The sequence below is a fragment of the Marivirga sp. genome, from assembly GCF_051117495.1.
GTDB lineage: Bacteria > Bacteroidota > Bacteroidia > Cytophagales > Cyclobacteriaceae > Marivirga.
The window spans coordinates 1-115,343 of sequence record NZ_JBNPEF010000033.1 but is presented as its reverse complement, the minus strand read 5'-3'; the positions used below and the strand labels follow the sequence as shown (position 1 = coordinate 115,343).

The following is a 115,343-nucleotide window of genomic DNA, read 5'->3' as shown; positions in this document are numbered from 1 at the left end:
TGGAGTGCTTAGGGAATTCAAAGGCAATAATTTTACGGTAGGTGAATGTTTTAATAGTCCTGATAAAAAATTCACTTTTCAAGAAATAGATTTAGCACAAAATCAAACTTTTTATTTGAGCTCTGATGGTTATGCCGATCAGTTTGGGATCAACACACAGAAAAAATATCTCCGAAAAAGATTTAAATCTCTTTTAGAAAGCATATCAAAAAAAAGCATGCCCGAACAAGAAAAGAGCCTTGATCTTGAAATGAAAAGATGGCAGGGCGAAATGGAACAAACAGATGATATGTTGGTGATTGGGATTAGGGTTTGAGTTTACAAAGGGATGAAATTAAAAACTCTCATCCCATTCCAGTTTCCCTTGAGAAACACCCATTAGATTGCATAAACGGTATAATATTCTGGCTCCTACATTCCCATTCCAATCGGTATTTTCGCCTGGAGCTACTTCATTTAAATCAAAGCCAATAATTTTCTTGCCATTTTTTACCAATCTTGTCAATAAATAAATGATTTCGGAATAGCTAATGCCGCCTGGTACGGGCGTACCTGTATTCGGGCAGAGTTCTGGCCTCAAGCCGTCTATATCAAAGGTGATATAGACTTCATTAGGCAATTCTTTTATGATTCTATCACAAATAATGGTCCAGGATTCGCCTTCGAACATGCCCACTTTTATATCATCATCATAGAAAATACTCACTCTTTCTCCTTGCTTTTCAGCAAAATTGATTTCCTCTTCACAAAAATCTCGTATGCCTACTTGCACCATTTTTTCTATTTGAGGAACAGTTTGCAGTATATTATAAGAGATGGAAGCATGAGAATATTCAAAGTTTTCATAAGCTTTTCTGAAATCCATGTGCGCATCAATTTGAAGCACGCCAAAAGATTCATGTTTGGTTGCCAAAGCTTGGACTGCGCCTAAAGGAGTGCTATGGTCACCGCCTACTAATCCCAAAAGTTTATGTTTTTCCAATTGTTTTAAGGATTCAGATTTTACCCATTCCACCATTTCGGCACAAACAGAATTGACTTTATTCAAAAGGCTTTTTCCTTTTTCACTGTTTTCTTCTCCTGCTTCCAATAATCCGATATATTCTTCGGCCAGAATTCGGTGTTTGTTACTTTTGGTTAAAAGCCCTTGATCAATAGGAAGCATTTGAATCCCCATTTTCCAAGCATCAATGATATCTTTCTGGTATAAATCTACTTGAGTGGAGGCTTCTAAAATATGTTGAGGTCCTTGAGCTGTACCAGCTTCATAAGATACGGTTACCTCCCATGGGACGGGTAATAAAATTAAATCTGCTGTTTTTTCGTCAAAAGGTAAAGCAAAAATATTATCAACATTGCCCAATCCATTAGGGTCAAAGGCATTAATGATTTCTTGTTTCTTCGTCATAAATAATTATTGAATATCTTCTGGTCTTATGTATTCTATTAAATCACAGTTTTTCTCCGATACCTCTGACCAAGAGGAATAAGGAATTTGAATATGCACTATGCCGGCCGGTTCCACATAGCCTACTTCTGAACCTGTTATATATTCAGAAATATAGGTGATAGATGGATTATGGCAAATAATAATTGCAGAACGCATTTCAGCTGGAATTTCCGAAATTACTTTAAGCATAATTCGGGCAGAAGCCTCATAAATATCTTCAGAGGCTTCAATATGATCTGATTTCACACCTAGTTGCTCATTGATCCTATTCATAGTATCAGTAGTTCTTTGTGCTATACTGTGCAGTATGATATCAGGGTGAAATTCCTTTTGTTTTAGATACATACCTACTTTTGAAGCATCCTGCAAACCCTTTGCAGTTAATTGGCGTTCCACATCTTTTAAGCCGGCAGTTGGTTCTTCTGCCTCGCCATGGCGAATTAAATAAAGATCTTTAACCATTTGATTGATTAGCTGTTTGTAAGTAAAATTAGGATTATTCGTTTAACTATCTTAATAAACGAGTAAAAACCTAAATTCTTTTTTTCTAAAAAAATTTAATGATATTTGAATTTCAATTTAAAATAAGCCTATAGATATGTCGAAAAATTTAGTGATAGTGGAGTCACCAGCCAAAGCCAAAACTATTGAAGGTTACTTAGGAAAGGATTATAAAGTGCTTTCCAGTTATGGCCATGTTCGTGATTTGCCAAAAGGAAATAATGCCATCGACATTGAAAATGGATTTACTCCTACTTATGAAATCTCCAAAGATAAGAAGGATGTCATTAAGGCATTGGCAAAAGAAGCTAAATTAGCAGAAATGATCTACCTCGCAACGGATGATGACCGCGAGGGGGAAGCAATCTCTTGGCATTTGAAAGAGGCTTTAAAATTAGATGATGACAGAACTAAAAGAATTGTTTTTAGAGAAATCACAAAATCAGCCATCCAAAACGCGATCAATTCCCCTAAAGGGATTGATATAGATTTAGTAAATGCGCAACAGGCCCGAAGAATATTAGATAGACTGGTAGGATTTGAGCTTTCTCCAATACTATGGAAAAAAATCAAAACCGGACTTTCTGCAGGTAGGGTTCAATCTGTAGCGGTTAGAATAGTTGTGGAAAGAGAAAGGGAAATTGAAAAATTCAAACCTGAATCTTTCTATAAAATACAAGCCTTTTTCAATGTAGAAGGAAAGGAATTAAAGGCAGAACTTCCCGGAAGATTCAAAACGGAGGATGAAGCCATGGCATTTTTAGAGAAATGTCTGGATGCAGAATTTTCTATTGGAAAATTAGAAAAAAAACCGGCTAAGAAAACACCTGCACCGCCTTTTACAACTTCCACATTACAACAGGAGGCATCAAGAAAATTAGGCTTTTCCGTTTCTCAAACCATGACGTTGGCACAAAGGCTGTATGAAGCGGGTAAAATCTCCTACATGAGAACGGATTCATTAAACTTATCCGATGAGGCAAAAGAAGGGGCTGCAAAAGAAATAAAGTCGGAATATGGTGCTGATTATGCACATACCAGAACTTTTAAAACCAAATCAGCCGGAGCACAGGAGGCTCACGAAGCCATTCGCCCAACCAATTTTGCTACAAAAGAAGCTAGTAGCGATTATAACGAGCAAAGACTATATGATTTAATATGGAAGAGGGCGATTGCTTCACAAATGTCAGATGCACAAATTGAGAAGACAAACGTAAGCATAGATATTTCCAATACCGATCAAACACTAAGCGCTAGTGGTGAGGTTGTAAAATTTGAAGGCTTTTTAAAAGTTTATATTGAGTCCACAGATGAAGAGGAGGAAGGGGAAAGCAATGTGACCAAGGGAATGTTGCCTCCCTTGCAAGTTGGGCAAACTTTGGAATTAAAAAGAATGCAATCCAGAGAAGGATTTACCCGTCCACCTGCACGCTACAATGAAGCCACTTTGGTTAAGAAATTGGAAGAAATGGGAATTGGGCGACCTTCTACTTATGCACCTACAATTTCTACCATTCAGAAAAGAGGCTATGTCAACAAAGAATTTCGTGATGGGAAAGACCGGAAATATGTGGAGATGGTTTTGGAAAACGGAAAAATTAACCGCTCTGAAAAAACAGAAATTACAGGTACGGAGAAAAATAAATTATTTCCTAGCAATTTGGCTATGGTGGTAAATGATTTCTTGGTAGAGCATTTTCCAAATGTTACCGATTACAATTTCACGGCTAAAGTTGAGCAGGAATTCGATGAAATTGCGAAAGGAGAGAAGATCTGGAATAATATGATCAATAAATTTTATGGGGAGTTTCATAAAAAAGTTGATGAAGCAGAAAGTATTGAAAGAAAAGATGTAAATACCGGACGTGAGTTGGGTATTGATCCTAAAACCGGAAAAAAAGTAATTGTAAGGTTAGGTAAATTTGGTCCTTTGGTACAGTTGGGTGAAACGCCTGACAAAGATGATGAAGAGGCCGAAAAACCGCAATTTGCCAGCCTAAGAAAGGGGCAATTCATTGAAAATATCACCCTTGAAGATGCTATGGAATTGTTTAAATTACCTAGAGAGTTAGGGGACTATGAAGGGCAGAAAATGGTAGCGGCCATCGGTCGATTTGGCCCCTACGTTCGTCATGACGGGAAATTCGTAAGTATTCCTAAAGGAGAAGATCCACTGGAAATTACGGCTGATAGAGCTATTGAATTAATAGAGGAAAAGCGCAAAGCGGATCGTGAGAAATTCATCAAAAGTTTTGATGAAGATCCTGATGTACAAGTCTTGAATGGGAGATGGGGACCTTATATCAAATTCGGAAAGAAAAATGTAAAAATTCCGAAAGATAAAGAGCCAACAGATTTAACCTATCAGGAATGTGTAGAGTTGGCAGAAAAGACTCCGGATAAAAAAGGAGGAAGAAAATCGGCTCCTAAGAAAAAAGCGACTAAGAAGAAGTAGATTATAAAAAAAGCTAATAGGACAATGGAACCATGGTCGGTGGCACACCGATTATCAAAAATAGGTATCTTTACTGCTTCCGGTCGGTTAGCCACCGACCGGGGGCTAGCTTTTTAGCCATTCTCATTATTTCAATACATCTTGAATGCTTTCATCTTTTTCAAAAGCATGCTTTGCGTAAGGACATAAAGGCAATATTTCAACTTTTGAGTTTCTTGCTTTTTCAACAATTTTTAAAAGAAGCACCTTTCCAATACCCTGACCTTTCAAGCTATCATCCACTTCAGTATGATCGATAATCCATAAGGAATTTGGTGTCATGGAAATGGTCATTTCGGCAATTGGTGAATCGATATTACCTAAATAGGCTTTTCCTTTTTTTCAGAAGCATGAAATTTTATGTCTTCATTCATAATGTTGTTTTAAAATACTAAAAAACAATTTAATAATCTGAGTTTAGATTCTCGCATAACATCTTCAAAGTGTTATTTCAATCCTGATAGCTCGGGATTATATTTTCAAAAAAAGAAAATTATCCGAAATCTTATTATAGTGTTTTAATGAGATACCAGAAAAATTAATGCTTTTTGAAATATAAGTATATATTTTCCGAATTGGGGTGCAACTATTTAGCAATTTGTGACATCTTTTTAATAAGATTCAAATTTTAACGTTTTTTGATGAGGTCTCAGTACAAAAAAATATTTTTGGTACTTATAATTTCATTATCAAATTTCTTGATAATTCATCCGCAATCTATTCCAAAAGAAGTAAATGAAAATTTAAGTTTTCAGTCTGAAGATGTAATTAAAACAGAAACTGAAAACAGAACAAATTTGAATGATTCCATTAGTTCTTTTCAACCCGAAATTAATAATATTAAGAAATCAGAAAAAAAAGATTATTATCGATTAAGGTCTAGTACAGGGCTTATTTCATTTTTCAATGAGGTTTTATTTTACTGGTTCCAACATCCTTAATTTTAATTCTCCAATATTTAACTTGAACATTCTTACAGTTTTCATGATTAGATTATAGCTTTGCCAATCTTAAAAAACTGAGAATGAACAAAGGTGTCCTTTATATGATAATTGCAGGCTTTCTGTTTGCAAGCATGAATGTTTTTGTAAAAATGTTGCCGAACATACCTGCGATTGAAATTGTGTTTTTTCGTTCACTCATTTCATTTGTGATGAGCTTGGCGTATTTGAAAGCAATAAAAGTCCCTGTTTTTGGATATAATAAAAAACTACTGGTGGCCAGAGGGGCAGTGGGCGCGGTAGCATTGACCATGTATTTTTATACTCTCCAAAATATACCACTGGGAAGTGCGGTTACTATGCAGTTTCTTTCACCTATTTTTACCTCTATTTTAGGTATTTTTATTGTGAAAGAAAGGGTACACCCCAAGCAATGGATATTTTATTTAATGGCTTTTGCCGGCCTTATTATTATTCAAGGTTTTGATCCAAGAGTATCAATCAAGATGTTTATCATAGGGATTAGTTCTTCTATTTTTGCAGGACTGGCTTATAATATCATTAGGAAAATCAAAAAAACGGAGCATCCGCTCGTGATCGTTTTTTATTTTCCATTGGTAACCACTCCTTTAACTGGGATTTATTCTGCTTTTAATTGGACCATGCCCATGGGATATGAATGGTTGATATTATTGGTAATAGGTGTTTTGACTCAGTTTGCCCAGTATTTCATGACCATGTCCTATCAATCAGAAGATTTATCAAAAGTAGCCAGTTTAAAATATTTGACCATTGTTTATGCTTTAGGCTTTGGGTATGTATTCTTTGATGAAACCTATAATTGGATTGTATTCTCTGGAATCGGACTAATTTTAGCCGGGGTAATCCTAAATGTTTGGTATAAAAATAGATTGGAGAAAAATCAGAAACAGATTTGACTGACTTTTCTCGAACAAATAGGGCATATCATCGAAATGATTAGGTTTTCATTGTGTCTTCAAAGGGTTTTTTACAATTTATCACATTGAAAATAATGTGCTTCACATAAGATTGTTATATCTTTAAAACTATTATTGCTAGTAGCGGTGTATTTTGAATGAGCGCGAGTAAAGGAAATATCTCATTGGAAAAGGAAAATATTCAATTAAACAGGGAATTAGAGGCAGTAAAGAAAAAACTGGCTCAATACCAGTATGCCGCTGCAGGAGCAAATGAAGGTTTGTGGGACCGTAACCTCATTACAGGAGAGGTTTTCATTTCACCTCCTTGGATAACCATGTTAGGCTTTGAAATAGATGAAGTAGAAGAGCATTCTGAATTATGGGAGAATTTAATGCATCCTGAGGATAAAGCTCAGGCAGTGAATGCATTGGATGAATTTATAAAAGGTGAAAGAAATGATTATAATATCCAATTCAGATTAAAACATAAAAATGGTCATTATATTTGGGTTCAATCCACCGCTAAACTTACCTTAGATAAAAAAGGAAAGCCAATACGGGTTTCTGGTTCTCACCGTGACATAACAGAAAAAAAGCAAAGTGAGGAATTGATTAAATCCAGTGAGGAAAAATACAGGAATTTCTTCCAAAACTCTCTTATCGGGATTATGAGAGTCCAAAAATCAAATCAGAAAGTATTAGAAATTAATCAGAAAGGACTGAATATATTAGCACTGCCTGAGATTCCTCGTCATATGAAAATGACAGATCCATTTTTAGATGATAAAGAATCCGCTGATTTTATTAATGCACTAGAAAGTAGAAACTCGATAGAGGAATTTGAGGCGAAATTTGAACGTTGGGATGAATCCGAAACTTGGGTTTCAATTTCTGCAATTGAGATTGAAGCCAATAATTCCATGTTTTATGATATTATTTTTAGGGATATCAGTGAGTTTAAAGAGAACTTAAAGGAATTACAAAGACTTAATTTCGAGCTGGATAATTTTGTTTACCATGCTTCTCATGACATTCGTTCTCCCTTGCGTTCCCTTATGGGTTTGATTGAGATTCTAAAAACAGAAACTAGGCCCGCGGAAATTAGGAAGATAATTGAAATGATGACGGGTAGTATCAATAGATTGGATAAGTTCGTTGTTGATTTATTGGCAATGTCAAGGAATAATAGGACAGATGAGCCTGATGCAGTTCCTATAAACTTTATGGTGGAAGTAAACAATAGTATAACCAATTTTCATCACGTTTATACTACCAAAAATCTTGAAATCAGGACCAAAATTATTCAATGGTATCCATTTCATTCTGATTTGACAAAAATCCGTATCATCCTAAACAATCTGATTTCAAATTCAATTAAGTATAGAAAAAATTTAGAGGACGAGATTTCTTATATTAATATTGAAATTGAAACCTCTCCCAAGGAAGCCTCCATTATCATTGAAGATAATGGAGAGGGGATTCCAAATGATAAACTAGATAAAATATTTGATATGTTTTATCGAGCTTCTGAAAACAGTGAAGGGAGTGGATTAGGGATGTATATTGTAAAAAATGTCGTAAAGAAACTGAAAGCTAAAATTGATGTGAAATCAGAAGAGGGTTCAGGAACTAAGTTTACAATCCATATTCCAAATAAATATAATATAGAAAATCATAAATAACATTTTCATGTCTGTTCATAAAAAACCTATTAAAAAAATTACGACTCATCAATTGCAAGAAATGAAAAATCGAGGTGAGAAAATCTCTATGCTCACAGCATATGATTTTTCTATGGCTAAATTGGTAGATGCATCAGGTGTAGATGTTATTTTGGTAGGTGACTCGGCCTCAAATGTAATGGCCGGACATGAAACTACTTTACCGATTACACTGGACCAAATGATTTACCACGCTTCTGCGGTTGTTCGGGCAGTAGAAAGAGCCTTGGTTGTAGTGGACATCCCTTTTGGGTCTTATCAGGGTAATTCCTCTGAGGCATTACGATCTTCTATCAGAATCATGAAAGAATCAGGAGGTCATGCGGTAAAAATGGAGGGCGGAGCTGAAATTCAGGAATCCATTAAAAGAATCTTAAGCGCAGGAATTCCGGTAATGGGTCATTTGGGTCTAACCCCTCAATCAATCTATAAATTTGGTACTTATACGGTAAGAGCAAAAGAAGAAGAGGAAGCTGAAAAACTAATAGAAGATGCTAAAATTTTAGAAGAATGCGGTTGTTTTAGTATTGTCTTGGAAAAAATCCCGGCAAAATTAGCTAAAAGAGTGGCTGAAGAAGTCAATATACCGATAATTGGCATTGGTGCTGGTCCTTTTGTGGATGGGCAAGTATTGGTTTTACACGATTTGTTAGGAATCACCACTGAATTTAAACCCCGATTTTTAAGACATTATGCTCGCTTGGACACCATCATTACAGAGGCCATTGGTAAATATGTAGGAGATGTTAAGAATCTAGAATTCCCAAATGAAGATGAGATGTATTAATCTATAGCTCGAAAAGCTTCTTCTTTAATTTTTGCCAACTTATATATTTTCATTTAGGCTTATTGATCCCGAAAAACCCTTTTTAAAGAAAAATATACTACTCCAATTGCAATTAAAACTGTACCGCCTGCTATTATAAATTCCATAATTTTTCAACTAAAAACAGGTAGTTCACGATTTTGTTTTGTTTTTGCGATTGGAATGCTTCAAAAATAATTTTATCTACTATTACTTTTATTTAATTTCACATCCTGAAATTTGGAACAAGGCTTCTGAATGACCGTTATTTAAAAATAATCATTAAACATATAATCAAATACATTAACCATGTCTAAAACTGCAAAGATTTTATATACCAAAACTGATGAAGCTCCGGCTTTAGCAACTTATTCTTTCTTGCCAATTGTAAAAGCTTTTACAGATTCAGCTGGTGTAGCTGTTGAAACCAGAGATATCTCTTTGGCAGGCAGAATAATTTCTCAATTTCCAGAAAGGTTAAAGCCTGAACAACAAATTAAGGATGATCTTGCTGAATTAGGTGAAATTGCAAAAACGCCTGAGGCCAATATTGTAAAACTTCCAAATATCAGTGCTTCTGTTCCCCAATTAAAGGCTGCGATAAGAGAATTGCAAAGTTTGGGATATGACTTACCAGATTATCCAGACGAGCCAAATAGTGATGATGAAAAAAAAGTGAAAGCCAAATATGATAATGTAAAAGGCAGTGCCGTAAACCCAGTTTTAAGAGAGGGGAATTCTGACAGAAGAGCACCAAAAGCTGTGAAAGAATTTGCTAAAAAGCATCCGCATAGCATGGGCGAATGGAGTAAAGATTCTAAAAGCCATGTTGCCAGCATGAGTGAAGGAGATTTTTACGGAAGTGAAAAATCACTCACTTTACCATCAGCAACGGAAGTAAAAATTGATCTGAAAACGAAATCAGGAGATATAAAAAATCTAAAAAGTGGATTGAAACTTCAAGAAGGAGAGATTATTGATGCGGCCGTGATGAGTGCCTCTTCATTAAGGTCATTCTTAAAAACGCAAAAAGAAGAAGCCAAAAAAGCAGGGGTTTTGTTTTCAATTCATATGAAGGCAACGATGATGAAAGTGTCAGACCCTATTATTTTTGGTCATGCTGTAAAAGCTTTCTTTGAGCCGGTTTTTGAAAAACATCAAGCAACTTTGGATGAATTAGGTGTTGATGCCAATAATGGATTTGCTTCATTGTTATCTCAAATTGAAGAATTGCCAGAAGATAAGAGAAATGAAATTGAGGCTGATATTGAAGCATGCTACAATGATGGCCCAGATTTGGCTATGGTAAATTCTGATAAAGGAATTACAAATCTCCATGTGCCTAGTGACGTGATTATTGATGCCTCTATGCCGGCCATGATCAGAACTTCAGGTCAGATGTGGAATAAAGACAATAAAACACAAGATACTAAAGCTATTATCCCGGATAGAAGTTATGCGGGCGTTTATCAAGAAACTATTGATTTTTGTAAGCAAAATGGCGCTTTGGATCCATCTACCATGGGAAGTGTTTCCAATGTTGGATTGATGGCCCAAAAAGCTGAAGAATATGGTTCGCATGATAAAACGTTCGAAATTCCTGAAGCTGGAACTGTAGAAGTTACGGATGCAAACGGTAAGGTATTATTAAGTCATGAGGTAGCTGAAGGTGATATTTGGAGAATGTGCCAGGTAAAAGATGCTCCAATAAGAGATTGGGTGAAACTAGGCGTGAACAGAGCAAAAGATACGGGAAATCCGGCCGTTTTCTGGTTAGACAGCAATCGATCTCATGATTCAGAATTGATCAAAAAAGTAAACGAATACCTAAAAGAGCATGATACTGATGGTTTGGATATTAGGATTATGAATCCTGTGGAGGCTACACGTTTTTCATTTGAAAGAATAGTAGAAGGAAAAGACACTATTTCAGTTACAGGAAATGTGTTAAGGGATTATCTGACTGATTTATTTCCAATTTTGGAAGTGGGAACAAGCGCCAAAATGTTATCTATAGTACCATTAATGAATGGTGGTGGTTTATTCGAAACCGGTGCAGGTGGTTCTGCTCCAAAGCACGTGCAACAATTCATGGAAGAAGGTCACTTAAGATGGGATTCTTTAGGTGAGTTTTTAGCATTGGCCGTTTCTTTAGATCATTTAGGCAAGACATTCGGTAATGAAAAAGCTAAAATATTAGGTTCGGCTTTGGATACTGCAACCTCTAAATTTTTGGAAGAGAATAAATCCCCTTCCAGAAAAGTAAATGAAATTGATAATAGAGGAAGCCATTTTTATTTAGCCATGTATTGGGCAGAAGCTTTAGCTGCGCAAGATGAGGATGCTGATTTGAAAAAGATTTTCAGTAGAGTTGCCGAAACAATGAGCTTGAAAGAAGCACAAATCAATGAAGAGTTGATTGCGGCCCAAGGAAAAGCAGTTGATATGGGAGGTTATTATAAACCAGACGAAAGTGTATTAGTAAAGCAAATGAGGCCTAGTAATACTTTGAATGAGATTTTAGACTCTATAGTGAGTTAATTTTTTTTAAATATAGACTTATTTAAAAGCTTCTTGCTTAGATTAAATATCTTAGTAAGAGGCTTTTTTTGTTTTTAATTTCTTTAATTATTTATTCTACAGGTATGTATTTTTAATCGATGAATTGATATTTTTATTCGATTAAATTGTATATCAAGATTTTATTTTTTTATTTTTGGAGTTAAAGCACTTTAATCATATGCCACTAACTCCTTTAAATGAAACCTTAGGAAGACAAAGAGCTTCCCATCTTCTCAGGAGGACAATCTTTGGTGCAACGCCAAATTTAGTGGAAGAATTTGCCCAATTAAATCCACAGCAAGCATTAGACCGGCTTTTTGTAAATGATATTCCTTTTCCTGAGCCACCTACCGATCCCGCTACTGGGTCGGAATGGATGATAACTGGCACCACAGATGCTAATAGCGAAGGATTTGAATTAGAACAATTTTTTTTAAGTTGGCAACTTGGGCAGTTTTTAGGGCCTAATACTACAGAAGAACAAAAATTATCTTACATCTTTCGGGAACGACTAGTTTACTTTTTGCATACCCATTTTACTACAAAAAAGTCAGTAGTAGGTAATAGTCGTGCATTGTATTTTCAAAATTTACTTTTTCGTCAGTTTGCCTTTGATCAATTTTTAGTGGTGGAAGAAACAGAAGAACAGCGGAATTTCAAAGATCTTGTTAAGAAAATTTCTTTGGATAATGCCATGTTACAGTTTCTGGATGGACGTTTGAATGTAAAAGGAAGTCCAAATGAAAATTATGCTAGGGAATTATTGGAATTATATTCAGTAGGTAGGGGACTGGAAGGAATTGATAAAGGAGATAATGAAACAGGGGATTATGGTACATTTACTGAGCATGATGTACAAGAAGGAGCCAGGATTTTATCAGGGTTTAATGTAGATCCTGACTTTACATTTATAGATGAACAGACCGGATTGCCCACTGGAATTGCGAAAGGCAATGGTTTAACGGCTGGTCAGCACGATAATAATAGTAAGCAGTTAAGTTTTAGGTTTAATAATGCTGTAATTTCTCCTGATCCTGAATTAATGTTGAATGGACAGGCTACTTACGAAAGTGCAGTTGATGAAATTAGACAATTAATTGAGGCTATTTTTGAACAGGAGGAAACAGCCGTTCATATTTGCAGAAAAATATACCGCTTTTTTGTTTATCATGAAATTACAGAGGATATCCAAAATGGTGTGATTAAGGATATGGCCACTGTTTTTAGGGAGCAGAACTTTAGTTTACAAGCTGTTCTGCAAGCATTATTTACAAGTCAAGAGTTTTATGAGGGTGCGGATGGTATTTCAGACGATAATTTCGGAAGTATTATTAAAAGCCCTTTGGATTTAATAATAGGTCATGCAAGAAGTGTTGATTTGCAATTGCCTGATTATTTGACACAAACAGAGCAATTTTATGAGGTGACCAATGACTGGTTAAGGAGAATGTGTGACATGGGATTGAATTTTTATGAGCCATTCGAAGTAGCAGGTTATCTGGCGTATCATCAATTCCCTATTTATCATCGGGGTTGGATCACTACTTCTTATTTGACTCAGCGTTATGCATATGTTCAGAGCGTAAGTAATGCCGATATGGAGGGTATGGCTGTTGCATTGAAGACTCCTATTGAATATGTGGAGCAATATGTTGACAATAATATTGCTTCAAATGCAAGGGATTTGGTAGTTGAAATTTCTAATCAATTTCTTGCTTTAACCGATAATTTAGGATTTGATAATCCTGATAATAGCCCTTTAACTGAAGAAAGATTGAATTATTTCTTGGATGCTTTCTTAAAGACCTTTCAAATAGATGAAAATCCTGAAGAGGCTTGGGCATTCCGTTGGACACAAGGAGTGGATAGAGAAACAGTAGAAAGACAATTACAAGATCTTTTCAATGCTATTTTGCAATCACCTGAATATCAATTGATGTAGCCATGGATAGAAGAAAGTTTTTAAAGAGATTAGGTTTCGCAGCAGGCGGTTCTATTGCATTTCAAGGAATCCCTATGCGTCTTTTATCCTCACATCAGCCACTTAAAAATCTATTGCATAAAAGTGATAATGAAAAGGTATTGGTGATTTTGCAATTGCATGGAGGAAATGACAGCATCAACAGTTTCATTCCAATAGAAAATTATGATTTGTATTATAATCGCAGGGCCAATATTGCTATACCTTACAAAAGTGGAAACAGAACTTTAATTCCGTTGGACAGTACTTTGGAATCACCTGATCAAGTAGGGCTTCATCCTGATATGATTGATTTCAAGAGCATGTATGATATGGGACAAGCGGCCGTTTATCAGGGTGTTTCCTATCCAAAAAACAATGGTTCCCATTTCCGAGGTCGTGATATTTGGTTCATGGGTGGCGATTATGATGATTATTATTCTTCTGGATGGATAGGGAGATATCTCAATCAAGTATATGCTCCTTCTGATTATCCTGATGATTTCCCCAATGCAGGTATGCCGGATCCATTGGCATTGGAAATGGGGAATGACACATCCTTATTGTTCCATCAAGAAGGAAATATCCCAACATCAATTTCTTTGGGCAATAGTCCAGGGGCATTATTGAATCAAATTGAAAACTTGGAAGGCTTTGCTGATCAAGGAATTGATCCAAGAGGTTTGCCACCGGAACATTTGAATGGTTCACCTTATAAAAAAGAGATGGATTGGATATTAGGATTGGAGGATAAATCTGAAACATATATCAAGAGATTGCAGGAAATTTACCTTTCGGCCAACGAAAGTTCAGTAGAATACCCTGAAATTTATCCGTTTAATGCACCTTCAGGTAGTTTAAGGAATCCTCTGAGTGGACAATTACAATTGGTTTCCCGACTGTTGGGAGGAGGAATTAAAACCAAGGTATTCTTGGTGAAAATGGGTGGTTTTGATACGCATGCTGGTCAAGTAGAAAGCACCAATACTACCATGGGGGTTCATGCCACTAAAATGTATCATATATCCGCTGCTATGAAAGCTTTCCATGCTGATTTGAAAGCAAGGGGTTTGGAGGATAAAGTATTGACCATAAGCATGAGTGAATTTGGTAGGAGAATCCCATCGAATGGTAGCTATGGAACAGATCACGGTAAAGGTGGAGCAGTGATGGTTTTTGGTAATAGAGTCAACCCAGGTGTTTTTGGTACGAATCCGGATTTGAACAAAAGTAATATTGATTTGCAATTTGATTATCGTCAGTTGTATGCGAGTATTTTACATGAATGGATGGGAGTTGATCAAGCAAGCATCAATAATGATATTTTCTTTAGGGATTTTTTCAATGCTTCTGATGAAAATGGTAATCCATTACCGGACGTCCAAATGATTTCCAACAGTATTACCGGAACGAATGCTTGGCTTGGAAAACATTTTAATGTGAGTAATCCTTTTCCAAATCCTGCAGTTGATGTCACCAATTTAACAATCCAAAGTAATGAACCGGGGAAAGTGAGAATTGAAATTATCAGTGTCAATGGCAAATCAATTGGGGTTGAGCATCAATCACTTCAGCAGGGCAGTAATGATATTAAACTTGATATTGCTGGTTTGAAATCAGGTATATATCAAATAAGGGTAAATGCAAAAAACATTAATGACACCAAAAAACTTATCAAAAAATGATGCTATGCCAAGGTTGAGATTGTTATCTATTTTATTGCTATTCATGTTATTATTTTCCATTTGTGATGTAGTAGCACAAAAGCGGAAGAAGCCAAGCACACCGGCTTCACAAGCAAAGGAATTTCTGAATACACAATTTTGGCTGGGGATTAGAGGAGGTACTAATTTCACTCAAACAACATTGATTGAGAGTTTTTCGGGCTTAAATCCTATCAACTATAGTGCTGATAATTTGGATAAAGAATATGAGAACTTTGTCAATCCGGCTTTTCATATTGGACTAGATCTCACTTTCTATCATAAAGGATTTTCTATCATGAGCTTTCCTACATTTTTCAGAAATAATATCAATTACAGTAGTCAGTTGAGTTGGTCTGGTGAATCGGAAAGAGATCGATATGAAACCAGCTATGATGTTCAGCAAAGCATTACTTTTCTGGAATTGCCATTGGCAGTGAAATACGATATTATAGGAGACAGAATCCGGCCTTTTGTGATGGCAGGTGCTTTTTATTCCATTGCCTTTGATGCCAATAAGGAAGTTCAAATATTTGAAACCGATTATGCTTCCGGAGAGCCAGTTGAATTTGACAGGGCTAATATCAAACTTAACAATAGAGAAGAAATTCTAAATAATTGGGGTGTTCTAGGGGGATTAGGAGTAAGTTTTGATTTTTGGAATATTCGCTCCATCATTGATGTTCAGTATAGGCATAGCTTTCAGTCCATAGTCAATAGTGAAACCAGATTTGATGAAAATACCTTTTCTTCATTTGGGGAAGTGCAAGATGATTATAGCCTTCAAAATTACAGTGCCTCTTTAAGTTTTGTTTTTCCACTCCGTTACATTGATAGCCAGTTTAAAGCATTATGAAAAACCGACTACTTATTTTTGTGTTGATCGTATCCTTTTTCACTATTTCTTGTGAAAAGGAAGAATTGGCTCCCGAGCAATTATCCTTTTTGAAAATATATGATGATGCAAATTACAATGCATCCTATCAGCCTGTGGGACTACAGTATAATGAAAATAAGTATTTTATTTTGTCTGAAAGAAGCATTTTGTCAAGTGATTTTTCTGGAATCAACTTGGTAGTTACAGATTCTTTAGGAGATTTTATAAATGAACAACAATTAGAGGAAACTTTTGTAGCGCCCACCAAATCATTGATTAAAATTGGAAGTTTACTCTATTTCTTTTGCATGGACAGAAATTCACTTAGACCCTATTTGGGAACTGTTTCCACGGACGGAACTGTAACCACAACCCCATTAAATACAACCGCTTCTTATCCACTAGCAGCAAATGTAACAGCTGGAAATAATTTACTTTTATTATCATATGATCCAAATGGATTAAACTCCATTTTAACGGAAGTAAGTAGGGAAGGTGATGTCTTGCAACAAATAGGTTATTCCATTGGACCCGGCAGTGATGTGCAAGATGCCATCGTAAATCATTTTACCAAAAGAAGTGCAAGAATTCCTTTTTTTTGTGGGCAATCAGCTGGTAATCGCTACTATTTTAACGGATTTTATAATTATACCTTGTCTATGGTATTTACCAATTTTGGAGATAATCCCACAGGAGTTTTACAAGGACAAAGTACAGATGCAGGTTTGAAAGCGGCCTATTCAACTGCTTCCGCTGATTTTGCCATTGTGGGATATCAGTTTTCTGATCATTTTATGAACGCAAAAACGGCCTTACCCATAAATGATATAAGTTCATCCGTAAATTTATTTGATCGAAATATTCCGGAGATAGCCGAGAAAGCCATTTGTAGGATTATTCCCTTTAATGGTCTCAATCGTGAGCTAGTCATTATTGCAAGTGAAACGGAGGGCAGGCAAGTGGTTTTGTATTTTTATGATGTAAATTCTGGCCAATTAGAAGCCACTTACTATTTAGGAACGCTGAATCCTTTCACTTTGTCCAGTATTGTATCCTTGGAAGATGGTGGAATTGCCATCGCGGGTACCACTTTTTTAGCCGGAAGATTTGAAAGAATCTATTTACAAAAAATAAGTAAAGATCAATTATTGGAAATTTTGTAGGTTTACTAATCAATAATGTATTAAAAAGCCTCCCCAATAAACAGGTAAAAGCCTGGGCCTTCTTGTGTAAATGCAACATCGAACCTTGTGTAAATATCTTTTTTGGGAAACAATAAAAACCTCACTCCGGCTCCACCCGAGACTACAATATTATTGAGATCAAAATTATTGAGATCTGGAAATACTTTACCCGCTCCTGCAAAAACCGCGGCTCCAATTCTATCCGTAAATCCAAAAGGAATTGGGAGAAATCGATATTCCATTTGTGCAGCAATTTGATTTCTATCCCTATATCTTCCATAATAATAGCCTCTCATGATGCTTTCTCCTCCCATTAGCGATAATTGATTAAATGGCACATCGCCTGTATTAAATTGTCCTAATATCTGTGTGGCAAAAACGTTATGATCTCCGACTGGTCGATAGATTCTAGTGTCAGAAATTACAGTAGTAAAGTCAAATGTGCTTCCCCAAGATTGATTATAATGAAGTAACGCTAGTTCAGAGAAAAAACCTTTTCTTACGTTTAAAACATTATGACGATTGTCGTGAACTAAGCCAATTCCAAAACCTAAATTAGTTGATCCTTGACTACCGAGGGGTAATTCTTGTGGTCCATTATTTCCCTCTGCTGGAATGAAATCAACGGCACTCAAGCGCTGCAAATCCATCTCCAAACCTATGAATAAATTCTTTTTGACCTTCCTAAGTACTCTTTCCTTAATAAAAATTTGATTGGCATCAACTCTGGCAATATAGTCTTCGGGTGAATTGCTACCTATTCCATGATAGAATAGAGGGAAGCTTTGAAATCGAAGTCTTCCTAAGAAAAACCATTTGTCCTCATCTGAATAAATTGCATGGTCAAACCATAAACCATATTGATTTTCTAGAGTGAAAAAGGTGAATCCATTTATTTCGCTTAAGCGGTTAGCAGTGTCTTGTTTTGCATAAAATACCAGTAATGAGCTAAGACCAAATTCCCAGCTGGTTTCGGGCGCATAAGCAACAGTAGGGTAAATTAGAAACTGAGGCTTAGAGATGTCACTAGTATCGTTAATGATGCTGTTGATATATTTGCTGACAAAATTCTGGGAGAGGGCATGTCGGCCATTCGATAAAATGAGAACAATTATTATGAGACCTAAATAAACTAATTTTGCTTTCTTCACTTACTTTATTTTATACAATTTGTAAAAGAACGATTTTTGACCAATTAGTTGTCATAATATTTTGATTAATTTTTGAAATTAAAGCAAAAAAATAGCCTTTGAAATTTTCAAAGGCTATTAGATCGTAATTAGTATATTGATTTGTTTATTTGGTTCTCATATGAATATCTCGTTGCGGGAATGGAATTTCAATTCCTTCTTTAACAAAGGCGTTGTTTATTGCTTCCATATTATCCCAATATACAGGCCACAAATTATCGGTGGCTGTCCAAACTCTCACACTTAAATCTAAGGAGCTATCTCCAAAGTTAATGAATTTTACCACTGGAGCAGGATCTTGATTAATTCTATCATCCTTAGAAATAACATCAAGTATGATCTGCCTTACTTTTGCAATATCAGAACCATAGGCAACCCCTACCTTTAATTCTGCTCTTCGAGTATCTTTTATAGTGGTATTGGTAACATTTGAATTAGCAAGACTACCATTTGGCATTACAATTACTTGATTGTCAAACGTTCGGAGGTAAGTATGTAGAATATCAATTTTCTCTACCACTCCAAAATATCCTTGGGCTTCAATAATATCATCCACTTTAAATGGTTTAGTGACCAATATTAATATACCACCGGCAAAATTGGATAAACTTCCTTGTAGGGCTAAACCAATGGCTAAACCTGCGGCACCTAAAACACCCAACAATGCGGCAATTTTAATATCAATGCTTTGTGCAATTACTAATACTAAAGCAATGTATAGCACAAATCTGAAAAAGGAGCTTAAAAAGGCAACCAAAGAAACTTCTAATTCTGATTTTTTAAAGGCTTTGCTTAAACCTTTCATGATATAGCTAATGAGGATTCTACCTACTATAAATATCAGAATCACTTTAATTAAGCTGATTCCGATTTCTAAGCCATAGGTTTGTATCTTTTCTAATAATCCGGGATCTAATTGTTCAAACATATTTATAGGATTTGGTAAGTCTATTCAAATTTAAAATAAATGTTACAACATAAATTATTTTATCGTATTAAACTACTTAGAGTTTCATTTCTTTAATGTATTGCTCTACACCGCTTTCTAAACCGGTGAATTCATGAGGGTATCCTATGGACTTTAATTTCTCCATTTTAGCTTCGGTGAAGTATTGGTATTTATCCCGGATATCTTCAGGAGTATCAATAAAACTAATATCCTCTTTTTTATTCATTGATTTAAAAACTGCTTTAACCAAGTCTAAGAATGTACGAGCTTTCCCACTTCCCAGATTGTAGATGCCTGAATTTTTCCGGTGGTGCATCAACCAAATCATCACTTTTACCACATCATCCACAAAAACGAAATCCCTCATTTGTTCTCCATCTTTATAATCAGGATTGTGGGATCGGAATAATTTCATTTTACCAGTTTCAGATATTTGTTTATAAGCATGTAGAATTACGCTTGCCATTCTCCCTTTATGATATTCCCTCGGACCATAAACATTAAAGAATTTTAAACCTGCCCAGTAAAATGGTTTCTTGTTTTGCTTCAATGCCCATTTATCAAATTCATTTTTAGAAATCCCGTAAGGATTCAATGGTTTTAAATCTGGAATTTTAGTTTCGTCATCATCATAACCCAATTCGCCCAAACCGTAAGTTGCGGCAGAGCTGGCGTAAACTAAAGGGATTTGCATTTCAATGCATTTTTCCCATATCTTCTTGCTGTATTCTGTATTAAGTTTTGTGAGCAGTTCTATATCAAATTCGGTGGTATCTGTTCTAGCCCCTAAATGAAAAATAAATTCCACTTCCTTTTCATTTTGTTTTTCCAGCCATTCAAAAAATACGTCTCTTTCAATTTTTTCTTGAATTATTAAGTCTTCTAAATTTTTATTTTTTTCAGGATTGTCAAATTTATCAACTGCAATTATGTGTTTAAACCCATCTGCATTGAGTTTTTTGATGAGATTTGATGCAATAAATCCAGCAGCTCCGGTAACTATTATCATAAGATGTATGTTTTTGAATTAAGCTCTTTAAGCAAAACTATTTATTATAAATGAATAAACGTATATTTGCACCCTAAAAATTAAGATTGACATGGTTTACGTTAATCGTAAAGAACATTTTAACGCAGCACACAAGCTATTTAATCCTAACTGGAGCAGGGAAAAGAACGAAGAAGTTTTTGGGCCTTGTGCCAATGAAAATTGGCATGGTCATAATTTTGAGTTGATTGTAACAGTGAAGGGGGAACCCAATCCGGATACAGGATTTGTGGTGGATTTAAAAAAATTGAGCAATCTCATTAAAAAAGAAGTCATTGATAAGGTTGACCATAAAAATTTAAACCTCGATGTCCCATTTTTGGAAGGTAAAATGGCGAGTTGTGAAATTATCATAGCGGAATTCTGGAAAATTTTAGAGCCTAAGGTTAAAGAATTACAAGAAGGTTCAAGTCTTCATAAATTAACACTTTATGAAACCCCTAGAAATTTTGTGGAGTTTTATGGTTAAATATTGGGATTAGTTAGTTCTACTTTATCAAATTGTACAACCTTAGCTAAGTGCTGTGTCTTCACAGCTCTATTAAGATAAAAGTCCGATTTGTGAAGACACAAATCGGGAGCAAATGCATTAATTTGACTAAGTATTTAGATTATTATTCTCGAAAAAATTTTAAATTATCTTCTAATCATATCTTAAAATCAAAAGGGTATTTATAAATTGCGCTAATGGAAAATTTTGTTGTATCAGCAAGGAAATATAGACCAAAAGGTTTTGATGAAGTAGTAGGGCAGCAACATATCACTACTACATTAAAAAATGCAATTGATAATGATCATTTAGCACAATCTCTTTTGTTTTGCGGACCAAGGGGTGTTGGTAAAACCACTTGTGCTAGGATTTTAGCAAGACTGATTAACGATTTTGAAGTGGATAATATGGAAGGCTCATCTTCCTTAAATATCTATGAATTGGATGCCGCTTCTAATAATTCCGTTGATGATGTGCGAAATCTCATAGATAAAGTAAGAGTACCGCCACAACATGGGAAATATAAAGTCTATATTATTGATGAGGTTCACATGCTTTCCAATGCTGCTTTTAATGCTTTCCTTAAAACATTAGAAGAGCCACCTTCTTATGCGATATTTATTTTGGCCACAACCGAGAAGCATAAGGTAATTCCAACCATTCTTTCGAGATGTCAGATTTATGATTTCAATAGAATCAAGGTTTCTGATATTTCAGATCATTTAAAAGAAATAGCAGATAGGGAAGGGATTGAGGCCGAGGAGGCAGCGCTACATTTGATTGCCCAAAAAGCAGATGGAGCCTTACGTGATGCCCTTTCAATATTCGATTTGATTGTTACTTTTTCACCTGATAATAAAATTACTTATCAGGCTACAATTGACAACCTTCATATTCTGGATTATGATTATTATTTTAAAGTAACGGATGCGTTAAACCAAGAACAAATACCTCAAGCTCTTTTATTGTTTGATGAAATCCTTAAGAATGGTTTTGATGGTCATAATTTCATAAACGGGCTTGCTTCTCATTTTAGGGATTTATTGGTTTGTAAAGATGAATCCACCTTAGCGTTATTGGAAGTATCAGAGCAAGTGAAAGCTCAATACCAACAACAAGCTAAAGATGTATCCCCTTCATTTATACTTTCCGGATTACAAATATTGAATCAAACCGATCAATCTTATAAGGCAAGTAAAAATCAGAGATTGGCAGTTGAGTTGGCATTGATGAAATTGGCAAAAATTAATAGTGCGGTTGATTTGGCTAAACAACAAGATGCAGTACTAAAAAAAAAAGTGAGTTAAATCAATCTGATTCAGAAGAGCCTAATAGTGAAAATTCTAATCAAAAATCTTTAGCTGATCAGATAGCTGCGAAAGCTTCTCAGGCTAAACCTTTAAAGTCTGCACCTTCTATTCCAAAACCCGGTGATAAAATTAAACAGGAACGAAAGGAACCCATTTCAAAAGAGGGATCTGAAATTGAGCCTGAAAAGAAACTAGATGAATTAGCTAATCAAATTGATGCGAATATTGATTTTGATGAGTCTTCGCTTAAATCAGCCATTTTAGATTTCGTTGATAAAAATAAAGTTGGCCCGGTGGTGGAGAATTCATTAAAGAACTCGATCAAACTTGAAGGTGAAATGATCACTGTTGAACTGACCAATCCTGTTGAGGTAGATGGATTAGAGAAGATAAAAGCAGAACTTTTAACTTTTATCAGAAATAAGTTTCAGAATAATGCTATTCAGCTTCAACATAAAGTAAACATTGAAAAGGCGGCAGAAAGACCTTATACTCCAAAGGAGAAGTTTGAAGCTATGATGAAGGAGAATCCTTTATTGGGGAAACTAAAGGATACTTTTGGCTTGGATCCCGATTATTGATCTTGAAGTATGTCGTTTAAATGATGTTGTAATACAGAATCGCTATCTACTTCTAAATTCTTGATGCTGAAATTAATGTTGAAATACTTATTATTTTGAGGAGAATCTAAAGTGTCCCAATTTAATCTTCCAGCGATGTCATTAAATTTTGCATAATCAGTTTTAATTTCAGTGATGAATTCAAAATCTTCATTAACGTCAATATTTTTTCGATTTCCATATCTATTCTCTGCTACTTCTATTCTTAGATTAAAATCTTTATTATCAATGAAAACTTTTTCTTCTAAATTCGCATAAAATGTAATGAGCAACACCACGGTATTGAAAATAGCATGCTGTAGAAAGCCCCAGGTAAATCCAATATTCATTCTTAAATAAGATATTATTGTCCCGCCAATAATTTGAGGTAATACCAAAATTGGAGCTAATAGAATTATAGCTAAAGATTCGTCTTTGAAATTAGTAATATGCACTAAACCAAAAGCAATGATAAATAAATAGAAAAAGAGGGTGTAGTTATTGAACCAAAATTTTTTGACTTTATCTCTACCTATTATTTTCCCCGCCCATCTAAAAAGATAATTTCTTTTATAGTTTAGTGGAAGTCTAAAAATGAATTCCTCAAATAATGGAGCAATCAAACTTCCTGTAAGTAAAATAACAAAGAGTCCGTAATCATTTAATAAATCAGCTCCTTTGTGATTATCAATATCCAGATTAGTGAATTCTTCTAATAAAATGATTAAAAGTACAGCAGGTGTGATGAGAATTGCATCTATGACTATAAATACCAGCAGGGTTCTCCATTTATTGCTAGTTTTTATTTTATGGTGATTAGGGTTTGGATCGGGCTTTTTTAAAAACTGTATATAATTTTTAAAGTGGGTTTTTACAAGATTGAACAATTTGATTTTGGTTTGTTTGAGGTTGATAGTTGACTGTTACAATATGCGCTAGATTTTAATATTGAGACCTATATTCATTACACTTTTGAATTGAACACCCGCTACATTTCTTGTTTCACCCGTAGCTTCATTCACTATGATTTCCTTTGATTTAATATCATCATCATATATCAACTGTGTACTGTAACTTGCAGATAGAAACTTATTGATTTTAAAATTAAGTGCTGTTTCCCAGTTTACATCAATATTTCCCAATTTTTCATAATCAGCAAAAAGGTTTAGATTGGTAGAGAGATTTACGTTCTCCCATATATCTTTTTGAAAGGAGGAAGCAAAGTTGATACCACCTTGAAATCTAAAATTTTCACCTGGCTCAACCCCATAAGCTCCTGCTGTTGAGAGGCTATCATCCATCACGAAAGTACTTTTAGATGACAAAGGAGAAAAGGTAGCCGTAAATATCTTTTTGTATTTATAAGTAAGACCAATATTTCCTAATAGAAAACCTGGCGACATGAAACAGGAAATCACAACATCTTCATCATTTAAACCCTCGTCAAATTGAGTCCTGAAATCTACAATGGCAGACAAGAAAATTTGTTTTTTCAATTGCCTGCTATATCTGGATGTCAAAATTATATTATCATCAGTTTTAATAAATGGAGCTTCACTGTCACCTTGTCGCAATAAGCCATAAGCCATATCTAACCTATTATCCCAAACATTTTTTCCTTTTGCATAATTGGCCTTGAAATTGGTTAAGCCACCTATAGAAATAGAACTTTGTCCACCTCCATTCCAATTCGTAAGATCTACTTGAGAAAAATTCAGATTCAAAACAGCTCCGTTATCCCAATATGTGGTATCAGATTGAATACTGTCTGTTTGAGCATAAGCAAAAGAGCTTATAAAAAACAAGAAGGTGATAGTCTTGATTATCTTCATAATAAAGATAGGATTGATGAATGGATAATTAATTAATATAGATCCAGAGATCTGATTTCATTTAAGGCGTTCTCTGTTAGGGGCTTAGTGATAAATTTAATTACATGGTCGTTGTTTACAATTTTATCAATATCTCTTTTGTTATCAGAGCTTGATAAAATGATGACCTTGCATTTATCTTTTACGATATCAGAGAATTTCTCGAATTCATACAAGAATACGAATCCATCCACAATAGGCATATTGATATCCAAAAATATGATATTGGGAAGCTTGTCAGGATCATCCTTGTGTTCTTCCAAATATTCCAAGGCACTCTTGCCAGAATTTTTGATTTCAACGTATTTTGCGAACTCAGTTATTTCTATGATACGCTTGCTAATGAAATTATCAGTATCATTATCGTCAACAAGCATCACTAAATCAACAGTTTTTGTAGCTGTTACCATGTAATTTACCCTTGTAATCTATTGATCAATTTACTCTGTTTAGAGTTATATCTAAACATAAGTAAAGTTTTTTTTAATTAAAACATAAATCTTTCGAAATGCAATATTTTTTCGATAGACGACACAAATGTAAGATATTGTGAGCAAGAATTTATGCTTATAGCATATTTATTTCTGCATAATTACAATTAGCTCACCTTCTTTCAAATTGTAGTCTTCTTTATTGTTCCATTCCATAATTTCTTTTAGACTGACATTGTATTTCTTTGCCAATCCATACATAGTATCTCCCGAGCTGACCCTATGTTCTATTTTATTTTCTTTTTTTTCAGTTGGTACTTCTTTGATTTTATTTTCAACAGGATTCTTTTTCTCTTCTACATTATTCTCAGCAATAAAACCATTATTATTTACTTTAATCACTTGACCAATTGATAATGTATCCCGTATTCCCAAATTATTGATATTCAGTAAGGTGGAAATTTTCATATTGAATCTATTGGAAATTGAAAAGAATGTATCTCCTTTCTTGATGGTATAATCAGTGAAATCCTTTTCTTCAAATTCATTTTCTTCATCAGAATCATCAGTTTCCCCATTTATTTCTTCTGCAGTTTTTAGATTTTCAGAAATTAAGGTCAAATCAACATTTTCAATTTCACTGTTAACTATGGATGAGCTGTTTTCAATATTTAATTGAGCACTATCCGTCTCCATAATTTTTGCATTTTTTGACTCATTTAATTCAAGACTATCTTTTGATGTTTTTTCATCAATAGCTCTTAAAGTATCTCCAAATTCGGTAGATTCTTCTAAAACTTTATTTTTGATTAATCGATCTTCTTGCTCTAACTCTTGGGTTTTATCTAATGGTTTTGTTTGCTCAACTTCTTCTACTTTTTTTTCTTTTTTTGGAGGTTCCCTATATTCTATAGGAACATTAGCTGGTCTGTTGTGGCGCAACCATAAAACTCTTCCAACTTTTGGTTGCTGTGGTGGCTCCATTCTATTTTTTCTGTATAATTTCTTGAGCTTCAAACCGTATTTCTGGCTTATATCCCACATGTTTTCATTTTGTGCCACTGTGTGATAGTAAAATTTAGCCCTATTTCTTTTTCTTCTTAAGTAATAAATTTTACCTGTTTCTAATTCTTCCCTAATTTTAAGGTCATTCCATTTTCTGAATTTATATTCATCAACTTCCGCAGTTTCGGCTAATTTTTTAACAGTGTATCCTGCCGGTGCATAAATTCCATCTAATCCATTTACTTCTACCATGTGTGGAATTGTTCTGTCAGATCTACTCGGATAATTATCCACTAATGGGAAATTTTGCTGTTGTTGATCATTAATATCACCTGGTAAATCCTTAGAAGTTATTTTTCTCTGACTTTGCAATTTTTCTATTTTCTCCAGATTGCTAAGCGGTACTATAATGGTGTAGTTTTTATCTTCTGGTACTTTGCCCCTTTTGATCCATTTATTGTATTCTTCTATTAGTTCTAATGGAACATTTTCTTCTTTTGCAATAGTTTTTAATGAGGTTCCTTTTACATTTTCAATTTCTTTTAGGTAATAAGGAGGGTTGGAGGTCCCAATAGTGTTTTCAAAAGCCACTTTATGAGCCAAAAACTTCTTCAAATACCAATAGGTATCACTGGTTATTTTCAGGCGGTTTTTACCAAAATTACTTTCATCAATTACATCAGCCGCACCACCTCTACCTCTTTGATAGGCAATTAATGCATAAGCCCAATTATCAAAATATTTATTATGATCTTTTAAGTAAGCAGCCGCTGCCCGGCTAGAGGAAACTATATTCATTCTTTCATCTACATGACGATCGATTCTTAAATTATTTTCTAAACCAGAAATTTCTTTGAACTGCCAAAAACCCACTGCATTGCTACTTGAAATTGCATCTGAAACCAATGCACTTTCTTGTATAACCAAATATTTAAAGTCTTCCGGTAAACCCTCTTCCCTAAAAATTCTTTCTATTATGGGCATGTACATATCCACCCGTTCCAATTTCTTTTGAAAATATTTTTCACTTCTGGTCAATGCATCCACATCGGCTTGTATGTCTTTAATGGCGCCCGCAGTCAATCGTAAATCCATATTAGCAAATTCTATTCGGGAAGGAACTTGCTGTGCCCACAAGCTTGTGGAAATTAAAAAAATAGCTGCTATTAAAAGAGGAAGTTTTATTTTCATTTTTTTCTTAAAATCATTAATCCATCTCGGATTGGAAATAACACATTTTGAACCCTGTCGTCTTGTTGCACAAATTCGTTGAATTTTAGCATACTTTCAGTATCCTTATCCAGTTTTTTTCTATTTTTTTCTAATACTTTTCCGCTCCATAAAACATTGTCCACCAAAATATAACCGCCTTTTCTTACTTGTTCAACACAAAGTTGGTAGTAGTTCAAATAATTTGATTTATCAGCATCAATAAACACCATATCCCAATTTTTATTGAGTGTTGGAATGATATCCAATGCCTTGCCGATTTTCAGCTCGATTTTATTGGAAAATTCAGAAGATTGGAAATATTCTTTTACCCTTTCTGCTAATTCCTCATTTACATCTATGGTGATAAGCTTGCCCTTATCTTTTAATCCTTCTGCCATGCAAAGTGCTGAATAGCCGGTATAGGTTCCAATTTCCAAGATATTTTCTGGTTGAATCATGTGCGCTAACATGGACAAAACCCTTCCTTGTAAATGACCGCTCAGCATCCGTGGCTTTAAAACTTCCGTATGGGTTTCTCTATTGATTTTGTAGAGCAATTCATTCTCTGGTTCTGTATGGGCTTCAATATATTTATCTAAATCAGGATCTAAAAACTCCATAATTATCTTCTTTTAGCTTTGTAAGTTAAAATACTTAATCGGTCTTCTGCAAAAATTTCATGGGCGGTATCTTGTAAATCCATAGCTTTTATCTGCTTTATTTGCTCAAAAAGCTCATCCAAAGATTCAATTTTATCCTTATCCAGTAAGCTCCTTCCTAGCATGAGCATATAGTTCATATTATTTTCTTCTGCCATGGCTAGTTGGCCCATGAGTTGTTGTTTGGCAACATGTAATTGTAAACTGCCCAAAGGTTTCTCTTGCAATTTTTTTAGTTCTTTTTTGACCAATTTTATGCTTTTAGGAAGCTGACCCGGGTCTGTGCCAAAGAAAATGCTGAAAAGGGCAGTATCCGTAAATGGATGATAACCCGCATCAATGGCATAAACAAAGCCATGTTTTTCCCGCAAAGCCATATTTAAGCGGCTGTTCATTCCCGGTCCGCCCAGTATGTTGACCAACATAAAAAATGCCAATCTTTTTGGATGGTGAATAGGATAGGCGGTAGTGCCGATAGCACATTGAGATTGAGAGATTTCCTTATTGAAATTTAAAGTGTTGGGCTCATATAGTTCAAATGGCATTCTTTCTCTTTTTCTTTTATGATATTCAATGGGTTCCAGGTATTTTTTAATATAGCGCTCTAATTTTTTTTCAGGAATATCTCCCACAATAGAAAAAACAGTGCGCTCGGTATCCAAATTTTCTTCCAGAAATTCTAAAAAATGCTGGCGTGTAAAGCTTTTAAGGCTTTCTTCAGTCCCCAAAATATTATTTCCAAGGGGATGACCCGAAAAAATGATTTCATCAAATTGATCTTGAATATCATCCTCTGGAGAATCCTTGTACATCGCCATTTCTTCTAAAATGACCTGTCTTTCTTTTTCAATTTGTCTTTCAGGAAAAATAGATTGGAAAGTGATGTCCACCAACAAATCCATTGCTTTATCGAGGTATTGTTCTAAAACAGAGGCATGAAAAAATATTTTTTCTTTGGTGGTATAGGCATTTAATTCACCCCCTACTGAATCCAGTCTATTCAATATGTGGAAGGTTTTCCGCTTTTTAGTCCCTTTAAAAGCCATGTGTTCCCAGAAATGGGCAATACCTATCTGATGTGGCTTTTCATCACGACTCCCGATGTCCAAAGCGAATCCACAATGGACTATTTTAGAGTTTCTTACCGGCTGATGGATTACTCGAATCCCGTTTTCTAATGTCTTTACTTTATATTGATTCATTCATTCCCCGCTTAGGTGCAAAACTACAAATTATCTTTCTTTTTAAAGAAGTAATGAGCACCACAAAGGAAATTTATTTAGTTTTGAGTAGTTTCAACTTTTAGGATTTAATTTTTTCAGTATGCATATAGCTTTTGATGCCAAACGTGCTTTCAACAATTTTACGGGATTAGGTAATTATAGCCGTTTTGTAATTTCTGCCTTAAAGGAGCATTATCCCGAGGAGCAATATTCACTTTTTACTCCTAAAGTGTCTAAGCGCGAAGAGGCTACTCTTTTTCATAAAGAAAATAAGGAGATAACAGTTATGCCTTCTGGGCTTTGGAAGGCAGGCTCCATGAAAAGTGCGTGGCGATCCAAAAAGATAGGGAAGTTAGCAAGGAAGCAAAAGGCGGATGTTTTTCATGGCTTGAGTAATGAGCTACCAAGCGGACTGAAAGGCAATATCAAGAAAATTGTTACCATTCATGATTTAATTTTCTTGCGGTATCCTGATTTTTATCCATTCATTGATAGAAATATATATAAGAAAAAATTTAAGTCTGCTTGCAAAAAGGCAGATGAAGTCATTGCGATAAGTGAGCAAACGAAAACTGATGTCATTGAATTTTTTGATATTGATTCATCAAAAATCAATGTAATTTATCAAGGGGTTCATCCCATTTATAAACAAGATTTGAAAACCAGAAGATTATTGTATTTATTGGATCAATACAGTTTGCATCAACCTTATTTTTTATATGTAGGTTCTATTGAGGATAGAAAAAATGCTAAAGATTTGGTTCAGGCTTTTAAATTAGTTTTAGATCAGGTTAAGCATGATTTATTGCTATTGATAGTGGGTAAGAAAACGGATTATCAAAAAGAAGTAGAGAAGGAAATTAATGTTTTGAGGCTGGAGCAAAATGTTAGGATCTATAACAATATTCCCTTTACCGAACTGCCTTATCTCTATAAAGGAGCGGTGGCTTCCGTTTATCCATCAAGTTTTGAGGGCTTTGGTATTCCGGTATTAGAATCGCTTTCTGTGGGCACTTCCGTAGTAACTGGAAACCAATCCGCCATGCAAGAAGCAGGAGGAAAGCATGCCCTCTATGCGGACCCAAAAAATCATGAGGAATTGGCAGCTCAAATGGTGAAATTAGCTGATGATAATGAGTTTAATGAGCAGTTGATAAAGGGTGTTGATTCGCATTTAGCGCAGTTTTCTTCAGAGAAGATTGCTGGGGATTTGATGAGTGTTTATCGGGGGTAGATTAAATTATGAGCTAGCTAGGGAGCTCTAGGTAATTGGAGCACAAGCGAGACGCTTGCGCCAGGGTTACCTTGATAATTGAAACTTTAAAAGCCAAACCGAAACCCAATTAAAGCCCTTAGTCTATTATTGTAGAAATCCGTGCTCCCCAAAAAGCTTTCATAGCCGTAGGTATTCATGTAGGTTGCCCCCATCATTAAATGGATATGTTCGTTTTTATCATTTAATTGGTATAAAATTTGAACGCCCAATTCAGAGCAAAATCCAAACCCAGCGTCAGACCCACCTTGTAGTTCATCTTCCCAAACACTTGTTCTTTGCCCATCAGGCGTAAAACGATCATCTCCTTTTAGGTAAAATCCGGCTCCAAATTGTCCGAAAGATATCGGTATCCTAATTGCCATTCTTTCATTTTTCAATTTTATGTTGTAGGCTACTTCTAATCCAAGGTAGCCGTGATCATGACCGAGCATGATCGATGATTTACCTTTATAGGTTTCTCCAACGGGTAGAAGCAATTCATATTCCTTGGGATTAATAGGTCCGCTTCTGCCGTAGTACCTAATTCCAAAGTCCCAGCTATCATTTTTAGAAATAATGCCTAAGCCGAAACCAACGGCATTGCCAATATGGTCATTGAGCAACATGGCTGAATATTCGGGTTGAAAATAAAAGCCTTTTGATTGATCTTTTGATTCGGTTGATTTTTGAGCAAAACCATTAGCACTGATAAGTGCCAAAAACAAGATTGATATAATTATTTGAATTTTCATAATGTTTAATTTTAAAGGATTAGAAGTTGAAGAATGAGAATGGGCTAGACGGCTGACCAAAAGAGAATTGATAGCCAAGTGAAATTTGATTAAAGTATTTCATAGTGTCACCAGTAGCCCCGTTCATTGGCCCTGTATATGTCCTCAAGGCGATGCTATGATTATTTACAGTATAGGAAAGGCCTGCAAGAATTATTGCAGATGGCATCTGCTCGTCAAGAATAGGAGTTTCTCCAAACTGAATTGCAGTTCTGAGCATGGCGCCTGTATGCAGTTTTAATTTCTCTGACAATTTCAGGTCAAGAAGCATATTTGGGTCAAGTTCTAGGCCATTGGTTGATTCCGCCAAATCTGGGTTTTCATCGTTTGATAGATAGCGGTAGCTACTTGTTAGGTTAAAATTTAGACGAAAATTATCGGTTTCTTTTAGCTTAAATCCCAATACTAATCCTCCAAATGCAGTGCTTCCATCACTTATCGCTATTGCATCTACAAATCGGTATTTGATCTGACTGTAACGGACTTGCACCCCAGCGCTAAACCTATTGGTTAATTGATGTTGAAACCACACTGTTTCGATATGCTTGTCATTATTGCTGATGCCTATGCTTAGGCCGGCAACAGATTGTGATTTTGCATCAAGAGCTCCTATGCCTATTAGGAAAAGTGCGATGACTATTTTTTTCTTTAATTCCATATTTTTAATTTTTAATATGGATCAAAGAAAAAATGATTTAAGCTTGTTCTTCTGAACCTATGTTAAGAAATGAATATTATGATCCAATTTTCTTTCTAATTCTGCTTAGGGCAACATCCGTAATGCCCAAATAGGATGCAATAAGGTAAAGCGGGATTTCGGAAAGTAGTCGTGGTCTGCGCTCCAATAATTCCAAGTATCGCTTTTCGGCAGATAAAGTAATTAATGATTCCATTCTTCTGGTGATGTTTAAATAAGCGGCTTCAGTTTGGCTGGCTGACAAAGCTTTTAATTGTGGTATAGATTGATAAGTTTTTTCCAGGTCATGAAGAGAAATCGATTCAAATTTACAATGGGTTATAGCTTTTAAAGCATAACGAGCAGGTTTAGAAGTGATAAAGCTTTCATATACGGAGGCAAAGCTATTTTCAAAAATAAAATCTTTAATAAATGATTTATTGTCCCTTTCATAAACCATAGCCATGCATCCTTCCCTCAAAAATAGCAGTTTTCTGCAAACTTCTCCTTCTTTTATAACATAATCACCAGGCATTGCTTCTTTAGATGAGAATTTTGCCCCCAATTCAGCAATTTGTTCAGATGATAGGGAAGTTTTTTTAGCAAGGTATTCGGTTATTGTCATCGATATGGGTTTTACCATTTCATTTTATCCTTTAGTAATCTTCCTTTTTCTTACTGACTTAGTATGGGAAAACAATCTTGAGAAATCCTTTTCACTTATACCTCAAACTAATATCCGTCAACCAATTCATACTGCTGATAAAATGGTCGTATCCTTCTTCTTTACTAGTTTGGTTGATTTGCAAAAGATGGTCAGGTTGACATAACAACATCAAAAGCCTGAAATCTTCATCTGATAATTGATCGTGAAATTGATTGACTAAATCTGCCCCTTGTTTCAACAAAGCTTTTTGTAAAGGATTGTTGGTGTAGTCTGGAATTTTATGTTCCCAAGATGGTGAACTTAAAGGTAAACTTACCGCATAGACTGAATGCTCATCTGGATTTCCTATCATAAACAATTCCTGAATTTGTTTCTCATTTGAAACTGATTTATCAATGAAATCTGAATTATAGGCACTTCCATAGCCATTGACCAAACTGATTTGGAAATTATCAGGGCCATCTCCATTGGAAAGTAAAATATTGAAGGGCTGGGCCGTATTGGATTTATATACCTGTCCGGAATGTTTTCCTGCCAAATGCCAAGGATTGGCTGTGGCAATGATTCCTTGGTAGCCCAAAGCATTGACTATTTCAGCCACTTGGTCATCATACAAACAAGCGGTGTTGATGAAAATGCCTGGTTTATTTTCAAAATAATCCTTTAGTCCATCTAAATATAATTCTACCTCTTTTTTGAATAGAATTGGTGAGCAGAGATAACTGAATGAATGATAAGCGCATGAACCAATTAACTGAATTTTGCCTTTGTCCACTTTCTTTTTTATCTCCAACATCAAATTATTATCATGTTGTTTGAGAAATTTCAAAAAGGGTAAACTGAAAAATACCAAAGGGGATTTATCTTCCTCCGCCATTTTTAATACTGTTTTCAACTTTGAATGAACCAAATCAGCAAAATCCGCTATAAAAGCTTGTTGACTTTTGGTTTCGTCCACTGCTGAAAGGTTTTTTCCAATATCTAAAAATGACAATTTTTTCACCTCTAATGGGTGATTGAAATGTATGATTTGGTAATTATCCATTTTCTAAACTTGCTTTAAAGCTGATAAAATTTCAGATGAAACGCTTTCCCAGTTTCTTTTCTTTACATTTTCTGCATTGGCTTTAGCGGTTTTTAAAAACTGCTTCTTATTGGCCAATACCTCTCGAACGGCCGTAGCATAAGCCTCCACATCTTTAGTAGCCACAGTTTGTACATCAGTCATTACTTCAGCTACACCACAATTTTTTGATAAAACAAGTGGTAACTCTAAACTAACAGCTTCCAATGCCGATAAGCCAAAGGGCTCGGATAATGAAGGCATAACCATTACTTGGGAGGCTTTCATGATGGCGAAAACATCTTCTTGCGGTAGATGACCTGTGAAATGAAATTTATCCATTAGCCCTTTTTCATGGGCAGAAGCAATCATTTCTTCCATTAATTCTCCTTGCCCACAAACCACGAATCGGATTTTATCCTCTTTTTTCACTAATGCTTCTGCAATATCAATAAAAGTAACAGCACCTTTTTGTAAACTTAGTCTCCCGCAAAAAAGGACAATATCTTCTTTGAATGGAGGCTTATAATCTGATGGTTTCAATTCATCTATTCCATGGTGGATCACTTTTATTTTGGAAGCTGAGATGCCGTATTCTTTTACCATAACTTTTTTATGGTATTCACTCACGGCAATTATCAAATCGGCTTTTTGCATGCCCTCTTTTTCCAATTCAAAAAGCCAAGAATTACTTTTTTTACCACTTCGGTCATAATCCAGTGCATGAATGTGTAAAACGAAAGGTTTTTTGCTCAACTCTTTCAATTTTTTAGAGGCCGGAATGGCAGTCCAATCATGGGCATAAATAATATCAAAATCTAAATTTCTGCTTTTGGAAATAATGCTTTGGCTGAAATCTTCCAATGCTTCCTGCACTGAGATTTCAATATGATCATTGTAATGTTTTTCAATTTCAACACTTCCCGCATAAAAATAAGGATTGAGTTCACTTTTGACCGAAACATGAACCAAATCAGCATTCAATTGCTGTTTGTTGGTGAGTTTTTGTCTGTTAAGTGTTTCAATTCGGCTATGCTCAGTCTCCTGTTCCGCTAATTCTTCTGCACTTTCAACCGAAAATAATTTCAGATGCACATCTTTAGCCAAGTGTTGCGCAATATGATAGCAAGCGATCCCTAGTCCACTGTTCTGAGGGCTTGGTTTACCTGGTCCGATCATCAATACTTCCATGAGCAATTTATTTTTAAGGTTATTATTTTATGATTTCAATGGTACTAAAATCTTTATTGACTGTAAATGTTGATTCATGATTTGTACTAACTGTATTCCCGTCCACTATGATTTTATTTATAGTGTCAAATCCATGTAAATGAACTTCAAATCCTTTATATCCGGCATCAAACTCTTTTTCCAGATAATGTTGAATCACAATACCATTGCTAACGGGCTTTTGAATAAAAGTATGCAATGTACTGATGCCCATTTCAAAATCTTTTGAAAGTCCGTCATCTTCATATAGTTCACTTTTTGTCTCTTCCAAAGCTTTATAGATGTGTAGTTTGAGATTTTCGGGTACGAATTCATCCACATATTGCATTTTATCCTGCATAGGAAGTATTGCCCCGGCTTTCAGAAAGATTGGGATTTGCTCCAATGGAGTCTCGACTGTAATTTCCCTTTTGCCTGACAGCAATTCATTTGTCCAGTAATTGTACCAATCACCTTCTGGTAAATACATCATTCTTTCCTTTACTTTGGGTGCAGAGACCGGGCAAATCAATAAATGCTGTCCGAGCAAAAATTCTTCTTCCCGATCCAAGGTTTGCGTATCGTTTTGAAAGGCCAAAGAAATTGATCTCAGCATAGGTTTAGCATATTCTGCATATTGCCAATAAGTTGTATAAAGATAAGGCATGATTTCATACCTCATTTCAATAAATCTTCTGACAATATTCAAATATTTTTCTTCAAATTGCCAAGGTTCTTTATCGCCATGGTCGCCCGATGAATGTGTTCTGAAAAATGGATGAAAAGTGGCCATCTGAATCCAACGGGTATATAATTCTCCATCAGGAGCACCGATGAATCCCCCGACATCAGAACCAGCAAATGAAACACCCGAAGCACTTAGTCTTTGGCATTGGATATTGGCTATTTTCAAATGTTCCCAGCTGGCCATATTATCTCCAGTCCAAACGGAGCTGAATCTTTGAATACCGGCATAAGCAGAACGGGTGATGGTAAAGCTTCTGTTATTGCCTGAAAATTGCTCTAAGCCCTCATAAGTTGCCCTTGCCATTTGCATTCCATATACATTATGTCCTTTTCTATGACTGCAAGGATGACCATCATAGTCATGCCTTACATCCCTAGGGAATGTGCCTTCTTCAAATACGGCAGGCTCGTTCATATCATTCCAAACTCCAGCCACACCATCTTGAATGAGTCCGCCAAATAGACCTGACCACCATTTTCTTGCCGCAGGATTTGTAAAGTCTGGGAAATGACAAGGCCCTGGCCAAACACTTCCTTTGAATCTAGCCCCGTCCATTCTTTGGCAGAAATAATTATGATGAACACCTTGCTGGAAGACCGTATAAAGCGGGTCGATTTTTATTCCTGGATCAACAATTACGATGGTTTTAAATCCTTCTTCTTTCAAATCGGCTATCATTTTTTTAGGATTCGGAAACCTTTCGTTATTCCAAGTGAAAATTCTGTAGCCATCCATATAGTCTATATCCAAATGGATGACATCACAAGGGATTTTTTTATCTCGAAAATTTTTAGCTAAATCTCGAACTGTTTGTTCAGGATAATAACTCCACTTGCTTTGGTGATAACCTAATGCCCATTTTGGGGGAAGGGGGGATTTACCTGTTAGTTCAGTATAATCTTGCACCACGTTTTCCAGTTGCGGTCCATAAATGAAATAATAACGCATTTCACCACCTTGCGCCCAAAAACTCAAAGCTTCTTCTCTTTCGTGACTGAAATCAAAGAAAGTTCTAAAGGAATTGTCTAAGAAAATACCATAGCCTTCTCCATCATTTAAACCCATGAAAAAAGGAATATTTTTGTAAACAGGATCCGTTTCATTTCCATAACCATAGCAATCGGTTCCCCATAATTCCCTTCGGGTTCCATTTAAGTTTAAGCTTCCTGTTTTATCCCCGAGTCCGTAGTATTTATTGTTTTTTGAAGATTTTAAAGTAGAAATGACCACATGTCCACCAAATCGTCTTTCATCTTTCCAATGATATCCTTTTTCATCTTCAATTAAGATTTTGCCATTTTTATCCAAAATTTTAATGGTGGCATCTGATTTTTTGATGATGCATTGCAATAATTCTGTTTTGATAATCAATGCATCTTCTTGAGCTTCAAAGTAATATTGTGTATTTCCTAATTCAAATTCAGGATCAATAGCATAGGAAAAATCGTCCTCAAAATATCCATCATTGGCATAACGGAATTTTAAAATTTTCTCACTTATAATTTTTAATTCAAGCGTAGAGTTTTGGGCATAGATTTTTAATCTTCCTTTTTTCTGTTTCCAGCTAATGATGCCTCCAGGGTAGAATTCTTCCTCTTTCTGCTCTTGAAATTTTTCTATATAGTTGCCTTCAAAATCCTTTTCAGATTCTTGTGCAGTATTTTTATTTTCTTCCATATTAAAGTATTACTATTAAGCGATTTAACGCTAATTCCAATACAAATTAACTACTTATTGTAGTTAATACACTAAGTATTTCCGTATTTTTTTTAAATTAAGGTTTGATGACTGCTCACTATTTTAATTTAATAAAATTGAAGTGATTTTTCATGCATTTGGTCATTATTCAAGATTAATCTTATAAATTAAGTAATCTATTTCAATTATTGAGAAACGTACTAATATGAAGGAAAATAATTCGATCGATAACGAGAAACATATTTTAACCGAAGTGGCTTGGGAAGTTTGTAACCAAGTAGGAGGCATTTACACCGTAATTCGTTCCAAAGTGCCCACCATGGTAAAAAATTGGGGTAAAAATTATTTTCTATTAGGGCCTTATGCACCGAAAGAAGCCGCAACAGATTTTGAGGAGGCAGAATTCGGCCATGAAGTAATTGATGAGACCTTAAGAATATGTAGAGAAAAAGGATTGAGTATAAAAAGTGGCTATTGGTTAGTTTCTGGGAGACCCCAGACCTTGTTGTTTGACCATAAGTCTTCTTTTCACCATTTAGGGGATATAAAATATTATTACTGGCAAAATCATGGCATAGATTTCAAGAATCATGACCCATTGATGGATGAGGTGTTGGCTTTTGGCTATATGGTGCATATTTTTCTCTCGGAAATGACCCAGGTGGCCATTGATCAAAAAATAAAACCTTTAGCTCATTTTCATGAGTGGATGGCGGGCTCGGCAATTCCGAATTTAAGAAGGGACCAAGTGCCTTTACAAACAGTATTTACTACTCATGCAACCCTATTGGGTAGGTATTTGGCCATGAATGATCCACAATTTTATGATCATCTTCCCTTTATGGATTGGCATAAAGAGGCAGTTCATTTTAATGTGGAGGCAAATGTTAAATTAGAGCGTGCTTGTGTACATGGAGCACATGTTTTTACAACTGTCAGTGAGGTTACGGGTAAAGAATGTTTTCATTTATTAGGAAGAAGTCCAGATAAGATTTTACCGAATGGTTTAAATATTGAAAGGTTTTCTGTTTTACATGAAGTGCAAAATTTGCATCATAAGTATAAGCAATTACTTGAACAGTTTGTCATGGGGCACTTTTTTAAGAGTTATTCTTTTGACCTGAATAAAACCCTTTACTTTTTCACATCTGGAAGATTTGAGTATTCCAATAAGGGTTATGATTTAACTTTGGAAGCTTTAGCCCGTCTCAACCATCGATTAAAAGAAGCGAATTCTCCTTTAACTGTGGTGATGTTTTTTATTACTCGCCAACCTATCCAATCCATTAATCCTGATGTTTTGAATGCCCGTGCCATGTTGGATAAAATCAATACCAACTCCAATGCCATAGTGGAGCAGATTAAAAACAGGTTATATCGTCAAGCCGCTTCAAGTAAGGGAGATCATAAACTTCCGAATTTAAATGATATGGTGGATGACTATTGGAAACTGAGGCATAGAAGAACTATACAGGCTTGGAAGTCAGGTGGTTTGCCTCCTGTTGTAACTCATAATTTGATAGATGATGATAATGATGCCATTTTAAATTTTTTAAGAACCGCCAACCTTGTGAACCATGAATCCGATAAAGTTAAAGTAGTCTATCATCCCGATTTCATTTCCTCTACTAATCCATTATTTGGAATGGAATATGATGATTTTGTCAGGGCTTGTCATTTAGGAGTATTTCCAAGTTATTATGAGCCTTGGGGCTATACGCCATTAGAGTCTTTGGCAAGGGGCGTAGCTTCAGTTACTTCTGATTTATCGGGATTTGGTGATTATATGAAAAATGTGAGTATTGGAGATAAAAAGCACGGTATGTTTATCGTGAAAAGAGCCAATAAAAGCTTTGATGAAGCAGCGGAAGAATTGACCAATGTGATGTGGGAATTTACCCAAATCACTAGCAGGGAAAGGATAGATATGCGGAATATGTCAGAGGATTTATCAGAAGTTTTTGATTGGAAAAATTTATATAAAGCCTATGAAAATAGCTATAAGATGGCTTTAGAAACATATTTTTAAACCTAACAACCCAAAATTATGGATAAGAAATTACAAGAAGATATTCAAAAAGCAGGGAAATCGATGGAGTTGGTGGAGGAGCAGTTGGAAAGATTTAAAAAAGGATTTCCTTATTTGCCCATTGATCGACCCGCAACAATAGGGGATGGATTGATTCAATTATCTGAAAAAAGCAAAGATGAATTTATAGCTTTTTATGAAAAACAATCTCCTGAATACAATATGATTAAGTTTGTGCCTGCAAGTGGTGCGGCAAGTCGCATGTTCAAAAGATTGTATGCCTTTTTAGAAGAAGAAGAGTCCGAAGCTGAGAAAGACGATTTTTTAAAAACCTTTTTTGAGAATATCCACAAATTTGCCTTTTCAGTGGCATTGGACCAAAAAATGCAGGATAAAGGAATTGGAATTGATCAAGCTTTAAAGAATAAAGATTTTCATATAATTGTGAAAACATTATTATTGGAAGATGGCTTAAATTACGGCAATCTTCCAAAGGGCCTTTTGGATTTTCATGATTACAAATCGGGAATCAAAACTCCCGTTGGTGAACATTTTACAGAAGGTGAAAATTATGCAAGGGGTTCAGAGGGCAAAGTGAGATTACATTTTACAGTATCGCCCGAACATCAAAAACTATTTGAGGAACATGCCGAAAATGTTAGGAAAGGATTTAATCAATTTGAAATCACATTTTCCCAACAGAAACCAGAGACTGATACCATAGCAGTAAATCCTGATAATACTCCATTTTATAATTCAGACGGAAGCATTTTATTTCGTCCCGCAGGGCATGGAGCTTTATTAGAGAACTTGAATGATCTTGATAATGATATTGTATTCATAAAAAACATTGACAATGTCGTGCCCGATCACTTAAAGTTCAAAACCATTCAATATAAAAAAGCTTTAGCCGGACTATTAATGAGTGTGCAAAGCAAATTGTTTGGCTATCAGAATCAATTGGAAAGAAATATCAGTGAGCTAGAGTTATTGGAAATCGAGAATTTTGCCAGAAAGGATTTATTCTTGGTATTTAAAGATGACTATGCTCAACTTGAATTTTCCGAGAAAGTGGGTTATCTGCAATATCTATTGCATCGACCAATTAGGGTATGTGGAATGGTGAAGAATACTGGCGAGCCAGGTGGTGGCCCTTTCTGGGTAAAAGAAGAAGACGGTTCATTAAATTTGCAAATAGCAGAAACTTCCCAGATAGACCCTGACGATGAAAAAGCACAGGAGGCATTGCAAAATGCAACTCATTTTAATCCGGTTGATTTGGTATGTGGTGTTAAGGATTTGCACGGCAGAAAATTTGATTTGATAAAATACAGAAATCCTGAAACTGGATTTATAACTAGTAAATCGAAGGATGGTAAAGAGTTAAAGGCTTTAGAACTTCCTGGCTTATGGAATGGTGCTATGTCTGATTGGATTACACTTTTTGTGGAAGTGCCATTATCCACTTTTAATCCAGTTAAAACGGTCAATGACTTATTGAGGGAAGAGCATCAAGCAGGTTGATTGCTCAATTACAATCTGGAGACTTAAAAGCCTTTCAATTAATTTTGAAGGGCTTTTTCATTTTCTGAAATCCCCTCCGAAGCTAGCCAAGCGGTAGTCCAAGCAGCCTGGAAGTTAAAACCGCCCGTAACACCATCAATATCTAAAACTTCTCCGGCAAAAAAGAGCCCTGGGCATTTTCTACTTTCCATAGTTTGCATATTAACATCGCCTAATTTGACTCCACCTGCAGTTACAAATTCTTCCTTAAAAGTGGTTTTTCCTGAAGCATCATACAAATCAGCAATTAAATGATTGACCAGTTTATTAAATTTCTTTCCTGAAAAATTATTCCAGCGCAATTCCTCATCTATTTCCGATTTAGTCAATAGATATTCCCACAATCTTTTTGGAATTTGGAAAGGGTTACTGTTGAAAAGCATTTTTTTAGGATTATCAGTCTGAAATGTCGTGAGTTTTTGACGACATTCTTCTTCATTGGCATTCTTTAACCAATTGATCAGTACCGAATACTCATAATTTTTCTCATTTAAAATTCTAGCACCCCAAGCAGATAATTTCAGTACTGCGGGTCCGCTCATGCCCCAATGGGTAATCAATAAAGGCCCCTGATGGGAAAGCTTTGTACCCGCAATTTTCACTTCCACATCGGGGACTGCTACTCCCGACAACTTTGTTATATCAGCATCAGGCAAGTTAAAAGTAAATAGCGAAGGGACAGGTTCAGAAATACTATGGCCTAAATCTGCCAACCACTGAAAAGATTCTAATTTATTATGACCTCCAGTTGCAACCACTACTTTATCGCATAGTAAATTATCAGCCCCTTTGATCTCCAGTGAAAAACCATTTTCAGTTTTGGTGATGCCTTCTACAGCCACTTTGGTAAGGATTTTTACCTTATACTTTTTACATTCATTTAATAAGCAATCGATTATGGTTTGCGAATCATCTGTAATCGGGAACATTCTTCCATCATCTTCTGCTTTGACTTTTACCCCCCTGCTTTCAAACCATTGAACTGTTTCCTTGGAACCGAATTGCTCAAATGCTTTTTTGAGCTTTTTATTTCCTCTAGGATAGTTTTTGATAAGTTCTTTTGGTTCTTGGCAAACATTGGTGACATTGCATCTTCCACCTCCTGAAATTTTCACTTTGGATAAAAGCTTGGATGATTTTTCCAAAACGACCACCTCGGCATCAGCGTTTTTTGAGGCTATATTAATAGCCCCAAAAATACCTGCTGCACCCGCGCCTATGATTATGATTTTATTGGTTTCCAATTATGGGAAAAACTTGTAAATATCTTTACGGTGGGAAATGATAATTAATTTAATTTTATTGGGCGCTATTTTTTTCAAACCAATTCTGTAATCACCAATACGAATTCTAAAGTAAGTTTTGAACCCTGAAAGTTTTTTCACTTTCGGGTAGTCATTTAAATCATTTATTGATTTTAGATCGATAATTATACTTTCAATTCTAGAGTTTATAGACTCATCTTTGATTTTTGAGAGAGATTTACTAAATGACTCATCAAAAACAACCTTCATTTATTTGATTTTAGCTGATTTAAAATTTTCTCTTCTGATACTTCTTTTCCTGTCTCTACAGAATCCATAGCAATAGCGAGAGCTAAATCCTCATGTTTTTCATCAGCTAAATCAAACACCTTACTTCCTAATTTTTTAGCTAATTCTGAAAGCATTCTGCTAGTTTCATCATCGGATTTTATCAAAATAGTGCTCATTAGTGTTTCTTTTAAAAGGTATATTAATTTAATTTTTTGACTAAGCTTTTAACTTTTATTAATTTTTCAAATTGAATTTTAATAATAGAATTTTTAAAACTTATTCACATTTAAATATACATAAAATTAAGAGAATTAGTTTGCCCAAATTAACGCTCCCTCAACCTCTTATACTCATTAATCAAACCATTGGTAGAAGCATCATGTCCAATTACAGGATTGTCATGCTCCAATTCTGGTAAGATTAAGCCTGCCAATTGTTTACCCAATTCCACTCCCCATTGGTCAAAACTGAAAATATTCCAGATGATCCCTTGAACGAATATTTTATGTTCATAAAGCGCAATTAAGCTTCCTAGGCTTTTTGGCGTGATTTTCTTCATCAATATAGAATTGGTCGGATTATCACCTTTAAACACCTTAAAGGGCAATAATTTCTCAATTTCTTCCGAGCTTAATCCTTTTTGTTCCAATTCTTGTCTGGCTTCTTTCTCGGTTTTCCCGTTCATCAAAGCTTCTGTTTGGGCAAAGAAATTGGCTAATAGCTTTTGGTGATGATCACCAATTGGATTGTGCGAAATAGCAGGAGCAATAAAATCACAAGGAATCATTTTGGTTCCTTGATGGATTAGTTGATAGAATGCATGCTGTCCATTGGTACCGGGTTCTCCCCAAACAATAGGGCCTGTTTGATATGGAACAGTATTTCCATTTCTATCTACAGATTTACCGTTACTTTCCATGTTTCCTTGCTGGAAATATGCTGCAAATCGATGTAAGTATTGGTCATAAGGTAAAATAGCTTCTGTTTCAGCTTTATAAAAGTTATTGTACCAAACACCAATTAATGCTAATATGACAGGTGCGTTATTAGGTAATGGCGTGTCCTTAAAATGAATATCCATTTCATGGGCTCCTTTCAATAATTCTTCGAAATTTTTATAACCGATGTTCAAGGCAATGGATAAGCCAATAGCTGACCAAAGGGAGTATCTCCCGCCTACCCAATCCCAGAACTCAAACATATTGGCTGGGTCAATTCCGAATTTTTCCACACCTTCTTTATTAGTGCTTAATGCGGCAAAATGTTTTTTGATTGTTTCCTCCGATCCTCCATTTTCCAAGAACCATCTTCTTGCAGTATGCGCATTGGTCATGGTTTCCTGTGTCGTGAAAGTTTTGGAAGCAATTAAAAACAAAGTGGTTTCAGGATCTATTTTTTGTAATACTTCTGCTATATGCGTTGCATCAACATTGGAAACAAAATAGCTTTCAATGCCTTTTATTTTATAAGGTTTAAGTGCTTCTGTAACCATTACAGGACCCAAATCAGAACCCCCGATTCCAATATTCACAATGTGCTTTATCTGCTTTCCAGAATATCCTTTCCAATCACCTGAGTGTACTTTTTGACTGAAGCTTTCCATTTGCTTTCTCACCTTTTTCACCAATGGCATCACATCCTGACCTGATTCCATTACAGGATTGTTGGAAAAATCCCTCAAAGCGGAATGCAAAACTGCACGACCTTCTGTTTGATTGATTTTATCACCTTGAAACATAGATTCTATGGCTTCGGGCAATTTCATCTCAACCGCTAATTCAAATAGTAGTGTAAGCGTAGTATCAGTAATTTTATTTTTGGAAAAATCAATGAAAAGTGCTTCAGTGTTCAAGCTGAATTTTTCAAACCTTCCTTTATCCTCTTCAAAAAGTGTTTTAATATGGAGATCTTTAGTTTTTTGATAATGCTCCTCTAGCTTTTTCCAAGCCTTGGTTTCAATTGGGGATATATATTTCATTTTTTAAAAAGTATAATTCTAAAATTTCATGCAAAGTTAAAGCCTATACTTTAAAAAGATAGTTTTACTAAGTTTTTTGTTGAAATTAATCAGCCTTAGATATAGAATCAAAAACCTGCTTCCATCTTCTAAATACTTATTTTATAGATATTATTCTAGTTTTTAACTTCTATCTTCCAATTGTGGACCGGTCTGACCTGCGGTACTGACCTAAGTACTAACCATCCATCAGGTATTACCTTACTTCCATCTTCCATCTTCAAACTTTTATTCTTTCCATTATTTTCCATAATTTAAGCCGAACTTCAACCCATAATCAACCGAAATGGCTATACTTTTTATCGATATAGAAACCGTTCCCCAAGTAGAAAACTTTACTGATCTATCTGAAAAAGAACGATCATTATGGCGACATAAAGCCTCTTTTCTCGTAAAAAATGAAGAAACAGCAGAAGAGATTTATTCTAGAGCAGGAATATATGCTGAATTTGGAAAAATAGTAGTGGTTTCATTAGGTTGGATGTTCGGTAATGAAAAAAACCGAAAACTTAGAGTGACTACTTTAGCAAATGATAATGAAAAGGAGTTGCTCATGGAACTCTCTGAAATTTTCCGAAAAGTGGATGATACTCATTCAGTCATTTGTGGGCATAACATAAAAGAGTTTGATATTCCATATATTTGCAGACGTATTTTGATAAATGGCTTAAAACTTCCATCGATATTGGACGTTGGTGCAATGAAGCCATGGCAGACTCCCTACTTAGATACTTTGGAAATGTGGAAGTTTGGAGATCGTAAACATTATACCAAACTAGATTTATTGGCACATATATTTGATTTACCAAGCAGTAAAGACGATATTGATGGAAGTCAAGTATATGAAGTCTATTATAAAGAAGGTGATTTAAAAAGAATTGCCGAATATTGTGAAAAAGATGTAGTGCTCACTTGCCAATTGTACCAAAGAATGACAGGGCAACCCATCTTGCAAGAGGAGCAAATCATTAAAGTTAAGGATGAATGATTTATTGATTTCTTCATATATACATAATCACATCCTTTTCAAAACATTTTAATTTTAAACATGAGTAAAAAAAGAAATAAAAAAGGACCAAAAAAGTCCAAAAGAATAATTAAAAGCATACCCGAACTAAAACAAGAAGTTCTTCAAATTTTAGATTTTAACCTTCACAAATCCTTTACAGTCAGAAATATAGCTAAAGCGATTGGTAGTAATACTGCTGAAGCTAAGCGACTGATAGATAAAGTATTGATTGAATTATTGAAAGAAGGTAAAATTGAAAAAGCTTCCAGAGCTACTTATGTATCCTCTAGAGAACCTGAGTTTATAATAGGAAAAGTGGATCACGTAAACCCAAGATTAGCTTACATCATTTCTGAAGACAGGGAATCAGATATTATTGTTAAAACAGATAAACTGAAAGGTGCCTTTCATAAGGATACAGTTAAGGTAGTCATTACTAAGAAAAATAAAGATGGCAGGGAAGAAGGAAAGGTAATTGAAATTGTGGAAAGAGCGAAAACCCAATTTGTGGGTAGAATTGATAAATCCGTCCGTTACGCTTTTATGATTCCTGATAGCCGATATATCCATACTGACTTCTTTATCAATAATGATAAATTAGGTGGAGCCCAACATCAAGACAAAGTAATTGCTGAAATCAAAAGCTGGGGCGATACAGACAGAAAACCAGAAGCCAAGGTTATTAAAGTGTTAGGACCAGCTGGAGAGAATGAGGCAGAAATTCATTCTATCATGGCGGAGTTCGAATTGCCAATGGAATTTCCTGAGGCAGTGGTAAGGGAATCTGAAAAGATCAGCGATCAATTGCCTGAAAAAGAAATTTCAAAGCGGAGGGATATGCGTGGAACTACTACTTTTACCATTGATCCGGAAGATGCTAAGGATTTTGATGATGCCATTTCATTTAAAAAGTTAGACAATGGTCATTACGAAATCGGAATTCATATTGCAGATGTAACTTATTATGTGCAACCAGGCACTCTATTGGAAGAAGAAGCTTTTCATAGAGCCACTTCTGTATATTTGGTGGATAGAACGATCCCCATGTTGCCAGAGAGACTTTCTAATGGATTATGCTCATTAAGACCCAATGAGGATAAATTTACCTTTTCAGCCGTTTTTGAGCTGGATGATAATGGAACAATTCATAATGAATGGTTTGGTAGAACGGTTACACATTCCGACAGAAGATTTGCCTATGAAGAAGCTCAAGCAGTTTTGGAAGCGGGAATTGGCGATCATGCCGAGGAACTCACTACACTCAATTCTATAGCCAAAAAGTTAAAGGAAACGCGTTTTAAACATGGAGCCATTGCATTTGAATCTGTAGAAGTGAAATTCAAGCTGGACGAAAATGGTAAACCTTTAGGGGTTATTCCGAAAGTTAGGAAAGATGCCCACAAATTAGTGGAGGAGTATATGTTGTTGGCCAATCGAAAGGTAGCTGAGTTTATTGCGACCAAAAAGAAAGGGGATCAAAAATTGACTTTTGTTTATCGTCAGCACGATTATCCTGATCCAGAAAAGTTGAGTACATTCTCTATTTTCGCCAAGAGATTCGGACATGAGCTAGAAATTGAAGAAAAAGCAGTTGCTAAATCTTTGAATTCTTTGATGAACGAAATTCAGGGTAAACCAGAGCAAAATGTGCTTGAAAGTTTAGCGATTCGATCCATGGCCAAAGCGAAATATACCACTAAAAATTCATTCCACTTCGGATTGGCATTTCAATATTATACCCACTTTACTTCCCCAATTAGAAGATATCCTGATGTGATGGTCCATAGATTGTTGCAACATTATTTAGATCAGGGTAAATCCGTTAATGCTGAGGAATTTGAATCAAAATGTTTGCATTCATCTGAAATGGAGAAAAGAGCTTCAGATGCTGAAAGAGCTTCTATCAAGTACAAACAAGTTGAATTCATGGCTTCTGTGGAGGATAAGGCATTTGATGGCTTGGTAACAGGTGTAACTGAATGGGGGATTTTCGTGGAAATCATAGAAACCAAATGCGAGGGCATGGTTCGTCTAGTTGATATGACGGATGATTATTATGAATTTGATGAGAAAAATTACAGAATCATAGGAAGGAACAATAAACGTATGATAACGCTTGGAGACCCTGTAACGGTAAGAGTGAAGGCTACTGATATTGATAAAAGAACTATTGATTTAGAGTTTTGTGAAAAGGAAGAGATAAATGGATAATCAAATAATATAGAATTCCAATCTACCTATTTCATTTTGAAAGAAAGAAATGTTTGATGTATTCAGATATTTCTTTTTTTATTTTAAATCAATTTCAATTCACTAATTTTGAGCTTACAATAATTTAAAAATGAAGAAGAAAGTATTATTTATAGATAGAGACGGAACCATTATTCAAGAGCCACCAACGGATTATCAGGTAGATTCATTGGAAAAGCTGGAATTTTTACCTTACGCCATTAGTGCGTTACAATTTATTGCACAGAATACAGATTATGAACTGATCATGGTCACTAATCAGGATGGATTGGGAACGGATTCATACCCTGAAGATACTTTTTGGCCAGCACACAATAAAATGCTGAAGCAATTAGAGATTGAAGGAATTACGTTCGCTGAGCAACATATTGACAGGAGTTTTGAAAAAGATGGAAAGGAAACTCGCAAGCCTGGAATAGGAATGTTGAAAAAATACTTTTCTGAAGACTATGATTTGGCCAATAGCTATGTAATTGGGGATAGAAAAACGGATGTTCAATTAGCTCAAAATTTGGGTGCTAAATCTATTTTTATTGGGGATGATTTATCTGAAGCTACCATTTCATCTCAAGATTGGCGGGAAATTGCTCGCTATTTGGTGATGCCAGAAAGAACAGCTTCCATTTCTCGTAAAACAAATGAGACGGATATTAAAATCAATCTTAATTTGGATGGAAGTGGAAAAGCGGATAATTCAACAGGATTGAAATTCTTCGATCATATGCTGGACCAGCTTGGTAAACACGGAGGCTTAGATTTATCCATTCAAGTGAATGGTGATTTGGAAGTGGATGAACACCACACCATAGAAGATACGGCTTTGGCCCTAGGAGAAGCATTTAAGCAAGCTTTAGGAAATAAGAAGGGAATCTATCGTTATGGGTTTTTATTACCTATGGACGATGCACTAGCTCAAGTTGCGATAGATTTTGGAGGAAGACCATGGATCAACTGGAAAGCAGAATTTAAAAGGGAGATGGTAGGAGATATGCCCACTGAAATGTTTTTTCATTTCTTCAAATCATTCTCTGATGCAGCTCAATGTAATTTGGATATTCAGGTTAGCGGAGATAATGAACACCATAAGATTGAGGCTATTTTTAAAGGGTGGGCTAGAGCTATTAAAATGGCCGTAAGCCGGGATGAAAGTCGCTTGAATGATTTGCCTTCAACCAAAGGGGCTTTGTAATAATAGCTGAAAATCTGGAAAGCCTTATTTGGGAAATGATTGGTGTGCCACCAACCATTGAAACAATGTGCCTCGGTCAAGGGCACACCGACTGCAATCAGTTTTTATGAAAATGGCGGAATTTCCTAGAAATTTTTAACTACTATTTTGATTTATACGTATAAAAATTTTAAATTGGTGGTATAAAAATTTGGGGATTATGGACACTAAAGTTACTTTATCTTTTAATGAAGAAATTATTGGCAAAGCAAAACAATTTGCGGAGCAAAATAATATCAGTTTATCTCGCCTTACGGAGTTTCTATACAAGCAAATTACCACGGGCGAGTATAAATCATTAGATGAATTACCAGTTGCTGATTGGGTGAATCAAGTAGCGGAAGGAAAGGCTGAATATCACACCAAAGCTCGTAAAAGAAAAGATATGAAGGCAGAATATTTATCTTCCAAAAAATGAAAGTCTTTTTGGATGCCAATATTCTTGTGTCTGTTCTCAATAAAGAATATCCTCTTTTTAACCATAGTGCTAGAATCTTAAGTTTAGCAGGTCAATCTAAATTTGAATTTTATACTTCTCCAATTTGTTTAGCTATTGCTTTTTTCTTTGCTGCCAAGAAAGTGAATGAGGAAAAAGCCAAAGAGAAAATCTCTTTATTATGCCAGCACATTAAAATTGCAGACGCTGGTCAATATGGAGTTGGAAAAGCATTAACTAATAAAAAAATCCATGATTTGGAAGATGGCTTTCAATATTATGCAGCCGAACGAGTTGGGTGCAAAATTATCCTGACTGAAGATAAAGATGACTTTTACTTTAGTGAAATTGAAGTTTTAAATTCAAGTGAGTTTATTGCAAAAAAGTGTAATTATTTAGCTTGAAATAGATGTTTTAGCACTCTTTTCCCAAACTCTGCATCTTTTTTATTGAAAAGTACTGCATGAAAAATTTCTCCTTTATGCTCAATCTTGGTAATCACGAATCGTGCATCAAATATATTGCTGAATTTATCCATGATTTTAGTTTCCTGCCTTTCAGATACACCCGTTAAGATGAAATTCGGGTCATTTTGAAGCTCTTCTATTTTCTTTTTCAATGAGATTTTAAATACCAATTCTGGATGGTTTCCTAATAAATCATTTTGATTGTATTGAAGCTCATCCATTAAATAATCATTTGAAGCAACTATTTGATAGTCATTATTGATAAACAGCATTCCTTCATAAACTTTTCCTAAGAGGCTATTCATCATATTGAGTTGCATGTCTTTGAAATTGATAGTCTCATTTAATGATTTTTGGTTTCTGCTCATCTCTTCCTGAGTGGCTTGTAGTTCTTCCATATTTTGACGCATTTCCTCTTCTTGTGCACGCATTTGCTCTGTCATTTCTTGTGACTGCTCTAATAATTTTTGTGTTTGCTCCTGCATTTTTATGGATTCGATTACACTTCCCAATCGATTGACTAATTCCAGTAAAAATTCTTGTTCATGCTTTTCGAATACTTGAAATGAAGCTAATTCTATTACGCCTACTATCTGATTATCAGTTTTAAGTGGTAAAATCATAATCGATTTTGGAGGCGCATCCCCTAATCCTGATGTGATATTAATATAAGAATTTGGAACTTCAGTCATGTAGATATATTCACCTTCTAGCCAAGTTTGTCCGATGAGGCCTTCTCCCATTTCCACTTTTTTATGGATATATTTCTTTTTATTAAAAGCATAACATGCTTTTAATTCCATATATGCTTGTTCTTTTTCATCATTTAGAATAAAGAAAGCTCCTTGATTGGCATTAACATATTTTACGGTTTCACGGATTATTGAATCGGCAAATTCACTCAAATCTGCGTTATTACCTTTCATCAAATCGGAAAAATGGCTCAATCCTTCTATAGTCCAATTTCTAACTTTGTCTTGCTTGGCTTTTTGTTCTAGTGATTCATTTTTGTCTTTAATGAGTTTAAGGTTTTCCCTCAAATTTTCGAGCATAAGGCTGAAATTTTTATTCAAACTGCCGATCTCATCTTTACCATTATAGTTCAATTCTTTTCCTGCACTGCTATCACCTGCTAATACTTTCTTTACAATATCGTCCAACTTTATAATCGGTTTGGAAACGGTTTTTCTTAGATAGTAAACCAAAGCAAAAACGGTTATTAATAATAATAAAAGTGTTATTCCGATTACTAAACTAGCAGTCTGTCTTAATGCATTGTTTTGCTCATTGATTTTTTGATATAATAAAGAAATTTTCGGTTCTGTTTCTTTTTTACTTCGGTTGAGTTGCAAGAATTGCCCTGCTTTCTCGTTCAAGCCAATTGCAATTTCAGTTTGAACAATTTTATCGAAATGATTTTTGTAAGCTTTAATAGCTTCAATGGTTTTTGTTTTATAAACCTCAGTCATGTGGGGGAATTGCTGAACATTTGCATTTTTGATAAATTCAATAAATTCATCGGCAGTATTATGTAATTTATCTGTATATGACATATCTTTTCGCAGTGCGAAATCTTTTTCATGTCTCCTTAGGCTGAAGGCAAATACTTTTTCCTCTGCAGATTCGCATTTTTGAAGGTCGTGAACATAACTTCTCATTTCCCCTTCAAGGCCGTGGTCTTTAAAACCACGAACAAAAAGTAATTTTCGCAACTCCTCAAATGATTTTTTATAGCTGGTAATGGAGATTAGAATTGAACTGAATTCGCTAGATAGGTCTTTGTTCTCAACAAATTCAGTTGTGGTTTTATCTTCTAAAGACTTTGCCACTTCATCAATTTCAGTAAGAAACTGTTGGGTAAGGTTACTTTGCCCATCTTCTAAAAAGTCAATTTTTTTCCAGCCAAATATGAGGAAATCTTGCTCAATTTTTTGCGCATTATCAAAACGCATCATGGATTCAGCCACATCAGATTTTATTTGCTGATATTTATCTACTTGACTCCACAGATAGCCCACCACTAACCCTCCGACTAGCATCATGAATAGCAATAAAGAAAAGGAAAGAATAAATTTTTTACGAATAGCTAAGTCTCTTATCTTCATTTATTATAATTTTTAAACGAAGATAGTGGTCAAGGGAAGATAAGCTGTTAAGTATAAAAAAAGTCTTTATTATGCTTTAATTATCTTCTTAGATAAAAATTATTGATAATTTAATTTACTAGGAATAGTCTAATTATTTCTCTCTTTAATTAATATACTCCACTTCCTAGCATCACTAATGTACAAGCATTTTCAGTTTCTATTCCTCTTTCATTAGCTAACTTTACTAATTCAGGATTTTCAGTTCCAGGATTGAAAATGATTCTTTTGGGATTAAGACTGAGTAAATAATCATAATATTCAGGTTGATGCCTGGCGCCTAAATAAAGTGTAATAGTATCAACATCTTTAACTTTTGGAGATTCTCGGATATCTAAAATTTCTTCGCCAAATACTTCTCCTTTTTTTATTCCTACTGGAACGATTTCATGCCCTGCATTGGTTAATCTATCCGCAGCAAAATATGCGTATCTTGATGGATTGGTAGTAGCTCCTATAATGACTGTTTTCTTACTCATTTTTTAGTTTGATAAATTTCAATAACTTTTTCCGCACATCTTTCCCCGTCCATTGCGGCAGAAACAATTCCACCTGCATACCCAGCACCCTCTCCACATGGGAAAAGTCTTTTAGTTTCGGTATGTTCTAACGTTTCTTTGTCTCTAGGGATACGAACAGGGGAGGAGGTCCGGCTTTCAACCCCAACAATAATAGCCTCATTCGTAAAGTATCCATTCATTTTTTTACCAAATGCTTTAAATGCTGTTTTCAATCTTTCCGTAATGTAAGGAGGCAATACTTCATCCATGCGTGCCGAAAAAAGACCTGGTTGATAAGAAGTATGGGGTAAGTCTTTGCTGAACTTTCCTTGGGTAAAATCAATCAACCGCTGAGCGGGAGCAGTTTGAGTATTTCCGGCAATTTTACAAGCATTTTGTTCTATAGATTTTTGCAATTCCAATCCTTTTAATGGGCCAAATTGCTTGAATTCTTCCATGTCGTCCAATTCAATGGCCACCACAATTCCTGAATTGGCAAAACGCGAATCCCTTCTGGATGGACTCATTCCATTGACGACTATTTCACCACTTTCAGTTGCGGCAGGAACTATAAATCCACCCGGGCACATACAAAATGAAAATACTCCCCTTTGTTTATCCTCAAAATAGGTTTGATGAACAAGTGCATAGGAAGAAGCAGGTAAATAGGGTCCTCTTTCTTCACATCTATATTGAATTTTATCAATGATTTGCTGTGGGTGTTCAACTCTAACACCTAATGCAAAAGGCTTGGCTTCTATCAAGATTTTATTTTCATGTAATAATTGAAATATGTCTCTAGCGGAATGACCTGTTGCTAAAATGAAAGCATCTGCCTTAAATTCATGTCCATTGGCAGTGGTAACAGATTTAAGCTCATTTTCTTCTACCTTAAATCCTGTTACTTTTGTGTCAAAATGGACTTCACCACCATGGGCTAAAATACTTTCTCTTATATTTTGGATGATTTTAGGCAGTTTGTTTGTGCCAATATGTGGATGAGCATCTATCATGATGTCTTCCTTAGCACCATGTGCAACTAATATTTCCAAAATTCTATAGATATCACCCCTCTTTTTTGAGCGAGTATAAAGCTTGCCGTCTGAGTAGGTACCTGCACCGCCTTCTCCAAAACAATAATTACTTTCTGGATTTACGATATGCTTTTTATTAATATCTGCCAAATCCCTTCTTCTGCTCCTAACATCCTTTCCTCTTTCTAATATAATAGGTTTCCATCCTAGTTCAATCAATCTTAATGCTGCAAATAATCCGGCTGGCCCTGCCCCAATGATGACGGCTAAATATTCAGAATCATGTACATTGGGTAAATCCTCAATTTTATAATTTATTCTGGACGGAAGCGCATCATTTTCTGCTATTTCTACCTTTATTCGGACTTTTACTTCCCGCGAGCGGGCATCTATGGAACGTTTGGCAATTCTAAAGTCTGTAATGGATTTTAACCCCAGTCTATTTTGAATGACTGTTAAAATCTCCTCTTCGTTGAAAGCCTCTTCTGGCTTTAAAACTACTTCTTTTTCGATCATCTGATAATTTATATGATGGTTATGGATTTAATGTTTTCACATTTTTAAGTTTAAATACATAACCAAAGGAAAGACCAACTATAGGCTGTAATTTAAAAGGTGTATTTTGAAAATCATCAAATATATTCTCTCTTTCACCTTGATTTTTTACGTCCCCGAAGAAATAATAATTAAAATTAATACCCAGGTTAATATCAAAAGTAAAGCCGTTATCATTTAGGTTTTGTAAAATACGACTACCCACAAGTAAGCCATATCTAATTCCTTGAACATTCATTTCGGCTGAGATTACATCGGTTTGATCTTCATCTTCATAATATTTAAATCTATTCACATTAGTGTAGGAGATAGAGTGTCCGAAATAAGGCATTCCGAATTTTGTATCCTTATGATAAAACCTTTGTCTCAAACTAAAACCAAAACCTTCAAAAAAGTTGTCACCAGCCCTTAGGTTTAGGGAATTAGCGAAAAATGGATTTCTAAAGGTGTGATAGAGTAATTCATATCCAATTCTTTGTTGAATATTATATTCTAAAGCAACTTGGAGGTCGCCAAAAAGCATGTTAAATGGATTTGCTTGGAGAATTAAAGTCGGGAAGTCATTATTTCTTGATTTGAAATAGGAACTACTTTTAGATTTATATCTATAGTCTGGTTTATTGTATTGCGGGTTTTCATCAGATAATTCGTTTGGACCTTTAGCGGTTCTCAATAAGGGCTCATAATCTTCGTAAACTGGTTTGTAATATCCAGCTAATTCACCATTATCATCATATAATTCCCATGTGCCAACTTTAACGCCATCTTCTATCACTCCCTTCATTTTTTTATCGCCATTGAGGTAATAGCCAGTAAATTCTCCTTTACCGTTTTCAAATTCAGCTTCTCCTTCTTTTTCTCCTGATTCGTAAAAATACTCCCATTTTCCTTCACTTTTTCCATCAACTACAGCACCCTTTAATTTTAATTTTCCACTTTCATAAAACTCTTTGTATTCACCACTTCCTGCATCATAAACACCTTCTCCTTTTAATCGTCCATCTTCAAAATACAATTTCCAATACCCTTCCTTTTTCCCTTCTCTTTCGGCTCCTTCAGCGCTTACTTGGCCATTAGGGTGATAATAAACCCATTTTCCATGGCTAAGATTATCGAGATAATTACCTTCACCTGAGAGCTTTCCATCTTCGTAAAAATATACCCAATTTCCTTCTTTTGCGCCTTCCTTATATTTTCCTTTTGATTTTAAATTACCGGTTTTGTAGTAGTTTTTCCAAAGACTGTCACTTTTCTCATCCTTGATGAATCCCTCTGATTTTAGATTTCCGTTTGGATAAAATTCCTTATAAATCCCATCGCCCTTTTTGTAAATGGCTTTTGCTTTTAAATTCCCATTTTCCGAGTAATTAGTCCAAAGTCCATTTTTTTGGTCATCAACATATTCTCCTTCACTTTTTAAAATACCTGTTTCATAAAAATATTTCCATTGCCCCTGACGCTTGCCATTGTAAATTTTCCCCTCCATTCTGAGTTCGCCATTTTCAAAATAATAGGACCACAAGCCATGATTGGAATTGTTTTTAAGCTGGCCTTGCATCTTTAGGTTTCCGTTTTCATAAAAATATTTCCATTGACCGTAAGTTTCATCATTTACATATTGGCCTTTACTTTTTAACTCTCCTGATATGTAATATGATTCATAGGTTCCATAAAGTACACTTGGATCTAAATCCTTAACAAAATAGCGTTCTTTCAAATGCTCTCTTTCGTCATCATAATAGACCTTTACTTCCTTGCTTTGCGCAGAAAGTAGGCATGGAATTAATATTAATATGATGCTGAAAACTTTTTTCATTATTTATTTTTCACCAAATATTTCTTTTACAACCCAGCCTTTGCCCCATTCTTTTACTTCTTTTTCTGACCATAATTCAGGGAAGAATATACGTTTTTGAAACCTTGGAGGCAAATATTGTTGCCAATTTGTCCCTCCTGTAGCCGGCACGTCTTTATTTTCTTGTTGTAAATATCTAACAGCAGATTTATAATGAACCAATGGCCAAAAAACATTTACATTCAAATCAAAATTTCTTAAAGCTTCCTTTAGTTCTGAATTATTTTTTGATTCATTATCTAAATCTAAATATTTTAAATAGATATTTTTTTGTTCAAAACGCTTAATCCAATTAATAAATTCCTCTTTATATTTTTTTTCAAACTGCTCTAAAGTAAGGGTTTTTTGCCCTGTTTCAACTTCGGTTGCTCCTTCCTTCCAATAAATATGCTCATATTTTTCTTCTATTGGGGCATTTTTACATTCATCTTTTTTCTCCTTTCTAACCAAATGAATTAAGGGAGTGGAGGCAAATTCTATTAACCTATATTGTGCAGATTGAAACCCACTTGCCGGTAAAAGTGCCATTCGAAAACGCTGGAATTGTTCCTTTTCCATTCCTTGAACCATAATATCGAATGAATGCGTTAAAGTCTCAAAGTATCTATTCATTCTGTTGAGTCGTCTGATAAAGAAGTCAACATCCAATTTTTCATTCCAACCTAAATCTTCTCCATTTTCGCCAATAATTTGACCGTTATTGGCAATTTGGTCCATTTCGTTTAAGCACATTTTGAAATAGAGCTCTGTGATTTGATGATACATGATGAAGATTTCTTCATCAGGAAAATCAGTTTTTGGCTTTTGTAAAGTCAATAAAGTATCAACATTGATATAATCCCAATAGGTGGTATAATTAGATAAAAGTAAACCGTCTAGATAAGCTGATAAATCTTGACCCATAGACTGGTACTTAAGATTCAGTTTTTCTAAACTTTTATTGATCTGTTCTTTGTTCATAGGTTAAAAAATATGTATTGGTGCAATTTTCACCTTTTTTGAAGGATTCTTGAAAATACTTTTAAATTTGCGTTATTCAATTGAGCTAACAAAGCTACAAAAAATAAAAACGACTAAATATTTATGACTAATCAATCAACCGACCAATTTGAGTCACCGGATTTTTATGCCTTAGATGGATTGCTTACGGAAGAGCACAAATTAATCAGACAATCAGTTAGGGATTTTGTGAAGAAAGAAATCAGTCCTAACATAGAGGATTGGGCACAAAAGGCACACTTTCCTTATGAAATAGTGAAGAAATTTGGAGATGTAGGAGCCTTTGGCCCCACGATTCCACAAGAATATGGTGGTGGGGGTTTAGATTATATCTCTTACGGTCTTATCATGCAAGAAATTGAAAGAGGTGATTCTGGTATGAGATCCACTGCTTCAGTTCAGGGATCTTTGGTAATGTATCCGATATATGCTTTTGGAAATGAAGCTCAAAGGAAAAAATATTTACCAAAATTGGCTTCTGGTGAGTGGTTAGGGAGCTTCGGATTAACAGAGCCTGACCATGGTTCTAATCCAGGAGGAATGACCACCAATTTTAAAGATAAAGGCGACCATTATTTATTGAACGGAGCAAAAATGTGGATATCAAATTCCCCTAAGTGTGATGTTGCGGTAGTTTGGGCGAAAAATGAGGAAGGAAGAATCCACGGATTAATTGTAGAAAGAGGAATGGAAGGATTTTCTACACCTGAGACTCATGGAAAATGGTCTTTGAGAGCAAGTACTACCGGAGAATTGGTATTTGACAATGTCAAAGTGCCTAAGGAAAATTTATTGGAAGGAAAATCAGGTTTAGGAGCTCCTATGAAATGCCTGGATTCCGCTCGATTCGGAATTGCTTGGGGTGCTATTGGTGCCGCAATGGATTGTTATGATTCCGCCAGAAGATATTCCTTGGAACGTATTCAATTTGGGAAACCTATTGCTTCATTTCAGTTGACACAGAAGAAGTTATCAGAGATGTTGACGGAGATTACCAAATCTCAATTATTAAATTACAGGCTTGCACAATTGATGGATGAAGGCAAAGCAAGTACACCTCAAATTTCCTTGGCAAAACGTAATGCAGTTGAAGTTGCCTTGAATATAGCTCGTGAAGCCAGACAGATTCATGGTGGTATGGGAATCACGGGAGATTACCCTATGATGCGCCATATGGCAAACCTCGAGTCCGTTATAACGTATGAAGGTACACATGACATTCATTTGTTGATATTAGGGAAGGAAATCACCGGTATTCCAGCATTTGAATAATTTTTTAACATAATTTATAAGGATTAATGGAGAAATTTGAGGAATTTAAGAACTCTTCTACAGAGAAAATAAATGAATTAAAAACCGAATTCGAGCTTTTGAAAGCTGAAGCAAGAAATGCTCAGGCTGAAAGAAAAGCTGAGATTATGGAGAATTTGGATAAACTTGATAAACTTCAAAATGAGCTGGAGGAAAAATATACCAGAGTTGAAAACTTTGGTGATATGGCCGCTCAGGAATTAAGTGATGCTTTCTTTTCTTCCACAGAAGCGTTTAAGGATATCATAAATCAGACAAAAGATAAACTGAAATAAAATTTAAAGCCGAGTTTTGCTCGGCTTTTTTATTATAACCAAATCAACAAATTTACGGTAAGAAATATTATATTTATCTTCATATACAAACACCGAAATCATGAAGATTATCTTATCAACCTTACTACTTTTTTTCTACCATTTTGTCTCAGCTCAGGAATATAATATTGCTAAAGCAGATAGTTTACTCCATTCTATAGAAGAACATGAAGAAGGAATGGGGTCAGTCGCTATTCTAAAAGATGGTGAAATGATTTACCAAAAAGCTTATGGGTTTGCCAATATAGAATCAAAGAAAAAGAATGACCCCAATACTTTATTTAGGATTGGTTCTATTTCCAAAACTTATACTGCAACACTTATTATGAAGGCAGTTGAAGAAGGCTTGTTGAAATTAGATGATACTCTTTCAGAATTTTATCCTGATTTTAAAAATTCTGATAAAATCACAATAAGTCACATGCTTCAGCATCGCAGTGGGCTTTACAATTTTACCAATTCACCATTTTACGTGCAGTATATGATGCAATCCAAGACTAAAGCTGAGATGTTGGAGATTTTACTATCAACTGAAAATAGTTTTGAACCGGGCGAAAAATATGAGTATTCCAATTCAGCCTATGTTTTGTTATCCTATATTTTGGAGGATGTTTATGAAATGGGATATGGGGATGTTCTCAAGGAAAAAATATTATCATCACTTGAACTTGAACAGACTTATTTTGGAAAACCAATCGATCAATCAGCCAATGAATCAGTTTCTTACATAAGAACTGCCCAATGGGAAATTTCCCCTGAAACCAATATGATGATTCCAATGGGGGCAGGTGGTATTACGGCCACTGCTAAAGATGTAGCATTATTTTACGAAGCTTTGTTTAATGGCGAGATATTAGAGGAGTCATCCTTTGAGAAAATGAAGGAGATTAAGGACGGATTTGGTTACGGTTTATTTGAAATGCCTTATTATGAAGAAAAAATATTAGGACATACTGGTGGAATAGACGGATTTCAATCTGTGGCTGTTCATTTTGAATCTGAAGATTTAACAGTTGCATTATTGTGTAATGCCGTTAGCTATAGAAGAAATGATATATTGCTAGGTCTTTTGGCCGCTTATTTCGGCAAAGAATTTGAAATTCCTGATTTCAAACCCAAGATTGTTTTAAAGAAGGAGGAACTATCCGGCTTTGAGGGAGTATATAGCGCTGATTCTTTTCCATTAAAAATCACCATATCAATTTCAGATAATAATCAATTGATGGCTCAAGCTACAGGGCAATCTGCCTTTCCTCTGACCCCTATAGACCAGTATAATTTTAAATTTGATCCTGCAGGAGTTAAAATTATTTTTGATTCCGAATATTCTCAACTTACCTTGGAACAAGGTGGAATGAAGTTTAATTTAGAGAAAGAAGTAGAAAACACTGATGATTGAATATTTTGATTCTATTGGGGTAGAACAGCCATTTATACGTTTGTCGATATTTGCATTTTTCTCATTCATAATTGGGGTTGTAATTAGATATGCGTTTTTTAAAACTTTATTTGTCCTTAATAAAAAGGATGATAGAGAACTAATCAGGATTCTAGAACATCGATTTAGAGGTAGCGTTTTCCTTTTTATTCCGATGTTGATCATGCATAATTTGATTCCAAATTTTGAATTAAGTAATAATTTATCGGAATGGTTGTTATTGATAACAGAGTCTTTAATTATTGCTTCCTTCACTATAGTGGCTGTCCGTCTGGTTTACTTTCTTCAGGATGTCCTTAATCGAAAATATAATGTAACTCAAACAGATAATCTTAAGCAAAGACAGGTAATCACGCAGGTTATATTTATAAGGAAAATAGTGATTTTTCTAATCGTTATGATTGGTTTAAGTTTGTTCTTGTTACAATTTGATGGAGTAAGGAAATATGGGGCTACATTCTTAACCTCAGCGGGTGTAGCGGGTATTATTATTGGTTTGGCCGCCCAAAAAACCATCGGAAATTTATTGGCAGGAATTCAAATAGCCTTTACTCAACCGATCAAAATTGGGGATGCAGTATTTGTGGAAAAAGAATGGGGCTGGATAGAAGAAATAAACTTGACATACGTGGTAGTGAAAATTTGGGACCAAAGAAGATTGGTTTTACCAATTACCTATTTCACGGAACAAACCTTTCAAAACTGGACAAGGAATTCTGCAGATATTATTGGCAGTGTCTTTTTATTTACTGATTATACGGTTCCAATAGATGCATTAAGAAAAGAATTTGAATCCATATTGGCAACCACTGACCTTTGGAATAAAAATGCTCAAGTACTACAAGTCACAGATTGTACTGAAAAAACAATGCAGATAAGATTATTAATGTCTGCAAAAGATTCTCCTACAGCTTGGGATTTGAGATGTTTGATTAGAGAAAAGATGTTGGTATTTATTCAACAAAATTATCCTGATGCTCTGCCAAAAACCAGATTGGAGATGCATCAATTAGGTGATGATAAAGATTGATGTAGCCAGAACAAAGTTTTTTGATTTTCACTGCTATTGATAGCATTTCTAATATTATATTTTTCTCGACCGGTCAAACGCCAGTTCAAAGAAGCTCTTTCTTCTATGTGCTTCATTCTTTTTATGCTGTCATGAGAAACGGCTTGTCCTGCATCATAGGTTAACATAGCATGGCTTAAATCTCCCTCAAACCATTCTGAAGCATATTCAATCAACAAATCATTACGAGTATCTTGCACATTAGACCAGTTGTTGTAAATATTGCTGATGGGCGTGAAGAGTTTTTCTATTATGGATAAATTCTGTTGCTTATCAATAATAGCTGCTTTCTTAGAATCTCGTATGGTTAAAATGATGACTCCTGAAGTGTTTTCTGCTATCCAATCTTTAAAGTTATAAAGAAATAAAACGGCATCACTCACCCCAAAATTATCAGCTAAACCGGCATCCATAATTTCAAGACTTGGATTGCTTGGAAGATTTACATTTGGAGTGATGTAAGGAAAAGAGGCACTCATTCTCAAAGCGGTTAAAAAACTAAGGTTTTTTGCATCTTGGTTTTCGAACATTCTTAAAAAATCAATGCTTCTATTGTCCATCAATGTATTTAAAGAATCATCAGTGATGGACTTACTCGACATGTAACTACTGCTATTAGGCGTTATGTAAAGCTTTCTACCGTCATTTACACTGGTTGGAGCCAATAACAACATGGGTATTTCTGCTTTTAATTCAGGCTCTTGGTATTCAATAATTCGCTTATCTAAAATACCACCTAAATTTTTATTGAGCTTTTGTTCAAAAGCATATCCTCTATCCTTCGGATAACTATAACCTCCATAATTGAAAGACTGATATCGAAAGAATATATCATTTGTCAGTAAGCTGAATATAATGGGGTTAAGTGCTTCTTTACCAATGTTTGATAGATATTGAGAGTCGTAAACTTCAATATTTTTATTTTTTTTGTCCAAATATTTAAGCTCTCTGAAATAAGCAGCACCAATCAATCCTCCTGATGCCCCTGATATACTTACTGTATGTTTAAAAAGATTGCCATCCGTAATACTATCCGCTTTTTGTAAAGCATTCATGGTCCAATAGGCTGCTCTTTGACCTCCTCCACTGGCCGTCAGTAATATCATTTTGGGCTTTTCTTTAAATTGCTTTCTCCAATTTTTAAGGATTTTTAATGTTATTTCCTTGTCTTTTTGAATAGCAGAAGGATTACTCATATAATCAATAGTGCCTTGATTATAGGGTATTGCTTCGGTTTTATAATTAAGGCCATGGGCATAATGAGTTTTGCTAATGAAATCAACAGTAGATAGGTAGTTAAGCAGGAAAAAGATTGCAATAGCACCCGTTATTGCCCAAGATCGAAACCAAAAAGTTATGGCTCCTACAGCCATTAAAATGATGCTAATGAAAAGAATAGCACTTGCAGCGGCCGGAATTTGAAAATAGGGGTAATCCCTAAATGCACCCAAAACTAAAATAATGATAAAAATGAAGAGTTCTGCTATTACCGTATTGAGATGATTTTGGTCAAAAATGCTGTTAATGACGCCAAAAATCTTTTTATTACTTTGTTGACTAACGCTTACCCATCTCAATTTTAAATTAAAAAAACCTACTACTTCAGTTTGTTGCTTTTTAAGGTCTTTATGGTATTTTACGGCTGCAATTCTCCCAATTGTAAGTTTTTTGATTCTTTTTTCAACTCTTTCGGCCAGAACTTCCCTAAAGTCTTTATTGGTGAACCAAAAGTATAATTGTAAAATAAATATGGATATGAAAATACCTAAAGGCAATGCAAAAGCAAGTAATGATGCTTCCCAAAATGTCATGAATTCATATACAATTTGGTAATTTATAATCTGAATGATATAATTAATGATAAAAGCTAATGGGATCAGGGAATTATTTAATGAGAATTTGGAAAAAGGTTTTGTTATGGTGCCAATGAAATGAAATTTATAGCCATCCAAAATGTAGGAGGCTATGTTAAAAGCGACAATTAAACCACCAAGAGTTAAACCAACAATTAAATAGCTTTGAAAGCTAACTTCATTTAAATATTCAGGCGAGAGAAAAAGGTAAGGAATGCCCAATCCTTTGGCAAAACCACCATTAATGATTGAAAATAAAAGTACCCAGCACAATAACAACAATTGATTCTTTTTGAAATGGTTCAAAATCAATTGAATTGGAAATGAATAGATGAATGTATGGATATGTTTTTTCATAAATACTTCATTTCCCTTGTTTAAGCTATATTATAAATCTTCAAATAGAAAGTTATGGATAGCATATTTCACCAAGCCAGCCAAGGTTTTTGAACCGGTTTTTTCCATTAAATTCCTTTTATGCGCTTCCACAGTCCTTATGCTTATAAATAATTTATCCGCTATTTCTTGATTACTCATTTCATCAATGATCAATCTCAATACTTCTTTTTCTCTTTTTGAGATAGCCACTATATCAGAATCTTGCTTTTTCTTGCTCATGAAATCCATTATGGCTTTGGTAGCTTCTTGAGCATAGTAAGTATCTCCTTCATAAACAGCCTTAACAGCCTTTACAATTTCCTTTTCTCTTGCATTCTTTAAAAGATATCCGGAGGCTCCGGCTTGCAGCATTTGTTTTACATATTGACTGTCTTTTATCATAGTGAGTGCAATAATTTTCACTTTTGGAAATTTTTTATGCACTTCAGTAGCCAGTTCAACACCATTCATTTCGGGCATACTGATATCCGTGAGCAATATATCCACCGCATCAGGATTTTTCTCTAAAAAAATCAAAGCTTGTTTTCCATCACTAGCTTCACCGGCAATGTTAATTTCATTATCTTCTTTTTCAAGATAGAATCTAATTCCATCCCTGATTAACCGGTGATCATCTACTAATAAAACTTTTATCATTTCGAAATATAATAATAACTTTATACAACTGTAAAAAATGTACTATGGATGACAATAATAATCAAAAGCCAAAAGTATTTTATCTTGATGACGATGAAATCAATTTGGCTATATTAGAAGCTAATTTAGAAGAATATTATGAAATATTAGGCTTTAGTGATCCTAATAAATCAATTGAATTTTTAAAGAAAAATGAAGTTGATGTCATACTAACCGATCAGATAATGCCTTTGATGGATGGAATTGAGTTTTTGCAGGCAATTGAAGAGGTTCAACCCAATGTGGGCAGAATTTTACTCACTGGGGTGGTCAATCAGGAAGTGATGCTTCAAGCCATTAATAAGGTAAATATTTACAGGTTTCATGAAAAGTCTGATAATTTTGATAGGTTGAAATTTGATATTGACAATGCTTATCAAATGGTAACCGCATTAAGACAGAAAGATTATTATTATAAGGAATTACAAGAAACATCGGAGAAATTAAAAATCATTTCAGAAAATGTGCCGGCACAAATAATTCATACTGATTTGGATGGAAATATCTTAGAACTCAATCAAGATAATAGTTCATTGACAACTGAAAGTATTGGGAAAAATATATCCAATTTTTTACCAGAGGATGAATTGAAGAAGTTTTTTCAGACTATGGCTAAAGTGATAAGGACTAAGAAAAGCCATAATATTATAACCCGTGCCTTTAACTTTTATGAAAATTTTCAGTGGTTTTCGACCGTAATCGGCCCCTTGCATTCAGAGAAAGAACAAAATGGCTTTTTAATGGTAAGTCAAGATATTACCGATAGAGTAAACCATGAAGAAAAAATCATGTCTGCGGTACTTGAAGCTGAAGATAGGCAAAAAAGTAAAATTGCTCGAGACATACATGACGGCCTGCAACAAACCCTTACTATTTCATTATTGAATTTTGAATCTTTGGATGAAGATTCGATTCAAATTTCAAAAAATGAATTGGAAAAATTCCAAAAAGGGGTAGAATTCCTAAGAAAAGGACTGCAGGAAACCAGAAATATTGCCTATGAACTGATACCAAAATCCGTAGAAGATTTTGGCTTTGTGGAGACCATCAAAGATTTGATTGAGGAGTTTAATAATACTCTAGAAGAAACCGAATTCAATTTTTATACAAATCTTGAAAGCAGGATTGAAGATTTGAATATTGAGTATAATCTATTTAGGATTACTCAGGAATCATTAAATAATATCATGAAATATGCTAAAGCCACTGAGGTTTTTGTCCAGTTAACTCTTCATGATAATATTTTACAATTAACTATTGAGGACAATGGAAAAGGTTTTGATGTAGAGGAAAAACTAAATGCAGATACTAGTTTTGGTCTTTTCAATATGAACAAAAGAGCTGAAAGTTTATCTGGAAAAATGACAATCGAATCAAAAGAGGGCACGCTTATTTTTGTAGAAATCCCTTTAAAAAGAAGATTTAAAAATAATTCTGAAGAGATTGAGAATTAGGTTGATGTAACTTTATTTAATCAAAAGGGTTATAATTTAGTAACTTTTTAATTATAAAATCTCAAATTATGGATACTAAAGATGCTTTAAAGCAAAAACTTGTTTCGCAATATGAAGAATGGAAAGCTGATTTTGATAAGCTAAAAGCTGAAACTAAAGGAGCCTATGCAGAAGGACAATTGGAAGGAAGTCAAGAGGCAAAAGAATTGGAATCCAATATGGATAAGGCAAAGGCTTATATAGATCAACTGGAAAGTGCAAATGAAAAAGATATCGAAGAATTAAAATCAAAAGCAGAAAGCCAATTAGATGGCCTAAAAAACGCTTTCCAGAATTTGAAGAATAAATTTAGTTAATCCTATTTTAATTTTAAAAGCGCAAAAAAAAAAACAGCCATTGAAATTAATCAATGGCTGTTTTTTTAAGAATATATATAGTTTACTTTACCTCAGTCACTTTCAACATATTGGTTCTGTTTTTCTCTTTAATCGGCATACTCGCCATTAAAATTATGATGTCTCCTTTTTGTACGTGATTATCCTTTTTTAAAGTTTTTTCAATATCTGCAAAGGTTTTATCGGTACTTTCATAATTCTCATAAATGTAACCTCTTACGCCCCATACTAAATTTATGGTTTCCAATAAATCATGGTTGCCAGTAAAAATAAAGATACCAGCTTTTGGTCTGTGACTTGCCAATCTGTAGGCAGTATAACCTGATTTTGTCATTCCTACAATAGCTTTGGCATTGGTCTCTTCAGCTAATTTACAGGCAGTTTGCACTAAGTTATCGCTGAAAAAAGTGGCGGAGTTACGCGAAACATGCCCGTATTTGTGGTAAATAGAATCATGCTTTTCAATACTGGCAATCGTATTGGACATACTCATTACTGATTCAACAGGATATTGACCTGCAGCAGATTCAGCAGAAAGCATTACCGCATCACCACCATCTAAAATAGCATTGGCTACATCATTGGTTTCCGCTCTTGTTGGCCTCGGGTTTTCGATCATGCTTTCCATCATTTGGGTTGCCACAATTACCGGCTTACAAGCATCATTACATTTCTTGATAATCATTTTTTGAGCTAATGGCACATCTTCCATAGGTATTTCTACCCCCAAATCTCCACGTGCCACCATCACTGCATCCGTAGCTTCAATTATATTGTCGATATCTTTCAAAGCTTCCGGCTTTTCTATTTTCGCCACTACCTTGCAGTCTTTTCCGTTGTATTTTATTCTGTTTTTTAAGTCTAGTACATCAGCTGCAGAACGAACGAATGACAATGCAATCCAATCCACCTCATTTTTAAGTCCGAACTTTAAATCTTCTAAATCTTTATCCGTTAAACTTGGCGCGGAAACTTTAGTGAAAGGGAGATTAATACCTTTTTTTGATTTCAGTTCATTACCAAATATGATTTTAGTTTTTACCTCAGTTTTATCAGAGGATAAAACTTCTAATTGGATATTTCCATCGTCAATTAAAATAATATCACCTTTGTTTACATCTGAAGGGAGACCTTGGTAAGTAGTGGAGGCTTTTTTAGCATCACCTACCATTTCTTGAGTAGTAATGATGAATTCATCGCCCGCCTTTATGGGAACACTTCCACCTTTAATTTCTCCAAGTCGTATTTTCGGTCCCTGTAAATCTTGCAAAATACTGATATTGGTTCCCCATTCTTTATTGATTTCTTCAATATATTGCAATGTTTGCTGATGGATTTTATGATCTCCATGAGAGAAGTTTAGTCTAAAAACATCCGCACCCGCCTTCACTAGTTTTTGCAACATTTCTTTGGTGTTAGAAGCTGGGCCAACTGTTGCTACAATTTTTGATTTGTTGAATTTGATGTTTTCTTTTTTCATTATAAAAGTTTTTTATGTCATTAAGTTCACGACCGATTTCAAACGGTTTGCATCCAAAATTTGGATCAAAATTACATTTTTTATTTTACTTAGTGTATTTTTTACATTAAGTATTTCCAATTCTTCAGTATCATCCTGAATTAAAAGGAAATAGTCGATATTTTTCATTTCAGGAATCAGGAAAGCTTGGGGTGCTTCGCTTTCATATAGTTTATTTTTCAGTAATTTTATGGAAATGTTCTCCGTTTGATCTTGAAAGCAGGAAGTATTGAGGTAGTATCCTTTTTTGAGCTCAATATAATGGTCTTTTGTTCTTTTTAAAGAAAAATGGGTATGCTTATTGATGTGCCATGCCATTTGAAAATCAGATAAGGAAGATGAGATGGCTAAAAGTTGAAAATCAACGCTGAAGGTATCTTGCCACAATTTATTGTTCATGATATCAAGTTATAAATATTTCAATTTAATCTAAAACTTGAGTAATAAAGTTGCAACAAAAAGTAAAATACTTGTACGAAAGGAAAAAAATTGTTTGACATTAATGGGGGAAATACATTTCTTTGCGGAGTATTTAAAACTAAAATTCTAAAATAATGTCTGAAATAGCACAGAAAGTAAAGGCAATTATCATTGACAAACTAGGGGTAGAAGAGTCTGAAGTGACTGCAGAAGCAAGTTTCACCAATGATTTAGGAGCAGATTCACTGGATACAGTGGAGTTGATCATGGAGTTTGAAAAAGAATTCAATATCTCTATTCCAGATGATCAAGCCGAAAACATTGGTACTGTTGGACAGGCCATTTCTTACTTAGAGGAAAACGTAAAATAATTTAATAGCTCAAAATTCTTTTATGAATTTAAAAAGGGTAGTTGTAACGGGACTGGGTGCTTTAACGCCCATAGGTAATTCTGTCGAAGAATACTGGGAGAACTTGGCTTTGGGTAAAAGTGGAGCCGGTCCCATTACTAAATTTGATGCGTCCAAATTCAAAACGCAATTTGCCTGCGAGGTAAAAAATTTCCAAGCTGAGGATTATCTAGACCGCAAAGAAGCGAGAAAGATGGATCCATTCACGCAATACGGAATGATTACAGCAGAGCAAGCAATTAATGATTCTAAGCTAGATTTATCTAAAATAGACTCAGATAGGGCAGGAGTAATTTGGGGCTCAGGAATCGGTGGATTAAAAACTTTTCAAGATGAAGTGGATAATTTCGTCTCTAATGATAGAAATCCGCGCTTTAATCCATTTTTTATTCCTAAAATGATCTCTGATATCTGTGCAGGACTTATTTCCATTAAATATGGATTTAGGGGGCCAAATTTTGTAACCGTGTCTGCCTGTGCATCTGCTACAAATGCTCTAATCGATGCCTACAATTACATCCGTCTTGGAAAAGCCGATATATTTATTTCCGGTGGATCTGAGGCCTCTGTAACTGAAGCCGGAATCGGTGGCTTTAATGCCATGAAAGCATTATCAGAAAGAAATGATGATCCTAGTACTGCTTCCCGTCCATTTGATAAAGATAGAGATGGATTCGTATTAGGAGAAGGTAGTGCAGCTTTAATCCTTGAAGAATACGAGCATGCTGTAGCCAGAGGAGCTAAAATCTATGCGGAAGTAATTGGCGGTGGAATGTCTGCTGATGCACATCACATGACGGCTCCACATCCAGAAGGCTTGGGTGCTACGAATGTGATGAAATATGCATTGGAAGATGCTCAAATAGATCCTACGGAAGTAGATTACATAAATGTTCACGGTACTTCAACTCCACTAGGGGATTTGAGTGAGTCAACTGCCATCAAAAAGGTGTTTGGTGATCATGCTTACAATTTGAATATAAGCTCAACAAAATCGATGACAGGTCACTTGTTGGGTGCGGCTGGAGCTGTTGAAGCTTTAGCTTGTATTTTCGCCTTGGAAAAGCAAATGGTTCCTCCTACGATTAACCATTTTACAGATGATGAGGAATTCGATCCGAAATTGAATTTCACATTTAATAAAGTACAACAAAGAAAAGTGAAAACAGTATTAAGCAACACCTTTGGTTTTGGTGGGCATAATACTTCTATTTTACTTAGAAAGTTAGATTAATTTCCGACTTTGATCAGGCGATTTTTCACTTCCTTCAAAAAATTATCAAAAAAAGACAAAAGGCTTGTCGCTGCAGTTAAATCAATTGTTGGCTACAAGCCTTTTCGTTTAGAATTATTTCGATTGGTCACGCAACATTCTAGTGTGGCTAAAACCCTTCCTAATGGCTTTAGAGCCTCTAACGAAAGACTTGAATATTTAGGTGATGCAATTTTAGGTGCTGTGGTAGCTGATTACCTCTTTAAAAAATATCCCTTTAAAGATGAAGGCTTTCTGACCGAAATACGTTCCAGGATAGTAAATCGTGAATCTTTGAGTCTTTTGGCAAAAAAAATTGGAATTAGCCAAATGTTGGAATCTGATTTTTCTAAAAACCGCTATCATTTTAAGTCAGTCTATGGAGATATGATGGAGGCTTTTATAGGTGCGGTTTATATCGATAGAAGTTATCAATTCTGTAAAAAATTTATTATCAATAAGTTACTGATCCCACATTACGACCTAGATGAAATAATTGAAAACAATACCAATTATAAAAGTATTCTTATTGAGTGGTCTCAAAAAGAAAATAAGCCTTTAAGATTCGATATTGAAGATTATAGGCAAGAAGGAATGAAAAAAGAGTTTAGGGCTGTTATCATAATTGATGGTAATAAATTTGCCAAAGGAGCCGGGCTCAATAAAAAGAAAGCTGAACAAAATGCGGCTTTTAAGGCTTGTCAAAAATTAAAACTGTCTTAGCAATAGGGAGTTTAATTGTTGTTATAAAATCATAATTATGAAAATTGCAGGTGCAACGCTTAATCAAATCCCATTAGATTGGAAGGGAAATGCAGTTAACATCTTAGAGGCTTTAAAAGATGCTGATAAACAAGGTGTTAAACTGTTGTGCTTCCCAGAATTAAGTGTATGTGGCTATGGTTGTGAGGATGTATTTTTGAGTGAATGGATGTGGGAAAAGGCACTCAAAACCTTAAATGAAAAAATACTTCCCTTTACTCCTGATCTTGCTTTCACTGCAGGATTACCTCTCAAATTTGAAGGTAAAATGTATAATTGTGTTGCTTTCTGCAGTGAGGGTGAAATTAAATATATCATTCCAAAGCAAAATTTAGCCAAGGATGGCGTACATTACGAGCCTCGATGGTTCACAGAATGGGAAGTGGGTCGAAAAACTAGCATAAAACTAAATAAAAAGGAAATTCTTATTGGTGATTATGTTATAGATTTTGAAAATTATAAAATTGGCTTTGAAATTTGTGAGGATGCCTGGAGAGTAGATAGACCTGCCAACAGATTGTATAAAAGAGGGGTGAATTTAATCATGAACCCTTCTGCCAGCCATTTTGCCATAGATAAATCGTTAAGCAGGCAAGAATTAGTGGTCAGTAGTTCTAAAAATTATAACTGTACTTATATCTATGCTAATTTATTAGGGAATGAGGCAGGTAGGATGATTTATGATGGGGAACTGATGATTGCTAAAGATGGTGAGCTAAAGTTCAGAAATGAATTACTCTCATTTAAAAATTATCAATTAGGTATCTGGGATACTGAAAATGATCATGCAAAAATAGCCCCCAGCTTTGAATCAAATCCAAATCAAGAATTCAGAAAGGCAGTTAGTTTAGCTTTGTTCGATTATCTAAGAAAAAGCCACAGCAATGGCTTTGTACTTTCATTGAGCGGTGGAGCAGATTCATCTACTTCGGCAATTTTAGTAGCCGAAATGATACGCTTGGGTATTGAGGAATTAGGTGTGGAACTCTTTCTCAAGAAAATACATAAAGAAGATTGGTATTCTGAGTTGAAGAAAGAGAAGGATGTTCGAATGAAAATTGCCAATCGAATTTTTACCACAGCTTATCAAAGTACAGAAAATTCAGGTTATTCAACTTTTGAATCTGCAAAAAAACTAGCAAATGAAATTGGAGCCATTTTTTATCATTGGAATATAGATGATGAAGTAAATGGTTATACCCAAAAAATATCAGATAATATTGGGCGCAGATTAAACTGGGCGCAGGATGATATTGCCCTGCAAAATATTCAAGCCAGGGCAAGGTCACCTATCATTTGGATTTTGGCCAATATTAAAAATGCTTTGCTATTGACTACTTCCAATAGAAGTGAGGGAAGTGTAGGCTACACTACAATGGATGGTGATACAAGCGGAAGTATTGCTCCAATAGCGGCTATTGATAAACCATTTATCATTCAATGGTTGAAATGGGCAGAGAAGAATTTAGGGTATGAAAGCTTAAGATATGTAAATAGCCTGCAGCCTACAGCTGAATTGAGACCTGAAGACCAATCTCAATCTGATGAAACGGATTTAATGCCTTATCCTTTATTGCAGAGAATAGAGGAATTGGCCATAAGGGAAAGGCTATCTCCTGTTGAAATTTACCAATTAATTAAATTTTCGTGGGAAGGAGAAATTAGTATTTTAAAACCTTCAATTCATAAGTTTTTTAAATTATGGACAAGAAATCAATGGAAGAGAGAAAGAATTGCGGTTTCCTTTCATTTAGATGACTATAATGTTGATCCTAAAACTTGGTGTAGATTCCCTATTTTATCATCTTCTTTCAAGGAAGAACTTGAAGAATTGGAAAAAGCAGAATAAATCATTGAGATTACTCAATTTACCCTAATTTTGTGTTAAACAAAAATTGAATATGCTGAGCTATATAGTATGGTCGCCCAAGCCCTACATTGTTGATTTGGGATTTACTGAATTAAGATGGTATGGTTTACTTTTTGCCCTAGGGTTTATTATTTCTCAACAAGTAATGTTTTACATCTTTAAAAAAGAAGGTAAAAAAGAGAAGCAAGTAGAGGTTTTAACACTTTATATGGTGATTGCTACTATCATTGGAGCTAGGCTGGGGCATGTATTGTTTTATGAGCCTGCTAGATATTTAAGCAATCCGATAGATATATTAAAAATTTGGGAAGGTGGTTTAGCTAGCCATGGGGGAGCAGCAGGTATTTTAATTGCCCTTTATTTATTTGCCAGAAAATACCATGATATAAGTTATTTGTGGATATTAGACAGGATTGTGATTGTGGTAGCCATTACGGGTGCCTTGATTCGTACGGGTAATTTTATGAATTCTGAAATAATTGGAAGCCCTACTGATAAATCTTATGGAGTAGTTTTTGGTCGTGAAGTTGAATTAAGATTGAATTATCTCACTTCGGCTATTGAGGATGTTGAAATTGACCGAGTTAAGAAATCAAACTTGATAGAAGGTTCTTTGGAAAGTGAATTTCAGCATCCAGTTAAACTGGTTGTAGCCTTCAATGATAAAAACAAATTGGAGGATGTAAAGAAATTTTCTGAAAACCAGTTATTAAATAAACTTCAAGATGACAATATTAGTCAGCACGTGGTATTTTCAAGTGATGCTGCGTTTGATTATAACCAAAAAGGCGGGTTTATTTATGCAACAACCTATGGTGATGGAGTTCCCAGACATGCGGCCCAATTATACGAAGCAATTACCTGTGTATTTATTTTCTTGTTGCTATTCTATTTATGGAATAAAAACAGAAGTGGATTGGCAGATGGCAGACTTTTTGGTATCTTCCTGATTGCATGTTTTGGTTTAAGATTTCTCTACGAATTTATTAAGGAAAACCAAGTGGCTTTTGAAGACGGATTAGCCTTAAATATGGGGCAATGGTTGAGTATTCCATTGGTATTGGCAGGGGTTTATTTTATTTTTCAGTCCTTAAAGGCTGAAAAAAGGATTTAAGGAACAGGATCATAACCTGAACCGCCCCAAGGGTGGCACTTTGAAATCCGTTTTGCCGATAATTTCGAACCTTTAAGCAAACCATGTTTTATTATAGCCTGTTTAGTGTATTCAGAACAAGTGGGGGTGAATCGACAAGAAGACGGAAATAAAGGTGAAATTCCGTATTGATAAAATATCACAGGCCATGTGGCGATTTTTCGTATGATTTTTGTGAGATTATTTTTATTCTTAAGCTGCAATTGAAGAATTTTAAAATTTAAATTTATAAGTAATTAAAATCATTTCATTAAATATTGATTCTTTTTATCTGTTAAACCGAAAATTGATTTTCGGTTTAAGTATAATTTGTGCCCTAATTATTGTGTTCCTGCCTTTTAACGCAAAAAGTCAGGTAACAGTTGATACTGAATTGGGAAAACTTGAAGTTGTTAATAGAGCCAAAGATAGTCTTCAGAATCAAATTCTTTTTCTGGAGAAAATTGAAATTCGTGGTAATAAAAAAACTAAAAGAAGAATTATAACCCGAGAAATAGATATTCAACCCAATGTCAGTTACACTTTTAAGGAATTGAAAGAGCTAATAAAGCTTGATGAAAATAAAATATTCAATACGGGATTGTTCAATAGTGTAAGGGCTGAGTTGGAATTTATAGAAGGAAGCGAAAATAATATTAAAATTATTTTTTTTGTTGAAGAGAGATGGTATATCTGGCCTAGCGTTATATTTAAATTAGCAGACAGAAACTTTAGTGATTGGCTCTTTAATCAGGATGCGGCCACCGATCGATTTGAATATGGGTTTAAGTTCGATCAGTTTAACGTTAGAGGACTTAATGAACGGTTATCAGCAATGGCCCAATTCGGTTTTAAAAGACGGTTCTATTTTGGCTATAATATTCCGTATCTTAATAAGAACCAAACCTTTGGGATGGGCTTAAGCTTTTCTTTTAGTGAATTGGATCAAATTGATTATACAAATATCGGCAATAAGCGATTGTTTATTGATGCAGATAGTATTTTTGGAGATGATGGCGAACGACAAATAATTTCTAACACCCTTACCAGTAATTTGTTTTTCAATTACAGGGAATCATATTACAATACGCATACAATGCGTTTAACCTATTCTCGGACTACAATTCTTGAGGAGATACTCCAATTTAATGAAGACTATTTGGGGCCAAATGAGGATTTAGAGCAGGATTACCTTGGATTAACCTATATTTTTAGAAGAGATTTCCGAGACAGAAATAATTACCCTTTAAAGGGTTTTTTAATTGACGGAAGACTTACTAAAATAGGTTTGGGTATTTTTAATGATATCGACCAGGGGAATATTCAGGCTCACATGGCATATTTTAAGCCCTTAAAGTACAACTTCAATGTAGCTTCTTCCTTTACAGGTTATACTAGCTATCCTCGTTTTCAACCCTATAACACTATGGAAGGCTTAGGTTTTGCTAATAATTTATTAAAAGGCTATGAGCTTTACGTGATTCAAGGACAACATTACGTTATGAATAAAACCGAATTAAAAAAAAGGATATTTTCCATAGAAGCTAATCTAGGAAAACTTATGCCCTTAAAACAATTTAGAAAAATTCCTATAGCAGCATACTTCAAAGTATTCTACGATCATGGTTATGTGCAAAATAATTTACCTGAAAGTAGCAGGACTACTGTTAGCCCCTTACTGTCTAATCGATATATTTACAGCTATGGTGCAGGCTTGGACATAGTGACTTATTATGATGCTGTAGTAAGATTTGAATACTCTATCAATGCATTGAATGAAGGTGGTTTTTTCATCAATGTAAAATCTGGGATTTAATCGATATCTGATTTATCAACCTTTTTCTTTTTACCAAACCTGTTGAAATAATACCAATTACCTACTTTTTCCCCCTCACTATAATATCCTTCATAAGTTTTTCTTCCCTTGTCATCAAAATATTGCCATAATCCATCTTCCTTTCCATTTTGATAATCACCGGTTTGAATAATTTGACCAGATTTATTAAAAAATTGCCAAGGACCATCAGGAATACCTTTTTCATAGTTTCCTATTTGCCTAAGCCTTCCATTTTTATAGAAAAAATCCCACTGTCCATGATAATTACTATTTAAATATTCTCCTTGTTTTTCAACTTGTCCATTTTCATAATAATAAATGGATTTTCCGTTCAATTCTCCATTCTTCCATGTTTCTTCAGAAGAAATCTGTCCGTTTGGATAGTAATTGATAATGTTACCGTCTAATTTTCCGTCTTGATATTTTTCAATTGCATTGATTTTCCCATTAGGAAAGAAGTATTTCCATTGACCATGCTTTTTTTGATTTTGCATCTCACCATAGGCCTTTAATTTGCCCGAGTCATAATACAAAGAGTCAGCCTGAGCAAGACTTTCAGATGGAAAGCCCAGTATAAAAATTGCATATGCCCAATATTTTATATAATTTTTCAACATCTTTTTCATTTAGGCTCTTAGCTAATTTAATCACTTTGAGTTTATAATTAAATTAAGTGCATGAAATTTTTCAACCTTATCCCCATTTTATTGATTCTGTCAATTGAAATCCATGCGCAATCTATATATGCACCAGTATCAGCTAGGGTAATTGGAATGGGGGATGCATCCGTTACTTTGGATGGTTATTGGGCATCTTTTCAAAATACTGCTGGTATTACCTCAACTGAAAGTTTAGAGCTTGGCGCCACTTATGAAAATAGATTTGGAATGCCTGGAATGGATTTTATGGCTACGGGTATCACTGGTAAAGTCCCTTTCGGGCATATCTCAATTAATGCTTTTCGTTTTGGGGATGATATTTATAATGAACATAAATTATCCTTAGGTTATGCTACCGAAATTGGAATAATTAGAATTGGAGGAAGGGTCAATTATATTCAATATATGGTGCAGGATTTTGGGACCAGAAATACTTATTCAGTTGATTTTGGCGGGATTGCGACTATAACTCCTCAGTTGGTTATTGGTGCGCAAGCCTTGAATATTACCCAAGCAAACATAAATGCTGAAACAGAACAGCGAGTACCCACTTTGTTAAAATTGGGATTGTCCTACCGACCAAGGGATTATTTTATGTTGAATGCAGAAATTGAAAAGGACATCATTAGGCCTGCTATGATTAAGTTAGGCGCAGAATATAATTTCATGGAGAAGTTTTATCTACGTACAGGGCTAAATAGTAATTCTTTTCAATCATTTTATGGCTTAGGATTTAAATATTTAAGCTTCCAATGGGATTATGCCCTCAGCAATCATGCTGAAATGGGTTTTTCGCACAGCATTTCCATGCAGTATAAATTGAGGAAGAAATGAGATTAAGTGTCTTTTTCACATTATTTCTAATTTTTACATTTATAATGCCTTATAATAATCAGGCACAAGAGCTGGATATTGATTTAGAAGAATTTATTGAAAGTAATTTTTCAGTCCAAGATGAGAAGACCAACTATGAGGATATTTATGAAGCATTATTCCAACTTTATCAATCGCCCATAGACCTCAATAATGCAGACAGACAGGATTTACAGTCTTTACTTTTACTTTCCAATATTCAAATCAATGAATTTTTAAATCACCGGGCTAAAAATGGTGATTTACTGAGTATTTATGAACTTCAAGCCATTCCAGAATTTGATCTTGAAACCATTTATGAAATCCTTCCTTTTGTTACGGTAAGGGAAACAGGTTTGCAAGCTGATAACCGCCCACTATTGCAAAGAATATTGAATGAAGAAAATAATTACTTAATCATCAGATCTGACAGAACACTTGAACAAAAGCGCGGATATAAGGAAACAGATGAAAGGGCAAGACAATATTTAGGTGATCCTTACAGAGTTTACACTCGCTTTAGGGTAAAGCATACTGATGATTTTAGCATAGGTTTTACCACAGAAAAAGATGCTGGTGAACAATTTAAATGGGATCCGACTCGTGATCAATATGGAATGGATTTTTGGTCTTTTCATGCCCAATTGGAGAATCAAGGAAGATTAAAAAATATAGTTTTGGGTGATTATCAATTACAGTTTGGGCAATCTTTACTTTTTGGTGCTGGCTTTGCTATAGGGAAGGGAAGCCAGACCGTAGCTACGGCTCGTAGAAGTAATCTTGGAGTATTGCCTTATACCTCCGTTTTGGAAACCAATTTTTTTAGGGGAATAGCCAGTACCATTGAGTTAAATGATTATTTGGATTTGACCACATTCTACAGCTATAATCCTATAAATGGAAATGTGGATTTGGATTCGGCAAGAAGTGCGGAAGAGTTTTTTACTTCCATTAGATTAACTGGTTTTCATAGAACTGAAAATGAGTTAAGCGGAAAGAATGCTATAAATGCGCAAAATTTTGGTGGTAATTTATTATTTAATACTAAAAGAGAGCATCTCAATATTGGCTTGAATTATATCCATACCATTTATGATAGACCATTTTTCCGACAGCCCAATAAATATAATCAGTTTGAATTTGGCGGAACTGAAAATCAGAATTACGGTCTTTTTGCCAATTATTATTGGCGTAATTTTCATTTGTTTGGGGAAAGCGCTATTAGCAGTTCGGGTGGTATTGGGGCAATAGGTGGGTTTATTGCTTCCATTACTCCAAGTTTGCAGACTAGTTTTATTGTCAGAAACTATGACCGGGATTTCCATGCCTTCTATGGAACCGCATTTGGCGAAAGCACTCGAAATATAAACGAAAATGGCGTTTACTGGGGAATAAAATTCCAACCACTTAAAAAGCTGACTTTTTCCGGCTATTACGATCGCTTTAATTTTCCATGGCTAAGATTTAGGGCGGATGGCCCATCTAAGGGTAACGAATTTTTAGGCAGGGTTTCCTATAGGTTTAGCAGAGAGATTAATCTATATGCACAAGCCAGAGTGGAAAATAAAGAACGGAATGTTGATTTAGAAGGGAACCCCAATCTTTATGGATTAGCCAATGCAGAAAAGAGAAACTATATCTTGAATTTGGATGTAAGGCCAAAGGGTATCTTATCACTTAAAACTAGAGCGCAGTTTAGTGAATTTTTACTTCAGGGAGAATATACCAGCGGAATGGCATTAATTCAGGATATTAATTTTGATTTCGGGAAATTTCGGTTAAGTACTCGATACTCTATATTTGATACTGATGATTTTGAAAATAGGCAATATGTCTATGAAAAGGATGTATTATATGCTTTTTCCATTCCTGCTTATCAAAATACAGGAAGTCGTTCTTATGCTTTATTACAGTATAAATTCTCAAAAAAGCTCCAGATTTGGGCGAGATATGCGCAGTTTCGATATGTAGATCGGTTTACGGTTGGTACTGGCAATGAAGAAATTGAAGGGGATACAAGATCGGAGGTGAAAGTACAGATGATGCTGAGGTTTTAGAGGTTTAATCTAATCCATTGATTAATTCTTTTAATTCTTGTTCCGAATTATTGAAGTTTCTGACCAGTTTTATATAAACTACAATTCATTTCAATCAAATCCAAAATCAGTTTTTTCTACGGTACCGTAGGAGCCAACTTATGGTAACACTAGAATATGAGATAATACCAAGCTCTGTAGGAGCGACCTTATTGTATCCTCACTTCATTAAAGCACTTAGCTGATTTCTTAGATAAGGCCGTTCCTATTGAACTTTTGTAGTGGGCTTTTATAGCTGTTACCATAAGGTCGTTCCTCTGGAACTTGGGTAAAGCGTCAAAGTAATTATGAAAAATTATTAAATGATAAGTGGAATTGAATATTAAACCTTTTATTGAAATTCTAAACGAGTCCATTTATTTCATGAAAGACTGATTCGTATTTAGAAATTATCCATTTATCATTTCTGGAGGGGAGCTTATTTGAAAGTAATTTAATATTCGTAATTCGATATTTACGGCTCCATAGGAGCCAACTTATGGTAACAAAAAACTGTGGGATTATCGCAAGCTCCGTAGGAGCGACCTTATCGCCTACACCTGTTCAATAAAGGTTTTTTCATAAGGTCGTTTTACTGAAATTTGGGTGAAACACCTCACCAATTGCGATAAAAGAATTCTTTGGATTAAAATGCTTGGACAACATTCGATTAGTATATATCAAATAAACTCCCCATATAATTTCCACAAAACTTTTTTCTTGAATAAATTGTACTTCAATATATATTTTGAACTCTTTACTGAATGAAAAAATCATTTTTAATTCTAGTACTATTTATTTCAGTTCTATCAGCTTGTAAATACACCACGCCCCCAGAAATGCTAATGGGCAAATGGTACGTAGCCTCCGTAAAAGCTAATGGACATGAAATGATCAATGATTATTTAGATGCCAATACCCGTTATCTTATCTTTAATGAAGAAGGATCTTATCAAGTTGGGTTGTTGGATACTACTAAAGAAAAAAGATGGATGATGAAATCGGATAAAAATGAGCTGGTTATGATGCACGGCAGTCCATTTGATGATATTAAAACATGGAAAGTGAAAGCGTCTGATGAATTGGTTTATTTAACTGACAAAATCAATCATTTTAAAATTACTTTAAATAGAAAACAGGAGTTACCAAAAATTCAGATAAAAAACCCTAATTCATTAGTGGGAAAATGGATTATTAAAAAAGTTACCGTTAATGGCTATGATAATACGGATAAATACGCATTTCCCAATCGGTGGATTTTACTTTCCGATAATGGTATGTTTTATAATGGAAGTGAAAAAGGTGATCAAAATGTTGGTTATTGGGAACCCAATAGTTCATTAACAAAAATTGATTTTTTTGATCAAAAAGGACAGGAGGAGTCCTTCATTTCTTTTAATATCGCCAATAACACGCTCTGGTATGAAAAACAAACCGATAATTATGACCAACCACAAGTAAGGGTCTATTTTAAAAAAATAGATTGAGTTTCATACCATCCATGATATTCCCCGATTATATATTTTCAATCAAATAATTGCCAATAATTCTCGATATTCGCTCAATACAAAATCCTATAATTATGAAGCGAATATTAGCCAGTCTTGTTATTTTATTGATGCCATACCTTTTAATGGCTCAGGTTCAACCTACCGATGCAAAATCCATCTTGGAAGGAATTGAAAACAGAAAAAAACTAGCAGAATCTTCGGTTTTGAAGAATTATCCTGCTAGAAATGTAGGACCAGTTATTCAAGGAGCCCGCATAGTGGATATTGCAGTCAATCAAAATAATATCAAAGAATTTTATATAGCCTATGCTTCCGGTGGTCTTTTCCATACAAAAAACAATGGAATCAGCTTCGAGCCTATTTTTGATAATGTGGGGGCACTTACTTTAGGAGATATTGCACTGGCACCAAGTGATGAAAACATCCTCTATGTTGGAACAGGAGAAAATAATTCCAGTAGAAGTAGTTATGCTGGTTCTGGTATTTATAAATCAACTGACAAGGGACAAAGTTGGAAGCATATCGGCTTACCAGGCAGTCAGCATATTGGAAGAATTGTGGTTCACCCTGAAGATCCTAATACCGTTTGGGTAGCTTCATTGGGAGGTTTATATTCTGATAATGAAGAAAGAGGCGTTTATAAAACCACTGATGGTGGTGAAACTTGGAACAAAACCTTGTATGTAGATGATAAAACAGGAGCTATAGATTTAATTATCCACCCAGAAAATCCTGATTTATTGTGGGCTAGCATGTGGGAACGCAAAAGATATGCCTGGGATTTTGTGGGCAATGGAGAAGGTTCTGGGATTTATATGTCAACTGATGGCGGAGAAACTTGGAAATTATCCATGAATGGAATGGATGATGATGAATTTACTGGAAGAATTGGTTTAGATATTTCTCAATCTAACCCAGATATTTTATACGCTTTAATCGATTATCAGAAAGAAACTAAAAAAGAAAAAGAAGAGCAAGAAGGATTAGCCCCAGCTGATTTTTTGGAAATGTCGGTTAAGGAATTTATGAAATTAAGTGATGAAGATTTAGATCAATATTTGAAGGATAATAATTTTCCTGAAAGATATAATGCCATAAATGTTAAAAAAGACATTGAATCAGGAGCTTATAAACCAAAAGCCTTAAGTGATTATTTGGGCGATGCCAATCAGGCTTTATTTGACACAGATGTGAAAGGTTCGGTAGTTTACAAATCAACTGATAGAGGAGCCACTTGGCAAAAGACACATGATTATGATCTATCTGGAGTTTATTATACTTATGGTTATTATTTCGGGGAGATAAGAGTAGCTACTCAAAATCCTGAGATTATTTATGTAATGGGCGTACCGATTGTAGTTTCCAGAGATGGTGGAAAAACTTTTAACAGAACAGATTCAATAGGCGATGTGCATGTAGATCATCATGCGATGTGGATTAATCCCGAAGATGAGGAGCATATTATGTTGGGAAATGATGGTGGACTTTATATCACTTATGATGGTGGCGCTACTTGGGATCATAAAAACAGTATGTCTGTAGGGCAGTTTTATACCGTAAATGTAGATATGGAAAAGCCATATAATATTTATGGTGGATTGCAGGATAACGGTACTATGGTCGGCAGTTCTCGTACTGTGCCTAATGTAAGAGGAAGATGGGAAAGTATTTTTGGTGGTGATGGAATGTTCGTAAGCGCTGATCCTAGAAATTCGGATATTGTGTATGTAGGTTATCAATTTGGGAACTACTACAGAATTGACAGAGAAAGCGGTAAAAGGCAATATATCACGCCTAAACATAATATAGGAGAGGATAGATTGAGGTTCAACTGGCGAACACCTGTAGTCATGAGTCAGCATAATCCTGATATCATTTACATTGGTGCTCAGAAAGTTTATCGAAGCTTAAATCAAGGCGATAACTGGACAGCCTTAACTGGCGATTTAACCAATGGTGCTAAAGAAGGAAATGTTCCTTTTGCGACCATTACTGAAATTGCTGAATCTCCATTGAAGTTCGGAACTGTTTATGTAGGGACTGATGATGGGAATGTTTGGTTAATGAAAGAAGGACAGAGCATTCAAAAAATCAATAACAACCTTCCGGCAGATTTATGGGTGAGCAGTATTCATCCTTCTGAGCATGATGAAGCCACGGTTTACCTTTCGATGACAGGCTATAGAAATGATAATTTTGATAATTACGTCTATAAAAGCACTGATTTTGGTAAAAATTGGACATCAATTAGTGGTGATTTACCACAAGAATCTGTAAATGTGATTTATGAAGATCCTAAAGTGGCTGGCTTGCTTTATATAGGAACGGATCATGGTTTATACACTAGTTTCAATGATGGAGAAAATTGGCAGCACATGGGAGCTATTCCAAATGTGGCAACTTACGATTTGATAGTGCACCCAAGAGATTTGGATTTAATTGTGGGAACTCATGGAAGAAGTATTTATGTGACAGATGTGAAACCACTACATAAAATCGCACAAAATGAAGAGAATAAGTTAGTGGCTTTCGATGTGGAAGATATTCGCTTTAGCAAAAACTGGGGAGAAAAATCGCATCCTTATTCAAAAGCTTATTTACCAGAAATGGAAATAGCGCTATTCCATAATTCAGACAAAAGGGCTAAAGTAAAAATTGAAGTTTTGAACGAAGAAGGCAAAAGTTTAACTTCCTGGGAAGAGGAATTATCTGAAGGCTACCAAAACTTTGAATGGAACTGTAAAATAGGAGATGATTATATTTCCAAAGGGAAATATGAATTGAAATTCACTATAGGAAAGGAAGAGCATAAGGAAGGATTTGAAGTGAAGTAATCACAAATTCTTAGGATACTGAAATAAATGGAATGAAGTATTGTTAGGAGATGCTTCACTCCATTTATTTATATCAAATTTCAAACTCACAATACCAGCAGTAGGAATATTATCCGGAAAACCAGAAAGCAAGTAATCAGCTAAATCATTTAGTCCTGGATTATGGCTTACCAGTATTAAGGAGTTTAAATTATTGTCAGTCTGCTTTATGATATTCAGTAATTTCGATCTGCTCGCATGATACAATTGGTCATCAATTTCCATAGGGACATTTAATATTTCTTGAAAAACCATTGCAGTATTTTTGGCTCTTTCAGCTCCGCTAGTTAAAACCATATCCGCATTGATAGCTTGTGAAGAAAGCCATTGAGCCATTTTCGGGGCATCTCTTTTGCCTCTATCATTCAGAGGACGATCATAGTCATTAAGGTGAGGGAAATCCCAACTTGACTTGGCGTGGCGAAGTAATATTAGCGTTTTCATAATAATCCTTTTTTATCATGTATGAACCTTTATCAAAAACCTGTCAGGTTTCTAGAATTTATAGAATAAAAAATAATAGCGTTTTGCATCATTAATATCTAGTGTAAACCTGACAGGTTTCGTTTCTAAATTAAAATTAACAATAGCTTCATGTAAAAATAATTTCCAACAATAGTAACAGAATAAATCAAAAAATGTATATTGCCTCAAATTTATAATTAATAACAATTTATTTTATGAGTACTGGAACAGTAAAGTTCTTCAATGAAGACAAAGGATTTGGTTTTATCATTGAAGACGAAACAGAGAACGAAATTTTCGTTCACGTAAGTGGTTTAGAAGACGATATCGAGAAAAACGATAAAGTTACTTTCGAAACTACAGATGGTAAAAAAGGCTTAAATGCCATTGGTGTCAGAAGAGTATAATCCAATTTATAGATTCTGAATGTAAAGCTGATTGGTCGCCAATCGGCTTTTTTTGTGCCTAAACATTACAATTTTTTCTAAAGCTTAACCCTATCCTGTTCTCAGCCTTTTGACCGACATTAGAAGTTTAAAATTAATTTTCCTTTCCCATTTCTGGTTGCCTATTCACATCAAACCCAAAAACATCATTTCGAGCATAATGCCCGATCACATCAAAATCCATTTTTGCTCTGATGATTTCATCATGATCGATTTCAGCAGTGAGTAATCCCTCTTCATTGTATAATGGACCAGCCAATACTTTCCCTAAAGGAGAAATAATAACGCTTCCGCCTCTCGATAAAATTTCAGGTCTATCTGCTGCCAGCTCTTTTTGCAGATGTTTAGGATAATCACTTTTTTGAATGAATTGGTTTGAACCTATCACGTAGCATCTTCCTTCACAGGCTATATGAATCAAACTGCTGTTCCAACTGTCCCTAGAATCAGCGGTAGGAGCCACATAAATTTCAATTCCTTTTTGATACATTGCCATTCTGGCCAAAGGCATATAATTCTCCCAGCATATCAGACCACCTAATTTTCCGATTTCAGTATCGAAAGTGGAAAGGGTAGAGCCATCACCTTCACCCCAAACCAATCTTTCGGCAGCAGTCGGCTTTAATTTACGGTGTTTCCCCATCAACTTCCCTTTAGGAGAAAAATAAAGCAAAGTGCAATAAAGGGTTTTGCTCACAGTATCCCTCTCAGTAACCCCAATGGTAATATACATTTTATACTCTTTTGCCCATTTTGCAATTTGCTGGGTTTCAACATCGTCTATTTCCACACTATTCTCCCAATATTCTTTAAATTGATCTCGGCCTGCCTCAGTTCTACTTCCTACAACGGTGCCAAAACCTAAGCCTGCTGGATAAGCCGGTATAAAGCTTTCAGGAAAAACTAATAGCTTCACTTCTTCCTTGAATGCTTTTTGGATCCAATGATGGACAATATCCATAGTTTTGGATTTATTGAAAATGGCGGGAGTGGCTTGTACGCAACCGACTTTGAATTTTTTCATACTTAAATATATTGGGTTTTATTTAAGAAAATTAAATGCTCACTAATTCAATTTCATGAAGTAGCAATTTACTTTCTGAAATCTCTAAATTTTTAGGATGATCTATTTGTAAATAAATTTTACTTTGAGCTACGAACCATGAATATAAATAGTAGGTGTTTTTAGCTAAATTAAACTCTTTTATTAAGTTAAAATCTTCATCAAATACTTGAAGCGTTAATTCTTTTTTAAGAAATCCATTTTCCTTAGGATTATATTCAGTCCCATTCCATACAAATCGCACAAAAGTGCTGTCATTAAGTTTTTCCAATTGGTTGTAAAAGTTACTTTCTACTGCATGAGGCTCCCAGTTTTCCGGATTTTTATTCTTTTTATGGTGGATTTTATTTGCATTAATAACTTCATGTAAATTCTCAGAATTTAATAGAAATTGATAAGTTATGGGTGAGTAAACCTGATTTATGAAAAAATTACCATTAAAAGGTTGCGATATTGTACTATAATTTAAAAAACCATATTCAAAATCTGATGCTGTAGGTTCGGTTTGGAAATATGGCAAAGGTTTAATTTTGAAATTACTAATATCAAAAAGACTGATTTGTTCTTTTTCAGGAGATATTTTTAACTGTGGATCAAAATATTTATTGGATAAAGGGATACTCTTGATTTCAGGAATATAATAAAGCCTGAAATGATGATTAAAAAAGGGCTCAAATTTAAAATCATAATTTTCAATTAGGGAAAATAGATTAGGATTAGCCTCTTTACTATAAGATTCATTAATAATATTAATGATGCCTCTGGAATAGATGAAAATCGAATCCTGATTATGATAATATAAGCCTTGAACATTCCCAATGGCTTTAGGGCCATCCGCTTCCAAAAATATTCTTTTGCTGAGTTTTTTTGATTTGAGATCGTAAAATTCGATACTATGGGTGGTATTATTGTAGGTAATAAACTTTAGATTTTCCTGATTCTTAAATGTAAAAACTTCGTAGCTATACTTTCCCAGTGTATCAATTTCAATCGCTATTGGTGAAATTTTCAGCTTTAATTCTTTAATATCTTCCTTTTTTTCTTCCGAAGGATTACATGCCAAAATGAAAATCAGAGCGTAAAAAATCTTGAGTTTTGTAAAGTTCATTTTTTATTATGGTTTAAGATAGCTTATTATAGTTATTTCCAATTTCTGAAAATTACTCAGTAAAAATCTCGATTTGCCTAGGTAGAAGCTGAAATGATTTTCTATGGTGTTCCGTTATGCCAAATTTTTCTATGCCAGTGCGATGTTGTTTTGTAGGATAACCTACATTTCTTTCCCAGCCATAATGTGGATGGATTACAGCTAAATCTCGCATCAAATTATCTCGGTATTCCTTTGCCAAAATAGAAGCAGCTGCAATGCTGAAATATTTGCTATCTCCTTTTATGACACATTCATGTTTAATTTCCTGATAAGGAGTAAAGCGATTACCGTCTATTAGGAGAAAATCAGGTTTTTGTTTTAATTGATCTAAAGCCTTATGCATAGCCCAAAATGAAGCTTTTAAGATGTTAACTTGGTCGATTTCCTCTGGGCTACATGAAGCTATGGCCCAAGATATGCTTTTTAATTTTATGACTTCTACCAAATCAGCACGCTTGCTTGCACTCAATTTTTTGGAATCCGTAAGATAAGGATGGGTGAAATTCTTGGGCAATATCACGGCAGATGCCACCACTGGTCCGGCCAAGCAACCTCTGCCTACTTCATCGCATCCAGCTTCAAATTCATTTTCCTTATCAAAGTAAGATCTTAAACTCATTTTTCTACTTTAAATAGATAGGATAACCCAAATGCAATAAAGCTTTGCTGATACTCCACCAAATTATTGGTTTGTTGGACTAGGTCAAAGCCAGCGTGGATATCCAGTTGGAATTTTGGGTTTATTAAATAGAGGAATCCACCGTCAAAATAATTTAGTGGGGTACGAGCTTCCGATCTGAAACCATAAATCTCTGCATACACAGATAATTTTTCATTTAAACTATAGCCTGAATTGATGGTGAACCTTAGTCGTCCAAAGTCATTGACGCGTTTATCATAGCCTAAATTCCCCATTATATACCATGTTGGATTTAATTGATATTTGGAGGTCAATTGAATCCTATAAAAATTGTTTCTTTGGAATGTCTCCGGGCTAAAAGTATTAAAGCCGTATTCTGCTACAATGGCCGTTTGAGGGGTCAAGTCTGACTCTTTCAATAAATTGATTTTGGTTCCTACCACAACGGGGCCAGAGTAACTCTGCCAAATAAATTGAGGGCTCTGACCGCCTTCCAATAATCTTTCACTTTGATAAGTCTGTCCCAATCGGAGTTCCAAACCTTCCATCAAGCCATATTTAACTAAGGTATTGTTCCAGCTAATGAGTTGAACCCTATCATTAGGGTTTACAGTCTCGCTTTCAAAGGAAAAGCCTGCTTCAATTTGGAAGTATCCTTTAGGAATGCTTTTGGGATATTCTGAAAATCCAGGTCTGTCAGTGTTGATCTGAATACTGTCTTCTTGAGCATTTGAATAGAAGGAAATGCTAATTAAAGAAATAAGAAAGAGATATCTCATGTGACGGTTGTTATAAGATGCAAGATAATAAAAATACTACATTCACAAATACTACTATTTTCGATAAACCTTTTTATTATAATTTAGTAATCTAATTATAATTAATATATTTGCATTAAAATTAATTTAGATTAATCTAAAAAATAATGTCATGAAGATATCTGTACTGTTTTTAATGATGTTTTCAATTTTTTACACTTCAGAAGCCCAAGTTTTTACAGCTGTTGTGAAAAATGAAAAAGGAGAACCATTGCCTTTTGCTACTGCACATGACCATGATAAGGGCTATGGAACTACCGCTAATGATTTGGGAGCGTTTTCTTTAAAAATTGAAGAAGGGACTAAGCTTATATGGGTTTCACATGTAGGATACCAAAAAAAAGAAGTCAAACTAGATAAATTGGATTTATCTCAAATTCATATAATTCAACTAATTCCGGATAAATTAGGCTTGAATGAGGTAGTGGTAAGTGGTCAGATGCAAGCAAGAAGTTTACGGAATTCACCAGTAAAGGTAGAAGTTTTTAAAGCTGATTTCCTTAATGATTTTTCACAGGGTTCTGGAAATTTAATGGAAAATATATCCATGATCAATGGAATTCAAGAAAATGTGGCTTGTGGAGTGTGCTATACCAATGAAATCAGTATAAACGGTTTAGAAGGAGCTTATACATCACTTTTAATTAATGGAATTCCTATTTATGGTAATCTAGCCACTGTTTACGGATTGAATAGCATCCCAACTGATATGATGGAAAAAGTAGAAGTGGTACGAGGACCAGGTTCTACGCTTTATGGCTCAGAGGCAATGGCGGGAGTAATCAATATCATTACGCCTCATGCAGAAAGTAATTCTGTAAATCTCAATTCTAGTATTTCGCAATTTGGTGAGTGGAAAGGAAATGTAATAACCCAAAATGCGGGAGAAAAATGGAAACACTTTTCGGGTTTTCATTGGGACGTGGCGAATCAATTTGTAGATCAAAATGATGATTTGTTTTCTGATGTGGTTTTAAGAGATCGCTTTTCGATATTCAATTTCTCTGAAAACGAGGAAAAACAATTATCCATAGGTGGCAAGTACTATTATGAAGATAGAAGAAATGGAGTTTTGGAATATGTGAAGGACAGAAACTATAAACAGCTAAGAGGTGATGATGAAGTCTATGGCGAAAGTATTTATACCCACCGATGGGAGTTGTTCGGAGATAAAAGATTTGGGAATTCACCCTTTCGACTACAATTTTCTGCAAGTCAACATTGGCAAGATAGTTATTACGGTGATACGTTTTATGAGGCAGAGCAACATCAAGCTTTTGCAAATTTTATTTATGAAAGTAAGTGGGGAGATCATAGCTTTTTATCAGGGTTAAGTCAGCGTTTAAGCTACTATGACGATAATTCTCCAGCAACTCAAAATGAGACTAGTAATAATCCTGATTTTCAAATCATACCAGGAATATTTGTTCAAGATGAATGGAAAATAAATGAAAAATGGAAAGCGCTTTCTGGGGCCAGAATAGACTATTACAATCGGCACGGATTAATATTTTCACCAAGATTGAATGTTCAGTATCAATTAAGTGAATGGACTAATTTCAGGTTCAATAGTGGTACAGGATTTAGGATAGTTAACCTTTTTACAGAAGATCACGCTTTTGTTTCTGGACAAAGAGAATTGCGAATTGAAGAAGATCTAGATCCAGAAAGATCTTTTAATGTAGGTTTAGGATTTCAGCATGTTTATACTTTCGGCAATCAGCAGGGAAGTGTAGAGTTGGATGGGTTTTATACCTACTTCACCAACAAAATCATTCCAGATTATGATACGCCTGGTTTTATTATTTACGCTAATTCTAAAAGCTATGCCTATACCAGAGGTTTAAGTGCCAATATTAATCATCAAGTGGGGGCTAATCTATATTTAAATTTAGGTGCTCAATGGCAAAATGCCCGACAGGCTGAAAGCAATGAGGATGGTGTTTTGGAAGAAAAGCGCATCATTTATTCTAGAGATTGGTCAGCAGTAGGATCGGCAGAATATAGTTTTCCAAAAGGAATAAAATTGAATTATAGCTTTAATTGGAATGGACCTACCGCTATGCCGGAGGTTTTTGAGGTAAATGCAGTGGGCGAAATTATCAGCTCAAGATCTGATTTATCTCCTGAATTTGCACTCCATAATCTAAAAGTCAGGAAGGAATTCAAGAAAATTGAGATTTTTGTAGGTGTTAGGAACATATTCGATAATGTTCAACATATATCACCGCTTAGTGGAACGCAAGATGAGACAGTGTCATTAGGTTTTGGCGAATATTTTGATACCGCTTACAGTTATGGAAGTTTAATGGGACGGAATTTCTTTGTGGGATTTGATTGGTCAATTCATTAAATTATTTAAATGGAAAATATAGTACATCCTCATTAATAATACTTTGGTAAATATGAATTTTTAATTTATTTTAAAGTAAAAACACAATAAATAGCATAAACGAAAATAAATTGGCAGTTGTACTCTTAAAAAAATAATATTATAAATTATTCGTAATGTGTTGTTTTATAGGTTTTTATGAAATCATATTGGTTTAAGTATTTTGTGTACAACTACAAAAAATCTAGTTTGGTCGTTTTTTTCGTGAATCTTGACGATTAAGGCTAACTTAAGTCCATAATATTACATTATTTTGATATTTGGATAGTATATTTGCAGTTAGCTTACATGAAAAAAGAACCATTATGAAGAGATTCTACTTTCTACTTACAATTATTTCAATCAGTTTATTTCCTTTTATTGGTTTAGGTCAGACAGGACCAGCTGGGGTGGGTACTGGTGATGGCTCATCCGGGCCTCAAAATGTTCTGTGGCTTAGGTCAGATATTGGAATTTCAGAATCAGGAGGAAAAGTTTCTGCTTGGGCAGACCAATCAGGAAATAATCTCGATGCCAGTCAATCAACTCCGGGACTACAAGCTGACTATACTGCATCAAATGCAAGCTTAAATGGTTTTCCATCCATTAATTTCGGTTCTTCAGAGGGATATTTGACCATAGGAGATAATGACTTATTAGACGATACAGATGGTATTACAGCTATTTTTGTTCTAAGGACTCCTTCTTCAATTGGTACAGAAGGCATTTTAAGCAAAAGAATTTCCAATGGAAATGAACAATCCTATGTGTTCTTCACAAATAGTGGAGGATTTGAAGCAAGATTTGATGGTGATAATGGTGTTGACAGTGAAAACTCGACTATATCAACTGATGCTAACTTAGTGTTAAGCTCTGTATTTAATGGATCTGTTCAGTCCATCAGCAATTTTGTGAATACTGATAATGGCGGAGTTCAAACTGGTGCTTCTAATGTTTTGCAAAACGCAGCTTCTGATTTATTCTTAGGAAATTTTAACACGGGAGATAGTAGAAACTTTCAAGGCGATATTGCAGAAGTCATTTTATATCGCGATGCCTTAAATGGTGCCGAGAGATTAATTGTAGAAAATTATTTAGCCGAAAAATATGATTTAACTATTACAAACGATATTTTCGGTGAATATGTAGATTTTGATTCAAATTATTTTAATGATTTCAAAGCGATCGGAACTTCAAACGGAACTGATAAAAAGTCTCAGTCCGGATTCTCTGATGCCTTTCAGATTAGAGAGGTAAGCGAGGGATTGGATACCAATCTAGAATTTTTTGCGATAGGCCATAATGATGCTATGGCTCATTCGGAGGGTGTCACAACCGATTTAGGAGCTAATATCACTTCTCGATGGGGAAAGGATTTTTATTTGGAAAATAGCCAGAATAATGTGATTGATAATGGAGAGTCTGATATGGACTTGATTTTTGATTTTGGGGATGCGGGTTTTTCTTTAGGTAGCCCTTCAAATTATGTTTTATTGTTCAGATCTGCCAATTCAGGAAATTATGAAAGAGTTTTTGCTAATAGTTATTCAGTTGAAAACGGAGATCAGTTAGTGATTTCTGTTCCTGGAAATAGAATTAAATCTGGATATTATACCGTAGGAGAGGGTGATCAATTAATTAGTAGAACTTGGTACGTATTAAAAAATGGAGATTGGTCTGATCCCAACACCTGGACATTAGATGCGGGTATTGCTCCCGCCCCTAACAATCCGGGAGGTGATATCCCTGCTGATGAGGATAATGTGGTGATTAGAAACGGTAGAACCGTAGATATTCAAAACGGAACTAACGATATAGAAATTGCTAGCCTAAGGGTAGATGGTAAAATTAATCTTAATAATACTACAGGACATAATTTTAAGGTGATTAATGGAAAAGGTACAATTGATATCAAAGGGAATGGAGGTATTTCTAATTTTCCACTAGGTACAACAACTGGTTCAAATGGTTTTGCTAATGAATTAAATGGAGGTCTTTTAGTGGTGAGTGGTGCAGGACTTGAATTTGATCAGGATTTAACATTAAAAGATTTAAGAATTGATTTAACTAATCCTACTGATGAAGCAATTTTAGGAGCTGATATAACTTTGAATGGTGACTTTACCATTAGAAAAGGGACCTGGCAATTTGGTGATAATACTGCAACTTCGAGAGCATTTACTGTTTTTGGAGATGTCTTAGTTCAAGATAATGGTAGTACTCAAGAAGGTTTAATTACTACTTCTACTCAAAACGTAAGACATTCTTTCAATTTATATGGTGATTTCACAAACGAAGGAGATGCAAGATTCTCTCAAAGAACAACTCAATCTGTTGGAAGTGATCCTTCGGATGGTATCACAGATGTTTATTTATTATCTACTGACAGAAATCAAAGAATTAGAGCTAATGGCCCGACCTATTTCTTAAGAGTAATCATTGATAAGGGTGATCCTGCCTACTCTGCTACTTTCACTGCAAGCCAACCTACAAATTTTGTTTTGACAGGAAGAGCCAATCAAAATATTGGAGGTGATGTTAATGTTCCAAATGATAACCAGAATGCATTTGGTTTAATAACGGGTACAGCTGTTTTAGGTACAAACATTAATGTAGATCCATTAAATAATACAGGAAACTACTCCATTGGAACGAATGCTAAACTTTTATTGGATGGAGGATTTGCAAGAAAAACCGGTGGTAATGCAATTACCCCTTATGGTGAAATTGAGGTGAATGCAGGTACGCTTCAGGTTGAAAGCTCTAGCGGTATTACATCAAGAGATGCGGGATCTTTAAAAGTCAACGGAGGAATTGTTAACATTCCACAATTTAGGACATCAGTAAATGGCTCTGATAATGTAGGGGGCTTGGAAATTAACGGAGGAACAGTAAATATTGGGACTACTAATGGAGTTGACCCATCTGGTAATTATTACACTTTATCTCTAACCTACTCAGACAATGCTTTTGTTATGACAGGTGGAGAGTTAAATGTAAGCGATGCAACAAATCGAGGATTGGTTTTTATTAATAGTGATCCTGGAAATATTAATGTGAGTGGGGGTAGGGTTAATTTAAATAGAACAAATAATAACTTGGCTAAAATCACCTCTAAGGCACCTTTTTACAATTTAAATTTGGATAATGATAATAACAGTACTAATGGAAACGCAAAATTTGCAGTGGTTACAGGTAACTCAGCAAATGGAACAGAAGAAAGAACAATTACCGATCCTAATTTAAGGGTATTAAATAATTTGATTCTTGAAACAGGTACAACTCGAAATTCAGGTGGAAATATATATGGTACTTATCTCGATTTTTGTAATGGAGGTAGCTGCAATGACCTGTTTGTGGGAGGAGATTTGAGGATAGAAGATAGTGCCGTTTTGGATATTTGGAGTGGCAATGCGGATAATGTAGGGAGTTCTACGGTTACTTTTAACTCTAATAATGATGCTATTCTATACATCGGGGACATTACTACTTACGATGAAGCTTTTGTTGGTTATACAGATCCTGAATCCGTTGTGGCTTATGGTGTTTGGGAACATCCTTTCTATAATATGATTATCGATAAGCCTAATTCAATTCTGTCACTTCAGGCAAAAGATCCTGGAGTTACGGGAAGCACAGGTGATATTAAGACAGGTACTGGCGGTAAAAATGTAACAAGTTGGAGAACTAATATATTCAAAGTTGTCAATGAATTTTCTTTAGAGAATGGTACTCTTGACCAAATGGATAATAGAAATATTTCATATACCGATTCTTTTGGCACATTCAATATAGGGTACAGTATTAGACTTTATGTAAATGATGTATCTATTAATGGCACTCTTTTTACTTATCAAGACGGTGTTTCACCAAAAAATGCGAACGTAAGATTTAGAATTAATGCAGGTACAATAAACTTAAATAGCACACAAGGTAGTGAAATTGGGAATGTTAGAATAAATTTAGCAGGTACATCTGGTGGGGATACATTGAAATTAAACTCTGATTTATACATAAAAAGAATAGATTATCGACATGGTAAGGTTAATTTACAGAACAATAATCTTAAAATTGATATCCTTGATATTAATCTAGCAAACAATGGAGAGGTGAACAATGCCTCAGCTTCTAGACCTGTTTTTGACAATAATAATATATTCCTCACTGCAGGAAATGAATCTGATGGGGGCTTAAGTTTAAAATGGCCTAGAAATGTTAATACTAATTATCCTGAGTACTGGACAAATAATAATGGGTACAATCAAGAGCAACTACTTTGGTTTCCTTTAGGGCCAGATTACCCAGATGGATCTGAAAACTCAAAAATGAATTTTGGTATAACCTATTTTCATGATGATGCTTCTACTTTTACTGATGAGGGATATGTTACTGTTAAAATGGTAAATAGATCATCTCAATTAGTAAACCTTGATGAGACTTCTGGTGATTTATTAAATATCTATTGGGAAGTGGAATATGAAGGGTTTGAAAATACACTTCCTACCGTATCACATTTATTTCAATATCAAGATTCCCAAGTTGGAGGTGATGAATCTAATTATTTGCCTGGATCTGTTTTAAGTAGTAATCCTTACACCAGATCTAATCAAGATGTTTCCAATATGAAAACAGGAGGCTCTGGCGTAAACGATGGTCAATTGTTGGGGAATGACCCAAGAAATGTAATGGTATTTACAGATGATATTAATGGTATTGGAGCTGGGAGGTTTATTGAAAATGATGGTTCTTTAAACTGGGCAGGATTTCCTGGAAGCGGATTTACTCTAAAAGGTGCTTACTACACTGCTGGAACTCAGAATTATTTTATTGGAGCACCAACCGTTTATTACAGCAGAAGAAACAGTGGCTGGGGTGGATTTGATTGGGATCTTAACACCTCTTGGTATGATGCTCCAACTGGAACGAACAATCCGCCTGATTTTCCAGGAGCGGGTGATATTGCAGTCATTAGAGGAAATAATGGGCAAGATGGAATTAACGTAAGTGGTACGCAAGAAGCGGCCGAAGTTATTTTCCAAAGAGAAGGTACTTATAATGATATTGAAGATTTACCTAGGTTAAGGTTTGAACCAAATGATGAATTGACAGTAGGGAAGGTTTCTGGTGTTGGAGATTTGTATTTACGTCAAGATATCGGTAACGGGCCAACTTTAAATGCAGATATTGGAGAATTTGCTGCTAATGACACAAGTCTTGTGGAGTTTTATTTGTTAAGTGATAATGGTACTTATAATGTAGAGCTAAATGATTTCTTTAATGTATTACCAACTTTACGGATTTATGGGAATAATGCTAATGATAACCGCATAGTTAGTTTTAACTATGATATGAATCTCAAAAATTTAATAGTGGACGGTGAAGCAAGGATGAAAATAGCTGGTAATTATACTGTCCAGAATAGAACCAGACTAGGATATACTGGTGGGGGAAGAATTGAATTTCCAAATGGAACAGAATCTTTCAAACTCAAAACCGGTGAGTTTGTGACAGGTAGAGGAAAAAACCAATGGGATAATAATATGAGAATAACCGTTGATGGTGGAGGAGGAAATGGAATAGAGCATGTCTTTGAAGTTGAAAGAGATTTAGACTTAGATTTTCCAGGTAGGGTTGGGACTGAAGGTACTACGACATTTGATTTATTCTCAAATTTTAATGACAATAACGTAACACTTAAGTTGTCTGGAGATGGTAATTATTCATTTATAGATGGGCATAGTCCTGGAAATGCTACTATAGAGCTATATAAAATTGAAATGAATAAGGAAGCACTTTCTGATTCTTTCACTTTCCCTGATGGATTTGATATTCCTAATGCTACTGCATCATTCCAACCGATTGAAATCGTAAACGGTACTTTAATCATGAATACTCCAGACATCAATGGAGGAGCTGGAGTTACTTTAGCCAATGAAACTAATTTCTTATTGCCTAATACCAATAATCCTGATGCCTCATCTGGTTCAGGGGCTCTTGAATTAAGAGATGGTACTTTCCTAATTGAGGGTGATGATACGGGCTTGTTATTAGATGGTTTATTGACTATAAGCGGTGGAACCTTAGATATGGCTTCAGGTGCCGGTAACGGTAATAACTTCATAGAATATTCAGTTTCTGGTAATGCCGAAATTGACATCACTGATGGAGTTTTGGATGTTGGCTCTCAAGTAAGACGAGGATTGCTCTCCACTTCTGGTGTTTTAAAATATAACCAAAGTGGCGGAACGGCTAGGTTTGGAGTTAATACTTCCCCTGAGCAAAACAGAGGTGTATTTGAAGTGTTGAATTCTGGTAGTGAATTCAACCATTCTGCCGGTGATTTTATAATTGTAAGACAAAATGGATCTGCTACTACTGCTTCATTAAGGCTTGAGCCAGATAATTCTGATTTTACAGGATCAACCATTACTATTGGTGATGGCTCAACTCCTATGGGGCAAAACCAAATTGGAATCAATGCTACAGTTCCAATTAACAATTTGTTGATTACAGGTAATAATAGTCTTAATGCAAGGACATTTATTAACCCATTGACAGTAAATAGTCTTGAAGTTGAAAATAATGGAACTTACTCAGCCAATGGTTTGGATTTAACGATTATAAATGATTTGGAAGTTAATGGTACTTTCAATAATCAAGGAAATGGTATCAATCAACAAACTACTTTCTTTAATACTTCCGGTTCTCAAAATATTTTAGGAACTGGAACTATAGAGTTTTGGAATGCTGATAAAACAGCTTCAGGAGTGTTAAATGTAAATTGTGATTTTACTGTAGAGAATAATTTGAATATCTTGAGTGGTGTTCTCAATACAAACGCTAGTGCTGTAAATTTAGAAGGTGATTTAGTGCATGATGGAGAACATCAGTCAGCGGTTGCTGGACCAGGAATTGTCTTTAATGGCACTGCAACTCAGAACATAGCACGATCAACGAACGGTCAGAGTACGTTTGGAACCATTACAATTGATAACAGCAATGGGGTAGAAGTAACTGCTGGGCAAAATGATTTTGAAATCAATCATAAGGTAATATTGGCTTCTGGGGTTTTTGATATTGGTTCAAACCTACTGATAATGGATGAGGATGCTATTTTCGAAAATGGCTCAGGAGGTGCAACAGTTTCTGATTTCAATGTGAATAATATGATTACTGTCAACACCAGTTTGATTGATAAAGGGGTGAGGAAAATCTATCCGGAGAACTTCAATGGAGATTTTGTTTACCCAGTAGGTCTTTTAAATTATACCCCTGCAATAGTTTCTGCCACTGATGTTGATGGAAATGGCTTTATCACGATCAAGCCAATCGATAATTTCTCAGATGGTATTACGGATGATGATGATGAATTGTGTGCTGGAGCAGTTGATTATGATGATACAGAAAATGTATTGCAATATTATTGGTTAGTGAAGTCAGAGAATATCACTAATTTTGATGGTTCCTTTACAATGTATCATAATGATGTCTTGGAATCTGTAAATAATGGAGCAGGACTTGATTTGACTAATTATGCACCTGCAAGGTTATTGAATGCAGATGATACTTGGGATAAAATTTATTCAGAACAACTATTTGATGAAGTAGCTAACACCATTACCTTCCAATCTGATGTATCTAATGAATATAGTGGGTTAACGAGTGAGACTTTAGAGGGTAGATATACCGCAGGTATTACACGTGATAATAGCGATGCATTATTATGTGGTGGTGCAATTCCTAATTTAGTTCCTTTGTTTGAAACCTTAACAGGGATAGCTGATGGAAATGTTGATGTTGGGGGTTCATATGATGGAGGAGTTGCGCCTTCTGTAGGTCAATCCCCGGATTTAGTGGTGAGAGGCAATTATACTTTGGTTCTAAATGATAACTTTAGAAGATTTAGAAAGGTAACGATAGAAGAAAATGCCACTTTGGAAGTCAATGGTACTTTTGGGCATAATTTAGGAACCATTGAAGGAAACGGTACCTTAAAATTAGTAGATGATGGTGCTTTTCCTGCAGGTGATTACGAGGCCTTCTTCCCTGATGCTAGCTGCTCAGATGGAGGTGGTTTAGAATATGAAAATAACTATCTGGGGACTGATGTTACAATTCTTGCAGAAGGATTTAATAATTTGAGAAGGTTAGTTTTAAGTGGTAACGGAAAGAAAATTATGTCCAATGGAGTTAGTGTTAATATCTGTGAAAACTTAGAACTTGCTGGAGGTGACTTTGAAATGGCCAACAACTCTGAATTGAGAGTTAAAGGTAATATCATCAAAAATGGCGGTAGCAACTTTAATGCTGAATTTAACAATGCGACAATAGTAATGGATGGTACCACTAACCAGACTATTTCTGGTCAATTTACGGGATTGGAGGCCTTCAATATTTTAGAAGTGAATAAATCTAATGGAAGATTATCGATTATTGATGGTGGCAATAATGATGTGGAGGTAAGTGGAGAACTTAAATTTACCAACGGACTTATTAATACAAATACGGATAATTCTTTAGTTATTCAAAATTCAGCAACACTATCTGGCTTTAAGACTTCAAGTCATGTTAACGGTCCCTTAATTAGAAATCTCAATGCTTCCACAGCATCTGAATTTGATCCTTTTCCGGTAGGACAGAGTGGTCGATATGGATTGATTGAAGTGAGTTATATTCAAAATACTGATGATTGGACAGCTACTTTCTTTAGCGAAAGTCCTGAGGAGAATCCAGCAATTGGAACGCTTGCCAATGACTTAGGAGGTTCTAATCCTGTAGTGAGTGCTAATCAATATTGGGAATTAACCAGTGCTGGTTCTAATATGGCTAATGTTAAAATTTATTGGGACCCAAGCAGTAATATAGCAGACGGTTCAGCAAGTGTAGGACAATCCTTAAGTGAATTGAGAGTGGTTCGATTCAAAGATGGAGTTTCTACACAATGGGAAGATCAAGGGCAATCTAATGTATCTGGAAATGCTAGTAATGGTCAATTAACTTCAAATACTAGATTTGATTTCTCTACAAACTTTGTGACCTTCGGAGCTGGCGATGCCAATAATAACTCCTTACCGGTTGAATTGACGTTCTTCACAGCCGATAATAATGGAAGCAGAGTTGATTTAAAATGGCAAACAGCTTCTGAAAAGAACAATGATTTCTTCGAGGTGCAAAGATCATTTGACGGTAAGGATTTCCAAGTGATAGGCATAGTAGAAGGAGCTGGAGATTCGAAAGAAACAATTGATTATACTTTCAAGGATTATTCACCTTTAAATGGTGATTCATACTACCGTTTAAGACAAGTGGATTATGACGGTGCTTTTGAATATTCTGAAGTCGTGAAGATAAATAGAGAGCTAGATTCTGATTTAGTGGCAGTGCCAAATCCTACCCAGTCCCAGAATATTAAATTAAGATTGTCTGGTTTCCATGCTGACCAAAAAGTTCAAGTAGCAATATTTGATATGCAGGGAAGGAGACATTATCAGGCGGTACATGATCCATCTGATTTTAATCAACCATTGCCAATCAATAAGGAATTAAATTCTGGAATTTACATAATAGATGTAAAGCAAGGTAATATTAGGAAAAAAGTAAGATTGATGGTGAGATAAATTAATTTAGAAGACTTATTGAAACTGCATTTACTTTTGGTAGGTGCAGTTTTTTTTATATCCCTTTTTTAATGATAGAATTCAATATGAATTTGAATAACCACCATTTTTTTAAATAGCTTATTTGCCCATTATTTATAGCTATTACATTTTTGTTTGATATCATCACCATAATTTTTTGATTTAAATATTTACTTAAGTGGAGGTATCTACGAAGCCCAAGATAAACCCTCAAAGGATAAATAACAGCCGATGAAGAAGAGATATCTACCAAAAGATGTTTTCCATCATCCTTAAGTTTGATAGTCCCCAAATCATTTTTAAATTCTACATCGGCTGTTATATTAATTTTTTTCATTTCTTGGTATCAGTGGTTATACTCAATTTTCCATTGATGGTCCATTCTGTCTTTTCTTCCGAACCTGCTTGCTTTGGAACCCCAATTTTGAAATCACTGAAATCATAATTGATCTGTGCATTTCTGCCAGTTAATTTATCGTATAATCCGATTGCTAAATCTGGCCAGCTTTGTGTTTCTTCTGTTTTACTCATAGTTTTTAAATTTTATTTACTTAAGCAACAATGTACTTTATATTTTGTTTAATTAATACTTATTAAATGTTAAACAATATTTATATTGAAATGGAAATATATTTTCAACTATTCGCTCAAAGCGTTTTATCCTGAGAAAATCCCACTTAATTTTGCATCATGCTTTCTATTAATAATTTAGATTACTACATAGGCGATAGGCCTTTATTTGATAATGCCTCTCTTCATATCAAACCCAAAGATAAAATCGGTTTGATCGGACTGAACGGACAAGGAAAATCCACTTTACTCAAAATCATCAATGGTGATATCACCCCTGATAAGGGAGAAGTGCAAATGAGTAAAGATTGCACCATTGGATTCTTAAATCAGGATTTACTTTCTTTCCAATCAGATGATAGTATTTTGCATGTTGCCATGCAGGCATTTAAAGAAGCTTTAAAGTTGCAAGAGAAAATCGAATCCATTTTAAAAAAAATGGAGGAGGATTATTCCGATGATTTGGTAGATAAATTAACCAAAGCCCAAGAGCAATACGAAATGATGGAAGGCTACAGTCTTCAAGCTAAAGCAGAAGAGATTTTGGAAGGAATTGGATTCAGAACCGAGGATTTAAGCAGGCCACTTAGGACTTTCTCTGGTGGTTGGAGAATGCGGGTGATGTTGGCCAAGCTATTATTGGAAAAGCCTTCCCTTTTGATGCTGGATGAGCCCACCAACCACTTGGATTTACCTTCTATCCAATGGATTGAAAATTACTTAAAATCCTATGAAGGCGCTTATATCATTGTTTCTCACGATAGAGAATTTTTAGACAGAACCATTGATATGACGGTGGAAGTGGACCAGCAACAATTAAATGTTTATGCAGGGAATTGGAGTTTCTACAATGAGGAAAAAGCGTTAAGGGCTGAGTTGCAACAAAATGCTTATGAAAATCAGCAACAAAAAATTAAGCAGACAGAACAATTCATTAATCGTTTCCGATCAAAAGCTACTAAAGCCAAACAAGTGCAATCCAGAGTAAAGGCTTTGGATAGAATGGATAAAGTAGATGCTGTTGTAGATAACAATGCCACTATAAATTTCAGCTTTAAAATCAACAATAAATCGGGCAGACATATTGTTCGATTGAACGAGGTTTCCAAGTCTTATGGCGATATTAAAATTTTAGAAAATGCAGACGCCCATATTGAAAGAGGAGATAAGATTGCCTTGATTGGGGCAAATGGAAAAGGTAAATCTACTTTGCTTAGAATTATAGCAGGTGAGGAAAAAATTGAAGGTAAAAGAGAGGAAGGTTATAATGTTGAATTCGGTTTTTTCGCACAACACCAACTAGAATCCCTAAATGTTCAGAATGAAATATTAGATGAGCTTAAGCAGGCTGGAAGTGACCGAACCGAAATGGAGCTCCGTAACCTATTGGGTTGTTTTCTTTTCAGGGATGAGGAGGTTTTTAAGAAGATAAAAGTACTTTCTGGAGGTGAAAAGTCTCGCGTGGCTTTATCCAAAACTATGATTTCCAATGCTAATTTCTTATTGCTGGATGAGCCGACCAACCACTTAGATATGCAATCCGAAAACATCCTTATTCAAGCTTTACAGCAATATGAGGGCTCTTTTATTACGGTTTCTCACAATAGGTATTTCGTGTCAAATGTTGCTAATAAAATCTGGTGGATAGAAGATTACCAAATAAAAGAATATCCTGGTACTTATGATGAATTCCAAGATTGGTTTGCCAAAAGAGAAGCGTCAAAAGCAGAAGATAAAGCTTTTGAAGAGGAGTTAAAAAAAGAACAGAAAAAGGAAAAACAAGCCAAGCCTAGACATCAACCGGAAGATGCTGAGCTAAAAGCCAAGAAAAAAGAACTATCTAAGCTTGAAGCAACTATCGAAAAGTTGGAAGCTGACAAAAAAGCATTGGAAGAAGAATTGGCTAAACCATCAGTTTACGGCAATCCTGATCAGCTATTTGAGGTAAATCAGGAATTTGAGAAAGTTAATAAGAAGTTAGAAGAATTAACGGAAGAGTGGGAGAGTTTGGCTATGGAGATGTAGTCCATAATTGTGCGAGCTACGCTTGAATCAGGAAGATTTTACTACATTAATATCTTTTTGGTTCAAGCGTCAGCTTGGACCTTTTTAGGTGCTGTACTCGGGAGATAAACACTAAAAGTAGTGCCTTTATCAATTTTACTTTCAATTTCCATTTTTCCTTTATTCATGGCCACAAATTCTTTCACCAATTGAAGACCTAATCCAACTCCTTTTTCTCCTTTGGTTCCTTGACTGATTTCAAAGTTATTTTCAGCCAACAACATATCGATTTTAGATTGTGGCATTCCAATACCATTATCCTTTACTTTTATGACTGTAAATGAATTGTTTTTTGTAGCTGAAATAAGGATTTCTCCACCTTCATCCGTGAATTTCAGTGCATTACTGACTAAATTTCTTAAAATGGTTTTGACACTATTGGCATCAGCCCATAAGTGCAGATTATTCGAAATTTCAGTTCTTAAACTGATCTTTTTGGCTTCAGCCATATTGAAAAATAAATCTATCAATTCCTTGATGAGCTTATTGAAATCTAATTTTTCAGGATTATAGGGAATGTCTCCCTGTTGAGTTACCGACCAATCCAATAAATTGGTTAAAAGGCTTGATAGATTATTGACAGATTTATCAAAGACGCTATGAATATCGTTTAAATCTTTAATGTTTTGACTCTCAAGACTCATTTTCATGATAGTAGATAAGCCTTTAAAAGAATTAACAGGCCCCATTAAATCATGAGCTATTATAGATAGAAACTTCTCTCTTGTCTCGTTGATAGCTTCTAGTTGGTCTCTTTGTGCTTCTGCTTCTTCTTTTCTTTCTTTTAATATTAGATTTAGCGTTTGCTTTCTCCTACTGTTGCGGTAATACAGAAAACTTGCAATGGCCAATAGCAAGATGATAACTGCCATGGAGGTAAAAATAATATATTGATTCTTTTGCTCAGTTCTTAATAATTCTATTTCTGCTTCACGTTTACTTACTTCATATTCGGTTCGTAAATCAGCAATTTCTCTGATGTTTTCTTCATTGTTAATGCTATCTCTATATACTAAATACTGGCTCTGGTGATGATATGCTTTTTGATAGTCCTTTTGAGCACTATATAATTCGGATAATTTCAGATTGGCATCCCGAATTTGTTCTTTTAATGAATGTTCTTTAGCTATTTTTAGACTATGGTTTGCATATTCAATTGCACGTTCTAAATCATTGTTTTCTTTGTAGATATCAGCTAGGTAGGTATCGTAAACTGCAATAGGATAGAAATCCCCCAATTTCTCCAAGATTGCTGAAGCTGAGTCCATTTTTATTTTCGCAATTTGATGTTCACCTTTTTGGGCATGTACCAAGCCCATATTTCCGATAGTGTAAGCAGTACCCATCAAATAATCAATTTGTTGAAAAATTATGGCAGATTCTTCAAAATATAAATTGGCAGAATCATATTTTCCAAGGATTCGATAAAACTCTCCTGTATTCATCAGGCTTTTAGCCAAATTGGTTGAGTCACTTTTTGTTTTACCTTTCCTTAAATAGTTTATTCCTAATTTATAATTCTTAATTGCCTTGTCATAGTCTTCCCCAACTCGGTACAAAGTGCCTAGAGAACTATATATTAATGCAATTCTTTTATTGTCTTTTTGTTTTTCAGCTTCTCGTAATCCCTGCATATAATGTGAAAAGGATTGCTCCAAATCACCTATTTTCTTATATATATGACCCAACTGAAGATTGGTTTTAAATAGCCATCTGCTATTTTCTAAACTATTGGCTTTGTCATATGCTACTTTTGCGTACTTGAGTCTTACTTCTGGTGAAAGTGTTGCGTTTTTAAATAATTCCTCAAAAATCTCTAATTGGATGGAATCATTTTCAAACTCACCGTTTTGCAATAGTTGCTGTAAGCTATCTACACTTTGGTATTGAAATCCAAGAAATTGGTAAGAAAAAAAAAGAAAGCTTAATAGAAAATAAGCTTTCTTGTTGACAATAGTAAAGGGGAAATTAGCCATCATCTTCCACTTCTAATTCAGGATCGTCCACAAATGACTCATTCCCAATTTTGTAAGCAATAGAATAAGATTCATTCCCTTTTGCATTTTCGCTTACAGTACCTTTCCAATCTGATGCTGGGTCATCTGGATTAACAGGTGCAGGATTTGTTGAAAAAATATCTTGGCTGTCCGGTTTTGCTGTAATTCCCGTAATTTGGTCTATTCCTCCATTGGGAACAAGTTTCCATGTAACGGTATCTCCAGGATGAACCTTGGTGGTAATGTTGTCTTTTCCGGAATGCCCTTCATTATCGGTTAAATAAAGACGATTATTTCCTTCCTGTTTACTGATGTTGATGATTTCTGTTGACATATATTTTAATAAAGGTTTAATGGATGAAATTTAATATACAATCATTATCATAAAGTTATAAAATTATTCGATAGATAGTATTAAAATTTGGATGTAGAAACATTTAAAATGGATTCATGCTAGATAAGAAAAGTCGGACATGAGCATTGATTTTATTTCGGAATCATGCATTAGCATCTGACTGATATGGCAAGTGAATAGCATAATCTAAATAGCAAAAATAAAGCGCAAACCTAAGTCTGCGCTTTATTAAATCATAAATTCTATAGTCTATTATCACTTAATCTATCATCTTAAATCTAGAATATCACTCCAAAAGAGATAGCTCTCAATGGATATTGAGCTTCTGGCCCTCTGTCTTCAATGAAAATTGGACTCAAATCATAAGTAGCAAACAAATCTACCCCTTTCCATCCTACTTGTGCTTTAATTCCATATTTCCAGTTATTGATATGGAAGTTATTTTTTACCACATCTTTTCCATTGTCATTGTATTTGAACTTTGATTTGCTGGCTATTCTGTAGCTTCCATAAGGCCCAGCCCCAATTCTGAAGGCATTACTACTTTTTCCAAAGTGGAACATTGGCACCAAATTGAAATTTAAGTAGGTGATATTTAATTTACTTCTAGTTGGGCTAATATCCGGTCTAGACACCTCAGTGTCATTGAGTAATAGTTGTTCAGCCCCTTTCGTGAATTGGTATCTATTGTCTGCCAAGGCAAAGTTATTCCACAATAATCCGAATTGAAAATTAAATTTCACATAATGTCCTGCTGAAACGATATGGTTTGAATGTATCCCATACGTCCAGGAAGTTAAGGGGTCTAAACTGAAATCCTTATTATCGCTATCAGGGAATTGATTATTGTCGTTAAGATAATTATTTAAACCCATGGAGAAATCAATTTCATGATCATAATTAATAAAGGATGATTTTTTCTTTCTTACAATTTTTTCTTCATTGAAAGCTGTATCAAATCCCTCTTTCATTTCCTTTTTCCAATCTCCATCAACGTTTTCATTATTTCCATTTCCAAATATTTTTCCCATTTGAAAATGTGCATCTGCATTAGCTGAATAATCTCGGATAAATCCTATACCTGATTCTGGCATATTGGTAGTGGAAGCAGTCCCTGAATAACCATCATTGCAATCTACTTTTAATGTTATGGCATCTATTTTTCCATTGATGATCTCTAAATTCTCGTATTTGATATCAATTCCTCTTTTGGCAGCTATTTCTTTTATTTCCTCTAATTCTGCTCTGGAAGTAGTTTCAAATATCTGTACAACATAGCGGTCATTACTCTTTTTGCTCAGTTCGCTTAGGTAGTAATAATCACCAGATTGTTTTATCATATAAGTCGTATTTTTACCTGTCACTAACACCTCTTCATCATTAGAGCCTTGCGAGTTTTCAGAGATACTTTCTACAATTTTCTTTAAATTAAAAGCTTTCACTTCTTCTTTATCCTGAATATTATTCAAGATGATTTTCACCATTTCACCATTTGCTTGAATTACCTTTAATGTGTCGGTATTCCAACCGCTTGCACTGGCCATTTGACTGAAAAGGCCGAAACAAACTATCATCGATATTTTAATTATATTTTTCATATCTGTGTCTTTTTCTTTTTTTAATTGTTTTCTTTTTTATTGAACTGTAATGCAGAGGCGAATAACTCATTTTTCGCACTTCTCAGTTCGGCTAAACTGAATTCACTGGCCAGTGATTTAAGTTTGTTATTACTTTTTACTAATAAATTCTCCTCTTTTTTAGTATCAGCATAAGCGTAATGTATTTCCACTATTACTTTATTTTCGTCTATTTGTGGCGCCAATCGTAATTCAGGAACCATGTCAATCTTAATATCGGCTTTGAAACCATTTACTTTGTCCAGTGCAGCCATTCTGCTTACTTTTTCCGATTCAACTTTAATTGGCACTTGTTTTTGCATTGGCTGGGAATTCTCTTCCTTTTGCACTTTAATTTGGTTTTGAGTTTCTTGCTTTGGCTCAGGAAACTCTACTTCTTTTGTATCATTTAAACTTAAGCTTGATTGGCTTAAATCTAATTGAGCCAAATTAGGAGCCTGATCTTGATTGTAATTATATACCAAACCGAATGACAGTACCAAAAGGATACTTACACTAGCGGCTATCATCCAAGGGAATCCCTTCTTTTGCTTTTTCCCTTTCATTTGGGCTTGCACTTTTGCAAAAGCATCAGCAGATACCGGTTCGCTGTGGCGCTCCAGTTTTTGCTTGAATAATTGGTCTATTTTATGAGTTTCCATGACTTACTGATATTTCTTGTTCCAATTCGGCTAAACGTTTTTGCAAGTAAACCCTTGCTCTGCTCAACTGCGATTTGGAAGTGTTTTCATTAATACTTAATTGTTCAGCTATCTCCTTATGAGAGTAACCTTCTATGGCATAGAGGTTAAAAACCGTTCTATAACCTACAGGCAATTCGCCTATCATTTGCATCAGATCTTCCGTTTGCAAGTGATCTTCCATGGCATCATAATTCGGTAAATGATGTGCTTCTTCTATATCCATGTTCAGCTGCATGTTCTTATGCTTCCGAAGATATTGTAAAGACTCATTTACCATGATGCGTTTCATCCAGCCTTCAAAATTTCCTTCTCCGGTATATTGATTGATACGTTCGAATATTTTGGTGAAAGCAGTGATCATTACACCTTCAGCTTCCAACACATCTTTCACGTATCTTCTGCAAAGGCCTAGCATCCTTCCGGAGTATTTGTCAAACAAGGCTCGTTGAGCACTTGCTTTCTGCTTAATGCATCCTGCTATTAAGTCTTCTTCCGTTTTAGATTTGTTGATAAACACTTTCATTATTGCTGGTTACATCTTCAAGATGCAGTTGAGTTCGCATCGGTTGCGTGGGTTGATAAAGTTTTTTGAAATTTAGTGAAATTATTATTGAAATGTGTCTTAAGAGACATTAATAAGCATTTTTTAAGAGAAATTTTATTGCAATTGAGCAGTGGGTATGAGGTCGGTCTGACCTTCGGTACTGACCTAATGGAGTGCTTAGGTCAGACGATAGTCAGACCGGATATACATCTTAAATACAAGAGAGAAAAAGAAAACTGAGGAGAATCAAAGGTTATTTTTTTTTTCTGAGCTAATTCTGTCTCTTTTCGCATTCTGAGTAATTCTTCTTGAGCTTTTTCTGAAATTTCCTTTGCAGTTTGTTGTTCTAATTCAATTTGTCTAATGGCTACAGATAATTCTATAGCAAGAGCCTCTTGCTCATCAGCTTTTTGTTTTTGTATATATCCAAATATTAATGAAGCAATTGAAATAAGGGCGAGGATAGTTATGATTAGGTTCTTTTTCATAATTTAGGCTTGGAGATTAACTTCTTCTAAATTAGTTAAAAATCATATTGAATACAATGATTTTATTTATTGTAGATCACTGGCATCTGTCCTTTCCATTTTCCCCATAAATCATCATCCATAATTAATTGAGCCATAAAATGAGCTACATTTATTCGGCTAGTTTCACCCGGATTGAAAATGGCACTGCTGATGGGAGATGGATGTAGGCGGTAGTCAGTGACAGAGTATTCATTTATCAGTGAATCAGGACGAATGACTACCCATTCTATTTTAGGATGATTTTGACCAACCATAAGCCTTAGAAAATCAGCTGCTTTTTCATTATCAGCTTGAGGAGGAATGAAAAAGCGAACCATAGCAATTACAATTTTATGTGCAATTGAAACCTGTTCCTTTATATCTCTATTTTGATTCCCAACTGTATTCATCAAAACAAATTTTACTGCTTTTTCAGGATTTTTTCTTGAAATGGCTTCACATATAAGTTGAACCGCATCGGTCACTAATTTCTGTGGTTTTCCAAAGACTCCTTTAAGCGTCAAATTATGTCCTAAACATGAAGCAAATGCATTACAATCAGAAATAATTTCAGTCATTTCATCCACTTTCATTTCTGAGATATTTCCACGGATTATATGAAGTTGCTCATTATATAGCCAGGTATCAGGGATGTTTGCTGTAGGTCGAACAATTATCTTAATTTCTTTATTTGCAGATAATAATTCATCCACTAAAAATTTTCCTGTAGCTCCACTTGCGCCAACAATTAGGATTTTCATCTATTCTTTAGTTTTCAATCAAATATAAACTAAAGCAACTTATTGATAAAGCCGAAATAGATTAATTAAAATCGTGAAATTCTCGTTTTTATTCAATTTCAAGGCAAGATACATTTCTGTAATCATCATTGATTAAAAATTTTTCAATGATAGTTTTATGGTGATTTAATAAACTGACAATTTCTTTTGTGGTTAAATTTCCGCTTCTAATCCATATAATTTTTGGAGGGTGTCCATTAATAACGCTTATATCATAAAAATCAGCATCAAACGTAACTATGGAGAAATCATTTTTTCTTGCATATTCCCAAATTTCGGTATCATCACAATCTATTAATCCGCAATCAGAAATGTGCTTACATTTTGGAAACAGACTCTCTAACTTTTTAGTGACACGGTAAGAAATGTTCTGATCAAATAATAAATTCATGAAGCATGTTGCAATTTATGTTCTCTATCTGCTGCATAAGCTAAACATGCTTTAATATCTTCTAATGTTAGTTCAGGAAAGTCAAAAATTATTTCATCATAAGTCATTCCGGAAGCTAACCAGCCTAATACATCAAATACAGTTATTCGAGTGTTTCTGACACAAGGTTTCCCAAATCTTTTATTTGAATCTCTTTTTATTAATTTTTTGTAATCTGACATTTTTCTTCTTTTATATCAAATTTAGTCATTTTTTGTTTTTTCTCCTATCCATTCCATCGATCTTAGGTAGTTCAATAATAATGAGGTCAAACTATAGGCAGAACGGCCTGTGCTACAGCAGAAAGTCTGTTTATTTGATAATGCTGATTCATTGTTGTTTTTTGATGACGGTCGGTCTGATCTGCGGTACTGGCCTAAGGAAGTGCTTTTGAATACCGTAGCATTAGACAAGCCAATAGTCAGGCATGACTTGCACTGATTAGGTCAGACGACAGTCAGACCGGAGAAATTCTTTAACTTTTTTATTAGTAGCTAGACTTATCTTTTTCCAGCGTTCGTTCAACTTCTTCGTGCGTCTTTTCAAGCTGTTTCCTAGCCATCTTTTTAGAGTCCTCGTTTATAAGGAGGGTTATTAAAGAAATAGGGATTATAGGAGTGTAAAAGTATTTAGCATTTCATTACCTTAAGTATTCATTAGCACTTTTATAATACCATATTCAGTCCTAAGCTTTAATTACAAAAACCTTTTTTTCTATTAAGGATTGATAGAGATACCGAATTCAATATTTTTGACTGCACTATTATAGTCCGTTGAATAAAATATACAACTGAACTGAATTTTCTCCTGCCAATCAAATCCCGTTCGTAAATTGTAACTTCTATACTCGCCTGAAAATCTAGCCCCTCCACCTATTAAAATAAAATTCATCAATTTAAATGTCGGATTTATATCGAAATATAATCTTTCATAATTTGTATCAAGAAAAGCGGAGGGAATGAAATAAAAATTCCCATCACCAAATAGATATTGTGCATAGGCAGTTAAATGGCCGGTAGTATTTTTGCTTGGCCGATCTAAATAACTTGGATATATTTCTGATTCTAGAATGTTTCGAAACGAGACTCCCCCCTGAAAATTTTCTGACTTATAGGCCACACCTAAACCAATATCAAAAGTAGAAGCTGGATATGAGTCATTAATTGCAATATCCATGTCTCCTTGAAAATCAAATGTATCATCAAAAGTTTGTGAAATATAGTTTAAGTTTGATCCAAAACTTAATGTGTTTTTTTCATCTATATCAATTTGATAGTTATATAAAACTGAAGCGTTAACATTAGATAATAAACCAAAATTATAATTTTCAAATATTAGACCTACACCACTAGATGGTTTAATAATTTTACTTTCCCAAGATAGAAGCACATTTGAGGGATTCATAAATGTACTTGCAAAATTGATGTCAAATTTCTGCGATTCATGAAATCCTGCCGCTGCTGGATTAACTATTTTCCAATTGTTAAAATATAGCCTAGAATTAACATGATCCTGTGCAAAAAGACAGTTATGAATGAATAAAAAGGTAATAACTGCTAAACTTCCTCTTAATTTATTTAAAAATGACATAAGCAAATGAGAATTGAATTACTCTATTAAAAAATTTCTCTCCGTTAACTCCAGTAGTCCTCGAATAATTTGAAAATCCATGATTGTATCTTAATTCAAGAGAACCGTATTTTGATATTTCATAACCTAGTCCCAAGGCAAGAGCAAAATCAAAATTTTCTAATTGAGCAGTAATATTTTCTTTTTGATTGCTTTCTTTATAGTTGGCAGTAAAAACAGTCCCAAACTGAATCCCAGTATTTAAAAAGAATGAAGAATTATTTTGATATTTTAACAAAATTGGGGCGTTTATATACCAAAATGAGAAGCTTATCTCTCTATTATCGGATGATTTAGCTCCTTGATTAGATACTGATAATTCCGGATTAATACTAAATTTTTCTGATAAGGGTAATACACTAAAAATCCCGATATGCCCTCCTAATTTAGGAGATACATTTTCAGCATCGCCTGCAATTGTTGAAAAATTAGCTCCCGCTCTTATACCCAATGGTGCCTCTTGGGCAGAAATTGTATAAGATACGAAAATCAAAAAAATACAAAGTAAGAATTTACTCATATTAAATTAAAAGGTTTTGACTTCAAATAATTTTTCTAACTAAATAAAAAGATCTGGAAATGATAAGTTAATTTTAGATTTAGGTTGAACTATTGATATATAGATCAAAAATACTTGTGGGGTACTATAATTCCAAATAATTATCTGATTTTATCGGGCCTGTAATTTTGCAGTAATTTTTAAAATTAAGTTGATGAAAGATTACCAGCCCTCACTTTTAGATTTAATCATTTTTTGCAATCTTTTATAGAATTACTAAAAATATGCGATACATTTTTCTTCTTACCACACTATTTTTCATGAACAGTGATAATTGAAGCATTCTCGTTACAAACTAGGACGAACATAGGCGTCTTTATTCTACCCATTTAATACCTCATTAACATATTATAACATCATAACATCAACATTTTTACACCTCAAAACCTAATTACTTATTTCACTCATATAATTATTCTACCATCTTTCAATCAAATTTAGTAGCTTACTCATCAAACCGTAAAAATCAGTTCTTATGAAAAAAATATATTTATTCTTATTGATGGCATTTGTTTCAGCCGAAACAATTGCCCAAGGTACCATGCTTTTACGACAGCCAACTTTATCAGCTGAGCATGTAGTATTTGTTTATGCCAATGACCTATGGAAAACACCACTTTCTGGTGGGGATGCCATTCGGTTGACTACTGGGGAGGGCTATGAATCTGCTCCTCATTTTTCTGATGATGGTAAATGGATAGCTTTTACTGCTCAGTATGATGGAAATATTGATGTTTACACTATTCCCGTTGAAGGAGGTACACCTAAAAGGTTAACCTATCATCCGGGCGGTGATTTTGTGCAAGGCTGGACTCCGGATGGAGATATTTTATTTAGAACGGGACGAAAAGCGCATCCTACTAAAACCTCTCAACTATATACTGTTTCTCCTAAAGGCAGTTTTCCGCAGCCTTTAGTTGATATAAGGGCTTCTTATGGAGAAGTTTCGTCCGATGGAAAGCATTTAGCCTATACACCTATTACTTCTTGGGATCCGGAATGGAGAAATTACCGTGGCGGACAAGCAATGCCTATCTGGATTTTAAACTTAGATAATCAAGAATTGACCAGAACTCCTCAGATCGATAAGGAAAGACATCTTGATCCGGTTTGGATTGGGCAAAAAGTTTATTATTTATCGGAAAGAGATTATGTGAGCAATATTTGGAGTTATGATTTGGTTTCCGAGGAAGAAGAGCAAATTACCTTTCATAAAAAATTTGATGTAAAAAGCTTAGATGCTTTTGGTGATCAAATTGTGTATGATCAGGGAGGATATCTCCATTTATTAAATGCAAATGATAAGACTTCAAGTCAATTGGAAATCAATGTAAAGGGCGATTTGAATTTTAGTAGAGAAAGATGGGAAGATGTTAAAGCTGGTAATGTTGACAATCCTAATCTTTCTCCCAATGGGAAAAGAGCCATTTTTGAGCACAGAGGCGATATTTTCACTTTTCCTAAAGAGGATGGAAGCTGGAGAAATATCACCCAAAGTAGTGGTGTGGCGGACAGATTTCCGATATGGTCTCCTAAAGGAGATAAAATAGCTTGGTTTTCAGATGCAAGCGGTGAATATCAGTTGGTAGTAGCTAATCAGTTCGGTGAAAACCAAAAATCTTATGCCTTGGAAAATCCTACTTTCTATTTTAAACCAGACTGGTCTCCTGACGGTAAATTCATAAGCTATACGGATACTGATTACAATTTATGGTATATCAATTTGGAAAATGGTCAAGTCAAAAAAGTTGATACTGATGGCTATGCACATCCAAACAGAACGATGAATCCAAACTGGTCACCGGATAGCCGATATATAGCTTATGAAAAGCAGCAGAATAGCCATTTCAAGGCAATCTTTATTTATGATACGCAATCTGGACAAACACATCAAGTTTCCGATCCTTTGGCTGATGCCACTTCTCCTCAGTGGGATCAATCAGGTGAATATTTGTATTTCTTGGCAAGTACGGATTATGGTTTGAACACGGGTTGGTTGGATATGAGTTCTTATGATCCATCAGTCAACAGAAGTTTATATGCTGTAGTATTGAGCGCTGACGGAAAGGCTCCAAATTTGCCCAAAAGTGATGAAGAGGAAGCGAAAAAGGAAGAAGAAGACGGTAAAGATAAAAAGGATAAAAAAGATGAAAAGAAAGAAGATACGACTGTAAAAATTGACTTTAATAATATCCAAGATCGATTGGTTTCCTTGAAATTGCCAGCTCGTAATTACCAATTCATCAGAAGTGGACGAGAGCATACTATTTTCATTGCAGAGTCAATTCCGAATCAAGAAGGATTGAAAGTGCACACTTATGATGTGAAGAAAGAGAAGGTAGAGGATTTTGAAGAAGGCGTGAGTCAAATGGTGCTTTCTAAAAATGGAAATCATACGCTTTTCCAAAAAGCAGGGAGTTGGACTATTACCGATACAAAAGGTAAACCTAAGCCAGAAGATAAAATATCCGTTTCGGCTCAAATGAAAGTGAATCCAAAGGCAGAATACGCACAGATTTTCAAAGAAGGATGGCGTTTTATGCGAGATTTCTTATATGTAGATAATGTGCACGGTTCACCTTGGGATAAAGTTTACAGCTGGTATCAGCCATGGGTGAAACATGTACACCACAGAACTGATTTGAATTATTTAGTAGATATATTAAGTGGTGAAGTAGCCATTGGTCATTCTTATGTTTCAGGTGGGGATATGCCGGATGTGGACAGAGTTCCTGTTGGATTATTAGGAGCTGATTTTGAAATCGAAAAAGGTTATTATAAAATCAGCAAGATTTATGATGGCGAACAATGGAATCCGGATATTGAAGCGCCATTGGGTCTAACTGGGCAGAAAGTGAAAGAAGGGGATTATATTTTAGAAGTAAATGGAAGAACCATCACTGCCAATGATAATATCTATGAACATTTTGCCCAAACTGCAGGAAGGACTGTTTCCGTTATGGTAAATAGCACAGCCTCAAAATCAGGAGCCGAAAGAATATACGTAAAACCAGTTAGCAATGAATATCGCCTTAGATATATTGACTGGGTGGAAGGCAATAGAAGAAAAGTGGATGAAATGTCAGAAGGTAAACTGGCTTATGTTTACATCCCTAATACCAGTGGCCCGGGTTTTACGAGTTTTAACCGCTACTATTTTTCACAGCAGGATAAAAAAGGAGTGGTTTTGGATGAACGTAATAATGGTGGCGGTTCAGCAGCTGATTATATGATTGATATTTTGACCCGTGAGCCTATCGGTTATTTCAATAGCAAAGCAGGTGATAATCGGCCGTGGACATCCCCTATAGCAGGGCTTTGGGGGCCAAAAGTGATGATTATCAATGAAAGAGCAGGTTCTGGTGGTGATTTATTGCCCTATATGTTTAAGAAAAAGGATATTGGCCCGTTGGTAGGAACTAGAACCTGGGGAGGATTAGTGGGTACATGGGATACGCCTAGATTTATTGATGGTGGAAGAATGGTTGCTCCAAGAGGAGGTTTTTACGATACCGATGGAGAATGGGCAGTAGAAGGTGAAGGCATAGCGCCAGATGTTGAGGTTATTGATGATCCCAAAATGGCCTTGCAAGGCAGAGATGCCCAATTGGAAAAAGCAGTGGAAGAAGCCTTGAAATTATTGGAAACTGAAGAGTTTGAAATGCAGCCTGAACCAGAAGCACCGGTAAGATGGAAAAGACCTGAAGGCTATGATAATTAATAATTAGTAATTTAAGAATTACGAATTCATGTCAGATATTATCTTTTTAAGTAAAGGTGTTTTTAATATTACCAATGTCTGACATGTTTGCTATAATTAAAGTTAGCTTATCATCCATGTCGGACATTTTTCTACTTCATGAAATAGGGAAGTTTGAAAAATGTCAGATATTTTAGACTGCGTAATGTCAGACATTCAATACCGTCCTAAATAAAGAGAGGGGTTTAAGTTTTATCCCAAAATATTAATTTTGGGTTGACACAAAAACCAAAAAACCCCTCATGAGCAATATTACACTTTTTGCACAGATAATTAAAAAA

The 115,343-nt window shown here is 34.9% G+C and carries 94 protein-coding genes (1 of these 94 running past the window's edge); 43 read left to right on the top strand and 51 right to left on the bottom strand.

The annotated features are described in order from the left end of the window. Positions 1 to 316, top strand: partial view of a tetratricopeptide repeat protein gene (locus ACFE0M_RS17225; RefSeq protein ID WP_434547029.1) — the 3' end only. The gene continues 1,562 nt to the left of window position 1, outside the view; only the last 316 of its 1,878 coding nucleotides appear in the window; its start codon lies beyond the left edge, outside the window; its stop codon occupies positions 314 to 316. 18 nt (positions 317 to 334) lie between these two features. Here the strand turns inward: ACFE0M_RS17225 and ACFE0M_RS17220 are convergent, their stop codons facing one another. Both ACFE0M_RS17220 and ACFE0M_RS17215 read right to left on the bottom strand, forming a co-directional pair. Further along, the gene (locus tag ACFE0M_RS17220) at positions 335 to 1,408 is read right to left on the bottom strand and encodes an agmatinase family protein (protein WP_434547028.1); all 1,074 of its coding nucleotides are present in this window, start codon (positions 1,406 to 1,408) and stop codon (positions 335 to 337) included. A gap of 6 nt (positions 1,409 to 1,414) precedes the next feature. After that, positions 1,415 to 1,912, bottom strand: coding sequence for a SixA phosphatase family protein (locus ACFE0M_RS17215; protein ID WP_434547027.1), 498 nt, complete (start codon positions 1,910 to 1,912; stop codon positions 1,415 to 1,417). Positions 1,913 to 2,048: 136 nt separating this feature from the next. Here ACFE0M_RS17215 and topA point away from each other — a divergent pair, with 136 nt between their 5' ends. After that, on the top strand, positions 2,049 to 4,406 hold the full coding sequence (gene topA, locus ACFE0M_RS17210; protein WP_434547026.1) for a type I DNA topoisomerase: 2,358 nt from the start codon (positions 2,049 to 2,051) through the stop codon (positions 4,404 to 4,406). Positions 4,407 to 4,532: 126 nt separating this feature from the next. Here topA and ACFE0M_RS17205 read toward each other — a convergent pair whose 3' ends face one another. Beyond that, positions 4,533 to 4,748 carry a GNAT family N-acetyltransferase gene (locus ACFE0M_RS17205; RefSeq protein ID WP_434547061.1) on the bottom strand — a complete coding sequence of 72 codons (216 nt, stop codon included), beginning with the start codon at positions 4,746 to 4,748 and terminating at the stop codon, positions 4,533 to 4,535. Positions 4,749 to 5,086: 338 nt separating this feature from the next. Here ACFE0M_RS17205 and ACFE0M_RS17200 point away from each other — a divergent pair, with 338 nt between their 5' ends. From ACFE0M_RS17200 to ACFE0M_RS17160, 9 genes are all read left to right on the top strand, one after another. Beyond that, positions 5,087 to 5,386, top strand: a complete 300-nt coding sequence (locus ACFE0M_RS17200) for a hypothetical protein (protein ID WP_434547025.1) — start codon at positions 5,087 to 5,089, stop codon at positions 5,384 to 5,386. A gap of 83 nt (positions 5,387 to 5,469) precedes the next feature. Then, on the top strand, positions 5,470 to 6,324 hold the full coding sequence (locus ACFE0M_RS17195) for a DMT family transporter (RefSeq protein ID WP_434547024.1): 855 nt from the start codon (positions 5,470 to 5,472) through the stop codon (positions 6,322 to 6,324). A 158-nt stretch (positions 6,325 to 6,482) separates the two neighbouring features. Next, positions 6,483 to 8,009: a PAS domain-containing sensor histidine kinase gene (locus ACFE0M_RS17190; protein WP_434547023.1), complete on the top strand. Its 1,527-nt coding sequence runs from the start codon at positions 6,483 to 6,485 to the stop codon at positions 8,007 to 8,009. Positions 8,010 to 8,016: 7 nt separating this feature from the next. Continuing rightward, positions 8,017 to 8,835 (top strand): 3-methyl-2-oxobutanoate hydroxymethyltransferase, encoded by an 819-nt coding sequence (gene panB / locus ACFE0M_RS17185; RefSeq protein WP_434547022.1) that lies wholly within the window; start codon positions 8,017 to 8,019, stop codon positions 8,833 to 8,835. A gap of 327 nt (positions 8,836 to 9,162) precedes the next feature. Further along, complete coding sequence (locus ACFE0M_RS17180) at positions 9,163 to 11,394, top strand: NADP-dependent isocitrate dehydrogenase (protein WP_434547021.1); 2,232 nt, start codon at positions 9,163 to 9,165, stop codon at positions 11,392 to 11,394. Between the two features lie 199 nt (positions 11,395 to 11,593). Next, on the top strand, positions 11,594 to 13,357 hold the full coding sequence (locus ACFE0M_RS17175) for a DUF1800 domain-containing protein (protein WP_434547020.1): 1,764 nt from the start codon (positions 11,594 to 11,596) through the stop codon (positions 13,355 to 13,357). A gap of 2 nt (positions 13,358 to 13,359) precedes the next feature. Beyond that, on the top strand, positions 13,360 to 15,060 hold the full coding sequence (locus ACFE0M_RS17170) for a DUF1501 domain-containing protein (RefSeq protein ID WP_434547019.1): 1,701 nt from the start codon (positions 13,360 to 13,362) through the stop codon (positions 15,058 to 15,060). Beyond that, complete coding sequence (locus ACFE0M_RS17165; RefSeq protein ID WP_434547018.1) at positions 15,017 to 15,934, top strand: hypothetical protein; 918 nt, start codon at positions 15,017 to 15,019, stop codon at positions 15,932 to 15,934. Before ACFE0M_RS17170 ends, ACFE0M_RS17165 begins: the two co-directional genes overlap by 44 nt. Then, positions 15,931 to 17,118 carry a hypothetical protein gene (locus ACFE0M_RS17160; protein WP_434547017.1) on the top strand — a complete coding sequence of 396 codons (1,188 nt, stop codon included), beginning with the start codon at positions 15,931 to 15,933 and terminating at the stop codon, positions 17,116 to 17,118. The genes ACFE0M_RS17165 and ACFE0M_RS17160 overlap by 4 nt, the downstream gene beginning before the upstream one ends. A gap of 20 nt (positions 17,119 to 17,138) precedes the next feature. Here ACFE0M_RS17160 and ACFE0M_RS17155 read toward each other — a convergent pair whose 3' ends face one another. From ACFE0M_RS17155 to rfaD, 3 genes are all read right to left on the bottom strand, one after another. Continuing rightward, positions 17,139 to 18,290 carry a BamA/TamA family outer membrane protein gene (locus tag ACFE0M_RS17155; RefSeq protein WP_434547016.1) on the bottom strand — a complete coding sequence of 384 codons (1,152 nt, stop codon included), beginning with the start codon at positions 18,288 to 18,290 and terminating at the stop codon, positions 17,139 to 17,141. A gap of 145 nt (positions 18,291 to 18,435) precedes the next feature. Further along, the gene (locus ACFE0M_RS17150; protein ID WP_434547015.1) at positions 18,436 to 19,257 is read right to left on the bottom strand and encodes a mechanosensitive ion channel family protein; all 822 of its coding nucleotides are present in this window, start codon (positions 19,255 to 19,257) and stop codon (positions 18,436 to 18,438) included. A 76-nt stretch (positions 19,258 to 19,333) separates the two neighbouring features. Next, on the bottom strand, positions 19,334 to 20,287 hold the full coding sequence (gene rfaD, locus ACFE0M_RS17145; protein WP_434547014.1) for an ADP-glyceromanno-heptose 6-epimerase: 954 nt from the start codon (positions 20,285 to 20,287) through the stop codon (positions 19,334 to 19,336). 91 nt (positions 20,288 to 20,378) lie between these two features. Between rfaD and ACFE0M_RS17140 the strand changes: the two genes are divergently transcribed. The 3 genes from ACFE0M_RS17140 to ACFE0M_RS17130 all read left to right on the top strand — a co-directional run bounded on the left by ACFE0M_RS17140 (position 20,379) and on the right by ACFE0M_RS17130 (position 22,707). Then, complete coding sequence (locus tag ACFE0M_RS17140) at positions 20,379 to 20,795, top strand: 6-pyruvoyl trahydropterin synthase family protein (RefSeq protein WP_434547013.1); 417 nt, start codon at positions 20,379 to 20,381, stop codon at positions 20,793 to 20,795. 218 nt (positions 20,796 to 21,013) lie between these two features. After that, positions 21,014 to 22,123: a DNA polymerase III subunit gamma/tau gene (gene dnaX / locus ACFE0M_RS17135; RefSeq protein ID WP_434547012.1), complete on the top strand. Its 1,110-nt coding sequence runs from the start codon at positions 21,014 to 21,016 to the stop codon at positions 22,121 to 22,123. Positions 22,124 to 22,422: 299 nt separating this feature from the next. Further along, positions 22,423 to 22,707 carry a hypothetical protein gene (locus ACFE0M_RS17130; protein ID WP_434547011.1) on the top strand — a complete coding sequence of 95 codons (285 nt, stop codon included), beginning with the start codon at positions 22,423 to 22,425 and terminating at the stop codon, positions 22,705 to 22,707. Here the strand turns inward: ACFE0M_RS17130 and ACFE0M_RS17125 are convergent. The 6 genes from ACFE0M_RS17125 to ACFE0M_RS17100 all read right to left on the bottom strand — a co-directional run bounded on the left by ACFE0M_RS17125 (position 22,701) and on the right by ACFE0M_RS17100 (position 29,105). Further along, positions 22,701 to 23,612 carry a CPBP family glutamic-type intramembrane protease gene (locus ACFE0M_RS17125; RefSeq protein ID WP_434547010.1) on the bottom strand — a complete coding sequence of 304 codons (912 nt, stop codon included), beginning with the start codon at positions 23,610 to 23,612 and terminating at the stop codon, positions 22,701 to 22,703. The genes ACFE0M_RS17130 and ACFE0M_RS17125 overlap by 7 nt on opposite strands. A 48-nt stretch (positions 23,613 to 23,660) precedes the next feature. Then, complete coding sequence (locus ACFE0M_RS17120) at positions 23,661 to 24,557, bottom strand: DUF3078 domain-containing protein (protein WP_434547009.1); 897 nt, start codon at positions 24,555 to 24,557, stop codon at positions 23,661 to 23,663. 32 nt (positions 24,558 to 24,589) lie between these two features. Beyond that, a complete protein-coding gene (locus ACFE0M_RS17115; protein ID WP_303268291.1) occupies positions 24,590 to 25,006 on the bottom strand; it encodes a response regulator in 417 nt (138 codons plus the stop codon). Positions 25,007 to 25,174: 168 nt separating this feature from the next. Next, on the bottom strand, positions 25,175 to 27,223 hold the full coding sequence (locus ACFE0M_RS17110; protein ID WP_434547008.1) for a LysM peptidoglycan-binding domain-containing protein: 2,049 nt from the start codon (positions 27,221 to 27,223) through the stop codon (positions 25,175 to 25,177). After that, positions 27,220 to 27,864 carry an O-methyltransferase gene (locus tag ACFE0M_RS17105; protein ID WP_434547007.1) on the bottom strand — a complete coding sequence of 215 codons (645 nt, stop codon included), beginning with the start codon at positions 27,862 to 27,864 and terminating at the stop codon, positions 27,220 to 27,222. The genes ACFE0M_RS17110 and ACFE0M_RS17105 overlap by 4 nt, the downstream gene beginning before the upstream one ends. Positions 27,865 to 27,866: 2 nt before the next feature. Next, positions 27,867 to 29,105: a M16 family metallopeptidase gene (locus tag ACFE0M_RS17100; protein ID WP_434547006.1), complete on the bottom strand. Its 1,239-nt coding sequence runs from the start codon at positions 29,103 to 29,105 to the stop codon at positions 27,867 to 27,869. Positions 29,106 to 29,226: 121 nt separating this feature from the next. On the opposite strand from ACFE0M_RS17100, the gene ACFE0M_RS17095 reads away from it, so the two are divergent. Beyond that, complete coding sequence (locus ACFE0M_RS17095; RefSeq protein ID WP_434547005.1) at positions 29,227 to 30,360, top strand: glycosyltransferase family 4 protein; 1,134 nt, start codon at positions 29,227 to 29,229, stop codon at positions 30,358 to 30,360. Positions 30,361 to 30,446: 86 nt separating this feature from the next. On the opposite strand, the gene ACFE0M_RS17090 is transcribed toward ACFE0M_RS17095, so the two are convergent. The 6 genes from ACFE0M_RS17090 to ACFE0M_RS17065 form a co-directional block, all read right to left on the bottom strand. Next, on the bottom strand, positions 30,447 to 31,133 hold the full coding sequence (locus ACFE0M_RS17090; RefSeq protein WP_434547004.1) for a hypothetical protein: 687 nt from the start codon (positions 31,131 to 31,133) through the stop codon (positions 30,447 to 30,449). A gap of 19 nt (positions 31,134 to 31,152) precedes the next feature. Further along, positions 31,153 to 31,830, bottom strand: coding sequence for a hypothetical protein (locus ACFE0M_RS17085; protein ID WP_434547003.1), 678 nt, complete (start codon positions 31,828 to 31,830; stop codon positions 31,153 to 31,155). A gap of 76 nt (positions 31,831 to 31,906) precedes the next feature. After that, entirely contained in the window at positions 31,907 to 32,473 is a 567-nt protein-coding gene (locus tag ACFE0M_RS17080; protein ID WP_434547002.1) for a Crp/Fnr family transcriptional regulator, read from the bottom strand. Between the two features lie 91 nt (positions 32,474 to 32,564). Beyond that, on the bottom strand, positions 32,565 to 33,560 hold the full coding sequence (locus tag ACFE0M_RS17075; RefSeq protein WP_434547001.1) for a hypothetical protein: 996 nt from the start codon (positions 33,558 to 33,560) through the stop codon (positions 32,565 to 32,567). Between the two features lie 3 nt (positions 33,561 to 33,563). Beyond that, complete coding sequence (locus ACFE0M_RS17070) at positions 33,564 to 34,769, bottom strand: glycosyltransferase family 4 protein (RefSeq protein WP_434547000.1); 1,206 nt, start codon at positions 34,767 to 34,769, stop codon at positions 33,564 to 33,566. 22 nt (positions 34,770 to 34,791) lie between these two features. Continuing rightward, positions 34,792 to 37,212 carry a glycoside hydrolase family 31 protein gene (locus ACFE0M_RS17065; RefSeq protein WP_434546999.1) on the bottom strand — a complete coding sequence of 807 codons (2,421 nt, stop codon included), beginning with the start codon at positions 37,210 to 37,212 and terminating at the stop codon, positions 34,792 to 34,794. Positions 37,213 to 37,438: 226 nt separating this feature from the next. Between ACFE0M_RS17065 and ACFE0M_RS17060 the strand changes: the two genes are divergently transcribed. Then, on the top strand, positions 37,439 to 39,262 hold the full coding sequence (locus tag ACFE0M_RS17060) for a glycosyltransferase (protein WP_434546998.1): 1,824 nt from the start codon (positions 37,439 to 37,441) through the stop codon (positions 39,260 to 39,262). A gap of 18 nt (positions 39,263 to 39,280) precedes the next feature. Continuing rightward, entirely contained in the window at positions 39,281 to 40,786 is a 1,506-nt protein-coding gene (locus ACFE0M_RS17055) for a DUF4301 family protein (RefSeq protein WP_434546997.1), read from the top strand. 38 nt (positions 40,787 to 40,824) lie between these two features. Here ACFE0M_RS17055 and ACFE0M_RS17050 read toward each other — a convergent pair whose 3' ends face one another. The 4 genes from ACFE0M_RS17050 to pgi form a co-directional block, all read right to left on the bottom strand. Beyond that, positions 40,825 to 42,069 (bottom strand): NAD(P)/FAD-dependent oxidoreductase, encoded by a 1,245-nt coding sequence (locus ACFE0M_RS17050; RefSeq protein ID WP_434546996.1) that lies wholly within the window; start codon positions 42,067 to 42,069, stop codon positions 40,825 to 40,827. After that, positions 42,070 to 42,339 carry a type II toxin-antitoxin system RelE family toxin gene (locus tag ACFE0M_RS17045; protein ID WP_434546995.1) on the bottom strand — a complete coding sequence of 90 codons (270 nt, stop codon included), beginning with the start codon at positions 42,337 to 42,339 and terminating at the stop codon, positions 42,070 to 42,072. Beyond that, entirely contained in the window at positions 42,336 to 42,536 is a 201-nt protein-coding gene (locus tag ACFE0M_RS17040) for a hypothetical protein (protein ID WP_434546994.1), read from the bottom strand. Before ACFE0M_RS17040 ends, ACFE0M_RS17045 begins: the two co-directional genes overlap by 4 nt. Positions 42,537 to 42,685: 149 nt before the next feature. Further along, positions 42,686 to 44,338, bottom strand: a complete 1,653-nt coding sequence (gene pgi, locus ACFE0M_RS17035) for a glucose-6-phosphate isomerase (RefSeq protein ID WP_434546993.1) — start codon at positions 44,336 to 44,338, stop codon at positions 42,686 to 42,688. A 325-nt stretch (positions 44,339 to 44,663) separates the two neighbouring features. Between pgi and ACFE0M_RS17030 the strand changes: the two genes are divergently transcribed. From ACFE0M_RS17030 to ACFE0M_RS17010, 5 genes are all read left to right on the top strand, one after another. After that, positions 44,664 to 45,365, top strand: a complete 702-nt coding sequence (locus tag ACFE0M_RS17030) for a 3'-5' exonuclease (RefSeq protein ID WP_434546992.1) — start codon at positions 44,664 to 44,666, stop codon at positions 45,363 to 45,365. Positions 45,366 to 45,425: 60 nt separating this feature from the next. Further along, positions 45,426 to 47,597 (top strand): ribonuclease R, encoded by a 2,172-nt coding sequence (gene rnr / locus ACFE0M_RS17025; RefSeq protein WP_434546991.1) that lies wholly within the window; start codon positions 45,426 to 45,428, stop codon positions 47,595 to 47,597. Positions 47,598 to 47,727: 130 nt separating this feature from the next. Further along, on the top strand, positions 47,728 to 48,825 hold the full coding sequence (gene hisB / locus ACFE0M_RS17020; RefSeq protein WP_434546990.1) for a bifunctional histidinol-phosphatase/imidazoleglycerol-phosphate dehydratase HisB: 1,098 nt from the start codon (positions 47,728 to 47,730) through the stop codon (positions 48,823 to 48,825). Positions 48,826 to 49,024: 199 nt separating this feature from the next. After that, complete coding sequence (locus ACFE0M_RS17015; protein ID WP_308349032.1) at positions 49,025 to 49,282, top strand: DUF6364 family protein; 258 nt, start codon at positions 49,025 to 49,027, stop codon at positions 49,280 to 49,282. An 8-nt stretch (positions 49,283 to 49,290) separates the two neighbouring features. Then, a complete protein-coding gene (locus ACFE0M_RS17010; RefSeq protein ID WP_434546989.1) occupies positions 49,291 to 49,704 on the top strand; it encodes a type II toxin-antitoxin system VapC family toxin in 414 nt (137 codons plus the stop codon). Here the strand turns inward: ACFE0M_RS17010 and ACFE0M_RS17005 are convergent. The 5 genes from ACFE0M_RS17005 to ACFE0M_RS16985 form a co-directional block, all read right to left on the bottom strand. Next, positions 49,692 to 51,872, bottom strand: coding sequence for a GAF domain-containing protein (locus ACFE0M_RS17005; protein ID WP_434546988.1), 2,181 nt, complete (start codon positions 51,870 to 51,872; stop codon positions 49,692 to 49,694). The two genes, ACFE0M_RS17010 and ACFE0M_RS17005, sit on opposite strands and share 13 nt — an antisense overlap. Positions 51,873 to 52,021: 149 nt before the next feature. Beyond that, the gene (locus ACFE0M_RS17000) at positions 52,022 to 52,390 is read right to left on the bottom strand and encodes a CoA-binding protein (RefSeq protein ID WP_434546987.1); all 369 of its coding nucleotides are present in this window, start codon (positions 52,388 to 52,390) and stop codon (positions 52,022 to 52,024) included. After that, on the bottom strand, positions 52,387 to 53,961 hold the full coding sequence (locus tag ACFE0M_RS16995) for an NAD(P)/FAD-dependent oxidoreductase (protein ID WP_434546986.1): 1,575 nt from the start codon (positions 53,959 to 53,961) through the stop codon (positions 52,387 to 52,389). Before ACFE0M_RS16995 ends, ACFE0M_RS17000 begins: the two co-directional genes overlap by 4 nt. Positions 53,962 to 53,980: 19 nt before the next feature. Then, positions 53,981 to 55,816, bottom strand: a complete 1,836-nt coding sequence (locus tag ACFE0M_RS16990; RefSeq protein WP_434546985.1) for a toxin-antitoxin system YwqK family antitoxin — start codon at positions 55,814 to 55,816, stop codon at positions 53,981 to 53,983. Positions 55,817 to 55,819: 3 nt separating this feature from the next. Next, entirely contained in the window at positions 55,820 to 56,815 is a 996-nt protein-coding gene (locus tag ACFE0M_RS16985; RefSeq protein WP_434546984.1) for a tryptophan 2,3-dioxygenase family protein, read from the bottom strand. 123 nt (positions 56,816 to 56,938) lie between these two features. Here ACFE0M_RS16985 and ACFE0M_RS16980 point away from each other — a divergent pair, with 123 nt between their 5' ends. The 4 genes from ACFE0M_RS16980 to ACFE0M_RS16965 all read left to right on the top strand — a co-directional run bounded on the left by ACFE0M_RS16980 (position 56,939) and on the right by ACFE0M_RS16965 (position 60,947). Continuing rightward, a complete protein-coding gene (locus ACFE0M_RS16980) occupies positions 56,939 to 58,126 on the top strand; it encodes an acyl-CoA dehydrogenase family protein (RefSeq protein ID WP_434546983.1) in 1,188 nt (395 codons plus the stop codon). A 26-nt stretch (positions 58,127 to 58,152) separates the two neighbouring features. Then, a complete protein-coding gene (locus ACFE0M_RS16975) occupies positions 58,153 to 58,440 on the top strand; it encodes a hypothetical protein (protein ID WP_434546982.1) in 288 nt (95 codons plus the stop codon). Between the two features lie 100 nt (positions 58,441 to 58,540). Next, positions 58,541 to 59,878: a serine hydrolase domain-containing protein gene (locus tag ACFE0M_RS16970; RefSeq protein ID WP_434546981.1), complete on the top strand. Its 1,338-nt coding sequence runs from the start codon at positions 58,541 to 58,543 to the stop codon at positions 59,876 to 59,878. Further along, positions 59,871 to 60,947 (top strand): mechanosensitive ion channel family protein, encoded by a 1,077-nt coding sequence (locus tag ACFE0M_RS16965; protein WP_434546980.1) that lies wholly within the window; start codon positions 59,871 to 59,873, stop codon positions 60,945 to 60,947. Before ACFE0M_RS16970 ends, ACFE0M_RS16965 begins: the two co-directional genes overlap by 8 nt. Here ACFE0M_RS16965 and ACFE0M_RS16960 read toward each other — a convergent pair. Then, positions 60,923 to 63,196 (bottom strand): patatin-like phospholipase family protein, encoded by a 2,274-nt coding sequence (locus ACFE0M_RS16960; RefSeq protein ID WP_434546979.1) that lies wholly within the window; start codon positions 63,194 to 63,196, stop codon positions 60,923 to 60,925. The genes ACFE0M_RS16965 and ACFE0M_RS16960 overlap by 25 nt on opposite strands. Before the next feature lie 30 nt (positions 63,197 to 63,226). Continuing rightward, positions 63,227 to 63,874, bottom strand: coding sequence for a response regulator transcription factor (locus ACFE0M_RS16955; RefSeq protein ID WP_434546978.1), 648 nt, complete (start codon positions 63,872 to 63,874; stop codon positions 63,227 to 63,229). A 44-nt stretch (positions 63,875 to 63,918) separates the two neighbouring features. On the opposite strand from ACFE0M_RS16955, the gene ACFE0M_RS16950 reads away from it, so the two are divergent. Beyond that, positions 63,919 to 65,367: a response regulator gene (locus tag ACFE0M_RS16950; protein ID WP_434546977.1), complete on the top strand. Its 1,449-nt coding sequence runs from the start codon at positions 63,919 to 63,921 to the stop codon at positions 65,365 to 65,367. 68 nt (positions 65,368 to 65,435) lie between these two features. Beyond that, on the top strand, positions 65,436 to 65,723 hold the full coding sequence (locus ACFE0M_RS16945) for a hypothetical protein (protein WP_434546976.1): 288 nt from the start codon (positions 65,436 to 65,438) through the stop codon (positions 65,721 to 65,723). Positions 65,724 to 65,805: 82 nt separating this feature from the next. Here ACFE0M_RS16945 and pyk read toward each other — a convergent pair whose 3' ends face one another. After that, the gene (gene pyk / locus ACFE0M_RS16940) at positions 65,806 to 67,242 is read right to left on the bottom strand and encodes a pyruvate kinase (protein ID WP_434546975.1); all 1,437 of its coding nucleotides are present in this window, start codon (positions 67,240 to 67,242) and stop codon (positions 65,806 to 65,808) included. Positions 67,243 to 67,254: 12 nt separating this feature from the next. Then, positions 67,255 to 67,680, bottom strand: coding sequence for an IPExxxVDY family protein (locus ACFE0M_RS16935; RefSeq protein ID WP_434546974.1), 426 nt, complete (start codon positions 67,678 to 67,680; stop codon positions 67,255 to 67,257). Positions 67,681 to 67,835: 155 nt separating this feature from the next. Between ACFE0M_RS16935 and ACFE0M_RS16930 the strand changes: the two genes are divergently transcribed. The 5 genes from ACFE0M_RS16930 to lgt are packed head-to-tail and all read left to right on the top strand — an operon-like array spanning position 67,836 to position 73,109. After that, complete coding sequence (locus ACFE0M_RS16930) at positions 67,836 to 68,072, top strand: acyl carrier protein (protein ID WP_013453317.1); 237 nt, start codon at positions 67,836 to 67,838, stop codon at positions 68,070 to 68,072. A 22-nt stretch (positions 68,073 to 68,094) separates the two neighbouring features. Further along, a complete protein-coding gene (fabF, locus tag ACFE0M_RS16925; protein WP_434546973.1) occupies positions 68,095 to 69,345 on the top strand; it encodes a beta-ketoacyl-ACP synthase II in 1,251 nt (416 codons plus the stop codon). Between the two features lie 9 nt (positions 69,346 to 69,354). Next, the gene (gene rnc / locus ACFE0M_RS16920) at positions 69,355 to 70,086 is read left to right on the top strand and encodes a ribonuclease III (protein WP_434546972.1); all 732 of its coding nucleotides are present in this window, start codon (positions 69,355 to 69,357) and stop codon (positions 70,084 to 70,086) included. Positions 70,087 to 70,123: 37 nt separating this feature from the next. Continuing rightward, positions 70,124 to 71,974 carry an NAD(+) synthase gene (gene nadE, locus ACFE0M_RS16915; RefSeq protein ID WP_434546971.1) on the top strand — a complete coding sequence of 617 codons (1,851 nt, stop codon included), beginning with the start codon at positions 70,124 to 70,126 and terminating at the stop codon, positions 71,972 to 71,974. Between the two features lie 52 nt (positions 71,975 to 72,026). Then, positions 72,027 to 73,109, top strand: coding sequence for a prolipoprotein diacylglyceryl transferase (gene lgt / locus ACFE0M_RS16910; RefSeq protein ID WP_434546970.1), 1,083 nt, complete (start codon positions 72,027 to 72,029; stop codon positions 73,107 to 73,109). Here lgt and yidD read toward each other — a convergent pair. Then, positions 73,106 to 73,318 (bottom strand): membrane protein insertion efficiency factor YidD, encoded by a 213-nt coding sequence (gene yidD, locus ACFE0M_RS16905; protein WP_434547060.1) that lies wholly within the window; start codon positions 73,316 to 73,318, stop codon positions 73,106 to 73,108. The two genes, lgt and yidD, sit on opposite strands and share 4 nt — an antisense overlap. A gap of 116 nt (positions 73,319 to 73,434) precedes the next feature. Between yidD and ACFE0M_RS16900 the strand changes: the two genes are divergently transcribed. Beyond that, the gene (locus ACFE0M_RS16900) at positions 73,435 to 74,943 is read left to right on the top strand and encodes a BamA/TamA family outer membrane protein (RefSeq protein WP_434546969.1); all 1,509 of its coding nucleotides are present in this window, start codon (positions 73,435 to 73,437) and stop codon (positions 74,941 to 74,943) included. Here the strand turns inward: ACFE0M_RS16900 and ACFE0M_RS16895 are convergent. Beyond that, positions 74,940 to 75,581, bottom strand: coding sequence for a toxin-antitoxin system YwqK family antitoxin (locus tag ACFE0M_RS16895; RefSeq protein WP_434546968.1), 642 nt, complete (start codon positions 75,579 to 75,581; stop codon positions 74,940 to 74,942). The two genes, ACFE0M_RS16900 and ACFE0M_RS16895, sit on opposite strands and share 4 nt — an antisense overlap. Positions 75,582 to 75,641: 60 nt before the next feature. On the opposite strand from ACFE0M_RS16895, the gene ACFE0M_RS16890 reads away from it, so the two are divergent. From ACFE0M_RS16890 to ACFE0M_RS16875, 4 genes are all read left to right on the top strand, one after another. Beyond that, positions 75,642 to 76,457, top strand: coding sequence for a hypothetical protein (locus ACFE0M_RS16890; protein WP_434546967.1), 816 nt, complete (start codon positions 75,642 to 75,644; stop codon positions 76,455 to 76,457). Then, positions 76,454 to 78,532 (top strand): hypothetical protein, encoded by a 2,079-nt coding sequence (locus ACFE0M_RS16885; RefSeq protein ID WP_434546966.1) that lies wholly within the window; start codon positions 76,454 to 76,456, stop codon positions 78,530 to 78,532. Before ACFE0M_RS16890 ends, ACFE0M_RS16885 begins: the two co-directional genes overlap by 4 nt. 782 nt (positions 78,533 to 79,314) lie before the next feature. After that, positions 79,315 to 80,037, top strand: a complete 723-nt coding sequence (locus ACFE0M_RS16880; RefSeq protein ID WP_434546965.1) for a hypothetical protein — start codon at positions 79,315 to 79,317, stop codon at positions 80,035 to 80,037. 95 nt (positions 80,038 to 80,132) lie between these two features. Continuing rightward, the gene (locus ACFE0M_RS16875; RefSeq protein ID WP_434546964.1) at positions 80,133 to 82,895 is read left to right on the top strand and encodes a VPS10 domain-containing protein; all 2,763 of its coding nucleotides are present in this window, start codon (positions 80,133 to 80,135) and stop codon (positions 82,893 to 82,895) included. Here the strand turns inward: ACFE0M_RS16875 and ACFE0M_RS16870 are convergent, their stop codons facing one another. Beyond that, positions 82,896 to 83,378, bottom strand: coding sequence for a SixA phosphatase family protein (locus ACFE0M_RS16870; RefSeq protein WP_434546963.1), 483 nt, complete (start codon positions 83,376 to 83,378; stop codon positions 82,896 to 82,898). Between the two features lie 236 nt (positions 83,379 to 83,614). Between ACFE0M_RS16870 and ACFE0M_RS16865 the strand changes: the two genes are divergently transcribed. Further along, complete coding sequence (locus ACFE0M_RS16865) at positions 83,615 to 83,806, top strand: cold-shock protein (protein ID WP_013453300.1); 192 nt, start codon at positions 83,615 to 83,617, stop codon at positions 83,804 to 83,806. A 133-nt stretch (positions 83,807 to 83,939) separates the two neighbouring features. Here ACFE0M_RS16865 and ACFE0M_RS16860 read toward each other — a convergent pair whose 3' ends face one another. Genes ACFE0M_RS16860 through ACFE0M_RS16845 form a run of 4 tightly spaced genes read right to left on the bottom strand, consistent with a single transcriptional unit; the run spans position 83,940 to position 87,477 of the window. Beyond that, the gene (locus tag ACFE0M_RS16860) at positions 83,940 to 84,869 is read right to left on the bottom strand and encodes a carbon-nitrogen hydrolase family protein (protein WP_434546962.1); all 930 of its coding nucleotides are present in this window, start codon (positions 84,867 to 84,869) and stop codon (positions 83,940 to 83,942) included. A 31-nt stretch (positions 84,870 to 84,900) separates the two neighbouring features. Next, positions 84,901 to 86,016, bottom strand: coding sequence for a DUF4221 family protein (locus ACFE0M_RS16855; protein ID WP_434546961.1), 1,116 nt, complete (start codon positions 86,014 to 86,016; stop codon positions 84,901 to 84,903). A 52-nt stretch (positions 86,017 to 86,068) separates the two neighbouring features. Beyond that, positions 86,069 to 86,677 carry a ribonuclease HII gene (locus tag ACFE0M_RS16850; protein WP_434546960.1) on the bottom strand — a complete coding sequence of 203 codons (609 nt, stop codon included), beginning with the start codon at positions 86,675 to 86,677 and terminating at the stop codon, positions 86,069 to 86,071. Next, positions 86,674 to 87,477 (bottom strand): transporter, encoded by an 804-nt coding sequence (locus tag ACFE0M_RS16845; RefSeq protein ID WP_434546959.1) that lies wholly within the window; start codon positions 87,475 to 87,477, stop codon positions 86,674 to 86,676. The genes ACFE0M_RS16850 and ACFE0M_RS16845 overlap by 4 nt, the downstream gene beginning before the upstream one ends. Before the next feature lie 151 nt (positions 87,478 to 87,628). Here ACFE0M_RS16845 and ACFE0M_RS16840 point away from each other — a divergent pair, with 151 nt between their 5' ends. Both ACFE0M_RS16840 and ACFE0M_RS16835 read left to right on the top strand, forming a co-directional pair. Then, a complete protein-coding gene (locus ACFE0M_RS16840) occupies positions 87,629 to 89,869 on the top strand; it encodes a TonB-dependent receptor (protein ID WP_434546958.1) in 2,241 nt (746 codons plus the stop codon). Between the two features lie 344 nt (positions 89,870 to 90,213). Beyond that, positions 90,214 to 99,504 (top strand): T9SS type A sorting domain-containing protein, encoded by a 9,291-nt coding sequence (locus tag ACFE0M_RS16835; RefSeq protein ID WP_434546957.1) that lies wholly within the window; start codon positions 90,214 to 90,216, stop codon positions 99,502 to 99,504. Between the two features lie 55 nt (positions 99,505 to 99,559). Here the strand turns inward: ACFE0M_RS16835 and ACFE0M_RS16830 are convergent, their stop codons facing one another. Together ACFE0M_RS16830 and ACFE0M_RS16825 are read right to left on the bottom strand one after the other, a co-directional pair. Further along, positions 99,560 to 99,862 carry a hypothetical protein gene (locus tag ACFE0M_RS16830; protein WP_434546956.1) on the bottom strand — a complete coding sequence of 101 codons (303 nt, stop codon included), beginning with the start codon at positions 99,860 to 99,862 and terminating at the stop codon, positions 99,560 to 99,562. Continuing rightward, positions 99,859 to 100,056, bottom strand: a complete 198-nt coding sequence (locus ACFE0M_RS16825; protein WP_434546955.1) for a hypothetical protein — start codon at positions 100,054 to 100,056, stop codon at positions 99,859 to 99,861. Before ACFE0M_RS16825 ends, ACFE0M_RS16830 begins: the two co-directional genes overlap by 4 nt. A 159-nt stretch (positions 100,057 to 100,215) precedes the next feature. Between ACFE0M_RS16825 and abc-f the strand changes: the two genes are divergently transcribed. Further along, positions 100,216 to 102,120, top strand: a complete 1,905-nt coding sequence (gene abc-f / locus ACFE0M_RS16820) for a ribosomal protection-like ABC-F family protein (RefSeq protein ID WP_434546954.1) — start codon at positions 100,216 to 100,218, stop codon at positions 102,118 to 102,120. 62 nt (positions 102,121 to 102,182) lie between these two features. Here abc-f and ACFE0M_RS16815 read toward each other — a convergent pair whose 3' ends face one another. From ACFE0M_RS16815 to ACFE0M_RS16765, 11 genes are all read right to left on the bottom strand, one after another. After that, positions 102,183 to 104,138 carry a tetratricopeptide repeat-containing sensor histidine kinase gene (locus ACFE0M_RS16815; protein WP_434546953.1) on the bottom strand — a complete coding sequence of 652 codons (1,956 nt, stop codon included), beginning with the start codon at positions 104,136 to 104,138 and terminating at the stop codon, positions 102,183 to 102,185. Next, positions 104,128 to 104,490, bottom strand: a complete 363-nt coding sequence (locus tag ACFE0M_RS16810) for a hypothetical protein (RefSeq protein WP_434546952.1) — start codon at positions 104,488 to 104,490, stop codon at positions 104,128 to 104,130. Before ACFE0M_RS16810 ends, ACFE0M_RS16815 begins: the two co-directional genes overlap by 11 nt. A 299-nt stretch (positions 104,491 to 104,789) precedes the next feature. Beyond that, entirely contained in the window at positions 104,790 to 106,109 is a 1,320-nt protein-coding gene (locus ACFE0M_RS16805) for an outer membrane beta-barrel protein (RefSeq protein ID WP_434546951.1), read from the bottom strand. A 20-nt stretch (positions 106,110 to 106,129) separates the two neighbouring features. Beyond that, entirely contained in the window at positions 106,130 to 106,789 is a 660-nt protein-coding gene (locus ACFE0M_RS16800; RefSeq protein WP_434546950.1) for a hypothetical protein, read from the bottom strand. Then, positions 106,776 to 107,354 (bottom strand): RNA polymerase sigma factor, encoded by a 579-nt coding sequence (locus ACFE0M_RS16795; RefSeq protein ID WP_434546949.1) that lies wholly within the window; start codon positions 107,352 to 107,354, stop codon positions 106,776 to 106,778. Before ACFE0M_RS16795 ends, ACFE0M_RS16800 begins: the two co-directional genes overlap by 14 nt. A gap of 203 nt (positions 107,355 to 107,557) precedes the next feature. Then, complete coding sequence (locus tag ACFE0M_RS16790) at positions 107,558 to 107,863, bottom strand: hypothetical protein (protein WP_434546948.1); 306 nt, start codon at positions 107,861 to 107,863, stop codon at positions 107,558 to 107,560. A 62-nt stretch (positions 107,864 to 107,925) separates the two neighbouring features. Further along, positions 107,926 to 108,645 carry an NAD(P)-dependent oxidoreductase gene (locus tag ACFE0M_RS16785; RefSeq protein WP_434546947.1) on the bottom strand — a complete coding sequence of 240 codons (720 nt, stop codon included), beginning with the start codon at positions 108,643 to 108,645 and terminating at the stop codon, positions 107,926 to 107,928. Positions 108,646 to 108,733: 88 nt separating this feature from the next. Further along, on the bottom strand, positions 108,734 to 109,075 hold the full coding sequence (locus ACFE0M_RS16780) for a DUF5615 family PIN-like protein (RefSeq protein WP_434546946.1): 342 nt from the start codon (positions 109,073 to 109,075) through the stop codon (positions 108,734 to 108,736). After that, positions 109,072 to 109,296, bottom strand: coding sequence for a DUF433 domain-containing protein (locus tag ACFE0M_RS16775; RefSeq protein ID WP_434546945.1), 225 nt, complete (start codon positions 109,294 to 109,296; stop codon positions 109,072 to 109,074). The genes ACFE0M_RS16780 and ACFE0M_RS16775 overlap by 4 nt, the downstream gene beginning before the upstream one ends. A gap of 535 nt (positions 109,297 to 109,831) precedes the next feature. After that, on the bottom strand, positions 109,832 to 110,704 hold the full coding sequence (locus tag ACFE0M_RS16770; RefSeq protein WP_434546944.1) for a PorP/SprF family type IX secretion system membrane protein: 873 nt from the start codon (positions 110,702 to 110,704) through the stop codon (positions 109,832 to 109,834). After that, on the bottom strand, positions 110,688 to 111,263 hold the full coding sequence (locus tag ACFE0M_RS16765; RefSeq protein WP_434546943.1) for a porin family protein: 576 nt from the start codon (positions 111,261 to 111,263) through the stop codon (positions 110,688 to 110,690). The genes ACFE0M_RS16770 and ACFE0M_RS16765 overlap by 17 nt, the downstream gene beginning before the upstream one ends. 514 nt (positions 111,264 to 111,777) lie before the next feature. Here ACFE0M_RS16765 and ACFE0M_RS16760 point away from each other — a divergent pair. Further along, positions 111,778 to 115,023 carry a S41 family peptidase gene (locus ACFE0M_RS16760; protein WP_434546942.1) on the top strand — a complete coding sequence of 1,082 codons (3,246 nt, stop codon included), beginning with the start codon at positions 111,778 to 111,780 and terminating at the stop codon, positions 115,021 to 115,023. Positions 115,024 to 115,343: the final 320 nt, after the last annotated feature.

Coding starts and splice junctions, on each gene's coding strand:
- ACFE0M_RS17160 (WP_434547017.1), top strand. CDS start 15,931: ATGAAAAACCGACTACTTATTTTTGTGTTGATCGTATCCTTTTTCACT.
- rnr (WP_434546991.1), top strand. CDS start 45,426: ATGAGTAAAAAAAGAAATAAAAAAGGACCAAAAAAGTCCAAAAGAATA.
- ACFE0M_RS16955 (WP_434546978.1), bottom strand. CDS start 63,874: ATGATAAAAGTTTTATTAGTAGATGATCACCGGTTAATCAGGGATGGA.
- ACFE0M_RS17070 (WP_434547000.1), bottom strand. CDS start 34,769: ATGGAAGTATTGATGATCGGACCAGGTAAACCAAGCCCTCAGAACAGT.
- ACFE0M_RS17165 (WP_434547018.1), top strand. CDS start 15,017: ATGCAAAAAACATTAATGACACCAAAAAACTTATCAAAAAATGATGCT.
- ACFE0M_RS17085 (WP_434547003.1), bottom strand. CDS start 31,830: ATGGAATTAAAGAAAAAAATAGTCATCGCACTTTTCCTAATAGGCATA.
- ACFE0M_RS16935 (WP_434546974.1), bottom strand. CDS start 67,680: ATGAACAATAAATTGTGGCAAGATACCTTCAGCGTTGATTTTCAACTT.
- ACFE0M_RS17215 (WP_434547027.1), bottom strand. CDS start 1,912: ATGGTTAAAGATCTTTATTTAATTCGCCATGGCGAGGCAGAAGAACCA.
- ACFE0M_RS16840 (WP_434546958.1), top strand. CDS start 87,629: ATGAAGATATCTGTACTGTTTTTAATGATGTTTTCAATTTTTTACACT.
- ACFE0M_RS17015 (WP_308349032.1), top strand. CDS start 49,025: ATGGACACTAAAGTTACTTTATCTTTTAATGAAGAAATTATTGGCAAA.
- ACFE0M_RS16990 (WP_434546985.1), bottom strand. CDS start 55,816: ATGAAAAAAGTTTTCAGCATCATATTAATATTAATTCCATGCCTACTT.
- ACFE0M_RS17190 (WP_434547023.1), top strand. CDS start 6,483: ATGAGCGCGAGTAAAGGAAATATCTCATTGGAAAAGGAAAATATTCAA.
- ACFE0M_RS17200 (WP_434547025.1), top strand. CDS start 5,087: ATGAGGTCTCAGTACAAAAAAATATTTTTGGTACTTATAATTTCATTA.
- ACFE0M_RS17195 (WP_434547024.1), top strand. CDS start 5,470: ATGAACAAAGGTGTCCTTTATATGATAATTGCAGGCTTTCTGTTTGCA.
- rfaD (WP_434547014.1), bottom strand. CDS start 20,287: ATGATAATAGTTACCGGAGCTGCTGGATTTATTGCATCAAATCTCATC.
- ACFE0M_RS16775 (WP_434546945.1), bottom strand. CDS start 109,296: ATGTCAGATTACAAAAAATTAATAAAAAGAGATTCAAATAAAAGATTT.
- ACFE0M_RS16810 (WP_434546952.1), bottom strand. CDS start 104,490: ATGTCAACAGAAATCATCAACATCAGTAAACAGGAAGGAAATAATCGT.
- ACFE0M_RS17060 (WP_434546998.1), top strand. CDS start 37,439: ATGAAGGAAAATAATTCGATCGATAACGAGAAACATATTTTAACCGAA.
- ACFE0M_RS16805 (WP_434546951.1), bottom strand. CDS start 106,109: ATGAAAAATATAATTAAAATATCGATGATAGTTTGTTTCGGCCTTTTC.
- ACFE0M_RS16930 (WP_013453317.1), top strand. CDS start 67,836: ATGTCTGAAATAGCACAGAAAGTAAAGGCAATTATCATTGACAAACTA.
- ACFE0M_RS17005 (WP_434546988.1), bottom strand. CDS start 51,872: ATGAAGATAAGAGACTTAGCTATTCGTAAAAAATTTATTCTTTCCTTT.
- ACFE0M_RS16965 (WP_434546980.1), top strand. CDS start 59,871: ATGATTGAATATTTTGATTCTATTGGGGTAGAACAGCCATTTATACGT.
- ACFE0M_RS16895 (WP_434546968.1), bottom strand. CDS start 75,581: ATGTTGAAAAATTATATAAAATATTGGGCATATGCAATTTTTATACTG.
- topA (WP_434547026.1), top strand. CDS start 2,049: ATGTCGAAAAATTTAGTGATAGTGGAGTCACCAGCCAAAGCCAAAACT.
- ACFE0M_RS16985 (WP_434546984.1), bottom strand. CDS start 56,815: ATGAACAAAGAACAGATCAATAAAAGTTTAGAAAAACTGAATCTTAAG.
- ACFE0M_RS16845 (WP_434546959.1), bottom strand. CDS start 87,477: ATGAGATATCTCTTTCTTATTTCTTTAATTAGCATTTCCTTCTATTCA.
- pyk (WP_434546975.1), bottom strand. CDS start 67,242: ATGAAAAAAGAAAACATCAAATTCAACAAATCAAAAATTGTAGCAACA.
- fabF (WP_434546973.1), top strand. CDS start 68,095: ATGAATTTAAAAAGGGTAGTTGTAACGGGACTGGGTGCTTTAACGCCC.
- ACFE0M_RS17040 (WP_434546994.1), bottom strand. CDS start 42,536: ATGAGCACTATTTTGATAAAATCCGATGATGAAACTAGCAGAATGCTT.
- ACFE0M_RS16790 (WP_434546948.1), bottom strand. CDS start 107,863: ATGAAAAAGAACCTAATCATAACTATCCTCGCCCTTATTTCAATTGCT.
- ACFE0M_RS17220 (WP_434547028.1), bottom strand. CDS start 1,408: ATGACGAAGAAACAAGAAATCATTAATGCCTTTGACCCTAATGGATTG.
- ACFE0M_RS16875 (WP_434546964.1), top strand. CDS start 80,133: ATGAAGCGAATATTAGCCAGTCTTGTTATTTTATTGATGCCATACCTT.
- ACFE0M_RS17105 (WP_434547007.1), bottom strand. CDS start 27,864: ATGGAGTTTTTAGATCCTGATTTAGATAAATATATTGAAGCCCATACA.
- ACFE0M_RS16865 (WP_013453300.1), top strand. CDS start 83,615: ATGAGTACTGGAACAGTAAAGTTCTTCAATGAAGACAAAGGATTTGGT.
- ACFE0M_RS17175 (WP_434547020.1), top strand. CDS start 11,594: ATGCCACTAACTCCTTTAAATGAAACCTTAGGAAGACAAAGAGCTTCC.
- ACFE0M_RS16885 (WP_434546966.1), top strand. CDS start 76,454: ATGAGATTAAGTGTCTTTTTCACATTATTTCTAATTTTTACATTTATA.
- ACFE0M_RS17140 (WP_434547013.1), top strand. CDS start 20,379: ATGGTTTACGTTAATCGTAAAGAACATTTTAACGCAGCACACAAGCTA.
- ACFE0M_RS16970 (WP_434546981.1), top strand. CDS start 58,541: ATGAAGATTATCTTATCAACCTTACTACTTTTTTTCTACCATTTTGTC.
- ACFE0M_RS17065 (WP_434546999.1), bottom strand. CDS start 37,212: ATGGAAGAAAATAAAAATACTGCACAAGAATCTGAAAAGGATTTTGAA.
- dnaX (WP_434547012.1), top strand. CDS start 21,014: ATGGAAAATTTTGTTGTATCAGCAAGGAAATATAGACCAAAAGGTTTT.
- ACFE0M_RS16880 (WP_434546965.1), top strand. CDS start 79,315: ATGAAAAAATCATTTTTAATTCTAGTACTATTTATTTCAGTTCTATCA.
- ACFE0M_RS16850 (WP_434546960.1), bottom strand. CDS start 86,677: ATGAGTTTAAGATCTTACTTTGATAAGGAAAATGAATTTGAAGCTGGA.
- pgi (WP_434546993.1), bottom strand. CDS start 44,338: ATGAAATATATATCCCCAATTGAAACCAAGGCTTGGAAAAAGCTAGAG.
- ACFE0M_RS16835 (WP_434546957.1), top strand. CDS start 90,214: ATGAAGAGATTCTACTTTCTACTTACAATTATTTCAATCAGTTTATTT.
- abc-f (WP_434546954.1), top strand. CDS start 100,216: ATGCTTTCTATTAATAATTTAGATTACTACATAGGCGATAGGCCTTTA.
- ACFE0M_RS16815 (WP_434546953.1), bottom strand. CDS start 104,138: ATGATGGCTAATTTCCCCTTTACTATTGTCAACAAGAAAGCTTATTTT.
- ACFE0M_RS17000 (WP_434546987.1), bottom strand. CDS start 52,390: ATGAGTAAGAAAACAGTCATTATAGGAGCTACTACCAATCCATCAAGA.
- ACFE0M_RS17090 (WP_434547004.1), bottom strand. CDS start 31,133: ATGAAAATTCAAATAATTATATCAATCTTGTTTTTGGCACTTATCAGT.
- ACFE0M_RS16960 (WP_434546979.1), bottom strand. CDS start 63,196: ATGAAAAAACATATCCATACATTCATCTATTCATTTCCAATTCAATTG.
- ACFE0M_RS17100 (WP_434547006.1), bottom strand. CDS start 29,105: ATGAATCAATATAAAGTAAAGACATTAGAAAACGGGATTCGAGTAATC.
- ACFE0M_RS17075 (WP_434547001.1), bottom strand. CDS start 33,560: ATGGATAATTACCAAATCATACATTTCAATCACCCATTAGAGGTGAAA.
- ACFE0M_RS16800 (WP_434546950.1), bottom strand. CDS start 106,789: ATGGAAACTCATAAAATAGACCAATTATTCAAGCAAAAACTGGAGCGC.
- ACFE0M_RS16765 (WP_434546943.1), bottom strand. CDS start 111,263: ATGAGTAAATTCTTACTTTGTATTTTTTTGATTTTCGTATCTTATACA.
- ACFE0M_RS17045 (WP_434546995.1), bottom strand. CDS start 42,339: ATGAAGGTTGTTTTTGATGAGTCATTTAGTAAATCTCTCTCAAAAATC.
- ACFE0M_RS16795 (WP_434546949.1), bottom strand. CDS start 107,354: ATGAAAGTGTTTATCAACAAATCTAAAACGGAAGAAGACTTAATAGCA.
- ACFE0M_RS16760 (WP_434546942.1), top strand. CDS start 111,778: ATGAAAAAAATATATTTATTCTTATTGATGGCATTTGTTTCAGCCGAA.
- ACFE0M_RS17080 (WP_434547002.1), bottom strand. CDS start 32,473: ATGACAATAACCGAATACCTTGCTAAAAAAACTTCCCTATCATCTGAA.
- ACFE0M_RS17095 (WP_434547005.1), top strand. CDS start 29,227: ATGCATATAGCTTTTGATGCCAAACGTGCTTTCAACAATTTTACGGGA.
- ACFE0M_RS17030 (WP_434546992.1), top strand. CDS start 44,664: ATGGCTATACTTTTTATCGATATAGAAACCGTTCCCCAAGTAGAAAAC.
- ACFE0M_RS17110 (WP_434547008.1), bottom strand. CDS start 27,223: ATGAAAATAAAACTTCCTCTTTTAATAGCAGCTATTTTTTTAATTTCC.
- ACFE0M_RS16770 (WP_434546944.1), bottom strand. CDS start 110,704: ATGTCATTTTTAAATAAATTAAGAGGAAGTTTAGCAGTTATTACCTTT.
- ACFE0M_RS17115 (WP_303268291.1), bottom strand. CDS start 25,006: ATGGTAACAGCTACAAAAACTGTTGATTTAGTGATGCTTGTTGACGAT.
- ACFE0M_RS17055 (WP_434546997.1), top strand. CDS start 39,281: ATGGATAAGAAATTACAAGAAGATATTCAAAAAGCAGGGAAATCGATG.
- ACFE0M_RS16830 (WP_434546956.1), bottom strand. CDS start 99,862: ATGAAAAAAATTAATATAACAGCCGATGTAGAATTTAAAAATGATTTG.
- panB (WP_434547022.1), top strand. CDS start 8,017: ATGTCTGTTCATAAAAAACCTATTAAAAAAATTACGACTCATCAATTG.
- ACFE0M_RS16980 (WP_434546983.1), top strand. CDS start 56,939: ATGACTAATCAATCAACCGACCAATTTGAGTCACCGGATTTTTATGCC.
- ACFE0M_RS16995 (WP_434546986.1), bottom strand. CDS start 53,961: ATGATCGAAAAAGAAGTAGTTTTAAAGCCAGAAGAGGCTTTCAACGAA.
- ACFE0M_RS17170 (WP_434547019.1), top strand. CDS start 13,360: ATGGATAGAAGAAAGTTTTTAAAGAGATTAGGTTTCGCAGCAGGCGGT.
- ACFE0M_RS16890 (WP_434546967.1), top strand. CDS start 75,642: ATGAAATTTTTCAACCTTATCCCCATTTTATTGATTCTGTCAATTGAA.
- ACFE0M_RS17150 (WP_434547015.1), bottom strand. CDS start 19,257: ATGTTTGAACAATTAGATCCCGGATTATTAGAAAAGATACAAACCTAT.
- ACFE0M_RS16855 (WP_434546961.1), bottom strand. CDS start 86,016: ATGAACTTTACAAAACTCAAGATTTTTTACGCTCTGATTTTCATTTTG.
- ACFE0M_RS16870 (WP_434546963.1), bottom strand. CDS start 83,378: ATGAAAACGCTAATATTACTTCGCCACGCCAAGTCAAGTTGGGATTTC.
- ACFE0M_RS16860 (WP_434546962.1), bottom strand. CDS start 84,869: ATGAAAAAATTCAAAGTCGGTTGCGTACAAGCCACTCCCGCCATTTTC.
- nadE (WP_434546971.1), top strand. CDS start 70,124: ATGAAAATTGCAGGTGCAACGCTTAATCAAATCCCATTAGATTGGAAG.
- ACFE0M_RS16780 (WP_434546946.1), bottom strand. CDS start 109,075: ATGAATTTATTATTTGATCAGAACATTTCTTACCGTGTCACTAAAAAG.
- ACFE0M_RS16945 (WP_434546976.1), top strand. CDS start 65,436: ATGGATACTAAAGATGCTTTAAAGCAAAAACTTGTTTCGCAATATGAA.
- ACFE0M_RS17180 (WP_434547021.1), top strand. CDS start 9,163: ATGTCTAAAACTGCAAAGATTTTATATACCAAAACTGATGAAGCTCCG.
- ACFE0M_RS16785 (WP_434546947.1), bottom strand. CDS start 108,645: ATGAAAATCCTAATTGTTGGCGCAAGTGGAGCTACAGGAAAATTTTTA.
- ACFE0M_RS16950 (WP_434546977.1), top strand. CDS start 63,919: ATGGATGACAATAATAATCAAAAGCCAAAAGTATTTTATCTTGATGAC.
- ACFE0M_RS16975 (WP_434546982.1), top strand. CDS start 58,153: ATGGAGAAATTTGAGGAATTTAAGAACTCTTCTACAGAGAAAATAAAT.
- hisB (WP_434546990.1), top strand. CDS start 47,728: ATGAAGAAGAAAGTATTATTTATAGATAGAGACGGAACCATTATTCAA.
- lgt (WP_434546970.1), top strand. CDS start 72,027: ATGCTGAGCTATATAGTATGGTCGCCCAAGCCCTACATTGTTGATTTG.
- ACFE0M_RS17120 (WP_434547009.1), bottom strand. CDS start 24,557: ATGAAGATAATCAAGACTATCACCTTCTTGTTTTTTATAAGCTCTTTT.
- ACFE0M_RS16825 (WP_434546955.1), bottom strand. CDS start 100,056: ATGAGTAAAACAGAAGAAACACAAAGCTGGCCAGATTTAGCAATCGGA.